Below are 115,343 nucleotides of genomic sequence, written 5' to 3'. Positions count from 1 at the left end.
ACGCTATCAGCACGCCCAGGCCCTGAGTGAAAGCGAGCGCTGGATTCGCCTGATCACCGATCATGTGCCTGCATTGATCGCCTACCTCAATGCAGACCTGGTCTACGAGTTCACCAACAAGGTCTATGAGCAATGGTACTGCTGGCCGCGCGGCGTGATGCTCGGCCAGAGCCTGCGCGAAGTGCACAGCGAGCAGCATTACCAGCGGCTGGAACCCTACGTGGCCAGGGCGCTGGCCGGGGAGAGCGTGACCTTCGAATTCGCCGAGACCAACGTCAACAACCAGGAGCGCTACATGTTGCGCTCCTACGTGCCCAATCGCCTGGCCAGCGGCGAGGTGGTGGGGATCTTCGTGTTGATCCGTGACATCACCGAACGCCGACGTACCGCCGAGGCGCTGCACCAGGCCTATCAGAACCTCGAACGGCGGGTGCGCGAACGCACCGCCGAATTGACCCAGCTCAATGATCAGTTGCTGCGCGAAATCGACGAGCGTCGCCGGGTCGAGTCACGCTTGCGCGAAGCCAAGCTGGAGGCGGAACAGGCCAACTTGTCGAAAACCAAGTTCCTCGCCGCGGTCAGTCACGACCTGCTGCAACCGCTGAACGCCGCGCGGTTGTTCACCAGTGCCCTGTTGGAGCGCCGCGAGCCGATCGCCAACGAGCATCTGGTGCGCAATGTCAGCAACTCCCTGGAGGACGTGGAGAGTCTGTTGGGTACGCTGGTGGATATTTCCAAGCTCGATGCCGGGGTGATCAAGGCCGATATCGCCCCGTTCGCCTTGAGCGAACTGCTGGAAAACCTCGCCGCCGAATACACCGAGGTGGCGCGCAGCGAAGGCCTGCAACTGCATTTCATCCCGTGCTCGGCGCTGGTGCGCAGCGACATCCAGTTGCTGGCGCGCATCCTGCGCAACCTGTTGAGCAACGCCATTCGCTACACCTACAACGGTCGTGTGGTGCTGGGTTGTCGGCGGCATCGGCAAAGTCTGTCGATCCAGGTCTGGGACAGCGGGATGGGCATTGCGCAAGATCGTTTGGAAGAAATCTTCCAGGAGTTCAAGCGCGGCGACGTGCAACGTCCGGATCAGGATCGTGGATTGGGCCTGGGCCTGGCGATCGTCGAGAAAATAGCCGGCATCCTTGGGCACCGCATTCATGTGCGTTCGTGGCCTGGCAGGGGCTCGATGTTTTCTGTAGAAGTACCGATCAGCGCCACCGCACCCAAGGCATTGCCGAACCTGCTGATGAGTGAACCGATGCTCGAACGGCTGCGCGGAGCGCGGGTCTGGGTGCTGGACAACGATGCGACCATTTGCGCCGGGATGCGCACGTTGCTCGAGGGATGGGGCTGCCTGGTGGTGACGGCGCTGTCGGAAGAAGACCTGGCGCGGCAAGTGGACAACTACCATGCCGGCGCCGACCTGTTGATTGCCGATTATCACCTGGACAACGACCAGAACGGCGTCGATGCGGTCGCGCGGATCAATGCCCGGCGGGCCTGTGCGATCCCGGCCATGATGATCACCGCCAACTACAGCAACGAACTCAAGCAGCAGATCCGCGAACTGGGGCATACCCTGATGCACAAGCCGGTGCGGCCGATGAAGCTGAAGACGGCGATGAGTCATTTGCTCGCCAGGCCTTGAGGTTTTTGCTGTTTGTGAGGGCCTCTTCGCTGGCAAGCCAGCTCCTGCAGGGATCCGTGTCGTTCACAAATCCCCTGTGGGAGCGGGCTTGCTCGCGAAGGGGCCGACACGGTTTTCCGGTTGCCGACGAATTCAACGGCGCAGATAAGACCCGAAATCAATATCCCCGGCACTCAGGATCGCCTGCACCCGGTTGTGCACGTTGAGCTTGCGCAGGATCGCCGACACGTGCGCCTTGACCGTGGTTTCGGCGATTTCCAGGGTGTAGGCGATCTGCTTGTTCGATTCGCCCTTGGTCATCCGTTCCAGCACCTGCAACTGCTTGCGGGTCAGGGCCTGGAGCAGTTCCGGGGGGAAGCTCGGGGCATCGTTCATGCGCCGGTGGGTGCTGCTTTTGGTGGTGCGGATAATGTCCGGGGGCAGATAGACATTGCCATTGAGAATCTGCTGGATGGCCTCGGTCATCTGGGCGCGGGGCGAGGACTTGGTGATGAAACCCACGGCGCCGTAGGTGATGGCCTGGAGGACGATCTGTTTGTCCTGCTCGGCGGAGACGATGACCACGGGGATGGTCGGTGCTTCGTTGCGCAGGTTGATCAGGCCATTGAGCCCGTGCATGCCGGGCATGTTCAGGTCGAGCAGGATCAGGTCCAGGTCATCGTGTTCCTGGGTCAACGCCAGGGCGCTGTCCAGGTCGGCGGTTTCCATGACCTCGCTACCGGCGAAACCATCGCTGATGACGTTGTGTATGGCTTCGCGAAACAGCGGGTGATCGTCGGCAATCAGAATTTTGTACATAGCCTTTCACCTCATTATTTTGATTATGGTGTGGCAACAACACGCACGCGTAAAGCTCAGGGAAAGGGTTCGGGTAAAGCTTGCGTGACCGGCAGGTTGGCGGCTTGCCAGGCGTCCAGGCCATCGCGATACCAATACACTGTCTTATAGCCCAGCGTGGCCGCACGCTTGACCGCATTCCAGCTCAACCAGCAGTCGGACCGACAGTAAAAGACCAGCGGTTGCGCCAGGTCACCGGCGGTCAGCCTTTTCAGGTTGTCGGCAAAGTAAGCCTGCCATTGCGTGGTCAGCTCGCCGTCGCCGGTGTTCGCCAGCCAATGACTGCCGGGCAGGTTTTCGTGGGGCTGGTCTTCGATGAAGCGGCCTTGCAGCCATTGGTGACGGTAGACATCGATCAGCAGCGGGCGCGGTGTTTGCGCAAGCAGCGATTGCAGGGCAGGGGTGTCGACGATGGTCGCGCCTGGAAGTTGCTCCGGCGTCGGGCTGCGGTACAGGTCGATGCGATAGCCGTCAGGGGAAAACAGCGGGGTTTGCGCCTGTGCACCGCCCAGCCACAGGCTCAGCGACAGCGCAGCGAGTGTGGGACGCAACAGGTGACGTCGGGCACGCGGCATGGGGTTCGATCCTTATAGTTATGCACCCATTACATGCCAGTCGCGGGGCGTTGGGAATGCGACGATAGACAGGTGGAACCAGTACTAAAGTATTAGTTTTCCATGCTCAATGAAGATCAACTGTGAGAGCGGGCTTGTTCGCGAAGGGGCCTTCACATTCCACATGACTGCTCAATGACACACCGGCTTCGTCGGAACGCCGCCCGGAGCAAGCCCGCTCCCACAGGGGATTTTTGTGGTCAGGTGGATTTGCGCAGGGCGGCATGTTGGGGGTTGAAGGTGAGTACGGCGAGCAGTGCGAACAGCAGCGTCAGGCCTGAACACACCGCCAGCGCCAGCGGATTGAACCGCTCATACAAGGCAAACCGCACCAGTTCGACCGCATGGGAGAACGGGTTCAGCGCGCACAACCAGTACAGCCATTCGCTGGCCTCGCGCATTTTCCACAGCGGATAGAGCGCCGATGACAGGAAAAACAGCGGGAAGATCACGAAGTTCATCACCCCGGCGAAGTTCTCCAGCTGGCGGATCGCGTTCGACAGCAACAGGCCCAGGGCGCTGAGCATCAAGGCCACCAGCAACAGCGCCGGCAGGGCCAGCAGCAAACCCATGGCCGGCGGCTGCACGCCGTAGAACCAGGCAATCGCCAGGAAGGCGTACACCTGCAGCAGCGAAATCAGTGAGGTGGCCAACAGCTTGCTGCACAACAGGAAGGTGCGGGGCAGGGGACTGGTGAGCAATACGCGCATGCTACCCATCTCGCGGTCGTAGACCATCGACAGTGAGCCCTGCATGCCGTTGAACAGCAGGATCATGCAGGCCAGCCCAGGGATGATGTAGACCTCGTACGGGATGTAGGTGTCGTAGGGTTCGATGATGGCGATGCCCAGTGCGGCGCGAAAACCTGCGGCGAACACCAACAGCCATAGCAGCGGCCGCACCAGGGCGCTGAGAAACCGCGTGCGTTGCAGCACGAAACGCAGCCATTCGCGAAGCACGATACCGCGCAAGCATTGCCAGTACGCGTTCATCGGGAAGCTCCTGAAGTGGTCAGGCGAGTGAAGGCCGAGTCCAGGTCGCCGCCGTGCGCCAGGCTCAGTGCATCGGCCTGACCGCTGGCCACCAGGCGGCCCTGATGGAGGATCAACAGGTCATCGCTGGCCTGTACTTCGTCCAGCAGGTGGGTGGTCCAGAGCACGCTGATACGCTGCTCGTGGCACAGCTTGCGAATGTGCTGGTTGAGCGCCAGGCGACTGGCCGGGTCGAGGCCGGCGCTGGCTTCATCGAGCAGCAGCAGACGCGGTTCATGCAGCAGGGCACGGGCGATTTCCACTCGCCGGCGATGGCCGCCATTGAGTTCGCGCACCCGTTCGCCGCGGCGCTCGCCCAGGCCCTGGCGAGTCAGTTCCGCATCGACTCGCAAGCGCGTCTGGCGGCGTGACATGCCATGCAGCGCGGCGTGATAACGCAGGTTCTGCTCGACGCTGAGGTCCAGGTCCAGGGTGCTTTGCTGGAACACCACACCCAGTTGTTTGAGTGCCGGGCGCGGGGCGCTGCGCAATGAACAGCCGCCGACCCGGATGTCCCCGTGCTGCAGGTCATAGAGCCTTGTCAGCAGCGCGATCAGGGTTGACTTGCCGGCGCCGTTGGGGCCCAGCAGCGCGGCGAAGCGTCCAGGCGCCAGGCTGAAGTTTACCTGGCGCAGGGCCTCCCGAGGACCGTAGGCAAAGTTCAGGTCGCTGACTTCCAGGGCGTTCATGGGGTCACCACCACGCCCCAGGGATACCGCCCGACCTTTACCGATTTGCTGACCTTGAGGCTGTCGACATCGATCACCGAGACGTCACCGCTGACGCCGTTGGTGGCCAGCAGTTGCTTTTGATCCGGGGTGAATGCCATCTGCCAGACCCGGCGACCCACCAACAGGTAATCGAGAATCTCGAAGGTTTTGGCATCGATCACCGCTACATGGTTCGCGGGGCCGAGCGCGACGAAGCCATACTTGCCGTCGGCACTGAGCTTGACACCCACGGGTTGGACCTTGTCCGGATGCACGCCCTTGATCTGGAAGTTCAGGGTCTTGAGGATCTTGCGGCTGGCAACGTCGAGGATGGTCACCGTGCCACCGATTTCCGCTGAAGCCCAGAGCTGTGAACCGTCCGGCGAGAACTCGACGAAGCGCGGGCGCTGATCCACCAGCGTGCTGTCGGCCAGGGTCTGGGTGCTGGTGTCGATCCAGTGCAGCATGTTGGTGGTTTCGCTGGTGTTCACCGCCCACTTGCCGTCAGGGCTGACGGCCATGCCTTCGGGTTCGACACCGACGTTGATCTGACCGAGGACCTTGGACGTCTCGGTGTCGATCACCGTGACCAGCGCATCGTCTTCGTTGGAGACATACAGCCAGCGATTGTTGGGGTGCAGGGCGAATTGCTCGGGGTCCTTGCCCGAGGGCAGTTCCTTGATGATCTTGCGCGTGGCCACGTCCATCACCTGGACCCGGTCCGAGTCGCTGGCGCAGATGTACAGCAACTTGTTGTCATGGGACAGCAGCAGGCCACGGGGGCGCTGGCCGACGGGCAGGGTGTCGGTGACTTGCAGGGTCTGCATGTCGATCAGGCTCAGGCTGTTGTCCTTTTCATTGGAGACCCAGGCGGTGCTGGCTGCGGCGTGTCCTGCGGCGAGCAACAGGGCGCAAGAAATCAGGGTGCGGCGCATGGCAGTTTCCTTGTTGTAGTTGTTGTATTCAGGGAAAGCGGCAGCTGACCTCGGGCTTGTCGTAACCCAGGCTGTCCATCTCGTTGAACGGGTGCAGGAAGCCGTCCTGGGGCGAGGTGCTGACCAGCGCCCGAGGCTGCACGATGGGAATCGGTTGGCGCAGTTGGCCGTTCCACGGGCGGTAGCTGAGCTTGCGTCCCTTGAAACCGTCCAGCGGCAACTGGTCGCTGATTTCCAGGTCGCGGATCGCCATCGGTTCGGTCTGCCGGGATTTGCTCACGGCGCTGGCGATGCTGCGCACGGCGATCCATGCGGCGAAATCGCGGTCGTTCATCCAGCGTCCGGCCTGGGCTTCGAAGCGCTTCTGCAACTGGGCGGCGCCGTAGGTTTCCACGGTCTTGTGCCAACCCACCGGGGTCAGGCCCTGAGTCCCCGCCACCGGGCGCGGGTACCAGGTCTGGTACGGCACGTATTCGCCGAAATCGCCGCGCTCATCGGCCACCAGCACCACGTCGTATTCGGCGGTCTGGGTGAACAGTGGCATGTCGGCCTGGGCACTGCGCCGTTGATCGTTATCGAAGCGCCAGGCTTTCTCCGCCATCAGTTGCAGGCCGAAGCGTTTGGCCGCGCGACGCAGGGCGGCGGCGTAGGCTTGATCGTCCGCCGTGGGGCCGACGATCAGCAACGCCCGTTGCCATTTGCGCACTACCAGAAATTGCGCCAGCGCGTCGGCCAGCATCGCCCGGCTCGGCAGGCTGTGCAGCACGTTGGGCAGGCAATCGGTAGTGCGCAGGCTGTCGTCGGGGCTGCCGGCGTTGAACAACAGGCTGTCGGGCAGCGCTGCACTGAGTTGGCGCAGGCTGCTGGCCGGTGCATTCACCACGAACAGGCGCAGGCCTTGCTCATGCTGCGATTTTGCCGCTGTGAGCAAGGCTTCGGGGCTGTCGACGCTGGCGCTGGCCAGGCTGTAGGTGTGATTGAGAAAGCGCCCGGTGCTGTTGCTGTCGGTGATCGCCAGTTCGGCGCCGCGCAGGCCGGCGTCGGCGGGTTCGGGAATGACGTTCGACAGCAGCGGGCCAGGGTCCGGGCGATACCCCAGGTAGCCGATGCGCACCTGCAAGGGCGCGTCCGCCGCCTGGCTCTGGGAGACCAGCCCGGCGGCGCAGGCAATCGCCAGCAGGTAGATCAAGGCGTAAGGGGCAAGCTGGCGCATAGGGCTCTCCATTACAGGTAGCGCCAGCATAGGAAGCCCGGGCAGGTGTGGAAATATGCAGAAAGTACCAACCAGCCAGTACCAAGGTAGTAGCCCGCGCCGGGCGGCGCGGTTTTAGCATGGGCATTAACGGCCACCACTCTGGAGGGGACTGGGCATGCGTATCGTCAAGGCACTGCTGTTGCCGCTCCTGCTGATCCTCACGCTGATCGGCGTCGACCGGCTCCACGGCCCGCGCCCCGCACCGGTGCAGGTCATGCCCGCGACACCGGGGCGCTAGGCATGTCGGCCCTGTGGCGGATCAACCTGTGGGTCTGTGGCTTTTTCGCACTGATCACCTTGGCGTGCATGGCGTTGCTGGTGCATCAGGCGCTGGAGGATGTGGAACGTGAACTGCAATCGGCCGAAGCGGTGGTCGAGTACCTGAGCGAAACCGCCGCCCGTGACCCGGTCGACCTGCAACCACGGCTGACCCAAGGCCTGCGCCACGTCCGCGTGCAGTGGCTGGCGGCGGATGAACAGCCTCGGCCAGCCGTGCAGGCCGGACTCGACGCCTGGCTCGGACGCCTGCTGTTCACTGAGGCCCGTCACGGCGCAAGCGTCCTCGAACTGGCGGATGGCCGACGGGTGCAGATTGCAGTCGATCCGCGGGATGAAATCGACGAAGTCTGGGACTCCCTGCAACAGTTGCTCAGCCTGTGTGCGATGGCCCTGGTGGTCAGTCTGCTGGCCATTCGCTGGGCCGTGCGCCGCGGCATGGGCCTGCTCGATGAGCTACTGCGGGCGTTGCAGCAGGTGTGCGCCGGGCAGCTCAAGGTGCGCCTGCGCGCCGAAGGGGTACCCGAGGCGAGGCAACTGGCGGGGCATTTCAACCGCATGACCGCGGCGCTGGAGCAGGCCGGCAGCGACAACGCCCGGCTGACCCAGGCCTTGCTGGCCGTGCAGGAACAGGAGCGTACCCAACTGGCCCAAACCCTGCACGACGATCTCGGTCAGTACCTGGCCGGGATCCGTGCCCAGGCGTGTCTGTTGCGCCTGGTGGCCGATCAACCGCAGACCGTCGAGCGCACGATGCTGGAACTGGAGCACAACTGCGAACACCTGCAACAGGGCTTTCGGGCGCTGGTGCACAACCTCTATCCGGTGGTCCTGCAGCACCTGCCGCTGGGCGAAGCCATCCGCTTGCTGGTGGAGCAATGGCAGGGCCGCCAGAGCATCTCTTGTCGCCTGCGGCTCAGTGCGCAGTTGCCAAGGTTGTCGGCGCCCGACAAGACCCATCTGTACCGCTTGCTGCAGGAAGCCCTGACCAACATCGCCCGGCATGCCGACGCCAGCCAGGTTCATGTTCGCCTGCAATATCATGGCGCACACCTGCGCCTGCTGGTGCGCGATAACGGTCGCGGCGCCGCGCAACCGCAGCGTCCTGGCGTCGGGTTGTATTCGATGCGCGAGCGCGCCCGTAGCCTGGGCGGCGAGTTGCGCATCATCAGCCACCCTGGCGCCGGTTGGGCGCTGACCTTGAGCATGCCCCTGGAGGTTTCATGAGTATTTTGCTGGTCGATGACCATGCGGTAGTCCGCCAGGGCTACGCGAGCCTTTTGCGCGCCCTGTTACCGGCGCTGCAGGTGCGTGAGGCGGCAACGGGCGAGGAGGCGCTGCTGCGGGTTCAGGAGAGCGTGCCACAGCTGGTGATCATGGATTTCGGCCTGCCCGGCATCAGCGGCCTGGAAACCACCCGGCGCTTGCGCCAGCGTTTGCCGCAACTGCGGGTGCTGTTTTTCAGCATGCACGATGAACTGCCGCTGGTGCGCCAGGCACTGGACGCCGGGGCCGCGGGTTACCTGACCAAAAGCTCGGCGCCGCCAGTGCTGATCGAAGCGGTGCGGCGCGTGCTCGCCGGGCACGCCTACATCGAACAGCCCCTGGCCACGCAACTGGCTTGCCATGCGCAACAGGACGCCAGCGACCCGCGCCTGCAGAGCATGACCCAGCGCGAGCTGGAGATTTTCGTGATGCTCGCCAAGGGCACCCCCGCGCGACAGATTGCCGAGCAACTGAGCATCAGCAGCAAGACGGTTTCCAATCACCTGACGTTGCTCAAGAGCAAGTTGCAGGTGAGCTCCCATGCCGAATTGGTGCATCTGGGGATTGATATGGGGGTGGTGCGCAAGGCGGGATGACTCGCTCGTCCATTCAACACCCATCCCCTGTGGGAGCGGGCTTGCGCAGACGGTGTGTCAGTCACGAAAATGCTCAATGACACTCCGCTGTCGCGAGCAAGCCCGCTCCCACAGGGGGGTGTGTTGCATTCAGGTCATTTGTCCCAAGTCGTCGGGCACCCCGTACAGCCCTCCATGTTCGCATCCTGAAAGTTCGCATAGTGCTGGCGCGAGCCGTTGAGGTTGGCGTGCTCCAGGTTGCTTTCACCCAACTTGGCCTCCTGCAGGTTGGCGTCGCTGAGGTTGGCGTCCTTGAGGTCGGCCTTGCTCAGCCAGGTCATCTCCAGGTCGGCGGCGCGCAGGTTGCTGTTGTGCAGCCTGGCCCCGGAGAGACGGGCGAATTGCAGGTAGGCGCCGCTAAGGTCGGCGTTGGCGAACTGCGCGCCCTGGGCGAACATCCCCCAGCCCTGGATCGCCACCAGCGTGGCGCCGGTGAAATCAGCCAGGCGCGCATTGCTCTGTTGCAGGCTCGCGCGGGTCAGGTTCGCGCCCTGTAGCCGGGCCTTTTCCAGATTGGCGAGGTCGAGGCGGGCGTGACGCAGGTCGGCTTGGCGAAGGTCGGCACCGCTGAGGTTCATGTTGCGCAGGTCCTGGTTGCTCAGGTCGGCGCCCTTGAGATTGGCGCCGGGGCACTGGCTGTGTTCGGCGATGGTGCAGCCGTTGATGATCAGGGGGGTGTCGTCGTCGGCGTGGGCCAGCGGCAGGGTGAGTAGAAGTAAGAGCGATAGGTATTTCATGGCGCAATTCTCGGGTGGAGTTGAGCGAGTCTTCGCGGGCAAGCCCGCTCCCACAGGGGTATGTAGTGTTCCTGTCGGGAGTGGGTTAGCCCGCTGAGTGCTTACCTTTGCGCGGTCTGGTTATCCCAGCTCGGAATCTTGAACACCCAGAACGACCCGCCCTGAGCCACCGGTTTGGTCAGTTCCGCCATGTCGCCGCCCCACAACGGCACCGCGCCGCCGTAGCCGACGGTCACGCCGATGTACTGCTCGCCGTCCTGCTCCCAGGTGATCGGCGGGGAGACGATGCCGCTGCCGGTCTGGAACTTCCACAACTCCTTGCCGGTTTTCGCATCGAAGGCCTTGAAGAAACCGTCGCCGGTGCCGGTGAACACCAGGTTGCCCTTGGTCGCCAGTACGCCGGCCCACAGTGGCAGGTGTTCCTTGTGCTCCCAGACCACTTTGCCGGTGGTCGGGTTCATCGCCCGCAGGGTGCCGACGTGATCGTCGTACATGCGCTTGATACGAAAACCCATGCCCAGGTAGGCCGAGCCTTTCTTGTAGTTGACCTCTTCGGTCCAGTATTCCTCTTTCCACTGGTTGCCCGGAATGTAGAACAGCCCGGTGTCCTGGCTGTAGGCCATGGGGTTCCAGTTCTTGCCGCCCAGGAACGGCGGCGAGACTTCTACCGGCTTGCCCTTGGTTTCGCCCGGCAACGGCTTGGCCGGACGCTGGCCTTCGTTCTCCACCGGGCGGCCGGTCTTGAGGTCGATGTGGCTGGCCCACGTGATGTTGTCGACAAAGGGGAAGGCGTTCTGCAATTTGCCGTTGTTGCGGTCGACCACGTAGAAGAACCCGTTGCGGTCGGCGTGGCCGGTGGCCTTGACCGTCTTGCCGTTTTTGTCCTTGTAGTCGAACAGCACAAGCTCGTTGTTGCCGGAGAAGTCCCAGGCATCGTTCGGCGTGTGCTGGTAGAACCATTTGACCTCGCCGGTGCTCGGGTCGACGCCCACCTGGCCCGAGGTGTAGAGGCTGTCGTAATCGTGCGGGTTGCCGTCCTTCGAGGTGCGCGCCCAGGTGTTCCAGGGGCCCGGGTTGCCGGCGCCGACGATGATGGTGTTGGTGTCGGGATCGAAGCTGGCGCTCTGCCAGGGCGCGCCACCGCCGTGGCTCCAGGCCTCGACCTTGCCGGTTTCGGTGGTCGGATCGTTCGGCCACGACGGCGCCTTCACATCGCCGGTGGGGGTACTGTCCTTGCCGTTCAGGCGGCCCATGTGGCCTTCGACGAAAGGCCGCATCCAGACTTCTTCGCCGGTGTCCGGATCGCGGGCGTAGAGCTGGCCGACCACGCCGAACTCATCGCCGGAACTGCCATGGATCAGCAGCACCTTGCCGCTGGTCTTGTCCTTGATCAGCACTGGGGCGCCGGTCATGGTGTAGCCCGCGGCGTGGTCGCCGAACTTCTTGTTCCACACCACCTTGCCGGTGTTCTTGTCCAGGGCGATCAGCCGCGCATCGAGGGTGCCGAAGTAGATCTTGTCGCCATAGATCGCCGCGCCGCGGTTGACCACGTCGCAGCACGGGCGAATGTTGTCCGGCAATCGATGGTTGTAGGTCCACAGGCGCTTGCCGGTCTTGGCATCCAGGGCGAATACCCGCGAATACGAGCCGGTGACGTAGACCACGCCGTCGCTGACGATGGCCTGCGATTCCTGGCCGCGCTGCTTCTCGTCACCGAAGGAATAGGACCAGGCCGGGGTCAGCTTGAACACATTCCTGTCGTTGACCTGGGCCAGCGTACTCCAGCGCTGGGCGTTGGTGCCCATGCCGTATTGCAGCACGTCCTTGGTGGTCAAGTGGTCGTTGGCAATGTCTTCCCAACTCACATTACGGGTAGCAGTGGCCGGTGCGGTTTCGGCATGACCAACAGCGCTCAGGGACAGGCCGCCGACCAGCAAAAGAGCCTGTACGGCGACGGTCAAGGGGGAAAGGGCGGGTAGCGATCTTATTGTCATGGTTGCAGTTCCCAGTGGAGGTTTTGGCCTGCACAGGGTGGGGCGCCCGGCGGGTGGCCGGATACGGAAAATGTCCCGCCGTTGCCGGGAAAATTTCCCATGGGCCACCTGATTTGGCAGTCCATCGAAGGCCTTACTACCAAGGGATTAGACGGCGGCCACCAAAGCAGCATGGGGCCAGTGCGCGGGGGTTCCTAAGATGGTTGCCATAGCCTCTGCCAAGAGGTCTTGCGTGCAATCCAGAGGGCATAACAATGACAACAAAACGCAACGCCTTGCTCGTAGCCGGACTGCTGGCCGGCTTTATCAGTGCAGGTTCCGTATGGGCCCACGGCAATGTGGTGCCACAAGCCGTCGAGACCCAAGGGCTGACCCCGATCAAGGACGCCGGCGTTCAGGTGGACGGCGATGGCTGGGCCGCCGTGAACCCTTACCGCAGCACCCCCGAGCACGACAAGGCGGTGGAAATCGGTTCATCGGCCTACAACCAGAATTGCGCGGCCTGTCATGGCCTGGAAGCCAAGTCCGGGGGTATCGCCCCGGACCTGCGCATGCTCGATGTCGGCGAAGCGGGTGATGAATGGTTCGTCGAACGGGTACGCAATGGCGCCGTGCGTGACGGCCGCGTGTACATGCCGAAGATGGCCGACTACCTGAGCCAGGAAGCCTTGTGGGCGGTGCGCAGCTACCTGGACAGCGTCCACGTCGAGGAGTGACCCATGCGCCTGCTCGCGGTGTTGATCAGCGCTGTGTGGCTGTGCTGCCAGTCGGTGCAGGCGCAGGTTCGCAATTACGATGAAATGATCGCCGCCGGGGAGCTGAAAGTGGCGGTCTACAAGGACTTTGCTCCCTACAGTTTTGAAGACGCCGGTCAGCCCCGGGGGGTCGATGTCGAACTCGCCCAGGCGCTGGCCAAGGCGCTGGGCGTGCGCCTGACGCTGATCTGGGCGCCTGCCGGGGAAAAGCTCGACGATGACCTGCGCGATTACATCTGGCGTGCCAGCCCGCTGCACAACCAGCAACTGGCCGACCTGATGATGCGGGTGCCGTACGACCGCGATTACGCGCAGAAACGCAACGAATTCGGCGAAATGGAAAACGGCCATGTGGTGATGTTCGGCCCTTACCAAAATGAACAATGGCAGGTCGCCTACGACCGTCGACGCCTGGACAAGGTGGCCAGCGTCGCGGTGTTCGAGCAGCACCCGATCGGCGTCGAAGTCGACAGCGTGCCGTCGTTCTACCTGACCTCGGTATTCAACGGCATGCTCGCCGGCAAGACCCGCCACTACCCGGGCGTGCCCCAGGCGTTTGCAGCGATGAAGGCCGGTGAGGTCGACGCGGTCATGGCCATGCGCGGCGAGATCGACTGGCAAGTGCATGAAGCGGCCGACCCGCAGCTTGCACTGGCGCAAAACGCCTATCCGAACATGGGCAAGCAGCTTTGGGAAATCGGCATGGCGGTGCACGAAAGCAATCGGCAACTGGCCTATGCCGTGGAGGAGGCGCTGGAAGGGATGATCCGCGAGGGCTCGGTGAAAACCATCTATGGCCGTTACGGTCTGCGCTACGACGTGCCCGAGATGTACCAATAGGAGCAAGTGATGATCTGGCGAGGGAGTTGTCTGTTAGCCGCATGGTTGATCTTGAGCCCGGCCACACACGCGGTGGACATCGATCCGGGCAAGGACCCGGTGCCGTCGGTTATGTGGGCTTTCTATCACAAACAGATGCTCGGCTCGGCGCCGTTCGTGTTCGATGAGCGGGTCAAGCTGCTGGCGCCGCCGTTCGCCGAAGATGCCCGGCAAGTGCCCCTGGAAATCGACGCCCGTGCCTTCGACGGCGAAGTGGTGAGAATCCTCGCCTGGGCGGAACTCAACCCCTTGCCGAAAATCGTCGATTTCGAGCCGCTGACCGGCGTGTTGCCGTGGCTGGCGATCCGCATCCGAGTCGAACAGGCCACACCCTTGCGTGCGGCGGTGCTGACCCGTGACGGGGTGTGGCATGTCGGTTCGACCCTGATCGACGCGGCCGGTGGCGGTTGCACCGCGCCCAGTGTCGTGCGCACCCAGGCTGGCTGGGAGGAACACATCGGCGAAGTGCTGGGCGGCCGTTACCCGCGGGATGCCTTCAGCCGCGTGCGCTTGCAGGTGGCGCATCCGATGGACAACGGCATGGTCAGCGGTATCCCGGAATTTTTCCTCAACCATGCGCAGCTGCGCGATCAGCATGATCAGTTGCTCGCTCGTCTCGAACTGTTCCCCGCCGTCAGCGAAAATCCCAGCCTGGCCTTTGATATCGAACGGGCAGGGTCGACGCGCCTGTTGTTGCGCGATAACAGCGGCAATCAATTCGAAGCGTCGATCCCCTGAATTCAAGGAGCCTGTCATGCGTTGGATGCTGCTGTTGTTCATCGGCCTGGGCCTGCCAGCCATGGCCGATCTCGACTACTTGCTCACGCCCAGGCAGATCGCCGAAGACACCTGGCTGCTCGAAGGCAGCACCGATAATTTCGCCAAGGCCAACGGTGGCAACATCGTCAATACGGCGTTCATCGTTACCGAGCGCGGCGTGGTGGTGATCGATACCGGGCCGTCCAGGCGTTATGGCGAGGCCATGCGCCGGGCCATCGCGGCGACCACCGACAAACCGGTGATCCAGGTCCTGCTGACCCATCATCACCCCGACCATGTGCTGGGCAACCAGGCGTTCAGCGATGTGCCGATTGGCGCCCTGGCCGGCACCAGCGAGCTGCTGCAAAAGCAGGGCGATGCCATGGCCGAGAACATGTACCGGCTGGTGGGCGACTGGATGCGAGGCACCGAAGTGGTGTTGCCGACCCGGACGCTGACCCCCGGAGTGGAAAGTTTTGGGAACCACGATTTGCGCCTGCTGAGCCTGGGTGGGCATACGGGTGCGGATCTGGCTATTCTCGACCAGCGAACCGGCGTGCTGTTTGCCGGGGACCTGGTGTTTTATCAGCGGGCACTGACCACGCCCAACAGTCCGGGGCTGGCGGTGTGGCTGGCCGACATGGCGACCCTGCAGGCGCTGCCCTGGACACTCATCGTGCCCGGCCACGGCCCGGTCGCCAGCGACCCGCAGCCCTTCGCGCAGATGCGCGACTACCTGGGCTGGCTCGATCAATTGATGCGCGACGGTGCGGCCAACGGCAGCGACATGAGCGAGATGATCCGCAGTCCCATTCCCGAGCGTTTTGCCGGGATCAATCTCAGCCGCTACGAATTGATCCGCAGCGTCAGTCATTTGTACCCGCGTTACGAGCGAGCGCAGATGACCCGGGTGGACTCCAACTCAAACAACTGACCCACCCAAATCCCCTGTGGGAGCGGGCTTGCTCGCGAAAGCGGTGTGTCAGGCAATACATATGTTGAATGTAAAGGCCTCTTCGCGAGCAAGCCCGCTCCCACAGGGGGTGTTGGTCGGCATCCGACCCTGTACCAAGGAACTAGAAAACTCCACATTGCGGGTAATTGTTGTGAGGGCGGCGGCGCCCAAGAATCTGCACCAGACCGGGAAAATTTCCCGGAAATAACAAAAACTGCAGAGGAAGCCGTCATGACTCAACCCGCACGTCGCCAGCCCTTCGTCTTGAGCCTGTTGCTCAGTGCCATGCTGTTGTCTGGCCAGGCATTGGCCGGGGTTTCCGACCAGGACATTCTCCAGGACCCCAAGAACCCCGAGCAGATCGTCACCAATGGCCTGGGCGTGCAGGGTCAGCGCTACAGCCCGCTGGACATCCTCAACGTCGACAACGTCAAGGAATTGCGGCCGGCGTGGGCCTTCTCCTTCGGCGGCGAAAAGCAGCGCGGCCAGCAGGCGCAGCCGATGGTCAAGGACGGCGTGATGTACATGACCGGCTCCTACTCGCGGGTGTTCGCCGTGGATGCGCGCACCGGCAAGAAGCTCTGGCAGTACGATGCGCGCCTGCCGGATGACATTCGCCCCTGCTGCGACGTGATCAACCGCGGCGTCGCGCTGTACGGCGACCTGGTGATCTTCGGCACCCTCGACGCCAAGCTCGTGGCGCTGAACAAGGACACCGGCAAGGTGGTCTGGAGCAAGAAAGTCGCCGACCACAAGGAAGGCTACTCGATCAGCGCCGCACCGCTGGTGATCAACGGCAAACTGATCACTGGCGTGGCCGGTGGCGAATTTGGCGTGGTCGGCAAGATCGAAGCCTACGACCCGAAGAACGGCAACCTGTTGTGGACCCGGCCAACGGTTGAGGGCCACATGGGTTACGTCTACAAGGACGGCAAGGCCGTGGAAAACGGCATCTCCGGCGGCGAGGCGGGCAAGACCTGGCCGGGCGACCTGTGGAAGACCGGCGGCGCCGCGCCATGGCTGGGCGGCTACTACGACCCGGAAACCAACCTGCTGTTGTTCGGCACCGGCAACCCGGCGCCCTGGAACTCGCACCTGCGCCCTGGCGACAACCTCTATTCGTCGTCGCGCCTGGCGCTCAACCCGGACGACGGCACCATCAAGTGGCACTTCCAGAGCACGCCCCACGACGGTTGGGACTATGACGGCGTCAACGAGCTGGTGTCGTTCAACTACACCGAGGGCGGCAAGGAAATCAAGGCGGCGGCCACCGCTGACCGTAATGGTTTCTTCTACGTGCTGGATCGCACCAACGGCAAATTCATCCGCGGCTTCCCGTTCGTGGACAAGATCACCTGGGCCACCGGCCTGGATAAGACCGGTCGACCGATCTACAACGAAGCCAGCCGTCCTGGCGCGCCGGGCACCGAAGCCAAAGGCAGCTCGGTGTTCGTAGCGCCGGCATTCCTCGGCGCGAAAAACTGGATGCCGATGGCCTACAACCGCGACACCGGGTTGTTCTACGTGCCGTCCAACGAATGGGGCATGGACATCTGGAACGAAGGCATCGCCTACAAGAAAGGCGCGGCGTTCCTCGGCGCCGGTTTCACCATCAAGCCGTTGAATGAAGACTACATCGGCGTGCTGCGGGCAATCGATCCGAAAACCGGCAAGGAAGTCTGGCGGCACAAGAACTTCGCGCCGCTGTGGGGCGGTGTGCTGACCACCAAGGGCAACCTGGTGTTCACCGGCACCCCGGAAGGTTTCCTGCAGGCGTTCAATGCCAAGACCGGCGAGAAGGTCTGGGAATTCCAGACCGGCTCCGGCGTGCTGGGCTCGCCCGTAACCTGGGAGATGGATGGCGAACAGTATGTCTCGGTGCTCTCCGGCTGGGGCGGCGCCGTGCCGCTGTGGGGCGGTGAAGTGGCCAAGCGGGTCAAGGACTTCAACCAGGGCGGCATGCTCTGGACCTTCAAGCTGCCCAAGGACCTCGTCGCCAGGCACTGACTGCAGGCATCAGAACTTGTAGGAGCTGGCTTGCCAGCGAAGAGGCCCTTCAGGCATGCATCGCCAATGAAAACGCCTTCGCCGGCAAGCCGGCTCCTACTACCAAATAACGAGAGTCCCTCCTGCCAACGATGCATTCGTCTGGCGTGCGGGGCTCTCTAGTATCGGTTCATCGCCTGTCGGCACGGCAGGCATCGACCCAGACAGAGGCCCACCATGATCTATGCCCAACCCGGAACACCCGGCGCCGTCGTGACGTTCAAGCCACGCTACGGCAACTTCATCGGCGGCGAATTCGTCGCGCCGGTCAATGGCGAGTACTTCACCAACACCTCGCCGGTCAACGGTGAAGTGATCGCCGAATTCCCGCGCTCCAGCGCCGCCGACATCGACAAGGCCCTGGACGCCGCCCATGCCGCCGCCGATGCCTGGGGCAAGACCTCGGCCCAGGACCGCTCCCTGGTACTGCTGAAAATCGCTGATCGCATCGAGCAAAATCTCGAAGTCCTGGCCGTCACCGAAACCTGGGACAACGGCAAGGCCGTGCGCGAAACCCTCAACGCCGACGTGCCCCTGGCCGCTGACCATTTCCGCTACTTCGCCGGCTGCATCCGCGCCCAGGAAGGCGGCGCCGCCGAGATCAACGAGCTGACCACCGCCTATCACTTCCACGAACCCCTGGGGGTGGTGGGGCAGATCATTCCATGGAACTTCCCGCTGCTGATGGCCGCCTGGAAACTCGCCCCGGCGCTGGCCGCGGGTAACTGCATCGTGCTCAAGCCCGCTGAGCAGACGCCGCTGTCGATCATGGTCTTCGCTGAACTGATTGCCGACCTGCTGCCGGCCGGCGTGCTGAACATCGTCCAGGGTTTCGGTCGCGAAGCCGGCGAAGCCCTGGCCACCAGCAAGCGCATCGCCAAGATCGCCTTCACCGGCTCGACTCCGGTCGGCGCGCACATCATGCATTGCGCCGCCGAGAACATCATTCCGAGCACTGTCGAGCTGGGCGGCAAGTCGCCGAACATTTTCTTCGAAGACATCATGAACGCGGAACCTGCGTTCATCGAAAAAGCCGCCGAGGGCCTGGTGCTGGCGTTCTTCAACCAGGGCGAAGTGTGCACTTGTCCATCCCGAGCCCTGGTGCAGGAGTCGATCTACGAACCGTTCATGGCCGAGGTGATGAAGAAGATCGTCAAGATCAAGCGCGGCAACCCGCTGGACACCGAGACCATGGTCGGCGCCCAGGCCTCCGAACAGCAATACGACAAGATCCTCTCGTACCTGGCCATTGCCCAGGAGGAGGGCGCCGAACTGCTCACCGGCGGCGCGGCCGAGCGTCTGGAAGGCGACCTGTCCAGCGGCTATTACATCCAGCCGACCCTGCTCAAGGGCCACAACAAAATGCGTGTGTTCCAGGAAGAAATCTTCGGCCCGGTGGTGGGTATCACCACCTTCAAGGACGAAGCCGAGGCACTGGCCATCGCCAACGACAGCGAGTTCGGCCTCGGTGCCGGCCTGTGGACCCGCGACATCAACCGCGCCTACCGCATGGGCCGGGCGATCAAGGCCGGGCGCGTGTGGACCAACTGCTACCACCTGTACCCGGCGCATGCGGCGTTCGGCGGCTACAAGAAGTCCGGCGTCGGCCGGGAGAACCACAAGATGATGCTCGACCATTACCAGCAGACCAAGAACCTGCTGGTGAGCTACGACATCAATCCGCTGGGTTTCTTCTGATCCCCTAGGATCACCGCAGTACCCTGTGGGAGCGAGCCTGCTCGCGATGAGGCCATTACATCCAGCATCCATGTTGAATGTTATGCCGCCATCGCGAGCAGGCTCGCTCCCACATTGGTTTTGTGTATCCCCTGACACCCCCCTACCAAATCACCCCCAAACCTCCTTCGAAAGTAGCATTCGACCCCCCGGCCCACCGTGCATTAATGGCTCTACCGGAATCGCCCGGCACAAGAAGAGGAATGACCCATGTGGACTAAACCCGCGTTTACCGATCTGCGCATTGGCTTCGAAGTGACGATGTATTTCGCCAACCGTTGATTGATCACCCGGCCAGCCGTGGCGTTGGCCGGGCCTGCCTTCTGGAGCATTGCCCATGCACATCCGCGTTCTCGGTTCCGCCGCCGGCGGTGGTTTTCCGCAGTGGAACTGCAACTGCCGCCAGTGTGCCGGTGTGCGCAATGGCAGTGTGCGGGCGCAGCGTCGCACACAGTCGTCGATCGCCCTGAGCGACAACGGTGTGGACTGGGTGCTGTGCAATGCTTCACCGGACATTCGCGCGCAACTCGAGAGTTTTGCGCCGCTGCAACCGGCGCGACGCTTGCGTGACAGCGCCATCGCCGGCGTGGTGCTGCTGGACAGCCAGATCGATCACTGCACCGGGCTGCTGAGCCTGCGCGAAGGCTGCCCGCATGAGGTGTGGTGCACCGAGCGGGTTCACCAGGACCTCAGCAGCGGCTTCCCCTTGTTCACCATGCTCGGTCACTGGAACGGCGGCCTGCAGTGGCAACCGATCGAACTGGACCGCGAGCCCTTCCAGATCGCGGCTTGCCCGCAGTTGCAGTTGCGGGCGATTCCATTGGTCAGTAACGCGCCGCCGTATTCACCCCATCGCGGCAACCCGCAACCGGGCGACACCATTGGTTTGTTCGTCGAAGACCAGCACAGCGGCGCCTCGCTGTTCTACGCACCGGGCCTTGGGCAGATCGACGATGAGGTGCTGGCCTGGATGGCGCGCGCCGATTGCCTGTTGCTGGACGGCACCTTGTGGCGCGACGACGAGATGCGTCTGTGCGAAGTCGGACAGAGCCTGGGCAGCGAGATGGGCCACCTGGCGCAAAGCGGGCCCGGCGGCATGCTGGAAGTGCTGGAAGCTTTTCCCCGCCAGCGCAAGGTGCTGATCCACATCAACAACACCAATCCGATCCTCGATGAAGACTCGGCCGAGCGGGCCTTGCTGGAGCGGCGGGGGATCGAAGTGGCTTATGACGGCATGAGTATTGAGCTGTAGCCGACGACCCCTTCGCGAGCAAGCCCGCTCCCACAGGTTTTGTGAACACCGCAGCCCCTGTAGGCGCGGGCTTGCCCGCGAAGGCGTCAGTTCAGACACCGCCAAATTCGGAGACCCGCAATGACCGACACCCCCATGACCCCCAGCGAATTCGAAGCCGCCCTGCGCGCCAAGGGCGCCTACTACCACATTCATCACCCCTTCCACCAAGCCATGTACGCCGGCCGCGCCAGCCGCGCACAGATCCAGGGCTGGGTCGCCAATCGCTTCTATTACCAGCTCAACATCCCGCTCAAGGATGCCGCGATCCTGGCCAACTGCCCGGACCGCGAAGTGCGCCGGGAATGGCTGCAACGGATCATCGATCATGACGGTGCACCGGGCAGCGAGGGCGGTATCGAAGCCTGGCTACGCCTGGGCGAGGCGGTGGGGCTCGACCGCGAGCAGATCCTCTCTCAGGAACTGGTGCTCCCCGGCGTGCGTTTCGCCGTGGATGCCTACGTCAATTTCGCCCGCCGTGCCTGCTGGCAGGAGGCAGCCAGCAGCTCGCTGACCGAACTGTTCGCGCCGCAGATCCATCAGTCGCGACTCGATGCCTGGCCGACCCATTACCCATGGATCGACGTCGCCGGCTACGACTACTTTCGCACGCGCCTGAGTCAGGCCCGACGGGATGTCGAACACGGCTTGCGCATCACGCTTGCGCACTACGTCACCCTCGAGGCCCAGCAACGCATGCTGCAGATCCTGCAGTTCAAGCTCGACGTGCTGTGGTGCATGCTCGACGCGATGAGTATGGCCTATGAGCTGGAACGCCCGCCGTATCACACCGTCACCGGGGACAACGTCTGGCATCGGGGGATTGAACTGTGAGCCTGATCAGTCGCGAGCAGTCACCGTCGTTGCGCCGGGGATTTCGCCTGCAATGGGAACCGCGCCAGGACTGCCATGTGCTGCTGTACCCCGAAGGCATGATCAAGCTCAACACCAGTGCCGGTCAGATTCTCGATCTGGTGGACGGCCAGCGCAGCGTCGCGGCGATCATCGATCGGCTGACGGCGAGTTTTCCCGACGTGCCGGGCATCGACGAGGACGTGCTGGCATTCCTGGAGGTGGCCCATGCGCAATTCTGGATCGAGTGAGGCGCTGCCGGGGCCGCCGTTGTGGCTGCTGGCGGAGCTGACCTATCGCTGTCCGCTGCAGTGTCCGTATTGCTCCAATCCCCTGGATTTCGCCCGGCATGGCGAGGAACTGAGTACCGAGGAATGGATTCGCGTCTTTCGTGAGGCGCGGGACATGGGCGCCGCACAATTGGGCTTTTCCGGTGGCGAGCCCCTGGTGCGGCAAGACCTGGCCGAGTTGATCAAGGCCGCGCGGGACATGGGCTACTACACCAACCTGATCACCTCCGGCATCGGCCTGACCGAGCAGAAGGTGCGCGACTTCAAGGTCGCCGGGCTCGATCACATCCAGATCAGTTTCCAGGCCGCCGACGAAGCGGTGAACAACATGCTCGCCGGCTCGCGCAAGGCTTTCGCGCAGAAGCTGGCGATGGCCCGGGCGGTGAAAGCCCAGGGTTATCCGATGGTGCTGAACTTCGTCACCCATCGGCACAACATCGATGACATCGCGAAGATCATTGATCTGTGCCTGGAGCTGGAGGCGGATTTCGTCGAGTTGGCCACCTGCCAGTTCTATGGCTGGGCCGAGCTCAACCGCGTCGGCCTGTTGCCGACCCGGGAGCAATTGCAACGGGCCGAGCGCATCACCAATGAATACCGCGAGCGACTCGAAGCGCAGGGTCATCCGTGCAAGCTGATATTCGTCACCCCGGACTACTACGAAGAACGACCCAAGACCTGCATGAACGGCTGGGCCAACCTGTTTCTCGACATCACCCCGGACGGCACGGCGTTGCCTTGTCACAGCGCCCGGCAACTGCCTGTGCAGTTTCCCAGCGTGCGCGAGCACAGCATCGAGCACATCTGGAACCAATCTTTGGGTTTCAACCGTTTCCGTGGCGATGACTGGATGAAGGAGCCGTGTCGTTCCTGCGATGAAAAACACAAGGACCTGGGTGGCTGCCGCTGCCAGGCGTTCATGCTCACCGGCGACGCCGCCAATGCCGACCCGGTGTGCAGCAAGTCGCCTTACCATGGCGTCATCCTCAAGGCTCGCGAGGAAGCAGAAGCGCCGGGGCAGGGCATGGAACACCTGACGTTGCGCAATGCGAAGGCTTCGCAGCTGATCTACCGCGGATGACCCCGGCAACACAAATCCAATGTGGGACCTGTGGTGAACCCAGCCATTGGTCTGATTGCATTCGCAGCCGGATGCGTTAGTGTGGGCCTTACCTTCCAAAACAATAAAAACAGGCTTTCCAATGAGCCAGAGTCTCAGCCAGCTGCGTAAATTCGTTTCGCCTGAAATCATCTTCGGTGCCGGTTGCCGGCACAACGTCGGCAACTACGCCAAGACCTTTGGTGCGCGCAAGGTGCTGGTGGTCAGCGATCCGGGAGTGATTGCCGCCGGTTGGGTGGCGGATGTCGAAGCCAGCCTGCAAGCCCTGGGCATCGAATATTGCCTGTACAGCGCCGTCTCGCCCAACCCGCGTGTGGAAGAGGTGATGCTCGGTGCCGAGCTGTACCGGGAAAACCACTGCGATGTGATCGTCGCCGTCGGCGGCGGCAGCCCGATGGATTGCGGTAAAGGTATCGGCATTGTCGTTGCCCATGGCCGCAGCATCCTCGAGTTCGAAGGCGTGGACACCATCCGCGTGCCCAGTCCGCCGCTGATCCTGATCCCGACCACCGCCGGCACCTCCGCCGACGTGTCGCAGTTCGTGATCATTTCCAATCAGCAGGAACGCATGAAGTTCTCCATCGTCAGCAAGGCGGTGGTGCCGGACGTGTCGCTGATCGACCCGGAAACCACCCTGAGCATGGACCCGTTCCTGTCGGCCTGTACCGGCATCGACGCGCTGGTGCACGCCATCGAAGCCTTCGTGTCCACCGGGCACGGGCCGCTGACCGATCCCCATGCGCTGGAAGCCATGCGCCTGATCAACGGCAACCTGGTGCAGATGATCGCCAACCCGACCGACATCGCCCTGCGCGAGAAAATCATGCTCGGCAGCATGCAGGCCGGCCTGGCGTTCTCCAACGCGATCCTCGGCGCGGTGCATGCCATGTCCCACAGCCTCGGCGGCTTTCTCGACCTGCCCCATGGCCTGTGCAACGCGGTGCTGGTGGAACACGTCGTGGCGTTCAACTACGACTCGGCACCGGACCGCTTCAAGGTCATCGCCGAGACGTTCGGCATCGACTGCCGGGGCCTCAATCACCGGCAGATCTGCGGGCGCCTGGTTGAACACCTGATCGCTCTCAAGCATGCGATCGGTTTTCACGAAACCCTCGGCTTGCATGGGGTCAGGACCTCGGACATTCCATTCCTGTCGCAACATGCCATGGATGACCCGTGCATCCTCACCAACCCGCGTGAATCCAGCCAGCGCGATGTCGAGGTCGTCTATGGTGAAGCCCTCTGACGAGCAACAACGGGCGCTGGCCGGACTGCTCGGACTAGGCAGTCATTCGGCGCGCAAGAGCCATTACCCGGAACGCCGCGCGCCTGGACGAGCTGGAAGCCGAGCGCAATCGCTACAAATGGTTGTTCGAAACCAGTTGCGGCTCAAGGAGCTTGCACCGATCAAGGAGGCCGTCGCCACCTACATGATGCGCGCCTCGGAAAAAATCAGGGCACAGAATTCGCTGTGCAAGAAGATCCGGGTCAGCATACGCACCGGCATGTTCAGCCCCGAGGAAGCCAAATACGCCAACGGTGTCGTGGTGGACCTGCCGTATCCTACGGTTGACCTGCGCCTGCTGACCAGACCGCCGTCGACGCGCTGGATCGGGTATTCCGCCCCGGCTTCGCCTACAGCAAGGCGGAAGTCATGCTGCTGAACCTGTGCCAGCCCGGCGAGTACACCGATGATTTGTTCTCCACTTCGCAACCGGCCGAGGCGAGCCGCGTCATGGCGGTGCTGGATCAGATCAATGGCCGGTGGGGAAGGGGACACTTCGCGCGGCCAGTGTGCCGGGTAATCCCGATTGGGGCATGCGCCGGGAGATGATGAGCCAGAGCTACACCAGGAAGCTGGATCAGCTTTGGAGCGTGTCGTGTGTTTGATCGGGTGATCTGCGAAAACGACCCTTCAAAACTGTGGAGCGTTGTCCGCTCGAACAACTCCTGGCTTGTCAGCTGCAGGTGAGCGTCAGTTGGTGACCAACAGTTCCGGTCCGAGATAGTCGTTGATGTGGTCGATATCGTCGTCGCCCAGGCTACCCACCGAGGAGGCCAGGCGCAGGCGCGACATCAAGTAGCGCAGCTTGGCTTCGAACAGGTCGTGGCGCGCAACGAAGAGCAGTTCTTCGGCATTGAGGACGTCCGAGTTGGTGCTGGTACCTCCTTCCTTGAAGCCCTTGCGGGTCGAAGCCAGTGAGCGTTCGTTGGACACCACTGCTTTCTCCAGGGCGCGAATACGCTGGGCGCCGCTCTGTACGCCGCGATACTCACGGGTGGTACCGGTGATGACTTCCTGGCGCGTGGCGTCGAGTTCGTCCAGGGCCTTGTAGCTATTGGCGCTGGCCTGGCGTGCCAAAGCGCTGGTGCCGCCACCGCTGTACAACGGGATGTTTACTTCCAGCCCGATTGAACCGTAGCGGTTGCGCTGGTTCAACTCGGAGATTGATTGGCTATCGCCCGCAGTATATCCGGCGACGAAATCCAGCGTTGGCCAGTGGCCGGCCTTGGCGCGCTTCACTTCTTCTTCGGCGAGGTCGCTGCCATGACGGCGCGCATGGATCAGCGGGCTGTCGGTCTGGGCTTTGACCAACCAGTCTTGCAGGTCGCTTGGTAGCAGTGGTGGTGTATCAAAGGTCGGACGCAAGGTGGTCAGCGATTCGGGGGTTTCACCGATATATTCCTCAAGCTTGCGGCGCGCGTTGACCAGGTTGTCCTGGGCTTCGATCAGCTCAACCTCGGCGAGGTCGCGACGAGCGGCCGACTCGTCGATGTCGGTGACGGTGCCGGCCCCCAACTCCATGCGCCGTTTCGCCGAGGCGAGTTGCTCTTCGAAAGCGCTCAGCTTGGACTGGGCAAGGGTGATGGTTTCGCTGGCCAGGAGCACGTCGAAATAGCTTTCGGCCAAGCGCACCGCGGCGTCCTGACTCTTGGCATCGAACACTGCGACGCTGTAGTCGGCACGCTGCTTGCCCTGGCGGTACTCGGCCATCTTCTGTTTGTTGAACAGCGGCTGGCGCAGGCGCACGTTCGCGCCCTTGGAGTCGTAGTCGAGATCCCTGTCGATGCCGTTCTGACGCTGGGTGCCATTGACCTTGTTGTCGTAGGCCGAGGCATTGACCTGCGGCAGCAGGCCGGCCTTGCCGATGGCGCGGTTTTCCTCGCCGGCGGCTTTTTCATGCACGGCGGCACGGTAGACGGGACCTTGGTACTGCAACAGATCCCAGGCTTGTTTGAGGTCCATGGCGCTGGCCGGCAGGGACAACCCCAGCAGGCAGAAGAATATGCAATGACGGTCCATTTCATTGTTCCTTAAAGGAGCTGTCCACACGTTCGAGCATCGGTTTGAGCAGATAGCTCATCAAGTTGCGCTCACCGGTCTTGATGGTGACGCTGGCGGGCATACCAGGGCGAATGTGATTGCTGCCAAGCAGCCTCATGCCATCGGGTGTGACTTCCACCTGAGCCAGATAGAACGGTTGCTTGCTTTCCTCGTCGAGCAGGCGGTCAGCGGAGATGGTCTTCACGCGGCCGGGAATGTTTGGCGTCTGCGCATGGTTGAAGGCCGGGAACGCGATATCCACGGGCAGGCCGGGGACCATCTTGTCGATGGCCTGCACGGGAATCATTGCGTCGACCTGCAGCGGCTCGTTGACCGGGACGATTTCCATGATCTTGAAGCCGGGCTGAATGACTCCCCCGACGGTGGCAATGCTCAGGGACTGGACCATGCCGTCGATGGGCGACCGTATCACCGTGTGGGTCACTTCATAGTCCAGCGCGCGCAAGCGGTCGGCCAGGGTGGTGTTTTCCTTGGCGGTTTCAGTCAGCTGTGATTCGACTTCCTTCAGGTAATCGTGCTGGCGCTGCAGGATGCGCAACTTGATTTCGGTAGTCTGGCTACGCACGCGAGCGATGTTGTTGAGGTTCTCCGCCTGGCCGGCCGAGAGGTCGGCGTTGCTGCGTTCCAGCTCAAGCAAGCGGTTGCGCGGCACATAGCCTTCGGCCGCCAGAACTCGGGTGCCTTGCAGTTCCTGGTTGAGGAAGTTGATTTGCGAGGCGCGGGCGCCATAGACCTGCTGCAGACCCTTGAGCTGCACCTGCGACGCCGCCAGGTTTTCCTCCAGGATGCTGATTTCGCCCGCCAGACCGGCGCGCCGGGTGTCCAGAAGACGCTGTTGCAGATCCATGGCGGCTACCAGGCGGTGGTCATTGCCGAAGCGTTTGAGCAGTTCGGGATCGAAGGTCACCACACTGCGCGCGTCACGTTCCGCTTCCAGTCGGTTTTCCACCGTCTTGCTGACGATGTACTGGGCGCCAACCGCACCCTGTTCGGCAAGGGCGCGCAGCGAGTCGAGGCGGACTACCTCCTGGCCTTTTTTCACGGTATCGCCTTCGCGAACGAGAATGGCCTCCACGGTGCCGCCGCTCAAATGCTGCACGGCTTTGCGGTTGCTGGTGACTTTGACCGTGCCTGTCGCCACCACGCCGGCATCCAGCGGCGCCAGCCAGGACCACAGGAGGAAACCGCCGAAGCCGGCGAGTACCAGCAACATGCCCCAGCGCACGTGTTTACCGACGTCCAGGTCCACCTCGTTCCTGGGATCGGCGAGAATCATGTCGCTGTGTTGGCTCATCTGCATGATCGGTCACTCCCGTGCTTTGACGGAGGCCAGTGGAGTTGATGCGCCGGCAGGCATCACACTGGCCTTGCGCAGCGCTGCGAATACTTCGTCGCGAGTGCCGAGCATCTGCACACCGCCGTCGCGCAGCATCAGCACCTTATCGACGGCGCAGAGCACATTGGGACGGTGGGAAATCAGAATGACGGTGGCGCCGCGGTTCTTGAGTTGGGCGAGGGCATCGACCAGGGCCTTTTCACCGACGTCGTCGAGGTTGGCGTTCGGCTCGTCCAGCACAATCAGATTGGGTTCTCCATACAGTGCGCGAGCCAAGGCGATGCGTTGCTTCTGGCCACCGGAAAGCGGGCTGCCATCGGTGCCCAGACGGGTTTCATAACCCTGCGGGAAACGCAGGATCATCTCGTGCACGCCAGTCGTCCTGGCGGCGCGAATGACCGCGTCGCTGTCCACTTCGCCAAAGCGCGCAATGTTGTCGGCGATGGTGCCTTCGAACAGTTCCACGTCCTGTGGCAGGTAACCGATCCAGGGGCCCAGTTCGCCCTTGTTCCAGGTGAACATGTCCGCGCCGTCCAGGCGCACCTTGCCGGCCTGTGCCGGCCAGACGCCGACCAACAGGCGGGCGAGGGTGGATTTGCCCGAGGCGGATGGACCGATAATGCCAAGGCTTTCGCCGGGAGAAAGGTTGAAACTCACCCCGCGCACAATCGTATTGTTGGTGGCGGGGGCTCCGGCGTATACGTTCTCCACCGTCAGCATGCCTAGCGGCCGCTGCAGCGACATGCTCGGTGGCCGGCGCGGATAATCGTTCAACATTTCGTTCAACCGGCCCCAGGCAGAACGACAGCCAAGCAACTGCTTCCATGACGCGATGACTTGTTCCACCGGGCCCAGCGCGCGGCCGGTGAGGATTGAGCAAGCAATCATCATCCCGGGGGTTATTTTGCCTTCAATCGCCAGCAGGGCGCCGGCGCCGAGGATCAGTGACTGCAAAGTGATGCGCACGAAGCGCCCGATGCTGCTGATCAGGGCGGCACGGTCGGAGGCCAGGGTCTGCATCTCCAGAATGCGCAAATGACTTTGGTACCAGCGCTTGCCGATCGACGGCAGCATGCCCATGGCCTCGATGACTTCGGCGTTGCGCAGGTTGTTGTTGGCGTAGCTGGCGGAGGAGAGGGCAGCCTGGTTGGCTTCGGCCAGTGGTTTTTGTGTCGCCTTCTCGGTGAGATAAGCCAGGCCCACCAAAATCAGCGAGCCGATCAGCGTGACCAGTCCGAGCAGCGGGTGGATCAGATAGGCGACCAGCAGGTAGATCGGCGTCCATGGCGCGTCAAAGAATGCGAACAGGCCATTGCCGGTGAGGAACTGACGCACCTGAGCGAGATCTTGCAGGGCCTGGGACGGGTTACCTCCCGCGCGGCTCAGGTTGCGCTCGAAGGCAGCGGTGAAAATGCGTCGATTGAGGTCCATGTCGAGGCAGTTGCCGACCCGGATCAGCACGCGGGTGCGGAACATTTCCAACGTGGCCATCAGCAAGAACAGGCCGATTACCAGAATCGTCAACATCGTCAAGGTTGTGACGTTGCGACTGACCAGGGCCCGGTCATAAACCTGCAGCATATAAATAGCTGGCGTCAACATCATGACGTTGATCACGCCACTGAACGCTGCCAGCGAGTAAAAGCTGCGGCGCAGGCGAAAAATCGCGTCTGACAGTTCTGAGCGGGTGCTCGACTGCTTTTGCATTTGCGTCCTCCCCACCGAAAAGCCAGGTTGACCATGCGGCACACCCGCTACCGGTAAATGTGATTGACTATCAGATAGATGTAGATCTCCAGGTAACTCGTCGGCTTGAGCAGTCGTTTTTTCGGTGATTCACATGCAGCAGCGTAGGTGGCGTTTGTTTCTCTAGCGATACAGTTTTAAATAACATTTCGCTCTAATATTGCTTATAATTTCCTATATATCCTTTAATAACAGTAGGTTGGCAATTCCAATACCAGTCGTCTGTTTCTGCGGCGTAATATTGACAGTTTTTTGCTATGGAACTTTAGTCATGTTCAAAGATCGCCCCCCGGAAGCCAGCCAAAACTTTGGCATTGCAAGGCGGTGATTTTCCCGAGGGAGCAAACATGTCGATTCATTTGATCTTTTGCGCAGTGACGCAGTTGTTCAGGAAGTTCACTTCGACGTCCCAATTCCATGGCCCACCCATAGCTCGGGATCGCTCTGCCTGATCGCTCGGCGACCCATCCATTTCGCGAATTCCAGGCGCGCATGTCACGGGCGCCGGGGGACGGCTTTGCCTAACCCACGCCTGCTCTCGCCCTACAACTGAACCAACGAACTTCGCAAGCCAGCACCTGACTGGGCGTGGGAGGATTGTTTCGTCCCGTGCCTTTCCCCAGAGAGATCGAGGACAATAAAAATGGCCAATTTCAACAAGTCGGACCTGGAATTCATACTCAAGCAAATCTTCATCGCAGAGGCGCATGCCGACGGCGCCAGCCTCAGTGATTTGCTGCCCAACAGCCAAGTGCCATTCGGCCTGCGCACCGTCGATGGCAGCTACAACAACCTGGTCGCCGGGCAAAGCGAGTTTGGCGCCGCGGACAACTCCTTCCTGCGCCTTCTTGATGCCCAGTATCGGGCGGCCTATGCCGCGTCAGGGAATGTGGTCGACCCGCAGCCACGGATTATCAGTAACCTGATCGTCGACCAGACCGCCAACAACCCGGCCGCGGTGGCGGCGAACGGCGGTGCGGACCCGGTGATCAGCCCCGGTCTGGATGGCGTGTTTGGCACGGATGACGACAAGGAAGTGTTCTTTATTCCCAACGTGTCGCCGGACGCTGGTCTGACCGCCGGTTTCAACTCGTGGATGACCTTCTTTGGCCAGTTCTTCGACCATGGCCTCGACCTGGTCACCAAGAGCAGTACCGACTTTGTGTTTGTTCCACTGCAGCCGGGCGATCCGTTATTCGTACCCGGCAGCCCGACCAACTTCATGGTGCTGCCACGGGCTGTGCATACCCCCGGCGCGGACGGAATACTCGGCACTGCCGATGATGGCCAGCCCAACACCACCTCGCCGTTCGTGGACCAAAGCCAAACTTACAGCTCGCACCCTTCGCATCAGGTGTTCCTGCGCGAGTATGTCCTCAACGCGGCAGGTGACCCTGTTGCAACGGGGCGCTTGATTACCAACCGCGATCTCGGCGCCGATGGCAAGTTCGGCACCGCCGATGATGGCGACGGCACAAATGGCGGCATGGCGACCTGGGCAGTGGTCAAGGCCCAGGCCCGTGACATTCTTGGCATCAACCTGACCGACGCCGATGTGCACAGCGTGCCGCTGTTGGCAACCGATGCGTATGGCAACTTCATCCGCGGTTCGAGCGGCATGCCTCAGGTGGTGATGCGCGTCAGCAACGGTGCTGACGGGATCGCCGGGACAGCGGATGACGTCACGCAACTGGTCGAAGGCAACCGGGCCGCTCCGATCAGCCTGGCCAACGCCGTGAGCGCCGGGCATGGCTTCCTCGACGACATCGCCCACAATGCCGCGCCGGTCGTCGTCGGTGGGGTTCTGCAGGCGGATGCTGACACTGATATCGGTAATGCGCAGCCGGTTGGCGCCGGCGGCAACAACCTGACCTACGACAACGAACTGCTTGACGCTCACTACATTGCCGGCGACGGCCGGGTGAACGAGAACATCGGCCTGACCACCGTGCACCATGTGTTCCACTCCGAGCACAACCGGCTGGTCCAGCAAACCAAGGACACCCTCCTTGCCGCCGGCGATCTGGCCTTCCTCAATGAGTGGCTGGTGGACGACGTGGCTGCGCTACCGACTACAGCCGCAGAAATCGCGGCGTTGGTGTGGGACGGCGAACGCCTGTTCCAGGCCGCCAAGTTCGGCACCGAGATGCAGTATCAGCACCTGGTGTTCGAGGAGTTTGCGCGGACCATTCAGCCGCAGGTCGACGCATTCCTTGCCCCCAACGGGTATGACACCTCGATCAACCCGGCCATCCTCGCCGAGTTCGCCCACGTGGTGTACCGCTTCGGTCACTCGATGTTGACCGAGACCGTCGATCGCTTCGACCCCGAGTTCAATCCGCTCCTCACTGACCCGGACAACCCGGACTCGCAAATGGGTCTGATCGCGGCCTTCCTCAACCCGCTGGCGTTTGTCGGCAGCGGGGCGACTGCGGACGAAGCGGCAGGGGCGATCATTCGCGGTGTGACCCGCCAACTCGGCAATGAGATCGATGAGTTCGTCACCGAAGCGTTGCGCAACAATCTGCTCGGTCTACCGCTCGATTTGCCGGCCTTGAACCTGGCGCGTGGCCGCGAGACTGGCATCCCCACGTTGAATGAAGCGCGCCGTGAGATGTACGCATCAACCGGCGACAGCCAACTCACGCCGTACATCAGTTGGGCTGACTTTGCGGACCACCTCAAGCACCCCGAGTCGTTGGTCAACTTCATCGCGGCCTATGGCACGCATGACACGATTACGGCGGCGACCACCCTGGCAGACAAACGCGCTGCTGCCTTGGCGCTGGTATTCGGCGGTGCTGGTTCACCGGATGACCGCCTGGACTTCCTCAACAGCACCAATGCCTATGCCAACGTAACGCTGGCCGGCAAGGATGGGCTGCTGGGTACTGCCGACGACGTGACGGGTGTGACGATCACGGGCCTCGACGACATCGACTTCTGGGTCGGTGGCCTCGCCGAGCAGAAAATGCCGTTCGGCGGCATGCTCGGTTCGACGTTCAACTTCGTGTTTGAAACCCAGATGGAGGCGTTGCAGGACGGCGACCGCTTCTACTACCTGTCGCGTACCGCGGGTCTGAACTTCGGCACCGAGTTGGAGAACAACTCCTTCGCCAAGCTGATGATGCTCAACACCGATGTCACCCACCTGTCGAACACCGTGTTCCTGACGCCGACGTTCACCCTCGAAGTGAATCAGGCCAATCAGTTCACTAACCTTGGCGTGGACGGCAAAGACGACCCGACGGGCGGCCTCATGATCAACGGCGTGGAAATCGTGCCGCTGGTGATCCGCGACAACCCCAACACCGCGGGCGCGGACAGTAATTATCTGCAATACACCGGTGAAGACCATGTCGTCCTGGGCGGCACCGCCGGCAATGACATCCTCATCTCCGGTGACGGCGATGACACCCTGTACGGCGACGGCGGCAACGATCGCCTCGAAGGCGGCGCCGGGAACGATGCGGTACTGGGCGGCGCGGGCGATGACATCATCACCGACTCGTTTGGCGACAACCGTCTGGAAGGCAATGCCGGTAACGATGTGATCATCGCCGGTAGCATGCTGGTTGGAGGCAACCTGATCCTTGGGGGCGATGGCCAGGACTTCATCATCACTACTGAAGACATCAGCACCACCTTCGGCGGCCAGGGTGACGATTTCATCCTCGGCGCCAAGACCAACCTGCCAGCTACCGGCAACGAAGGTGATGACTGGATCGAGAAGGGCACCCAGGACGGTGCGCCTGGCGATAACGCTGCGCCGTTGCTCAATGACGATTCGATCGGCAACGATATCTTTGTCGGTGGTGGTGGCTTCGACGAAATGATCGGCGAGGGTGGTGATGACATCTTTGTCGGCAGCGACGCCCAGGACAATATGGACGGCATGTCCGGTTTTGACTGGGTCACCCATAAGAATGACAGGGTCGGCGTGACCGTTGACCTGACCATGGCCGAGCTGGCGCAGCCACACGGCAATGCGCCAAACCAGAACAACGGGGTGTTCAATCCGGTCGGCGCCTCGCCGGCCTCGATTCTCGACCGTTTTGCCGAGGTCGAAGGCTTGTCCGGTTCGCAATTCGCCGATGTGCTCATGGGCGATAATGTTGATGCGGACACTATCATCAACCACGGTGGTACCACGGGCAGTGCGCTGACCAATGTGGCGTTGATCCGCGGACTGGAGCAGTTTCTGGCCGATGCCGGTTTGCCGACCACCGGCTTTGCCACGGGCAACATCATCCTCGGTGGCAATGGCAGTGACCTGATCGAGGGGCGCGGTGGCGATGATCTGATCGATGGCGACAAATGGCTCAACGTCAGGATTGCGGTCTATGACGTCGGTGACGTCAACCATACCGGCCCCGAGATCGCCACCTTCGACAGCATGGTCGATATGATCCCGTTCATGCTCGACGGCACCTATAACCCGGGGCAGCTCAAGGCCGTGCGGGAAATCCTGCCCGGCACTTCGACTGGCGGGGCGGCTTTCGACACCGCCATTTTCTCCGGGCTTCAGTCCGAGTATGTGGTGACGCGTGATACCCGCGGCACGGCCAATGTGGCGGACGATGTCTGGACGGTGACCGATACCGAAGTGGGTCGCGACGGCACCGATACCTTGCTGCATATCGAACGCCTGCAGTTCGCCGATACCCAGCAAGTGTTGGTGCCGGGGCTGAACGCACAACCGACGGGCAGGCCGACCGTCGCGGATGGCAACGGCGGCGCGATCACTGTGGGCGACACACTGACCGTGAGCATGGCCGGTGTGCGCGATGGCAACAACATCGCGGTGGGTAACCTGCAGGGTTTCGTCAACAACACCTCGGTGTCCTACTATTGGCAATTCGAAGCCGACCCCGGCACAGGTGTGTTCGAAGACATCATCCTGTTGCCTGCGGGTGACCTTGGGTTCCAAAGTGCCGACGGCACCACCTTCAAGGTTTCCCCGGATCTCGCCGGGTTGGCACTGCGGGTCAAGGCGATCTACCAGGATGCGCATGGCACGACTGAAGTGCTGTTCTCGCAGCCGACTGCCGTGGTGGAACCTGGCGAGCCGGTTGTGCCGACGGCGCCGACACCTGTAGTCGATGCCACAGCCGGTGGCGAGGGCCTGCACATGGTCCGCTCCGACCTCAACTTCATTCTTGATCAGATCAAGATTGCCGAAGCTGATGCGGCCGGTCAGGACATCCTCTCGCTGATCCCGAATATCCGCGCGCCGTTGGGCTTGCGTGCGGTCGACGGCTCGAACAACAACCTGATGAACCTCAACGGTATCAACAACACCGAGTTTGGTGCCGCGGATAACATCTTCCCGCGCGTGAGCGAACCGGTCTTCAATCCGGCGGAAGGTGCTCCTGCCGGGTTCTTTGGTCCCGGCTCGCCGGCCATCCCGGGATCGTCGTACCAGCAGACCAGCGGCGCGGTGTTTGACTCGCAGCCGCGCACCATCAGTAATCTGATCGTCGACCAGACGTCGAACAACCCGGCGGCCTATGCCACGGCTTACGACGTGGGCGCCGACGGTGTGCTCAACTTCGGCTCGGAGGATAGCGACGACGTGCTCAAGGATGGCGTACGGATAGTCGCCAGCCCCGGCATGGATGGTCAGTTCGGTACTGGCGACGACCACGATGTGTACCTGTTCGAGAACACCGCGGCGGACGCAGGGTTGTCCGCGCCGTTCAACGCCTGGATGACCTTCTTCGGGCAGTTCTTCGATCATGGTCTGGACTTGGTCACCAAAGGCGGTTCGGGCACTATCTATATCCCGCTGCAACCGGATGATCCGCTGTATGTTCCAGGCGGCCACACTAACTTCATGGTGCTGACCCGTGCGACCAACCAGCCAGGGGCGGATGGCGTTCTCGGCACGGCCGACGACATCCATGAGCACACCAACACCACCTCGCCGTTCGTGGACCAGAACCAGACCTACAGCTCGCACCCGTCGCACCAGGTGTTCCTGCGCGGTTATGAGCTGACCGACAATGGCCCCATAGCGACCGGCAGGCTGATCACTAACCGTGACCTGGGCGCCGATGGCAAGTATGGAACCGCGGACGATAGCGAAATCGGTGGCATGGCCACTTGGAAAGTGGTCAAGGCGCAGGCCAACGATGTCCTGGGTATCCACCTGACCGATGCCGACGTCGAGAACGGTCCGCTGTTGGCGACAGACGCCTATGGCAATTTCATCAAAGGGCCGAACGGCTTCCCGATGGTCGTGATGAAAGGGGCTGACGGGCTCGGCGGCACGGCTGATGACTTCCTGGTCGAAGGCAATCCGCTTGCCCCCATCAGCCTGACCAATGCTGTGCGCACCGGTCACCAGTTCCTCGCCGACATTGCCCACAATGCAGCGCCGGTGTTCAGCGGTGGCGTGCTCATGCCAGATGCGGATGACGACATTGGCAATTCGGTGCCGTCCAATCCGCAGACCGGGGCCAACCTGGCCTACGACAACGAACTGTTGGATGCGCACTACATCGCTGGCGACGGTCGGGTCAACGAGAACATCGGCCTGACTGCGGTGCACGCGATATTCCACGCCGAGCACAATCGGCTGGTCGCGCAGACCATGGACACCGTGCTCGATTCGGGTGACGTGGCCTTCCTCAATGAGTGGCTGCTCACTCCGGTGAGCACGTTGCCAGCCAACCAGGCCGAGATCGATGCGCTGGTGTGGAATGGCGAGCGCTTGTTCCAGGCTGCCAAGTTCGGCACCGAGATGCAGTATCAGCACCTGGTGTTCGAGGAATTTGCGCGGACCATCCAGCCCAGGGTCGATCTGTTCTTCGCGCCGACTCAGGTCTATGACGTCGACCTTGATGCCTCGATCGTTGCCGAGTTCGCGCACACCGTGTACCGGTTTGGCCACTCGATGCTGACCGAGACCGTCGATCGCTTCGACGTTGATTTCAACGTGGTTGGCGATCCGAACAGCGATGATCCTGATCAGCAAATGGGCTTGATCGCCGCGTTCCTCAACCCGTTGGCGTACGCCGCCAGTGGTGTGACGCCAGAGGATGCGACCAGTGCGATCATACGTGGGGTGACTCGCCAGGCCGGTAACGAAATCGACGAGTTCGTCACCGAGGCGCTGCGCAATAACCTGCTCGGCCTGCCGCTCGACCTGCCGGCGATCAACATCGCCCGTGGCCGCGACGTGGGGATTCCCTCGCTCAACGCGATTCGCCGCGACATCTACAGCCAAACCGGTGATACCCAACTCAAGCCGTACAGCAGCTGGGTCGACCTGGTGCAACACCTGAAACATCCGGAGTCGTTGATCAACTTCATCGCGGCCTATGGCACGCATGACACGATCACGGCGGCGACCACGCTGGAAGGTAAACGCGCTGCAGCCATGGCGCTGGTATTTGGTGGTGATGATGCGCCGTCAGACCGTATGGACTTCCTCAACGGCACCGGTACCTGGGCCAACGTAACGCGGGCCGGCAAGGATGGGCTGCTGGGGACCGCCGACGATCTGAAGGGCGTGACGATCACTGGCGTCGATGCCATCGACCTCTGGATCGGCGGTCTGGCCGAAGAGAAAACTCCGTTCGGCGGCATGCTCGGCTCGACCTTCAACTTCGTGTTCGAGAACCAGATGGAAAAACTCCAGGACGGTGACCGTTTCTACTACCTGGAGCGTACCGCTGGCCTGTCGATGAACGCCGAACTGGAAAGCAACTCGTTCGCCAAGCTGATCATGGCCAACACCTCGGCCACGCACTTGCCGGGCCTGGTGTTCTCGGATCCAGGGTTCTATCTGGAAGTGGACCAGAGCAAGCAGTTCAACGAAGGCCTTGCCAGCGCCGATCCGCTTGAGGACGGCGAGCAGGTGGTGTTCCGCGACAATCCGTTGACCGAGGGGGCGGACACCAACTACATCAAGTACACCGGTGCGGAGCACATCGTGCTGGGCGGTACCAACGGCGCAGACATCCTCATCTCCAGTGAAGGCGACGACACGGTCTGGGGGGACGGCGGCAACGATCGCATCGAAGGTGGTGACGGCAACGACCAACTGCGTGGTGGTGCTGGCGACGACATCATCACCGACCGCGGCGGCGACGATAATATCCAGGGTGGCGACGGCAACGACGTGCTGCATGGTGGCAACGGCGTCAACCTGATCATTGGCGGCTTCGGCAATGACTTCATCGTGACCGGTGAGGACGCTTCCGAGGCCATCGGTGGCCAGGGCAACGACTTCATCCTGGGCAGCAAAGCCAATGAACAGGACATGGGCAACGAAGGCGACGACTGGATCGAGAAGGGCACGTCGGACGGTGCGCCTGGCGACAACTTCGACCCGGCTGGCAATGACCCGGTGATCGGCCACGATGTGTTCATCGGCGGTAACGAGAACGATAAGTTCAACGGCGAAGGCGGCGATGACATCATGGTCGGCAGTCTTGGCCTGGGTGACCGCTATATCGGCGGCTCCGGCTATGACTGGGCAACCTTCAAGGGGCTCGCCCAAGGCGTGACCATAGATTTCACCGACCGCTTTTTCGATGTTCCACCGGTGCCGGGTTCAGGTGCTTCGGCGCTGGTGCGTTTCGACATCGTGGAAGGTCTGTCGGGTTCCGCCCACGGAGACTACCTGCGCGGTGATAACGAAGATGCCACATCGCTACCCACTGCGGGTGCCACCGGCAGTGTGCTGACCAACATCAACCTGATCAACGGCCTGGCTGACCTTTTGGCAGACGGAGCGACGTTCTTCGACGGCGGCAACATCATCCTCGGCGGCAGCGGCAGCGACCTGATCGAAGGTCGCGGTGGTGACGACATCATCGATGGTGACAAGTGGCTGAACGTACGTATCAGCGTACGGGAGAATGCCGATGGCACTGGCGAGGAAATCGCCACGTTCGACAGCATGGAGCCGCTGGTGCCGTTTATGCTGAACGGTACTTACAACCCGGGCCAGTTGGTCATCGTGCGGGAGATTCTGACTGGCGATGACAGCTTCGATACTGCGTTTTTCTCCGGTAATTTGGGGGAATACGGCATCGAGATCGAAGGCGACACAGTCATTGTGACCGACTCGGTAGCGGGGCGTGATGGCGTCGATCGCTTGACGGGCGTCGAGCGTCTGCAGTTCGCTGACGTGGCGCAGTCGTCCGGAGTGGGCACCGCCCAAAACAACGACCCGTCGGGTCATCTGGCAATCCTCGATGCTGCCACCGGCCTGCGTGACGAAACGCCGGTTGCTGGCCAGTTGCTGCGCGTCAGCGGTCAGGCGGTACGTGACGCGGACAGCCAGAGTGTGGCCAACCCGACCGGTGCGGTGACCGGTGGGATGGCTTACTACTGGCAGGTCGAGAACATCGCTGGTTCGGGCATCTATGAAGACATCACTGTTGTCGCCGCTGGCGAGGCATCGCGGGCGACCGGCAGCACCTACCGGGTGACGGACGATGTGGCGGGCCTGAACATCCGCGTCCGGGCGGTGTACCAGGATGCCGAGGGCACGCTGGAGATCGTCGACTCGTCCGGGAACAGTACACCGACCGAAGGGCCGACCGTTACCGGGCTTGCCGTGCAGAACCAACTGTTGACCGCTGACCCGGCGAGCATCATCGACGCCGATGGCGTGAGCACTACGCAATTCACCTACCAGTGGCAGGCGAACGACGGGCTCGGCTTCGTCAACATCGCCGGCGCAACCGCCAGCACCTTCGCGCTTGGCCAGGCCCAGGTCGGCCAGGAAGTGCGCGTGGTGATCGATTACGTGGATGACTTCGGTGTGGCCGAAAGCGCTGCGTCGAACATCCTGGGGCCGGTGGACAACGTCAACGATGCTCCGACCCAGGGGCCAACCGTCACCGGGCTTGCCGTGCAGAACCAGGTGTTGACGGCTAACCCGGCGAGCATCATCGACGTTGATGGCCTGAGCAATCCGCAGTTCACCTACCAATGGCAGGCAAACAACGGGCCGGGCTTCGTCAACATCGCCGGCGCTACCGGTAGCACGTTCGCGCTTGGCCAGGCCCAGGTCGGCCAGGCAGTGCGCGTGGTGATCGGTTACGTGGATGACTTCGGTGCGGCCGAAAGCGTTTCGTCCAACGTCCTGGGGCCGGTGGCCAACGTCAACGATGCACCGACAGGCGTGTTGCTGATCAGCGATACGACACCGGATCAAGGGCAGGTGCTGACCGCGCTGACGGCCGCGATTGCCGATCCGGACGGGCTCGGCACCTTCAGCTTCCAGTGGCAGCAAGGTGTCGGCGCGTCCTTCACCGACATCAACGGCGCGACGGCAGCGACCTTCACCCCTGGTGCGGCGCAGGTCAATCTGCAACTGCGAGTGATCGTGCGCTACACCGATGGCTTCGGCACGCTGGAGTCGGTGACCTCTGCAGCGACGGCGGCGGTGGTGGTTCAGGGCGTGGTTCTGCAGGGCAACGCCTTGGCGAACATCCTCATCGGCACCGCGGGTAACGATGTACTGCTTGGCCTGGACGGGAACGATACGCTCAATGGCCTGGCCGGTATCGACCAGTTGTTTGGCGGCACTGGCAACGACATCCTCAACGGCGGAGACGACAACGACCTGCTCAATGGCGAGGACGGCAACGACACCCTCAACGGAGGGCTCGGCGCGGATAACATGAGCGGCGGTGCCGGCAACGACACCTTTGTGGTCGACAACGTCGGTGACCTTGTCACCGAGGCGCCGGGTGGTGGTACCGATCTGGTGCAAACCAGCCTGACGACGTACCTGCTCGGTGCCAACGTCGAGAACCTGACCTATACGGGCGCCGGTAACTTCACCGGTACCGGTAACGCGCTGGCCAACACCATCACCGGCGGGGTGGGTAACGACGTCCTCAATGGCGGTGCCGGTGCTGACCGGTTGGTGGGGGGAGGCGGCAACGATACCTACGTTGTCGATGCAGCCGCAGACGTGGTGGTCGAGGTGGCGGGTGGCGGTACGGACTCCGTGCAGACTTCGCTGGCCAGCTACACGCTGGGCGCTGAGGTCGAGAACCTGACCTACACCGGCGTCGGCAACTTCGTCGGCAACGGTAACGCGTTGAATAACGTCATCACCGGCGGGGTGGGTAATGACACCCTCAATGGTGGCGGCGGCAACGACACCCTCACCGGCGGTGCCGGGGCGGATGTCTTGAATGGCGGAGCAGGCAACGACACGCTGCTCGGTGGTGACGCCAACGACACATTGTTGGGGGGTATCGCCAATGACTTTATCGATGGCGGTACTGGCAACAATACGGTCACTGGCGGTGCCGGCGACGACGTGATGGTTGCCAGCAGTGGCAACGATATCTTCATGTTCGCAGCGGGCTTCGGGGTCGATCAGATCATCGGCTTCGATGCCGACGCGGTGGGAGGCCAGGACCGGCTCGATATTTCCGCGTTCGGCGTCAATGCCGTGACCTTTGTCGGCAACGTCATCATCACCGATGTCGGTGCGGATACCTTGATCAGCTCCGCAGGAATAGCTGACTCCATCCGCCTGGTCGGTGTATCCGATGCAACAACCGTCACTGCCGCAGACTTCATTCTCGCCACTTGAGGTCCTGGTCAGTACTGTTGCAGACGCGTGAAAAGCTGAGGGGAGGGCATGGATGCCCTCCCTTTTCTTTTCTAAAATACCTGGTCGTGGGTGAAGTCGAAAATGGACGCTTAACTGCTGAACAGGAAGATAAGGCTCCAGGCGACCCCTATCGCAAAAATGAACAGTATGAGTGCTAGCGTGAGGATTATCGGCTCGATTCGCATGACGGTGACTCCTCGCAGGCTGGCAGCTGATCCGTGGTGCAGGTGTTATCCAGGCATCGGTTGCCTGTCAGGGAGTGCCCTTGGAGCCGTTAGTGAACACACAGCATTCTCTGTGCCAAAGGCCCCGGCAACCTGATATCCCCAGCGCAAACGCGGCCTGATTCCATGGCCCGGTTCTCCAAGAAAAGTCGACAGGGAATGCGGGTAATACCGCCCATTTATGGGGAATCGCTCCCAGCGCAGGCATGGCAAATCACCGCTGGATTCAAGCTGGAATGGGGTTCCCCTGAAATGGGTGTGAACTTTCCCCGGTAGCGGGTGCCAATCCCCAGTCGCTTAATCTGTAACGTCAGGTTTACGCTGGTAACTAATTGTTTTATAAGGATTTAACATTGTATAAAGCGGTTACAAATATGGCTGGCTCCTTGCACTGCCCCCATTACCCCCTTCACATATTCGAGGCGGCTGGTGATGGACACAAAAGCGTGGTATCCCTTCAAACGGTTTGGCCTGTTGACGCCCTTGAGCGTCGCTTTGACAATTTCACTCAGCACAGGGACCTTGCGCGCCAGCCCCATCGACGATGAGCGACAGCCGGAGCCGACTGATCCCTCCGCCTACCACGATGAAGCGGCTGACAAAGCGGCGGCCTTGAACGCCATCCTGACCATGCCAGATGCCAACCTGGATTCCTTCGATTTACCCGGTGGCGTCAAAGGCAGCAAAGACACCACGCGGGTGGAAAACATCCTGCCGCCGACGGTGCAGACCAGTTTCAACTACCCCACCAACGGCAGGCCGAGCCCGCTGTATGGCGCCCTGCCGTTCACCCAGCAGCTGGTGTTGTTCGAAGAATTCGGCCCGGAAAAACTCGACCCCACCACACCGGCGGCGCAGTTGGGTTTTCCACCGGCAGCCATCGGCCCGATGCCCCAGCAGGATCCAACCAGCGTGGCCCGCAGTGCGCCACCGAGTGCAGCGCTCGATGCCTTTTTGCGTCAACCGGGCTTGACCCCGTTCCCGAGCCAGTATTCCAACGTGGTCGACCGCAACCCGTGGCAGAAGCAGATCGAGTTTTTCCTCAATCGCCGTATCGGCTCGTCGGCTGAAGGCCGTCCGCCAGGAAAGGGCTGGTCGCACCAGCGCTGGAACGAGTTTTACCCGCAAATAGCCTACAAGACCGTGCAAACCGGGGCGAGGCTCAACGGTGGCTTGCGTGACAGCCGGCAGATGCACGGTTATGCCTTGGGCGAGTTCGGAACCGGTGGCCTCTATCACAACGTCGCGGGTGTGCCGGCAACGGATGGCACCGCCAAGGGCGTCAGTGCGCGATTCCACCCGAAAATGCCGGTGCAGAACCACAACTCGGTGTGGACCTTCGATGGTACCTTGCCGCCCAAATTGCTCATGGTGCGCTACGGGCAACCGGTACTGATGCGTCATTACAACGGCTTGCCGATCGACCCGTCTGCCAACATGGGGTTCGGTTTGCACACCATCAGCACCCACGAACACAACGGCCACGTCCCGGCGGAAAGCGACGGTTACGCCAACGCGTTTTTCTTTCCCGGGCAGTACTACGACTATCGCTGGCCGATCCAGTTGGCCGGCTACGACAGCATCAACACCAAGGCTGAAGACCCGCGCGCGGCATTTCCCTGCGCGCCGGGCGAAACCCTGTGGACCAACGACATGAGCCCCGGCCGCAAGACCTGCGAGAACGGCACGATCAAGATCCGTGGCGACTGGCGCGAAACCATGAGCACCCACTGGTTTCACGACCACATGCTCGATTTCACCGCGCAGAACGTCTACAAGGGCAACGCGGCGATGATGAACTACTACAGCGCCCTGGACCGTGGCAATGAATCCGTGAACGACGGCGTCAACCTGCGTTTCCCCAGTGGCAGCGCCTTGCCCTGGGGTAACCGCGACTACGACGTCAACCTGCTGTTTGCCGACAAGGCGTGGGACAAGAACGGCCAGTTGTGGTTCAACCCGTTCAATACCGATGGCTTCCTCGGAGACCAGGTGCTGGTCAACTGGCAGTGGAAACCGGCCCTGGATGTGCGCGCCCGCAGCTATCGGTTCCGCATGCTCAATGGCTCCGTTTCACGCTACTTCAAACTGGCGCTGGTGCGTGAGATCAAGGGCACCACCGGCGAGTTCAAGGGGCCTGTCGGATCGGGAGTGTCCTATGTCCGCGTGCCGTTCCACATGATTGCCAACGACGGCAATATCATGGAACACAGCGTGCCGTTCGACGGCACCATGGACCTCGACGCCGACGGCGACAAACAGAACCATAACGCGATCCTGCCAACCCTGGGCATCGCCGAGCGTTTTGACATCATCGTCAACTTCGCCAAAAACGGGATCAAGCCGGGCGACAAGCTGTTCTTCGTCAACCTGCAGGTGCACGACGACGGCAAGGGCCCCGAAGAACCCGTATCCCTGGCTGACGTGCTGTCGGACAAATACCGGGCGATCCTCAAGCAAACCAGCAAGGGGCCGAAGTGGGACGAGGGTGATCCGGCGGTGGGCAAGGTGTTGCAACTCAACGTCAAGGCTTACACCGGTCAGGACCTGGCCATGGATCCGGCCGCCTATGAACCGGCCAAGCCGGGCAAGGCTGAAGGCCTGGTGATGATCCCGCTCAAGCTCCATCGCGACAACGCCGCCGACATGGCGCTGCTGGCCAAGGCCCGGCACCGCACCTTCACCTTTGGCCGTTCCGACGGCACCGATGAAGCACCGTGGACAGTCAAGACCGATGGCGGCTTCGGTTTCCACATGGACCCACGCCGCCTGAACGCGGCAACCCAGTTAGCCAGTGGCCCCACCGATGCCGGTGCGACCGGTTTCGGCACCCTGGAAGTGTGGAACATCAAGCTCGGCGGCGAGGGCTGGAGCCACCCGGTGCATGTGCACTTCGAGGAGGGGATCATCCTCAACCGCGGCGGCAAGGCGCCACCGGAATGGGAAAAATGGGCACGCAAGGACGTGTACCGTATCGGCCCGGAAAAGGACGGCCTGGACAACGTGGAAATAGCGATCAGCTTCCGCGAATTCGCCGGGACGTACATGGAGCACTGTCACAACACCCAACACGAGGACAACTCCATGCTGCTGCGCTGGGACGTTGAGAAGCCCGGGCAATTCCAGTTGATGCCGACACCGCTGCCAAGTTGGGATGGTGTGCGTTACGTCAACTCTGCCGCGCTGCCAACCTTCCGCACTGGCGAGGTGGTCAAGCCATGAACCTCGAGGGAGCCGGCATGAAAATGCTTACGCCGCGCTCCCACGCCCTGGTCATGTAGCGTAGCCACTGGAGATGCTGGGCTGGGTTGGTAAGCTATTGAAATATAGATTGATATTCCGCTATTGCGTTGCGCTTGGCGTGGGTTCACTTTCGAACTTGCCCCAGCTCCCAAGTAACTCCCAAGTGGATCTTTGGTGATGATGTGGGGAAGTGATGGCGCAAAAGAAAAGGCGCACCATCTCAACTAAAGGCGGTGCGCTTATTTTCTACCGCGAGTAAAAGACCCGACTGATGTTAGGCGGCGGTCATCGATGTTCGAGCGATAGCTGGGGAGCCATAAGTATCGCCAAGCAAGAGGTATGCTTCGAAGTGCGGTTGTTCAGTGCCGCTGCGCAGTCAGAAAGCTTCGCGGCTGATCTATCGCGGATAAGGATCCGCTCCCTGTAGGAGCAAAGCTTGCTCGCAATGGCTTTGGAGGCGCCGCGTTCATCCACGCAGTACGCGTTAGCGTTAACGACCATCGCGAGCATACTTTGCTCCTGCAAAGAGCCGCGCTACCCATTGGTCTGATTGCATTCACAGCCGGATGCTTTAGTGTGGACCTACCTTCCAAAACAATAAAAACAGGCTTTCCAATGAGCCAGAGTCTCAGCCAGCTGCGTAAATTCGTTTCGCCTGAAATCATCTCCGGTGCCGGTTGCCGGCACAACGTCGGCAACTACGCCAAGACCTGTGGCGCGCGCAAGGTGCTGGTGGTCAGCGATCCGGGAGTGATTGCCGCCGATTGGGTGGCGGACGTCGAAGCCAGCCTGCAAGCCTGCCTGTACAGCGCCGTCTCGCCCAACCCGCGTGTGGAAGAGGTGATGCTCGGTGCCGAGCTGTACTGGGAAAACCACTGCGATGTGATCGTCGCCGTCGGCGGCGGCAGCCCGATGGATTGCGGTAAAGGCATCGGCATTGTCACCGCCCATGGCCGCAGCATTCTCGAGTTCGAAGGTGTAGACACCATCCGGGTGCCCGCCATGGATGCCCCGTGCATCCTCACCAAGCTGCGTGAATCCAGCCAGCGCGATGTCGAGGTCGTCTATGGCGAAGCCCTCTGACGAGCAGCAACGGGCGCTGGCCGGACTGCTCGGATTAGGCAGTCATTCGGCGCGCAAGAGCCATTACCCGGAACTGGCCGCGCGCCTGGACGAGCTGGAAGCCGAGCGCAATCGCTACAAATGGTTGTTCGAAAACGCGGTCCACGGGATTTTCCAGGCCAGCCTGCACGATGGCATGCGCGCCGCCAACCCGGCCCTGGCGCGCATGCTCGGCTACCAGGACCCGCAGGAGGTGCTGTTCTCCCTGGCGGACCTGGCGAGCAATCTGTTCGTCGGCGGCGCGCGGGAGCTTGAAGACATCGGCGAAATCCTCACCCACCAGGGCAGCCTGCACGGTTATGAAACCCAGTTGCGGCGCAAGGACGGCAGCAGTCTCGACGTGCTGATGAACCTGCTGCTCAAGCCCGACCAGGAAGGGCTGGTGGAAGGCTTCGTCGCCGACATCACCGAACGCAAGCTCGCCCAGGAGCGCCTGCAGCAACTCAACGACGAACTGGAGCAGCGGGTGACCGCGCGCACCGATGAACTGCTGGAAGCCAACCGCAACCTGCAACAGCAGATCACCCAGCGAAAACAGATCGCCGAAGCCCTGCGCGATGCCCGGGACGCCGCCGAGGCCGCCAACCGCAGCAAGGACAAATACCTCGCTGCGGCGAGTCATGACCTGCTGCAACCGCTCAACGCCGCGCGGTTGCTGATCTCGACCTTGCGCGAGCGTAAGCTGCCCGAGGTCGAGCAGGTGCTGGTCGAACGCACGCATCAGGCGCTGGAAGGCGCCGAGGACCTGCTCACCGACCTGCTGGATATCTCCCGCCTCGATCAAGCGGCGGTCAAGCCGGATGTCGCGTTGTACCGCCTCGACGAATTGCTTGGTCCACTGGTCTCGGAGTTCCAGTCCGTGGCCCAGGCTGCCGGCCTGCGATTGCGCGTGCACATGGGCGATTACGCCATTCGCACCGACTTGCGCCTGATGACCCGGATCCTGCGCAACTTCCTCAGTAACGCCTGCCGCTACACCGACGATGGCAGCATCCTGCTGGGGGCCAGGCGCCGGGGCGACAAGCTGCGCCTGGAAGTGTGGGACACCGGACGCGGCATCCCGGCCGATCGCCTGGACTCCATCTTCCTCGAATTCAATCAACTGGACGTGGGCCGCGCCGCCGACCGCAAGGGCGTGGGGCTGGGGCTGGCGATCGTCGAGCGCATCGCGAAAATCCTCGACTACCGCATCCAGGTGCACTCGCTGCCGGGCCGCGGATCGATGTTCAGCATCGAGGTGCCGATCTCCCGCGAGGTGCCGTTGCCCATCAGCCTCGCGGCGCCGCAACCGGGCACCGGTAATCCGTTGCCGGGCCGGCGCTTGCTGGTGCTGGACAATGAAGTGAGCATCCTCGAGAGCATGAGTGCGTTGCTCGGGCAGTGGGGCTGCGACGTGGTCACCGCCACCGATGAACACTCGGCGCTGGCGGCCCTGGCCGGCCAGGCCCCGGAACTGATCCTGGCGGACTATCACCTGGACCACGGCGTGGTGGGATGTGATGTGGTCAGGCATTTGCGCGAGCATTACCACCAGGCCATTCCTGCGGTGATCATCACCGCGGACCGTACCGATCAGTGCCGGCGGTCGTTGCAACGGCTCGAAGCGCCGCTGCTGAACAAACCGGTTAAACCCGGCAAGTTGCGCGCCGTGTTGAGCCAGTTGTTGGGGACGCCAGCTTGAACACCGCTGCGCATTTGGATCATTAAGTTGTCAGTTTCGGTCATTGAGCGCCAGCGGTTGGACTCTTAGTCTGTCGAACATGACTGACGGGTGCCGTAGAGCGCCCGCTTTTTCCGTGATCGCTCGCTGTGGAGTTACCGATGACCGCCGCCCATTACCCGCACCTGCTGGCCCCGCTGGACCTGGGATTCACCACGTTGCGCAACCGCACCCTGATGGGGTCGATGCACACCGGCCTTGAGGAAAAGCCCGGCGGTTTCGAGCGCATGGCGGCGTACTTCGCCGAGCGTGCCCGTGGCGGTGTCGGCCTGATGGTCACCGGCGGTATTGGCCCGAACGACGAGGGCGGCGTGTATTCCGGCGCGGCCAAGCTGACCACCGAGGAAGAAGCGCTCAAGCACCGCATCGTCACCCGCGCGGTGCACGAGGCGGGCGGCAAGATCTGCATGCAGATCCTCCACGCCGGTCGTTATGCCTACAGCCCGAAACAGGTCGCGCCAAGCGCCATCCAGGCGCCGATCAACCCGTTCAAGCCCAAGGAACTGGACGAGGAAGGCATCGAGAAGCAGATCAGCGATTTCGTCACCTGCTCGACCCTGGCCCAGCAGGCCGAGTACGACGGCGTCGAGATCATGGGCTCCGAAGGTTATTTCATTAACCAGTTCCTCGCCGCCCACACCAACCACCGTACCGACCGCTGGGGCGGCAGCTACGAAAACCGCATGCGCCTGCCGGTGGAAATCGTCCGTCGTGTGCGGGAGGCGGTTGGCCCGAACTTCATCATCATTTTCCGCCTGTCGATGCTCGACCTGGTCGAGGGCGGCAGCACCTGGGACGAAATCGTGCTGCTGGCCAAGGCCATCGAGCAGGCCGGTGCGACGATCATCAACACCGGTATCGGCTGGCACGAAGCACGGATTCCGACCATTGCCACCAAGGTGCCGCGCGCGGCCTTCAGCAAGGTCACGGCCAAGCTGCGCGGTTCTGTGAACATTCCGTTGATCACCACCAACCGCATCAACACCCCGGAAGTCGCCGAGCAGATCCTCGCCGAGGGCGATGCCGACATGGTTTCCATGGCGCGGCCGTTCCTGGCCGACCCGGACTTCGTCAACAAGGCCGCTGAAGGCCGCGCTGATGAAATCAACACCTGCATCGGTTGCAACCAGGCCTGCCTGGACCACACCTTCGGCGGCAAGCTGACCAGCTGCCTGGTCAACCCGCGTGCCTGCCACGAGACCGAACTCAACTATGTGCCGGTGCAGCAGATCAAGAAAATCGCTGTGGTCGGTGCCGGGCCAGCCGGTCTGTCCGCCGCGACCGTGGCGGCCGAGCGTGGCCATGCGGTGACGCTGTTTGATTCGGCCAGCGAAATCGGCGGCCAGTTCAATGTCGCCAAGCGGGTGCCGGGCAAGGAAGAATTCTTCGAGACCCTGCGTTACTTCGGCCGCAAGTTGCAGACCACCAACGTCGAGGTGTGCCTGAATACTCGTGTCGATGTGGCGAGACTGGTCGAGGGCGGCTACGACGAAATCATCCTGGCGACCGGTATCGCGCCGCGCTTGCCAGCGATTCCGGGCGTCGAGAATGCCAAGGTGCTGAGCTATCTGGACGTGCTCCTGGAGCGCAAACCGGTTGGCAAGCGTGTCGCGGTGATCGGCGCCGGCGGTATCGGCTTCGACGTCTCGGAATTCCTGGTGCACCAGGGCCAGGCCACCAGCCTGAACCGTGATGAGTTCTGGAAGGAGTGGGGCATTGATACGCACCTGGAAGCCCGTGGCGGTGTCGCCGGCATCAAGGCGGCGCCCCATGCCCCGGCCCGTGAAGTGTTCCTGTTGCAACGCAAGAAATCCAAGGTCGGCGACGGCCTGGGCAAGACCACCGGCTGGATTCACCGTACCGGTCTGAAGAACAAGAAGGTGCAGATGCTCAACAGCGTCGAATACCTGAAGATCGACGACGAAGGCCTGCACATCCGCATCGGCGAAACCGGCGAACCGCAAGTGCTGCCGGTGGACAACATCGTGATCTGCGCCGGGCAGGACCCGCTGCGCGAATTGCAGGACGGCCTGGTGGCGGCGGGGCAGAACGTGCATCTGATCGGCGGCGCGGATGTCGCGGCGGAGCTGGATGCCAAGCGCGCGATCAACCAGGGTTCGCGATTGGCAGCTGAGTTGTAATACGCAGGCCCCGCGTGCCAATGGCCTTCGCTGGCAAGCCAGCTCCTACAGGGATCTGTGAACGTCATAGATCCCCTGTGGGAGCCTGCTCGCGATGGCTGCTTATGAGCGACTAGAATACTGGCTCCTCATGAGATCTATCAGGCGCCAATGTTTTCTTCTGCTTCCAGCTGGCTACCCCAAGCCCGCCTCGACCCCCTGCACCTCGACTGGCTCACCACCGCCGGCATCGAAGTCGCCATCCTGCGCCTGGACCAGATCGACCCGCTGATCAGCGGCAACAAATGGTTCAAGCTCACCGAACACCTCAAGGCCGCTGACCAGGCAGGCGCCAAAGGCATCATCAGCCTCGGCGGAGCGCATTCCAATCACCTGCACGCCCTGGCCGCTGCCGGCAAGCGTTTCGGTTTCGCCACGGTCGGCCTGTTGCGCGGGCACCCTCAGCCAACGCCGACGGTGAACGATCTGCAGGCGTTCGGCATGCAACTGCACTGGCTTGGTTATGGCGGCTATCGGGCGCGTAATGAAGCGGGTTTCTGGGAGCCATGGCAGGCGCGGTATCCGGATCTGGTTGCGGTTCCGGAAGGCGGCGGGGGTATGCCAGGGGCCAAGGGCTGCGTGCAACTCAAAGCATTGGCCTGCCGGCAACTGAATGATCTGGGCTGGACCGACTATGACGCTTGGTGGCTGGCCTGCGGGACCGGCACGACCCTGGCCGGCCTGGTCATGGCCGAAGCGGGTGAGCACCCGGTCTACGGAGCGCTGGCGGTGCCCGATGATCATGGTGTGGCACAGCAGGTCGAGCGCATCCTGGCGCAGGCGGGGGTGAATCATTCGTCTTATGAACTGTTCGACGCCAGCCGCGGTGGTTTTGCCAAGGTCGATTCGACGTTGCTCGAATTCATCGAGCAGACCGAACAGGCCAGCGGCATTCCACTGGAGCCGCTGTACACCGGCAAGGCGTTGCTGGCGCTGAAACAGCAGGTCGAAGCGGGGAAGTTCACCCCGGGCACGCGGCTGATCTTTATCCACACTGGCGGCTTGCAGGGCCGCCGGGGTTTTAGCTCCGAAACCTGAAAAGCACCGCAATCCATTGTGGGAGCGGGCTTGCTCCCACATTTGATTTGCGTCAGCTTCCGGTATTGCGGTTCACCCGCTTGGGCATCATCCGCAGCAAGGTGTTATCGCCCACCACATAGTGGTGATATAGCCCGGCGACGGCGTGCAGGCCGATCAGCCAGTAGCCGAGGGTGCCCCCGAGCTCGTGCCAGCCCTGGATCCGCTTGGCCAGGTCCTTGTCTTGCTCGATGAGCAGGGGCAGGTCGAAGCCGTAGAACATCACCTGGTTACCTTTGGCGCTGGTGACCAACCAGCCCAGGATCGGCATGGTGATCATGAAGATGTACAGCGCCCAGTGCATCAACCTGGCCAGCACCGTTTGCCACTTGGGCGAGGCCGGAAAGATCCGCGGGGCCGGGCCGAGGCTGCGGGCGAACAAGCGTAGCCAGACCAGCACGAAGACGGTCAGGCCGAGCATGAAGTGCGATTCGACGATCAGCGTTCGCCCACCGCTGCCCTTGGGAAACAGACCGCGCAGTTCGATGCAGGCGTAGACCAGCGCCAGCAGGACCAGCATCAACCAGTGCAGCGCGATCGAGACGGTGCTGTAGCGCGAGTCGGAGTTTTTCCACGGCATACGGTGTTCCTCACAGGTCCGGTTTGAAGCCACCGTTCTTGATCGACGGCGCGCTTTAACTGTAATCCTGTTTCACCGCACTTGCCTGTGACTCAATGACGCTGGTTGCGCTGTTCAGGTAATTGACAGCAAAACGCATACCCCACTGTAGGAGCTCGCTCCTAGAGTGGGGTATGCGAATTCTGGGATCAGCTGGTTTGCGGCATCTCGCCTTTGGCCAGGCGCTGGTTGATGTCGGCAATCACCTGCGGCAGATCGGTGATGGTGTCGATCATGTAGTGCGGGCGCGAGCCTTCGAACAGGGCGTGGATGCGCTTGCGCTCGCTGGCCAGTTGATCGCTGCCCAGGGCGCGGTAGCCTTCGTAGTCCAGGCCCAGCGCGTTGCCCGAGCAGATCAGCGCGACGGTCCACATGCCAGCACGACGACCTTCGAGGATGCCCGGCACGGTGTCGTCGATCTTCACACACGCGGCGACGTCGTCGATGCCCAGCGCGATCACGTTAGCCAATGCCTGGGCGGGCCATGGGCGGCCGTTCGGCACTTCGTCGGTGGCAACCACGTGGTCGGCCACATAACCGTTGGTGGCGGCCAGTTCGACGACTTTGTCCATGACCTGTTTCGGATAACCGGAGCAGGAACCGATCTTGATCCCCTGTTCGCGCAAGCCGGCAATGGTGTCCAGGGCGCCGGGAATCAGCGCCGAGTGTTCGGCGATTTTCTCGATCTGCAGCGGCATGAAACGCTGGTAGATGGCGGTGACGTCATCGTCGGTCGGCGTGCGACCGAACACCTTGCGATAACGCTCGGCGACTTGCGGCTGGTCACACAGGGTGCGGATGTGGTCCCACTTGCCCATGCCCATCGGGCCACGGGCTTCTTCGATGGAGACCTGGACGTCGAATTCGGCGAAGGCCTCGACGAAAATCTGCGTCGGTGCGAACGAGCCGAAGTCGACCACGGTGCCGGCCCAGTCGAGGATGGCGGCTTGCAGTTGGGTTGGGTTGGTGTAGTTCATGTCTGGAAATCCTTTGGCAACTGGCTAATTGGGGGCTGCTTCAACTGTGGTGCGGGTTAGATCTCCAGCACTTCCATCTCGCGCAACACTTCGCCGATGGCCGCGACGGCTTCGCGCATTTCTGCAGGTTGCACATGGCCAATGCAGCCCACACGGAACGTCTCGACCTGGGTCAGCTTGCCGGGGTAGAGGATGTAACCCTTGGCCTTGACCCGCTCGTAGAATTCCTTGAACTGGTAACGCGGATCTTTCGGCGCGTGGAAGGTGGCGATGATCGGTGCCTGGATGGCCGCCGGCAGGAAGCTGCGCAGGCCCAGCCCGGCCATCTCTTCCATCAGGGCCTGGCAGTTGGCGGCATAGCGCCGGTGCCGGGCGGGCAGGCCGCCTTCTTCGTTGTATTGCACCAGGGCTTCGTGCAGCGCGGCGACCACGTGGGTTGGCGGGGTGAAGCGCCATTGCCCGGTCTTGGCCATGTAGCTGTGCTGGTCGTGCAGGTCCATCGCCAGGGAGTGCGAGTTGCCGGCGGCGTTGGCCAGGGATTCCTTGCGGGCGAACACGAAACCCATGCCCGGCACGCCTTCCAGGCATTTGCCGGAAGCGGCGATCAGCGCATCGAACGGCACCCGTTGGGCGTCCACCGGCAGCGCGCCGAAAGAGCTCATCGCATCGATGATCAGGCGTTTGCCGTGTTGCTCGACCACCTGGGCGATTTCCGGCAGCGGATTGAGGATGCCGGTGCTGGTTTCGCAGTGAATCAGGGCTACATGAGTGATTCCGCTATCGGCGCGTAGCAGGCGGTCGACATCGGCGGCAGTGGTCGGTTCGTCTTCGGCAGTTTCGAAAGTGCTGAATGAGCGCCCGAGGACTTCGCAGATCTTCGCCAGGCGTTTGCCGTAGGCGCCGTTGATCAGCACCAGGACCTTGCCGTTGCGCGGCACCAGGGTGCCGATGGCCGCTTCGACGGCGAAGGTGCCGCTGCCTTGCAGGGGCACGCAGTGGTGGCTGGCAGCGCCGTTGATGATCGCCAGCAGTTGTTCGCAGAGGCTGGCGGTCAGCTGGTTGAAGCGGTCATCCCATGAACCCCAGTCAACCATCATCGCCTGGCGGGTGCGGGCCGACGTGGTCAAAGGGCCGGGGGTGAGCAGGATGGGGGCGGCAGTACTCATTCTCGTGTCCTCGCAATCGATGGGATGAAGCTATGGGACTTAAATTGCAATTTGCCGAGCTATCAATCAAATTGTTTGTTGTTATGCCAGCCATCAGTGAGAGTTATCCATGAACCTGTTTCAGCTCCGTGCGTTCGATGCCGTGGCCCGGGAGGGCAGCTTCACCCGCGCCGCGGCGCGGCTGTTCATCAGCCAACCGGCGGTCACCGGGCACATCAAGTCGCTGGAGGAGCACTACCAGATCACCCTGTTGCGCCGCACTGCCAGACGGGTAGAGCTGACGGAGGAGGGCACCAAGCTGGCGGCAATCACCCGGGCGATGTTCGGCCTGGCCGAAGAGGCGCAAGCCATGCTGGAGGCCAACCGGCAGTTGCTGACCGGGCGCCTGGAAGTGGCGGCGGACGGCCCGCACATGGTCATGCCGATGCTCGCGAGCCTGCGTGCGCGTTATCCGGGGATCACCGTCAACCTGCGCCTGGGCAATGCCCAGGAAACCCTGGCGGCGCTGTTGTCCGAGCATGCCGACGTGGCGGTATTGACTGAGGTCGAACCGCGCAAGGGCCTGCATCTGCAAGCCCTGAGCGAGTCGCGGATCTGCGCCCTGGTGCCTGCGGGCCATCCCTGGGCGCGGCGCACCCAGGGCGTGCCGCTCAAGGAACTGGACCAGGTGATCATGGTGTTGCGTGAGCCGAGCTCGATCACCCGGCGCACCTTCGATGTAGCCTGCGTGCAGGCCAAGGTCAATCCGCGGGTGCTGCTGGAGCTCGACAGCCGGGAAGCGGTGACCGAGGCGGTCGCGGCCGAGCTGGGGGTGGGTGTAGTGTCGTCGGTGGAGGTCAGCCATGATCCGCGGGTGGCGGCGGTGCCGATCATAGGCGAAGGGCTGGTCAATCGGCACATGATGGGGTGCATGGAGCGGCGGCGGGACTTGCGCCTGATCCAGGCGTTTTTCGGCCTGGCGCCTGCCAGTTAGACCGAGTCGTCTGCCTTCGCGAGCAAGCCCGCTCCCACATTGGATGTGCGGCGTACACACATCCCCCAGTGCTCGCGAAGAGGCCAGACCTGCCTACACAAGACTCTCGCGAACCATCTGCAGAAACGTCGCCACCACCCGCCGTGAGCTCTGTTCGCGCAAACACACCAGCGTCTCGGTCAAACGCCTTTTGCAATCGGTAATCGGCAACGCACACACCCGCGAGTCGGCGCCGAACTCGGCCGCCGACACCACGCCAATCCCGATCCCTACCACCACCGCTTCCCGCGCGGCTTCCCGGCCTTCGACCTGAATCCCCGGGCGGATGCGGAAACCGGCGCCGGCCATTTCTTCTTCCAAAGTCTGGCGGGTCACCGAACCGATTTCCCGCAGCACCAGCGGCGTGTCGTCCAGGTCGGCGAGGGTGATGGACTCGCGATCGGCCCACGGATGGTTGCGCGACACGAATGCCACCATCGGGTCGTTGCGCAGCGGCAGCGAAATCAATCGTTCGTCGCTTACTTCGCGGCCAAGCAACGCCAGGTCGGCCTGATAGTTGAACAGGCGGAACAGCGACTCATCGGTGTTACCGGTTTCGATTTTCACGCTGATGCCGGGGTAGCGCTCGCAAAACCGGGCGATCTGCGGCAGCACGTGCACCGGCGCATCCACCGCCAGGATCAGGCTACCGGTCTGCAACGCCTGGGAATCCTGCAACAACTCCTGGGCCTCGGCTTCGATCACGAACAGTTTCTGGGTAACACCCAGCAGGCGCTCGCCAAGGTCGGTGAGGCGAACCGAGCGTTTGTTGCGGTGGAACAGCAACACGCCATAGCGCTCTTCGAGTTTGCGCACCTGGTCGGAAATCGCCGGTTGCGTGAGAAATAGCCGCTCGGCGGCTTTGGTGAAACTTCCATGCACGGCCACGGCATGGAAAGCTTTGAGTTGGGCGTGGGAAACCGACATGGAAATCTCCAGTAACAAGCTGAGCTTGTTTTGGAAATACGATAAATCGATTTCACTTATTAATCAGTAATTGTTTTGATCCACCTCAGCCCCAGTGACTGCTCAGTCGATCAGCGCGGGAGCCATGGGCCTGTGCGTGCATCAACAGGACTCATCTGACCGGAATCGCCCACAGGGACAGGGTGATTTCGCAGTGCTCAACAATAAAAAAATACAGGCGTTTTCTTCTAATTCTGCCGGCACACTCACTCCCTGAGGTCAGAACCACAATGAACAAGCACATCGGCACCATCAAGCGTTGGCGCGTGCAGATCTTCGCGATCACCTGGCTCGCCTACGCCGCTTTCTACTTCACCCGCAAAGCGTTTTCCGTTGCCAAGCTCGGCATCGGCGAAGACCCGACCTTCATGCTCGACAAGATGGCCATGGCCAACCTCGACGCCATTTACCTGACCGCCTACGCCATCGGCCAGTTCACCTGGGGCATCCTGGCCGACCGCTTCGGACCGCGGGTGGTGGTCCTTGGCGGTTTGCTGATATCGGCGGCGGCCGCGCTGGTGATGGGCAGTTTCGCCACCTTGCCGATCTTCGCCACCTGCATGCTGATTCAAGGCCTGGCGCAGTCCACCGGTTGGTCGGGGCTGTGCAAGAACCTCGGCAGTTTTTTTCCGTCCGAGCAACGCGGGCGAGTGCTTGGGCTATGGAGTTCGTGCTACGCCTTTGGCGGACTGGTAGCGTCGCCATTCGCCGGATGGTGGGCCTATACGCTGATCGGCTCCTGGCACGCAGCGTTCATTTCCAGCGCGGCGGTGGTTGGGCTGGTCGCCGTGCTGTTCTTTATTTTCCAACGCAACAAACCTGAAGACGTGGGCTTGCCGGCCGTGGAGCCTGAGCCCGAACTGAGCGCTGAAGAGGCGTATGCCCAAAGCAAGATCAGCGTGCTGGAGCCGCTGAAGGAAATCCTGCGTAACCGCACTGTGCTGATTCTCGGCCTCGCGTATTTCATGTTGAAACCAGCGCGCTACGCGATTCTGCTGTGGGGCCCGGTGATCGTTTTTGAACAGATGCCCTCGGTGGGCAAGGTCGGCGCGGCGATCATTCCCACGGCGTTCGAACTGGCCGGGTTGCTCGGGCCGATCATGATCGGCCTGGCCTCGGACAAACTGTTCGGCGCCCGGCGCATGCCGGCCTGCGTCATCAGCCTGTTGGCGCTGACCGTATCGCTGGCCTTCTTCATGGGCGCCTTGCACACCGGCAGCGTGATGCTGGTGGTGGCGCTGTTGTTCGTCATGGGCCTGACGCTCTACGGACCAGACTCGATGATCAGTGGCGCCGCCGCCATCGATTTCGGCACCGCCAAGGCCGGTGCGACGGCGGCGGGGTTCGTCAACGGTTGCGGTTCGGTGGGGGCGATTCTCGGCGGTCTGCTGCCGGGCTACTTCGACACCGTCACCGTGTTCATCGTCTTCGCCGGTTGCGCGCTGTTCTCGGCGCTGGTGCTGGTTCCGCACTGGAACAGCCGCCCCGCGGGCCAGGGCACCGACCATGCCTATGTGCCCAACAGGGCGATGACCATCAAACCGTTGCGCACCTGAACCCTCAAGGCTCGTCGTCGGGGCGATTGATCAACCAATCGAGCAGCAGGCGGGTGTCACTGCGGGGTTTGTCGGCGCGTACCGCAGGCGGGCTGCGGCGCTGCCTGGTGCTGGCGCAGAACACCGGACGGTCGGGGTCGCTGTCGAGAAAACTGACCCAGCCGTCGCTGCCAGCCATCGGCAGCTGGACCGGTTGCGCCGGGGCCTGCGACATTGTTAGTGCGACCGGTAGCCAGAGGCCCTCTGCGGGATTGACCTCCGTGTCGGGCCACACACTTACTTGCAAACGACCTTGATCATCCTGTGCCGCTTGCTGTCCGGCCGGGCCACAGACCCGGGCCGGCTGCAAACCGGGGATGCGCGGCCGGGCCTGGTCCAGGGGTGGGCGAAATACCGTCGACCAGGGAATGGCCGTGAACTGATTGCGGTAGTGCCGGGGCCTGTTGTCTTCAGCCAGGATCGAACCCTGCCGGCCCTGATGCCGCGCCTGGCAAACCAGCCATTGATCGTTGAACCCCGGCACCGGATGCTCTGCCACCTGCACGATGCGGGCACTGCCTAACAAAGGCTGATTGCTTTGGCCGTGAAGCTGTAGCTGCTGGCAACGCATGCGCTGCAGGTCGCGGCGGTCGAGTTGATCGTGATGACGCTGTTCCTCGGTGGAACGGGGTGCACGCGCATGGTTAAAGGCGTGATTGGCCGCACCTTCACCGATCTGCGAAGCACCACGATTTTTCGCATTGGCTCGTGGGAAAACGGCTTGGGTGTCGTGGCGCTGAAACAGTTCGCTGATCACAGGCGTTGCGCTTTCTTCGGCTTCAGCGCCATAAAACGGCATCAATAGGGGCTCCTGGGGAAAGCTCATGTTGTCGTCGGCCAGCACCAATACATGGCTGTGATGGGCGTGTTCGAAGTGGTAGTGAATGCCTTCTTCCTCGCACAGGCGCTGCAGCAAGGCCAGGTCGGTTTCCTCGTACTGAATGCAAAAAGGCCGCGGGGGATAGTGCCCGTCTGCCAGTTCCAGGCGATAGCTGCCTGCAGCCAATTCATGTTCCTCCAGCAGTTGGCGCAGGATCATGGGCACGCTGAGGCGCTGGAACACTCGCCGCGATCGGTATTGATCCAGCGCTAGCAAGGCCGGCACCAGCACCAGTTTGTAGCCGATCCTGCCTCGCCCCTGATATTCGCAACTGGCACTGTGCAGCACGCCATGAACGACCTGGCCTTGCCCAAGGTCGAGCAGCGCCGGTTGTTGCAGCAGCCGATCAAGGTTGAGGGCCGGTGCCAGGCCGATCACTTCGATATCGAATCGATAGGGTTGATTGAGGGCCTCGCGCCCACTGAACTGCACCACTTGCAAACTCAGGTGATCGTCGAGGAGTGTCAGGGTGAAGGGACTTTCCTTGTCGTTTTGCATTGATCGCGCTTCTACCATGGAGTAGGGCCTTGGAGGGTACGAAACCCGCATGCCTTGTGGACATGGCAAATCGAAATTTCAGAATCGCCCTACAACCATCGGTAAAGATGCCGATCCGGTGATGAGATTTTTTGGTCGATTGCCAACTTTAGGCCGTATAAACTTGGCGGCATGCGTCGGCCAATAGATGTTTCGGCGCCATAGACAAGAGAGTGAGTAATGGGCGCACAGTGGAAGGTTAAACACAAAGAAGCGGCAGCCAATGCCAAGGGGAAGATCTTCGGCAAACTGGTGAAGGAAATCACCATTGCTGCGCGCAACGGTGCCGATACCGCCACCAACGCACACCTGCGTCTGGTGGTTGAACAGGCCAAGAAAGCGTCGATGCCCAAGGAAACACTGGACCGTGCCATCAAGAAGGGTGCGGGCCTGTTGGGCGAGACCGTGCAATACCATCGCGTGACCTATGAAGGCTTCGCGCCGCACCAGGTGCCGCTGATCGTCGAGTGCGTGACGGACAACATCAACCGCACCGTGGCTGAAATCCGCGTGGCCTTCCGCAAGGGCCAGCTGGGCGCTTCCGGTTCGGTGGCCTGGGATTTCAACCACGTGGGCATGATCGAAGCCTCGCCGGACACCCCGGACGCCGATCCGGAAATGGCCGCGATCGAAGCCGGTGCCCAGGATTTCGAACCGGGCGAAGACGGCGCGACGCTGTTCCTGACCGAGCCTACGGACCTGGACGCCGTGCAGAAAGCCCTGCCTGAACAAGGTTTCACGGTGTTGTCGGCCAAGCTTGGCTACCAGCCGAAGAACCCGGTCAGTGGCTTGAGCGATGAGCAAATGGCTGAAGTCGAAGCGTTCCTCGAAGGCCTCGATAACCATGATGACGTGCAGGACATGTTTGTCGGCCTGGCCGGATAACATCTCTCGCGGCTGAACCCGATCTACTGTAGGAGCTGGCTTGTCGGGTCGCCGCATCGCAGCGAAGGCGGCATAACGGCCACCATCGCATGGCCAGCAAGCCAGCTCCTGCAGATGTGTCTCACCCCCAGTCAAACCCCCTCCCGCACCTCCACCAACTGTCCCAATCGACTGCGCGTACGCGCCAGGTCGATGGCGTCACCGCCCAAACTTTCGCGCAGGGAGTGTTGACCCAGCAGGGTCAGGTGCTTGTCCTGGTCATACAAGACGTCGACCAGGTTGATGAAACGCTGCTGGGCGGCAATCGTGCAGTCGGCGAGGTCGGGCAGGTCGTCGATGATCCAGTGGTCGAAGCGCCGGCACAGTTCCAGGTAATCCATGACCGCTGTGGGGTGGTCGCACAGGTCGCTGAAGGTGAAGCCGATGGTGCGGCCTGCGCAGTAGCGGGCCGACAGATGGCGCGCGCCGACCGGCAGGACAATGGCCGGCCCGTTCGGTCCCGGCAGGTTGGCTGCCTGACGCTGCGCCAGGGTGGCGGGCCAGACGTATCGGCCTTGGGTGAACAGTTGATGCGCATGGCTTCTGGCCTGACTGCGGTAGTCGTGGGGCCCGCCGACTTCCATGACCTGCATGCGCGCATTGATCAGCTCGATCACCGGTTTGAAGCGCGCATGGTAAAGCGGGTTGGGCAGCAGCCCTTCCGGCGGGTAGTTGGAGGTGACCAGCAGCAGGATCCCGCGCTGGAACAGCGCCTTGAACAGCCGCGTGATCAGCATCGCATCGCCGATGTCGTGGACGTGAAACTCGTCGAAACACAGCACCCGGCAATCGCTCAATAACTCATCCAGCGTGGTCGCCAGCGCATCCGGTTGCTCGCGATGGCTGAACATGCCCTGGTGCAGGCGGGCGAAAAAACCGTGGAAGTGCAGGCGCTGCTTCTGGGCAAGGGGGATCGCCTGGAAAAAACCGTCGAGCAACCAGCTTTTGCCACGCCCGACAGCTCCGTGGAGGTAGAGCCCGGGTAGAGCCTTGCCTGAGGTGCCCAGCAGCGTCGAGGCATGCTGCGCCATGCAGTCGATCACCCGTTGCTGGCTATGACTGAGGGTGTAGCCCTGGGAACCGGCCTTGTGGTGGAAATAGTCGTGTATGACCCGGGGGTTCGCGCAGTGACGGTCTGGCCCGGCCGATCCCTTGTCAAAGAGGCGGCGCAACGATGACCAGCGCGGTGTGAGTCGCGAATGCTTGGGCGGTCTAACGGCCACTGTGGTGTCCCCGTGATCTTCAGGCGGGCTGCGGTAGCCGCGGCGGCGTAGTTTAACCAGATAGGTAGTTTCGCTTCCAGCGTCTGCCTATATGACGTTATACCCGAGGCCATTAGTCAACTAATTACAAAGCAACCTAACTATTACGTTGACATTGACTGCCTAGGCAGTAATATCTCGACATACATTCACTGCCTAGGCAGCTAATTGGTGTCCAGATGAAACATTTCACGCCAGACGATTTCCACAATTGCCACCTCGGCCTGCTGCTGGGGCGCGCCGCGCTGCTCAAGGACCGCATCATCGACACGCACATGGAGCCCCACGGCATCACCGCCGCGCAGTTCAAGGTGTTGATCATCATCGCCCAGTACGGCGTCGATTCGCCGGGCGAGCTGTGCCGGCACCTGTCACTGGACAGCGGATCGATGACCCGCATGCTCGATCGTCTGGAACAGAAAGGTTTCCTCGCACGCCAACGCTCCGAGGCCGACCGTCGTCAGGTGCAGTTGGTGTTGACCGCCGAAGGCCAGAAGCTGGCCGATCGCCTGCCGCACATCGGCGCCCAAGCCATGAATGAACTGGCCGGCGCCATCACGCCGGAAGAGCTGAAGACCCTGGAGTCGATCCTCAAGAAAATCCTGATAGCCGCCGGTGACTCGATCACCCTGCTGCGGGTAGGTGACCAATGAACAGTAAAACCTTGCGCACCGGCCTGAGCCTGGTGCTGTTGGCCTTGAGCCTGGCCGGTTGTGCCAGCTACAGCGGCCTGACCACCGAAGGTGTCAGCCTCGAGGCGAAAAACCTCAAGGCCGGGCAATCCCTCAGCGGCGTGACGCTGTCGCCGGCGGCATGGCCGAAAAGCGACTGGTGGAAAAGCCTCGGCGATCCGCAGCTCGACGGCCTGATCCGCGAAGCCCTGCGCGACAGCCCCGACATGCAGATCGCCGACGCTCGTGCCCACCAGGCCAGCGCGGCGGCCTACGCGGCCGACGCCGCGCGGATGCCGACCCTGGATGCCAGCGCCGGCGTCAGCCGTTCGCGCCTGGCCCGCGACCAGGACCCGCTGGGGCAGGGCGACAATTACGCCACCGTGCGCAATATCAGCGCCACCTTCAATTACAACTTCGACCTCTGGGGCGGTCAGCGTGACGCCTGGGAAGCCGCACTGGGCCAGGCCCGCGCCGCCGAAGTCGACCAGCAGGCCGCGCAGTTGACCCTGTCTGCCGACGTGGCCCGCGCCTACAGCGACCTGGGCCAGGCGCACATCGTCCATGACCTGTCCGCCGAAGACCTCAAGCGCACCCGGCAAATGCTCGACCTGAGCCAGCGTCGCCTGAGTTCCGGGATCGACAGCCAGTACCAGTTCCAGCAGACCGAAAGCCTGGAAGCCACCTCCCAGGCCAACCTGATCGACGCCGAAAAACGCCTGCAAAGCGCCAAGATAGCGCTAGCCGTACTGCTGGGCAAAGGCCCGGATCGCGGCAATGAAATCGCCCGGCCGAACATTCTCAAGCCCGGTGCCGTGGCCTTGCCATCGGTGCTGCCGGCCGAACTGCTCGGACGGCGTCCGGACCTGGTGGCCGCGCGCTGGCGGGTAGAAGCGGCAAGCAAGAATATCGATGCCGGCAAGACGCAGTTTTATCCGAATTTGAACCTCAGCGCCGCGGCCGGTGCCGAATCCTTGCTGGGGGACGCGATGTTTGGTTCGGCCAGTCGCTTCTTCAATGTCGCACCGACGATCTCCGTACCGATTTTCGACGGTGGCCGCCTGCGCGCCGACCTCGATTCCCGCGACGCCGACTACGACCTCGCAGTGGCGCAGTACAACAAGAGCCTGGTCAGGGCGCTGGGCGACGTCAGCGACAGCATCAACCAGTTGCGCGACATCGGTCGGCAGATCGCGGCCCAGCAGCACGCCACCGACATCGCCGAGGATTCCTACAACACCGTGGTCCAGCGCTACGGTTCCGGCATCGGTAACTACCTGGACGTGCTCAGCATCGAGCAGCAGTTGCTCCAGGCCCAGCGTCAGCTGGCCAACCTGAATGCCGAGCAGATCGACCTGTCGATCCAGCTGATACAAGCGCTGGGTGGCGGTTTCCAGCCTGAGGCCATTGCCTCGGCCAATGCCGCACCCGCCACGCTGACCCACTAATTCAAGGTATTTGTCATGGCCACTGCCGATACAACTGCAACCCCTGAAACCCCAACCGCCAATCCCGATTCAGGCAAGCGCAAGTTCATGCTGCTGATCCTGGCCGTGGTGGTCGCACTGGGCGGCGCGGGCGTCTGGGCCTACCACGAGTTCTACGGGCGCTGGAGCGAAAGCACCGATGACGCCTATGTGAACGGCAATGTGGTGGAAATCACCCCGCTGGTCACCGGCACTGTCGTCAGCATCGGTGCCGACGATGGCGATCTGGTCCAAGAAGGCCAGGTGCTGGTGAACTTCGACCCGAACGACGCCGAAGTCGGCCTGCAAAGCGCCCAGGCCAATCTGGCCCGCACCGTGCGCCAGGTGCGCGGCCTGTACAGCGACGTCGACGGCATGAAAGCCCAGGTCAATGCCCAACAAGCCGAAGTGCAAAAAGCCCAGGACAACTTCAACCGGCGGAAGAATCTCGCCGTCGGCGGGGCGATTTCCCAGGAGGAGCTGTCCCACGCCCGTGACGACCTGACCTCGGCGCAAAACGCCCTCGCCAACGCACAACAGAAGCTCAAGACCACCAGCGCGCTGGTCGATGACACGGTAGTTTCCTCGCACCCGGACGTGATGGCTGCTGCTGCGCAATTGCGCCAGGCCTACCTGAACAACGCCCGCAGCACCCTGATCGCGCCGGTCACCGGCTATGTGGCCAAGCGCACCGTGCAACTGGGGCAGCGGGTGCAGCCGGGCGAGGCGCTGATGGCGGTGATCCCGCTGGACCAACTGTGGATCGACGCCAACTTCAAGGAAACCCAACTGCGCGACATGCGAATCGGCCAACCGGTGGACATCGAATCCGATCTGTATGGCAGCAGCGTGAAATACAGCGGCACCATCGACAGCCTCGGTGCCGGCACCGGTAGCGCGTTTGCCTTGCTGCCGGCGCAGAACGCCACCGGCAACTGGATCAAGATCGTGCAGCGGGTGCCGGTGCGCATTCATGTCAACGCCCAGCAGTTGGCCGAGCACCCGTTGCGCGTTGGCCTGTCGACCGTGGTCGATGTGAACCTGCGTGACCAGAGCGGCCCGGTGCTGGCGCAACAGCCGCCGCAAAAGGCGTCGTTCAGTACCAGCATCTATGACCGCCAGTTGACCGAGGCCGACGCCATGATCACCCAGTTGATCCACGACAACAGCGCCGCAGTCAGCAAGACCGTTCATCGTTGATCGCCGGTGTGCCATCACACCGCCCCCCTGTAGGAGCCAGCTTGCTCGCGATGGTGGGTCAGCTGCATCACTGTCGACTGACACTCCATCGCGAGCAGGCTCACTCCCACAAAGGTCAGCTGCGTCTGTAACGGGCGCAGCGCCATTCCCGCTGCAGTAAATTCAGCTCCAAAGGATTCGCGATGAGCAATAACGCGTCTTTCACGCCCCCAAGCCTGGTGCTGACCACCATCGGCCTGTCGTTGGCGACCTTCATGCAGGTGCTCGACACCACCATCGCCAACGTGGCGCTGCCGACCATTTCCGGCAACCTGGGGGTGAGTTCGGAGCAGGGCACCTGGGTCATCACCTCCTTTGCGGTGAGCAACGCCATCGCGTTGCCGCTGACCGGCTGGCTCAGCCGGCGGTTCGGTGAGGTGAAGCTGTTCCTGTGGGCAACCGTGCTGTTTGTGCTGGCTTCGTTTCTCTGCGGTATTTCCACCTCGATGCCGGAGTTGATCGGTTTCCGGGTGCTGCAAGGCCTGGTGGCCGGGCCGTTGTACCCGATGACCCAGACGCTGCTGATCGCCGTATACCCACCCGCCAGGCGCGGCATGGCCCTGGCGTTGCTGGCGATGGTCACGGTGGTCGCGCCTATTGCAGGACCGATCCTCGGCGGCTGGATCACTGACAGCTACAGCTGGCCGTGGATCTTCTTCATCAACGTGCCGATCGGCATCTTCGCGGTCATGGTCGTGCGTTCGCAGCTCAAGGCGCGGCCGGTGGTGACCAGTTATCAGCCGATGGATTACGTTGGTTTGATCACTCTGGTCATCGGCGTCGGGGCCTTGCAGATCATCCTCGACAAGGGCAATGACCTGGACTGGTTCGAATCGAGCTTCATCCTCATCGGCGCGGCCATTTCGGTGATTGCCCTGGCGGTGTTCGTGATCTGGGAAATGACTGACCGCCACCCGGTGGTCAACCTGCGGCTGTTTGCCTACCGCAACTTCCGCATCGGCACCCTGGTGCTGGTGTTGGGGTACGCCGGGTTCTTCGGGATCAACCTGATCCTGCCGCAATGGCTGCAAACCCAGATGGGCTACACAGCCACCTGGGCCGGCCTGGCGGTGGCGCCGATCGGGATTTTGCCGGTGCTGATGTCGCCGTTTGTCGGCAAGTACGCGCACAAGTTCGACCTGCGCCTGTTGGCGGGTATCGCCTTCCTGGCCATCGGCCTGAGCTGTTTCATGCGCGCCGGCTTTACCAACGAAGTGGACTACCAGCACATCGCCCTGGTGCAGTTGTTCATGGGCATTGGCGTGGCGCTGTTCTTCATGCCGACCCTGAGCATCCTGATGTCGGACCTGCCGCCAAGCCAGATCGCCGACGGCGCGGGTCTCGCGACCTTCCTGCGTACCCTGGGCGGCAGCTTCGCGGCGTCGTTGACCACCTGGATCTGGATTCGCCGGGCCGACCAGCACCATGCCTACATGAGCGAAAGCATCAGCACCTTCGAGCCGGCAACCCGTGAGGCCCTGCATTCACTGGGTGGTGCGAGCAATCAGGCGTATGCGCAGCTCGATCATGTGCTGACCAGCCAGGCGTACATGCTCTCCACCGTGGATTACTTCACGTTGCTGGGGTGGGCGTTCATGGGCTTGATCGTGATCGTCTGGCTGGCGAAACCGCCGTTTGCGGCGAAGGCGGGGCCTGAAGCCAGCGGTCACTGACTACAGATCGTTCCCACGCAGAGCGTGGGAACGATCATTCAAGAAGCCGCAAAATCAAACGGCGCCAACGCGAACCCTTGCTCATCCACCTGCAATGCCCAGCCCTGCTTGTCCCAATCCCCCAGCACAATGCGCTGAACCGCCTGTTCGCCCAGCTGCAGCTTGTGGATGGCGGGGCGGTGGGTATGGCCGTGGATCAGGGTTTTCACCCCGTATTGCTGCATGATCCGCGGAATCTCCAGGGGCGTGACGTCGACGATGTCATTGGCCTTCATCCGGGTTTGCGCACGGCTTTCACTGCGCAGTTTGCGCGCCAGCTTTTGCCGGGTACGCAGCGGCAAGTGCCGCAGGATGAACAGGGTAATCGGGTTGCGCAGGTAGCGACGCAGCTTCATGTAGGCTTCGTCGCGGGTGCAGAGGCTGTCGCCGTGCATCAACAGCACGGGTTCGCCATTGAACTGCACGACACTCGGATCTTTCAGCAGGGTGCAGCCGGCCTGTTTGCAGAACGCCTTGCCCAACATGAAGTCGCGATTGCCGTGCATCAGGAAAATCGCCGTGCCGCTGTCGCTCAATTCGCGCAGGGCCTGGCAGATGGAGCGCTGGAACGGCGTCATGGCATCGTCGCCAATCCACGCCTCGAAAAAGTCGCCCAGGATATAGAGAGCACTCGCCGAACGGGCGCGTCCGGCGAGCAAATCCAGAAACGCCCGGGTAATGTCCGGGCGCTCCTCTTCCAGATGCAAGTCTGAAATCAGCAGTATCACTCAATGATCTCGGCTTTCTCGATGATCACGTCGTCTGCTGGTACGTCCTGGTGGCCGGACTTGGAAGTGGTGGCCACGCCTTTGATCTTGTCGACAACGTCGGTGCCGGCGGTCACTTTGCCGAATACCGCGTAGCCCCAGCCTTGCACGTTCTTGCCACTGTGGTTGAGGAAGCTGTTGTCAGCCACGTTGATGAAGAACTGCGCGGAAGCCGAATGCGGCTCCATGGTGCGGGCCATGGCGACGGTGTACTTGTCGTTGGAAAGACCGTTGTCGGCTTCGTTCTGGATGCTTGGGCGCTTGTCTTTCTTTTCTTTCATGCCTGGCTCGAAACCGCCGCCCTGGATCATGAAGTTACCGATGACGCGGTGGAAAACGGTGTTTTCGTAGTGACCGGCTTTAACGTACTCGACGAAGTTGGCCACGGTGATCGGGGCCTTGTCGGCGTTCAGTTCGAGGACGATGTCGCCGAAGTTGGTAGTCAGTTTGACTTGGGTCATGATCGTTACTCATCAAGAGGAATTCGTGGTCTTGGGACATTCGGTCCCGCGACCGGTTCAGCCAGTCTCGGCCAAGGTGCGCAGTTTAGCGTGACAGGCGCGAATTTCGAGGCTGTTTTTTCATTTACGGCCTATTAAATACGACGGTTTACAGGGTGCGCTCTGTCAGGTACTTGACGGCATCGGCTATGATAGCGGCTTTGTTTTGTCCGGCCTTCATTACGGCCACGCACCAATACGTTCAAGGATCCTATGAGCAAGCCCACTGTCGACCCTACCTCGAATGCCAAGACCGGCCCTGCCGTGCCGGTCAACTTCCTGCGGCCGATCATCCAGGCAGACCTGGACTCGGGCAAGCACACGCAGATCGTCACCCGTTTCCCGCCTGAGCCCAACGGCTACCTGCACATCGGCCACGCCAAGTCGATCTGCGTGAACTTCGGCCTGGCCCAGGAGTTCGGCGGCGTCACGCACCTGCGGTTCGACGACACCAACCCGGCCAAGGAAGACCAGGAATACATCGACGCGATTGAAAGCGACGTCAAATGGCTGGGCTTCGAATGGTCCGGTGAAGTGCGCTACGCCTCGCAGTATTTCGACCAGTTGCACGACTGGGCAGTGGAGTTGATCAAGTCCGGCAAGGCCTATGTCGACGACCTGACCCCTGAACAAGCCAAGGAATACCGCGGCAGCCTGACCGAGCCGGGCAAGAACAGCCCGTTCCGCGACCGTTCGGTTGAAGAGAACCTGGACTGGTTCGCCCGCATGCGTGCCGGCGAATTCCCGGACGGTGCACGCGTGCTGCGCGCCAAGATCGACATGGCCTCGCCGAACATGAACCTGCGCGACCCGATCATGTATCGCATCCGTCACGCGCATCACCACCAGACCGGTGACAAGTGGTGCATCTACCCGAACTACGACTTCACCCACGGTCAGTCGGACGCCATCGAAGGCATCACCCACTCGATCTGCACCCTGGAATTCGAAAGCCACCGTCCGTTGTACGAGTGGTTCCTCGAGAACCTGCCGGTGCCGGCCAACCCGCGCCAGTACGAGTTCAGCCGCCTGAACCTGAACTACACCATCACCAGCAAGCGCAAGCTCAAGCAGCTGGTCGATGAAAAGCACGTCAACGGCTGGGATGACCCGCGCATGTCCACGCTGTCGGGCTTCCGCCGCCGTGGCTACACGCCGAAATCGATCCGCAACTTCTGCGAAATGATCGGCACCAACCGTTCCGACGGCGTGGTCGACTTCGGCATGCTCGAATTCAGCATCCGTGACGACCTCGACCACAGCGCTCCGCGCGCCATGTGCGTACTGCGTCCGCTGAAAGTCGTGATCACCAACTACCCGGAAGGCCAGGTCGAGAACCTCGAACTGCCATGCCACCCGAAAGAAGACATGGGCGTGCGCGTATTGCCGTTCGCCCGTGAGATCTACATCGACCGTGAAGACTTCATGGAAGAGCCGCCAAAAGGCTACAAGCGCCTGGAACCGAACGGCGAAGTGCGCCTGCGCGGCAGCTACGTGATCCGCGCCGACGAAGCGATCAAGGACGCCGATGGCAACATCGTCGAACTGCGTTGCTCCTACGATCCGGACACCCTGGGCAAGAACCCTGAAGGCCGCAAGGTCAAGGGTGTGGTGCACTGGGTGCCGGCCGCTGCCAGCGTCGAGTGCGAAGTGCGCCTGTACGACCGTCTGTTCCGTTCTCCGAACCCGGAGAAGGCCGAAGACAGCGCCAGTTTCCTGGACAACATCAACCCTGACTCGCTGCAGGTACTCACCGGTTGTCGTGCTGAACCCTCGCTGGGCAATGCACAGCCGGAGGACCGTTTCCAGTTCGAGCGCGAAGGTTACTTCGTCGCGGATATCAAGGACTCGAAACCGGGCGCTCCGGTCTTCAACCGTACCGTGACCCTGCGTGACTCCTGGGGCCAGTGATTCAAGGAAATAACGTGCTTACGATCTACAACACGCTCACCAAGAGCAAAGAAGTCTTCAAGCCACTGGATGGCAACAAGGTGCGCATGTACGTGTGCGGCATGACCGTGTACGACTACTGCCACCTGGGCCACGGCCGCAGCATGGTCGCCTTCGACCTGGTGACCCGCTGGTTGCGCTTCAGCGGTTATGACCTGACTTATGTGCGTAACATCACCGACATCGACGACAAGATCATCAACCGGGCGAACGAGAACGGCGAGTCGTTCGAAGCCTTGACCGAGCGCATGATCGCGGCGATGCACGAAGACGAAGCGCGCCTGAACATCAAGAAGCCGGACATGGAGCCGCGTGCCACGGATCACATCCCTGGCATGCACGCGATGATCCAGACCCTGATCGACAAGGGTTACGCCTACGCCCCGGGCAATGGCGACGTGTACTACCGCGTCGGCAAGTTCATGGGCTACGGCAAGCTGTCGCGCAAGAAGATCGAAGACCTGCGCATCGGCGCGCGTATCGAAGTCGACGAGTCCAAGCAGGACCCGTTGGACTTCGTGCTGTGGAAAGCCGCCAAGCCGGGCGAGCCTAGCTGGGAGTCACCTTGGGGCGCCGGGCGTCCGGGCTGGCACATCGAGTGCTCGGTGATGTCGACCTGCTGCCTGGGCGAGACCTTCGACATTCATGGCGGCGGCAGCGATCTTGAATTCCCGCACCACGAGAACGAAATCGCCCAGAGCGAAGCGGCCACCGGCAAGACCTACGCCAACGCGTGGATGCATTGCGGCATGATCCGCATCAATGGCGAGAAGATGTCCAAGTCCTTGAACAACTTCTTCACCATTCGCGACGTGCTGGACAAGTACCACCCGGAAGTCGTGCGTTACCTGCTGGTGTCGAGCCACTACCGCAGCGCCATCAACTATTCGGAAGACAACCTCAAGGACGCCAAGGGCGCCCTGGAGCGTTTCTACCACGCGTTGAAAGGCCTGCCGACTGTCGCGCCTGCTGGCGGCGAAGCTTTCGTCGAGCGTTTCACCCAGGTGATGAACGACGACTTCGGCACGCCGGAAGCCTGCGCGGTGCTGTTCGAGATGGTCCGCGAGATCAACCGCCTGCGCGAGAGCGATCTCAACGCAGCGGCCGGCCTGGCTGCCCGTTTGAAAGAACTGGCCAGCGTGCTGGGTGTGTTGCAGCTCGAAGCCGATGACTTCCTGCAAGCCGGCGCCGAAGGGCGTGTGGATGCGGCTGAAGTCGAAGCGCTGATCGCTGCGCGCCTGGCGGCCCGTGCCGGCAAGGACTGGGCCGAATCCGACCGTATCCGCGACCAGCTCACCGCCATGGGCGTGGTGCTGGAAGACGGCAAGGGCGGGACGACCTGGCGTTTGGCGGACTGATAGATGTAATGCTTAAAAAACAAAACCCGCCTTGTGCGGGTTTTTGTTTATGGGCTGGACGTAAACGCTGTAGCGACTGGACTAACGTCTTCGCGAGCAAGCCCGCTCCCACAGTGATCTGCGGTGTGATTGAGTCAAGTGCACTGCACAAATTCAATGTGGGAGCGGGCTTGCTCGCGAATGGTCTCAAGCCGAACACAACCATTGCGGATCACCCACTACTCAGCCTGACGCAACCGCTTGTAAAGGGTATTGCGACTGACCCCGAGGCGCCGCGCCAAGTACGAAATATTCCCCCCAGCCGCCTGCAACTGCCGGTTCAGATCTTCGGCATCATTCAGATCAACGGCCAACGGCTCCGGCGTCTCCACCGGCTCCATCTCCAGATCGACAAAAAAGTCATCAGGCAAATGCTCCGGCCGCACCGGTTGTTCCTCGGCCATGGCCAGTGCCACCTGCATCACGCTGCTGACCTGCCTCAAATTCCCCGGCCACGGGTGACGGCTGAACAGTTCCAGCACTTCGCGACTCAATCCCGCCCATTGCGAGGGCTCGCGGTGCTGTTCCCACAAGCGTTTGAATAGCGCCTCCTTGTCACTACGCTCCCTCAACGGCGGCAGTTCCAGAGTCAAACCACCAATCCGGTAATACAAATCCTCGCGAAAACGCCCCAACTGCACCTGCTCCCGCAACGAGCGGTTGGTTGCGGAAATGATGCGGATGTCCACCGGGAACAACTCACTGCTACCCACCGGCTGCACGCAGCGCTCTTGCAATACTCGCAGCAAGCGGGCCTGGGTTGGCAGCGGCATGTCGCCGATTTCATCGAGGAACAGCGTGCCTTTGTCGGCCTTGCGGATCAGGCCGATGCTGCCTTTCTGGTTGGCCCCGGTGAAGGCACCTTTTTCATAGCCGAACAGTTCTGACTCCACCAGTTCAGCGGGGATTGCTGCGCAGTTCACGGCGATGAACGCCTGTTTGCTGCGCGAGCTGGCCTGATGCAGGGCCTTGACGAACACTTCCTTGCCGACCCCGGTTTCGCCATGAATCAACAACGGAATGTCTTTTTCCAGTAAGCGCTCGGCCTGGCGCACGGCTTTTTCCACGCGGCTGTCGCCGAAATGCAGGGTATTGAGGCTGATCGCCGGGAGTACCGATACGGCGGGTTCAACGCTCTTGGTTTCAGAAAAAAGCCTGGCCTGGATCGGCACCTGTTTTGGACGTTTGAGCAGACACTGGAAGCGATTGCGCCCGGAAGCCTGGAGCGAGAAGGGCAGGCCTTCGGGTTGATTCAGCAGCTCCAGCAGCGAGACCTTGAACAGGCTCTCGACACTGACCCGCGACAGGCGCACGCCGAGCAGGTTGTCGGCGCGGCGGTTGGCGGACAGCACTTGGCCACTCTCATCGAAAATCAGCAAACCGGCCCACTGGCTGTCGAGGTTGTTCAGGCCGGTGTTGAAGGTCAGCTGAAAATGCTGGCCGTGGAACAGGTTGAGGATCAGCCGGTTTTCCACGGTCTGGCTCATCATCTTGACCATGCCCAGGGTGTGGGACGGTGGCAGGTAGCTGTCGCTGGACACATCCAGCACGGCGATGACCTTGCGTTCGGCATCGAAGATCGGCGCAGCGGAGCCGGTCATGAAGCGGTTGGCCTTGAGAAAGTGTTCATCGTGCTCGATGTGCACCGCTTGCCCGCAGGCCAGCGCGGTACCGATCGCATTGGTCCCGCTGCAACGCTCCATCCAGCTGGCGCCCGCGCTGAAACCGCGGGTCAGGCTCGGCTGGATAAACCGTTGGGTGCCCCAGGACGTCAGCACCTGGCCCTGGTTGTCGGCGAGCATGATCAGGCAATTGGAGTTGCTCAGGATGTTTTCGTAATACGGCAGCACTTCCTGATGGGTGGTTTGTACCAGTGAGTGCTGGCTCTCCAGCAACTGGGCGATGCCTTCAGCCGGCAGCTGGTCGAACGCCGGGGTGCTCTGGTGATCGAGGCCGAACGCGCGGCAGCGGGACCAGGAGTCCTGGATGATGGCGTCGTGGGACAGCGGCGAGGCGGGTGCGGCCATGGCAGTCGATCTCTGGGCAAGCTTTTATTGTTCTTATGGTGTTACACACACGCCACATACCTGTAGGAGCCCGGCTTGCCGGCCATGGCGATATCGATGACGCCATCGCCGGCAAGCCGGGCTCCTACAGGGGCCGTGAACAGTCCATAGAGTGTTGTTCACTATTGTTCATTGTCAATCGGTGAACTGTTCAATTGTTCATTTCCGATTGTTCATTTGTGTTCAGCAACGAACGCACTGTCCCGGTGATTTTCAGAATTTTCGAGCTGAATCAGCCGCTTGTGATTTCTGGCACGAAAGTCGCTCTATCGCTCAGATCGCTTGACTCCAAAAATAAAAAAGGCCGAGCCATGTCATTAACCCTGGAGCATGTCAGCCGTACCGTCGAGGGCCAGACCTGGATCGACGATGCGTGCCTGCGTTTCGAACCCGGATCCTTCAACGTCTTGCTCGGGCGCACGCTGTCCGGCAAGACCAGTCTCATGCGCCTGATGGCCGGGCTGGATAAGCCCGACACCGGCCGCATCCTGATGAATGGCGTCGATGTCACCCAGCGCCCGGTGCGCCTGCGCAATGTGTCGATGGTCTATCAGCAGTTCATCAATTACCCGACCATGACCGTGTTCGAGAACATCGCCTCGCCCTTGCGCCAGGCCGGTGTCTCCAATGAACAGATCCAGAGCAAGGTGCTGGAAACCGCGAAGATGCTGCGCATCGAGAAATTCCTGCAGCGTTATCCCCTGGAACTGTCCGGTGGCCAGCAGCAGCGCACGGCCATGGCCCGGGCGCTGGTCAAGGATGCCGAGCTGATCCTGTTCGATGAGCCGCTGGTCAACCTCGACTACAAATTGCGCGAAGAGCTGCGCCAGGAAATGCGCGAGCTGTTCAAGGCGCGCCACACCATTGCCATCTACGCCACCACCGAGCCCAACGAAGCCCTGGCCCTGGGCGGCACCACCACCATTTTGCATGAGGGCCGGGTGATCCAGAGCGGCCAGTCCTCCGAGGTCTACCACCAGCCGCAGACCGTGCTGGCAGCCGAGTTGTTCTCCGAACCGCCGATCAACCTGATGCCGGGTCGCATTGCCGGCAACGAAGTGAGCTTCGCCAATTTCGTGCACTTCCCGCTCAACGTCGATTTGCGCCCGGTGGGCGAGGGCGAGTTTCGCTTTGGGGTGCGCCCCAGCCATATCTCGCTGGTACCCAGCAACGATGATGACCTGGAGTTGGCAGTGACCGTTGAAGTCGCGGAAATCAGCGGCTCGGAAACCTTCCTGCACGTGCGCAACGAGCATTTCCTGCTGGTGCTGCACTTGCCCGGCGTTCACGAATACGACGTCGATGCGCCGATCCGCATCTACATCCCGACCCATAAACTGTTCGTGTTCGATGCGCAGGGGCGGCTGGTCCAAGCGCCCGGGCGGCGCGTCGCGAGGGTTGCCTGATGGCCGAAATCCGTTTGCAGAACCTCGCCCACAGTTACACCAGCACGCCGACAGGGCCCGAGGATTACGCGATCCGCCAGATGGACCACATCTGGGAGCAGGGTGGCGCCTACGCCTTGCTCGGCCCGTCGGGCTGCGGCAAGTCGACCTTGCTCAATATCATTTCCGGGTTGCTCAGCCCGTCCCAGGGCCATGTGCTGTTCGATGGCAAGGCGGTCAACAACCTGACCCCGGAAAAACGCAACATCGCCCAGGTTTTCCAGTTTCCGGTGGTCTACGACACCATGACGGTGTTCGACAACCTGGCCTTTCCATTGCGTAACCAGGGCATGGCCGAGGCGAAGATTCACACCAAGGTGCAGGAAATTGCCGAAGTACTCGACCTGCAGAAACTGCTGAGCAAAAAAGCCAGCAACCTCACCGCCGACGAAAAACAGAAAGTCTCCATGGGCCGTGGGCTGGTGCGCGATGACGTCTCGGCAATCCTCTTCGACGAGCCGCTGACGGTGATCGACCCGCACCTGAAGTGGAAGCTGCGGCGCAAGCTCAAGCAGATTCACGAGCAATTCAACATCACCATGGTCTACGTCACCCACGATCAACTGGAGGCCTCGACCTTCGCCGACAAGATCGCGGTGATGTACGGCGGGCAGATCGTCCAGTTCGGCACGCCGCGGGAATTGTTCGAACGGCCGACCCATACCTTTGTCGGCTACTTCATCGGCAGTCCGGGCATGAACCTGATCGAGGTGCAGCCGCAACCCGGTGGTGTCGGTTTCGCTTCGACCCATTTACCACTGTCTGAAGCCATGCAGAAACGCATCGCCGAATCGACGTGGAAAACCCTGAAGGTCGGCATTCGTCCAGAGTTCATACACGTCTGGGACGAGCCCTTTGATGAAGCGCTGCGGGCACAAGTCGTACACGTCGAAGACCTCGGCACCTACAAGATCCTGACCCTGAACCTCGACGGCGTGCCGCTGAAAGTGCGCCTGGCCGAAGACAAACCGGTGCCCGAGGGCACGGCGTATATCAGCTTTCCGGCGCAGTGGCTGATGGTCTATGCCGACGACTTTCTCCTGGAAACCCAAGCCGGCATTGAGGTGCAGCCATGAACAAGGTGCAGAACAACAAGGCCTGGTGGCTGGTGCTGCCGGTGTTCCTGCTGGTGGCGTTCAGTGCGGTAATCCCGATGATGACCGTGGTCAATTACTCGGTGCAGGATATTTTCGACCAGTCCAGCCGCTACTTCGTCGGTGCCGACTGGTACAAGCAAGTGCTGCTCGACCCGCGCCTGCACGACTCGCTGCTGCGCCAGTTCATCTACTCGGCTTGCGTGCTGTTGATCGAAATCCCCCTGGGCATCGCCATTGCCCTGACCATGCCGACCAAGGGGCGCTGGTCGTCGGTAGTGCTGATCATCCTGGCGATTCCATTGCTGATCCCGTGGAACGTGGTCGGCACCATCTGGCAGATCTTCGGCCGGGCCGACATCGGCCTGCTGGGGGCCAGTCTCAAGGCCATGGGCGTCAACTACAACTATGCGGCGAACACCATGGACGCCTGGGTCACCGTGCTGGTGATGGACGTCTGGCACTGGACCTCGCTGGTGGCGCTCTTGTGCTTCTCCGGCTTGCGGGCGATACCGGACGTGTACTACCAGGCGGCGCGGATCGATCGTGCATCAGCCTGGGCGGTGTTCCGCCATATCCAGTTGCCCAAGCTCAAGAGCGTGCTGTTGATCGCCGTGATGCTGCGCTTCATGGACAGCTTCATGATCTACACCGAGCCGTTCGTACTGACCGGCGGCGGGCCGGGCAACGCCACCACCTTCCTCAGCCAGACCCTGACGCAGATGGCGATCGGGCAGTTCGACCTGGGGCCGGCCGCGGCGTTCTCGCTGGTGTACTTCCTGATCATCCTGTTGGTGTCCTGGCTGTTCTATACCGCCATGACTCACTCTGACGCCAACCGTTGAGGCCATCATGAGCATGAGAAAGCTTGTTCCACTGCTGATCTACATCCTGTTCCTGCTGGTGCCGATCTACTGGCTGCTGAACATGTCCTTCAAGAGCAACAGCGAAATCCTCGGCGGCCTGACGCTTTTCCCACAGGATTTCACCCTGGCCAACTACAAGGTGATCTTCACCGATCCGAGCTGGTACACCGGCTACATCAACTCGGCGTACTACGTGAGCCTGAACACGATCATCTCCCTGACCGTGGCATTGCCGGCCGCCTATGCGTTCTCGCGCTACCGCTTCCTTGGCGACAAGCACCTGTTCTTCTGGCTGCTGACCAACCGCATGGCACCGCCAGCGGTGTTCCTGTTGCCGTTCTTCCAGCTGTATTCATCGATCGGCCTGTTCGACACCCACATCGCGGTGGCCCTGGCGCACTGCCTGTTCAACGTGCCGCTGGCGGTGTGGATTCTCGAAGGCTTCATGTCTGGCGTGCCCAAGGAAATCGACGAAACCGCCTACATCGATGGCTACAGTTTTCCCAAGTTCTTCGTGAAGATTTTCATCCCGTTGATCGGCTCCGGCATCGGCGTCACGGCGTTTTTCTGTTTCATGTTTTCCTGGGTCGAGCTGCTGCTGGCGCGAACCCTGACTTCGGTGAACGCCAAGCCCATTGCGGCGGTGATGACCCGCACGGTCTCGGCGTCGGGTATCGACTGGGGCGTGCTGGCAGCGGCGGGGGTGTTGACCATCCTGCCCGGCATGCTGGTGATCTGGTTTGTGCGCAACCACGTGGCCAAGGGCTTTGCCCTGGGCCGGGTATGAGGAGCTGATGATGGAATGGATGAGTTGGACCGTCCCCACGGCGGCGTTCTTCAGCGTCATTGCCTTGATCCTGGTGGGCATGACGACCTGGGAGTTACGTTCGCCGAGCATTCTCAGGCGAGGCTTTTTGCCGATTGCCACCACCCGTGGCGATCGGTTGTTCATCGGTCTTCTCGGTAGCGCCTACCTGCATTTGCTGGTCATCGGCGTAACCGACTGGAGCATCTGGGTCGCCTTCGCGATGTCCCTGGTGTGGCTGTTGGCTGTGATGCGTTGGGGCTAGTCGAATTGCTCGGCAATGTTGCTCCGAAACTTAAACAGGAGGTCTCTATGTTCGACAAAAACAATAAGCTGCGACATAGCATTTCATTGGCAGCCCTGCTGGCACTCAGCGGTTTGAGCGCGTCTGCCTGGGCCGATGCCTATGAAGACGCTGCGAAGAAATGGATCGGCAGCGAGTTCAAACCCTCGACCCTGACGGCCGATCAGCAGCTCGAAGAGCTGAAGTGGTTCATCAAGGCGGCGGAGCCGTTTCGCGGCATGAGCATCAAGGTGGTGTCGGAAACCATCGCCACCCACGAATACGAGTCCAAGGTGCTGGCCAAGGCCTTTACCGAAATCACCGGGATCAAGCTGACCCACGACCTGCTGCAGGAAGGCGACGTGGTGGAAAAGCTGCAGACCCAGATGCAATCGGACAAGAACATCTATGACGGCTGGGTCAACGACTCGGACCTGATCGGTACGCACTTCCGGTACGGCAAGACCGAATCGATCACCGACCTGATGGCCAACGAGGGCAAGAACTTCACCTCGCCGACCCTCGATATCAAGGATTTCATCGGCATCTCCTTCACCACCGCGCCGGACGGCAAGATCTATCAATTGCCGGACCAGCAGTTTGCCAACCTGTACTGGTTCCGCGCCGACTGGTTCGAGCGTGCGGACCTCAAGGCCAAGTTCAAGGAAAAGTACGGCTACGAGTTGGGTGTACCGGTGAACTGGTCGGCCTATGAAGACATTGCCAAATTCTTCAGCGAAGACGTCAAGGAAATCGACGGCAAGCGTGTCTACGGGCACATGGACTACGGCAAGAAAGACCCGTCCCTGGGCTGGCGCTTCACCGATGCCTGGTTCTCCATGGCCGGTGGCGGCGACAAGGGCATCCCCAACGGCTTGCCGGTGGACGAGTGGGGCATCCGGGTGGAGGATTGCCATCCGGTAGGTTCCAGCGTCACCCGCGGTGGCGACACCAACGGCCCGGCGGCGGTGTTCGCCACCACCAAATACGTCGACTGGCTGAAGAAGTACGCGCCACCAGAAGCGGCGGGCATGACCTTCTCCGAATCAGGTCCCGTGCCGTCCCAGGGCAACATCGCCCAGCAGATCTTCTGGTACACCGCGTTCACTGCCGACATGACCAAGCCGGGGCTGGCGGTGATGAACGCCGACGGCACGCCGAAATGGCGCATGGCGCCTTCGCCGCGCGGGCCGTACTGGGAAGAGGGCATGAAGCTGGGCTACCAGGACGTGGGCTCCTGGACGTTCATGAAGTCCACGCCTGAGAAACAGAAACTCGCGGCCTGGCTGTACGCGCAGTTCGTGACTTCGAAGACCGTCTCGCTGAAGAAAACCATCGTCGGCCTGACCCCGATCCGCGAGTCGGACATCAACTCGCAAGCCATGACCGACCTGGCACCGAAACTCGGCGGCCTGGTTGAGTTCTATCGCAGCCCGGCCCGCGTGCAATGGACTCCGACGGGGACCAACGTGCCTGATTATCCGCGTCTGGCGCAGTTGTGGTGGAGCCACATCGCCGAAGCGGCGAGCGGCGAGAAAACCCCGCAACAGGCGCTGGATGGCCTGGCCAAGGACCAGGACGCGATCATGACCCGTCTGGAGCGTTCGAAGGCCCAAGCCACCTGCGCCCCGAAAATGAACCCGGAGCGCGATGCGCAATACTGGTTCGATCAACCGGGTGCACCGAAACCGAAATTGGCGAACGAGAAGCCTCAGGGCGAGACCGTGAGTTATGCCGAGCTGCTGAAATCGTGGGAGGCGGCGCGTAAGTAAAGCGCTGAAGTTGTGAAAGGCGAACGGCACCGGAAGGTGCCGTTTTTGTTGGTGCCTGTCCCACCGCTATCGCGAGCAGGCTCGCTCCCACATTAGATCGGCGGTGCTCGTGATTTTTGTGTCCACACAATATCCCCTGTGGGAGCGAGCCTGCTCCCTCGCCACAAAAAACGGCACCCGAAGGTGCCGTTTCTGTTTTCTACCGCATGAAGCTTAAGCGATCAACCCGCCAGGCCCGATTGCTGGACCAGGCTCAACAACGGCTGTGGATACAGCCCAAGGAAGAACGCCAGTACGGCGATGGCCAGCAGCATCACGCCGCCTGCGCGTTGTTCCCAGTGCAGTTGGGCATCGTGGCGACGCAGGTTCGGTTCGATCAGGTACAGGGTGACCATCACGCGCAGGTAGTAGAACACGCCGATGGCGCTGCCCAGTACCAGGGAGCCGACCAGCCACCATTGTTGCGACTGCACGCCGGTGGCGATGATGTAGAACTTGCCGATGAAGCCCGCGGTCAGCGGGATACCGGCCAGGGACAGCATCATCACGGTCAGTACGGCGGTCAGGTACGGACGGCGCCAGAACAGGCCGCGGTATTCGTACAGGGCATCGGCGTCACGACCGTTGTACGGCGAGGACATCAGGGTGATCACGCCGAACGCGCCGAGGCTGGTGATCACGTAGGTGACCAGGTACACGCCGATGGCTTCCACGGCCAGGCCCTTGCTCGCCACCAGGGCGATCAGCAGGTAACCGAAGTGGGCGATGGACGAGTAACCCAGCAGACGCTTGAGGTTGCTCTGGGTCAGGGCCAGCAGGTTACCGAACAGGATCGACGCGATGGCGATGATGGTCAGCACGTTGCTCAGCACGCCGCTGCTTGCAGCAGGGGAGATCTGGAACAGACGCACCATCACCGCGAACACTGCCACTTTCGAAGCGGTGGCGAGGAACGCGGCAACCGGTGCCGGAGCACCTTCGTACACGTCCGGGGTCCACAGGTGGAACGGTACCAGCGACAGCTTGAACGCCAGGCCGATCAGCATCATGCCCAGGCCCAGTTGTGCCAGGGAGCTTGGCATGCCGGTGGCCGCCAGGGCCTGGCCGATGCCGGTGAAACTCAGGGAGCCGGCGTCGGCGTATAGCAGGGCCATGCCGAATAACAGGAACGCGGAACCGGCAGCCGAGAGCACCATGTACTTGATGCCGGCTTCCAGCGAGCGCTTGTTGAAGAAGGCATAGGCCACCAGGCCGTAGACCGGCACCGACAGCAGTTCCAGGCCGACGAACAAGCCGGCCAGGTGCTGCGCGCTGACCAGTACCAGGCCACCGGCGGCGGCCATCAGGATCAGCAGGTACAGTTCTTCACGGTTGCCCGGGTAACCCGAACCGCCATCGCCGAGGTAGGCGTGGGCGAGGGTCACACAGGCGAGGGTGGCGACCAGGATCAGCGCCATGTACAGGCAGGCGAAGGTGTCGATCTGCAGCAGTGGAGTCACCGCCAGAGGCGCGACTTTAAGGGCTGGGAGGATCGACAGCAGTGCCAGGTTCAGACCCGCCACGGACAGCAGGAAGGTCTGGGAGTGGTTGCGGCGCCAGGCAATCGCCAGCATCACCACGATGATCGTGGCGCTGGTGATCAACAACGGCGCTAGCGCGATAAAGTGTTGAGTCGTGAATTCCATAGCGCTCTTACCGGGCCGAAGCGAGTTGAGTGAAGGCGGTGCCGAGCCACTGCTGCACGCCATGCATCGTCGCGGCAGAGGTATCGAGGAACGGTTGCGGGTACACGCCGATGTAGATCAGCAGTGCTGCCAGGCCGACCACCATGATCATTTCGCGACCGTCCATGCCATGCAGTACCGCGTCCGATTTGGCCGGACCGAAGTAGGCACGGTGGATCATGATCAACGAGTACACAGAACCGAATACCAGGCCGGTGGTGGCGATGATGGTGACCCATGGAGCGATCGGGAAGGTGCCGATCAGGATCAGGAACTCGCCGACGAAGTTACCGGTACCCGGCAAGCCCAGGGAAGCGGCTGCGAAGAACAGGCTGAGGGCCGGCAGGTAGGCGATCTTCGACCACAGGCCACCCATTTCACGCATGTCGCGGGTGTGGGTGCGCTCGTACAACTGGCCACTGAGGATAAAGAGTGCCGCCGCCGACAGGCCGTGCGCCAGCATCTGCATGACCGCGCCCTGCAGCGCCAGTTGGCTGCCAGAGTAGATGCCGATCAGTACGAAGCCCATGTGGGAAACGGACGAGAAGGCAATCAGACGCTTGATGTCGGTTTGCGCGAACGCCAGGAACGCACCGTAGAAAATCCCGATCAGACCCAGGGCCATGGCGATCGGCGCGAACTCGGCCGAGGCATTCGGGAACAGCGGCAGGGCGAAACGCAGCAGGCCGTAGGCCGCGGTTTTCAGCAAGATACCGGCGAGGTCGACGGAACCTGCGGTCGGCGCCTGGGCGTGAGCGTCAGGCAACCAGGAGTGGAACGGCACGACTGGCAGCTTGACCGCGAAGGCGATGAAGAAGCCGAGCATCAGGATGTACTCGGTGGTCATCGACATCTTGGTCTTCAACAGGTCGGCGTAGTTGAAGGTAATCACGCCGGTGTCGTTGAAGTTGACCAGGACCAGACCGAGGATCGCCACCAGCATGATCAGGCCGGAAGCCTGAGTGAAGATGAAGAACTTGGTCGCCGCGTAGATCCGGGTTTTCTTGCCGTCCGAAGAACTGTGACCCCAGAGCGCGATGAGGAAGTACATCGGCACCAGCATCATTTCCCAGAAGAAGAAGAACATGAACAGGTCGAGGGCGAGGAACACGCCAACGACACCGCCCAGGATCCACATCAGGTTCAGGTGGAAGAAGCCAACGTGACGCTGGATCTCTTTCCACGAGCAGAGTACCGAGAGCACACCCAGCAGACCGGTCAGCATGATCATCAACAGCGACAGGCCGTCGAGGGCCAGGTGCACGTTGATGCCGAAGCGTTCGATCCAGACGTGCTTGAACTCAAGCGCCCAGGTTGGGTCGGCGCCAGGCTTTGGTGCCAATGAATAATCACCGTTGGCCCACAGCCAGAGGCCTAGAGCGAGCAACAGGGACATGGTGATCAGCGCAATCCAGCGGGGGAGGGTGGCGCCGAAGCGCTCGCCCATCCAGCACAGCAGGCCGCCGATGAAGGGGATCAGGATTAGCCAAGGCAGAATCATGACGGGTTCGTTTCCTTTCGCAAATTCGCAAGGTTCATATCAGACCGCTACCAGCACGACGGCGCCGATGACCAGCACGGCACCAGCAGCCATCGAGGCGGCGTACCAACGCAGTTGACCGGTCTCGGTACGGCTCAGGGCGGTGTGACCGCCTTTGGCCATGCGCGGGATCAGACCGATGGTCTGGTCGAGCGGGTCTTTGCGCAGGATGTGGCTGATCGCCAGGTATGGCTTGACGAACAGTTTGTCGTAGATCCAGTCGAAGCCCCAGGCAGCGAACCACCAGGCCGAGAGGAAACGGCCAATGCCGCTGTTGGCGATGGCGGTGACGAAACGACGCTTGCCGAGGAACAGCAGCGCGGCCAGCAGGATACCGGACAGGGCGATGGCGCCCGAGGCGATCTCCAGGCTGTGCTTGGCTTCGCCGCCGGCATGGCCGACGCTTTCCGGCAGTACACCATGCAGTGGCGGAACGATCATCGCGCCAATGGCGGTGGACAATACGATCAGCACCGACAGTGGCAGCCAGTGGGCAATGCCGTGACCGGCATGGGCTTCGGTCTTCGCTTCACCGTGGAACGTGATGAAGATCAGGCGGAAGGTGTACAGCGAGGTCATGAATGCGCCGACCAGACCTGCGTAAAGCAGACCGTGATTGCCGCTGGCGAAGGCTTCCCAGAGGATTTCGTCCTTGGAGTAGAAGCCCGCGGTCACCAGAGGCAGGGCCGCCAGGGCCGCACCGCCGACGATGAAGCTGGCGTAGGCCAGTGGCAGTTTCTTCCACAGGCCGCCCATCTTGAAGATGTTCTGCTCGTGGTGGCAGGCAACGATCACCGCACCGGAGGCAAGGAACAGCAGGGCCTTGAAGAAGGCGTGGGTCATCAGGTGGAAGATCGCGCCATCCCAGGCACCGACGCCCAGGGCCAGGAACATGTAGCCGATCTGGCTCATGGTCGAGTAGGCGAGGATACGCTTGATGTCGGTCTGAACCAGTGCGGCGAAACCTGCGAGAACCAGGGTCACACCGCCCACCAGGCCCACCAGGTGCAGGATTTCCGGCGCCAGGGTGAACAGGCCATGGGTACGGGCGATCAGGTAGACACCGGCGGTCACCATGGTCGCGGCGTGGATCAGTGCCGAAACCGGGGTAGGACCGGCCATCGCGTCCGCCAGCCAGGTTTGCAGCGGCAGTTGCGCGGATTTACCGACAGCGCCGCCCAGCAGCATCAGGGTGGCCATGACCATCCAGAAATCGCCGGCCTGGAATTTCTGCGGTGCCAGCACCAGCAGTTCCTGGACATTCAGCGTGCCCAGCTGGGCAAACAGGATGAACAGGCCGATGGCCATGAACACGTCGCCGATACGGGTGACGATGAAGGCCTTGAGCGCCGCGTTACCGTTGTTGCGGTTGCTGTAGTAGAAGCCGATCAACAGGTACGAGCACAGGCCCACGCCTTCCCAGCCGAAGTACAGGAACAACAGGTTATCGCCCAGCACCAGGAACAGCATGCTGGCGATGAACAGGTTGGTGTAGGCGAAGAAGCGCGAGTAACCGGCTTCACCGCGCATGTACCAGGACGCGAACAGGTGGATCAGGAAGCCGACGCCGACGACCACGCCGAGCATGGTGACCGACAGGCCGTCCAGATACAGCGCGAAGTTCGGCGTGAAGCCTTCCACCGCCATCCACTGCCACAACACCTGGGTGTAGTGGCCGCCTTCTGGCGGGGCGACGTTGAATTGCCAGATCACGTAGGCGGTGACGATCGCCGACAGACCGATGGAGCCGACGCCAATCAGCGCGGCGAGGTTTTCCGAGATGCGTCCACGGGAGAACGACAGCAGCAGGAAACCTATGAGAGGGAATACGAAAGTCAGATAGAGAAGATTCATCCGCGCATCTCACTGGCAGCGTCGATATCGAGCGTGTGGAAGCGGCGATACAGTTGCAGCAGGATCGCCAGGCCGATACTGGCCTCGGCGGCTGCCAGGCTGATCACCAGGATGAACATGATCTGTCCATCCGGCTGCGCCCAGCGGCTACCGGCAACGATGAACGCCAGGGCGGAGGCATTCATCATGACCTCCAGGCTCATCAGCACGAAGAGAATGTTGCGGCGGACCATCAGGCCGACCAGACCGAGGCAGAACAGGATGCCGGCGACCGCCAGACCATGCTCCATGGGGATAGCAGGCATCGTCATTGCTCCTTGGCTTCGTTGCGGCCCAAGTGGAACGCCGTGACAGCTGCGGCGAGCAGCAGCATCGAGGCGAGTTCGACCACCAGCAGATAAGGACCGAACAGGCTGATGCCCACGGCCTTCGCGTCTACGGTGGTGTGGCCGACGGCCTGGCCGCTCTGGTGGGCGAACAGCACGTACAGCAGTTCAACCAGCAGCAGGGCGCCGAGTGCGACCGGGCCGAGCCAGATACCGGGCTTGAGCCAGACGCGCTCCTGCTGAACCGAGGCCGGGCCAAGGTTCAGCATCATCACCACGAACACGAACAGCACCATGATGGCGCCAGCGTAGGCAATCACTTCCAGGACACCGGCAAACGGTGCGCCGAGGGCGAAGAACGTCATGGCCACGGCGATCAGCGAAATGATCAGGTAGAGCAGGGCGTGCACTGGGTTGGTGTTGGTGATCACGCGAAGCGTGGACACCACCGCGATACCCGATGCGAAATAGAAAGCGAATTCCATCTTTCTTCCTTAAGGCAGCAAGCTCTTCACGTTGATCGGTTCGGCTTCATTCTGCGCGGAGCCTTTTGGCTTACCGGCAATCGCCATACCTGCAACACGATAGAAGTTGTAATCAGGGTTTTTGCCGGGGCCGGAGATCAGCAGATCTTCTTTCTCGTAAACCAGGTCCTGACGTTTGAACTCGGCCATTTCGAAATCCGGCGTGAGCTGGATCGCGGTGGTCGGGCAGGCTTCCTCGCAGAGGCCGCAGAAGATGCAGCGCGAGAAGTTGATGCGGAAGAAGTCCGGGTACCAGCGACCGTCTTCGGTTTCAGCTTTCTGCAGCGAGATGCAACCGACCGGGCACGCTACGGCGCACAGGTTGCAGGCTACACAACGCTCTTCGCCGTCGGGGTCGCGGGTCAGGACGATACGTCCACGGTAGCGCGGCGGCAGGTAGACCGGTTCTTCCGGGTACTGCAGCGTGTCGCGCTTGCGGAAGGCGTGGCCGAAAATCATCACCAGGCTGCGAAGCTGGGTGTAGAAGCCATGCACGATGTCAAATATGTACTTCATGATTCTCTATCCTCACTGAGCCGCGACGGCGGGCGTGTTGAGCAACACGAGCGCAGCGGTCACCAGCATGTTGACGAGGGTCAGCGGCAGGCAGAACTTCCAGCTGAAATCCATCACTTGGTCATACCGTGGGCGCGGAATCGAAGCGCGCAGCAGGATGAAGATCATGATGAAGAACGCGGTTTTCAGTGCGAACCAGATGAACGGGATCTGCGGCAGGATGCCGAACGGACCGTGCCAGCCACCGAAGAACAAGGTCACCAGCAGCGCCGAAATCAACACGATGCCGATGTACTCGCCGACGAAGAACATGCCCCATTTCATGCCGGCATATTCAATGTGGTAACCGTCGGCCAGTTCCTGTTCCGCTTCCGGCTGGTCGAACGGGTGACGGTGAGTCACGGCCACGCCAGCGATGAAGAAGGTCAGGAAACCGAAGATCTGCGGAATGATGAACCAGAGGTTCTGCGCCTGGTAGTCAACGATGTCACGCATGTTGAACGAGCCAACCTGGATCACGATGCCCATCAGCGACAGGCCCATGAACACTTCGTACGACACGGTCTGCGCCGAGGCCCGCAAGCTGCCCAGCAGGGCGAACTTGTTGTTGCTCGACCAGCCGGCGAACAGCACCGCATAGACCGACAGGCCGGCCATGGCGAAGAAGAACAGGATGCCGATGTTCAGGTCCGCCACGCCCCAGGTCGGGGTGATCGGGATGATCGCGAAGGCAATCAGCAGGGCGCTCATGGCGACTACCGGTGCCAGGGTGAAGATCATCTTGTCGGCGAATGGAGGCGTCCAGTCTTCCTTGAAGAACATCTTGATCATGTCGGCAGCGATCTGGAACGCGCCGAACGGGCCAACGCGGTTCGGACCGTAACGGTCCTGCCAGAGGGCGAGCAAACGACGCTCCACCCAGCTGAGCAGGGCGCCGCAGACCACCACGGCAAGCAGGATCACCACGGCCTTGAGGACCGCGAGGATGATGTCGATCACTTCAGGAGTGAACCAGGTCATTGAGCTGCCTCCTGCAGACCGTCAACGGATTTGCCAAAGATGGCTGGCGGAATGCCGGCGATGCCCGCAGGCAATGCCACCAGACCTGCACCCAGCTCTTCGTTGATGCGCAGCGGCAGACGCAGGGTCTGGCCGGCTACGTTCAGGCTGAGCAGGGCGCCGTCGTTGACACCCAGGCGATCGGCTTCGGATTTGGCCAGTGCGACGTAGGCGGCCGGGATGCGTTCCTGGACCGGAGCGGCTTTCGAAGAGTTCTCTTCGCTGCCGAACAGGTGGAAGAACGGCACGACCTGCCAGGTACCGGGAGCCGGGTTGAACGCGCGCGGAACACTGGCGAACCAGTTCAGCGAGTCACCGTTGCTTTCGATCAGGCGCGTGCCCGGGTCGCCAGCACGGATGTGACCACCGACTTCGTCCTGGAACTTGTTCCAGGCTTGCGGCGAGTTCCAGCCCGGAGACCAGGCGAATGGCACTTGCTGACGCGGTTCGGCGGAACCCGAGTAGCCTTCCATGGAGAAGGCGAACGCGGTGTCCTGGTCCTGCGGGGTACGCGGTTCGTGCACGCTGATGTCAGCGCGCATGGCGGTACGACCGGAGTAGCGCAGCGGTTCACGGGCCAGTTTCATGCCCTTGATGCGGAACGCGGCGGACGGTGCGGCATCGACGATGCGGTTCAGTTGCGGTGTGCTCGAAGCGACGGCAGCGGTGACGTGGTCCAGTTGGGTCCAGTCGATCGGCTGGTTCAGCAGGGTCGAGCGCAGGGCATGCAGCCAGCGCCAGCCTTCATGAACCAGGATGCTGGCGTCCATGTACTTCGGATCGAAAACCTGGAAGAAACGCTGGGCGCGGCCTTCCTGGCTGACCAGGGTACCGTCGCCTTCAGCGAAGCTGGCGGCTGGCAGGACCAGGTCCGCACGATCGCTGGTCGCGGTCTTCTGATGGTCGGCGACGATGAGCACTTTGGTCGCGCTCAGGGCAGCATCGACCTTGGCCTTGTCGGTACGGGTGTACAGATCGTTTTCCAGCACGACGATGGCGTCGGCTTTACCGTCGATCACGGCTTGCAGCGCGGCGTCGACCGATTCGCCTCCGAGCATGGCCAGGCCGAGGCTGTTGGCCTCTGGCACGATCAGGCTGATGGAACCGTTCTTCTCGCGCAGCTTCAACGCTTTGGCGATGTTCGCGGCGGCTTCGATCAAGGCTTTGGAGCCCAGGGAAGTACCGGCGATGATCAGTGGACGCTTGGCCGCGAGCAGGGCGTCGGCGATGCGCTTGGCCAGTTCGAGGGCTTCGGCGTCCAGGCCTTCGACGGCAGGCGCGCTGGCGTCGAGGGCGTGAGCCACGGCGAAACCGATGCGGGCCAGGTCGTCTGGAGCGGCATGTACGCATTCTTCGGCGATGTCGTCCAGCTTGGTTTCAGCCAGGCTGGCGATGAACAGAGGGTTCAGCGCGTGCTGGCCGATGTTCTTCACCGCGGCGTCGAGCCAAGGCTGGACGCGCATGGCGTCGGCCATGTCTTCGGCCTTGCCCTTGACCGATTGACGCAGGGACAGGGCCATGCGTGCGGCGGTCTGGGTCAGGTCTTCGCCGAGGACGAAGATGGCGTCGTGGTCTTCGATGTCGCGCATGTTCGGCACAGGCAGCGGGCTGTCTTTGAGCACCTGCAGGACCAGGCGGATGCGGTCCAGCTCGGACGCTTCGATACCGGAGTAGAAGTGCTCGGCGCCGACCAGTTCGCGCAACGCGTGGTTGCTTTCGAGGCTGGCGCGTGGCGAACCGATACCGACGATGTTGCGACCGCGCAGCAGGTCGGCGGCTTTATCCAGCGCTTCGTCCAGGCTCAGCTTGGCGCCATTGGCCAGCAGTGGCTGGCGCGGACGGTCTTCGCGGTTGACGTAGCCGTAGCCGAAACGGCCACGGTCGCACAGGAAGTACTGGTTTACCGAACCGTTGAAACGGTTTTCGATACGACGCAGTTCACCGTAGCGCTCGCCCGGGGAGATGTTGCAACCGCTGGAGCAGCCATGGCAGATGCTCGGCGAGAACTGCATGTCCCATTTACGGTTGTAGCGCTCGGAGTGAGTCTTGTCGGTGAACACACCGGTCGGGCAGACCTCGGTGAGGTTGCCGGAGAACTCGCTTTCCAGGGTGCCGTCTTCAACGCGACCGAAGTACACATTGTCGTGGGCGCCGAATACGCCGAGGTCGGTGCCGCCAGCATAGTCTTTATAGAAGCGCACGCAGCGGTAGCAAGCGATGCAGCGGTTCATCTCGTGGGAAATGAACGGGCCCAGTTGCTGGTTCTGGTGGGTACGCTTGGTGAAGCGGTAACGGCGCTCGTTGTGGCCAGTCATGACCGTCATGTCTTGCAGGTGGCAGTGACCGCCTTCTTCACAGACCGGGCAGTCGTGAGGGTGGTTGGTCATCAGCCATTCGACAACACTGGCGCGGAAGGCCTTGGATTCTTCATCGTCGATGGAGATCCAGGTGTTGTCGGTAGCAGGGGTCATGCAGGACATGACGATGCGACCACGGGTGTCGTTCTCGTCGGTGTACTGCTTGACCGCGCACTGGCGGCAAGCGCCAACGCTGCCAAGGGCAGGGTGCCAGCAGAAATACGGAATATCGAGGCCCAGAGACAGACATGCCTGTAACAGGTTGTCTGCCCCATCGACTTCGAGCGCTTTGCCGTCTACGTGGATAGTGGCCATGGTTCAAAGTTCTTCGTTGGCCCGGTGTCAGCGGGCGTGGCTAATGGAATCTTGTTATCCGCGCGAATCAACACAGCCGGTAAAGGCGTCATCGCGCGAAAAGCGAAGGGCACGGACCCTTCGCCTGTTTTAAGCGTTTACGCGCCGACTACGATCGGCCTTGCCAGAGGCGGGACGGCGGCGCTGACAGGCGCGATACCGGCTTCGAACTCATGGCGGAAGTATTTGATTGCGCTGCCCAACGGCTCCACGGCGCCCGGTGCGTGAGCACAGAAGGTCTTGCCTGGGCCGAGGAAGCCCACCAGACCCAGCAGGGTCTCGATGTCGCCTGGCTGGCCTTCACCGTTCTCGATGGCCATCAGGAGCTTGACGCTCCATGGCAAGCCATCGCGGCACGGGGTGCAGAAGCCACAGGATTCGCGGGCGAAGAACTGCTCCATGTTGCGCAGCAGGGACACCATGTTGACGCTGTCGTCCACCGCCATGGCCAGGCCGGTACCCATACGGGTGCCCACCTTGGCGATGCCGCCGGCGTACATTTGTGCGTCCAGGTGTTCCGGCAACAGGAAGCCGGTACCGGCACCGCCTGGTTGCCAGGCCTTGAGCTTGTAACCGTCGCGCATGCCGCCGGCGTAGTCTTCGAACAGCTCGCGAGCGGTGACGCCGAATGGCAGTTCCCACAGGCCCGGGTTCTTGACCTTGCCGGAGAAGCCCATGAGCTTGGTGCCCATGTCTTCGCTGCCTTCGCGCGCCAGGGATTTGTACCAATCCACGCCGTCGGCAATGATCGCCGGCACGTTGCACAGGGTCTCGACGTTGTTCACGCAAGTCGGCTTGCCCCACACGCCCACGGCGGCAGGGAAGGGCGGCTTGGAGCGCGGGTTGGCGCGACGGCCTTCGAGGGAGTTGATCAGTGCGGTTTCTTCACCGCAAATGTAACGCCCGGCGCCGGTGTGGACGAACAGCTCGAAATCAAAACCCGAGCCCAGGATGTTCTTGCCCAAAAGGCCCGCTGCCTTGGCTTCTTCCACGGCACGGTTGAGGTGCTTGGCGGCGGTGGTGTATTCGCCACGCAGGAAGATGTAGCCACGGTAGGTTTTCAGCGCGCGGGCGCTGATCAGCATGCCTTCGATCAGCAGATGGGGCAGTTGCTCCATCAGCATGCGGTCTTTCCAGGTGTTCGGCTCCATTTCATCCGCGTTGCACAGCAGGTAGCGGATATTGATGGATTCGTCCTTGGGCATCAGGCCCCACTTCACGCCCGTGGGGAAGCCTGCACCGCCGCGGCCTTTGAGGCCGGAATCTTTCACGGTCTGGACGATGTCGTCCTGGGCCATGTCGGCGAAGGCCTTGCGTGCAGCGGCGTAACCGTTCTTGGCCTGGTATTCGTCGAGCCAGACGGCTTCGCCGTCGTCACGCAGACGCCAGGTGAGCGGGTGAGTCTCGGCCGAACGCTTGATGCGGTTGGCTGGACCGAAGGAAGTCAGGGTCATACGTAGCCCTCGAGCAATTTGGCAACGCCTGCTGGCTGCACATCCCCGAAAGTGTCGTCGTCGATCATCAACGCCGGCGCCTTGTCGCAGTTGCCGAGGCAGCAGACCGGCAGCAGGGTGAAACGACCATCGGTGGTGGTCTGACCCAGGCCGATGCCGAGTTTGCTCTGGATTTCGCTGACCACCGACTCGTGGCCGCCGATGTAGCAGACCATGCTGTCGCAGACGCGAATGATGTGACGGCCAACCGGTTGACGGAAGATCTGGCTGTAGAACGTCGCCACGCCTTCAACGTCGCTGGCCGGGATGCCGAGGATCTCGCCGATGGCGTACAGGGCGCCGTCCGGCACCCAGCCACGTTCCTTCTGGACGATCTTCAGGGCTTCGATCGACGCCGCGCGCGGGTCTTCGTAGTGATGCAACTCGTGCTCGATGGCCGAGCGCTCGGTTTCACTCAAGGTGAAACGGTCTGTCTGGATAAGCGTGCTGTTCATGCTTAGCGGTCCACGTCGGCCATAACGAAATCGATACTACCCAGGTACGCGATCAAGTCCGCGACCATGCTGCCTTTGATCACCGAAGGGATCTGCTGCAGGTGCGGGAAGCTTGGGGTACGAATCCGGGTGCGGTAGCTCATGGTGCCGCCATCGCTCGTCAGGTAATAACTGTTGATGCCCTTGGTCGCTTCGATCATCTGGAAGGATTCGTTGGCCGGCATGACCGGGCCCCACGAAACTTGCAGGAAGTGCGTGATCAAGGTTTCGATGTGCTGCAGCGTGCGCTCTTTCGGTGGCGGCGTAGTCAGCGGGTGATCCGCCTTGTACGGGCCTTCCGGCATGTTGCGCAGGCACTGGTCGATGATCCGGATGCTCTGGCGCATCTCCTCGACGCGCACGATGCAACGGTCGTAGGCATCGCCATTGGCGGCCAGCGGCACTTCGAACTCGAAGTTCTCGTAGCCCGAGTACGGACGCGCTTTACGCAGGTCGAAGTCGCAACCGGTGGCACGCAGGCCGGCACCGGTGACGCCCCATTCCAGGGCTTGCTTGGTGTTGTAGTCGGCGACGCCGATGGTCCGGCCACGCAGGATGCTGTTGTCCAGTGCGGCTTTCTGGTATTCGTCCAGGCGCTTGGGCATCCACTCGACGAAATCCTTGACCAGTTTTTCCCAGCCGCGCGGCAGGTCGTGGGCGACGCCACCGATGCGGTACCAGGCCGGGTGCAGGCGGAAACCGGTGATGGCTTCGATCACCGTGTACGCCTTCTGGCGGTCGGTGAAGGTGAAGAACACCGGGGTCATGGCGCCGACGTCCTGGATGTAGGTACCCAGGAACAGCAGGTGGCTGGTGATCCGGAAGAACTCGGCCATCATGATGCGGATGACGTCGACCTTCTCCGGCACCTTGATGCCGGCCAGTTTCTCCACCGAGAGCACGTACGGCAGGTTGTTCATCACACCGCCGAGGTAGTCGATACGGTCGGTGTACGGGATGAAGCTGTGCCAGGACTGACGCTCGGCCATCTTCTCGGCGCCACGGTGGTGGTAGCCGATGTCCGGAACGCAGTCGACGATCTCTTCACCGTCGAGCTGCAGGATGATGCGGAACGCACCGTGCGCCGAAGGGTGGTTCGGACCGAGGTTGAGGAACATGTAGTCCTCGTTCGGGCCGGAACGCTTCATGCCCCAGTCTTCCGGCTTGAAGCGCGCGGACTCTTCCTCGAGCTGCTGCTTGGCCAGGTTCAGGGTGAACGGGTCGAACTCGGTGGCACGGGCCGGGAAGTCCTTGCGCAGCGGGTGACCTTCCCAGGTCGGCGGCATCATGATGCGCGACAGGTGCGGGTGGCCTTTGAAGTCGATACCGTACATGTCCCAGACTTCACGCTCGTACCAGTTGGCATTCGGCCAGATGCTGGTGACGGTCGGCAGGCTGAGGTCGCTCTCGGACAAGGCGACCTTGATCATTACGTCACTATTACGTTCGATCGACATCAAGTGATAGAACACAGTGAAGTCGGCGCCGCTTGGCAGCCCTTGACGCTTGGTGCGCAGACGCTCGTCCACGCCGTGCAGGTCATAGAGCATGACGTACGGCTTGGGCAGGTTGCGCAGGAAGGTCAGGACTTCGACGAGTTTGGCGCGGGCAACCCAAAGCACCGGCATGCCGGTGCGGGTAGGCTGGGCGGTGAACGCCTCCGGGCCAAAACGATTGTTCAGTTCGACGACCACATCCTGGTCGTCTGCCTTGTAAGGCGGGATGTACAGAGCACTGCCTGTAGTCATGGTTATTTTATCGCTTTCGGTCAACGTAAAGAATGAAGCCAGTGTCTCGTTCTATTAAAGAAGCAGATCTGGATCAGACTTCGTCGGGGCTGCGCAGGTTGGTGACTGCGATTCGCTGTTCGCGGCGCTTATCCTTCTCCGAAGGCATCTCGGCGCGGTATACGCCTTGATCACCAACGACCCAGGAAAGCGGACGACGCTCCTGTCCAATCGACTCCTGCAACAGCATCAAACCTTGCAGGAAAGCTTCAGGACGGGGCGGGCAGCCAGGCACGTAGACGTCCACGGGCAGGAACTTGTCCACCCCTTGAACGACGGAGTAGATGTCGTACATGCCACCGGAGTTGGCGCACGAACCCATGGAGATGACCCACTTGGGTTCGAGCATTTGCTCGTAGAGACGCTGGATGATCGGTGCCATCTTGATGAAGCAGGTACCGGCGATAACCATGAAATCCGCCTGGCGCGGCGATGCCCGGATAACCTCGGCGCCAAAGCGCGCGATGTCGTGGGGCGCCGTGAAGGCGGTGGTCATTTCCACGTAGCAGCACGAAAGACCGAAGTTATACGGCCACAGGGAGTTCTTGCGCCCCCAGTTGATCGTGCCGTTAAGCACGTCTTCGAGCTTGCCCATGAAGATGTTTTTGTGGACTTGATCTTCTAACGGATCGGAAACGGTTTCCCGCTGGCCAATCGGATACTGCTCGTTAGGAGCATCGGGGTCGATCCTGGTGAGATTGTATTGCATTGCCAAAGCCTCATTGTTTCAGCTTCGCTTGCCGCTTGCGCCGAGCTTCCGGAGCCCAGTCAAGGGCGCCCACTCGGAATAGGTAGACAAGACCTGCCAACAGAATTGCTATGAAAACGAGAGCTTCGACGAATCCGGTCCAGCCGCTTTCGCGGACGGACACAGACCATGCAAAGAGAAAGAGGGCTTCGATATCGAAGATCACGAACAGCATCGCGACCAGATAGAATTTGGCTGAGAGCCGCAAGCGGGCGCCACCTGTAGGTAGCATGCCGGACTCGAACGGTTCGTTTTTGCTGCGGCCCCAGGCTTTTGACCCGAGTAGGCTGGAAACACCGAGCATGAAGGCACAGAGGCCGCCGACGCCTAGAAGGAAAATGGCAAAGCCCCAGTTGTGGGCCATGAGTCCTGTCGCTTCGGGCATGCTGGTAATCCTTAACAGAGAGCAAAGGTCTCTGAGCTTGAAAAAGTAACAAAGCAGTGACGATATGTCGCAGCAATCAATCCCGCTGATTTTATGGCTAAACACCCAGCAAGTAAAATTCCTATAGCGAAATTATTTATAGGAATAAGGACATAGCGAGGGGTAAAAGCGCCGTAGCCCTTGCGTTGCGGGCATTAGCCGGCATTTCGGGAATTATGTTTTGTAGGGAATGTAACGAACATGTTTTTTGCTAAATGATAATCAATATTGTTTGTGGTGGTTTTTAAACTGTTTAGTGGGTTTAGGGTGGGGAAGTTGTCTTATTTGCGCGTTACTGCAAGTAGTGGTGGTGCTCCTTTTAGCGGATTTTTCTGACGTGGATACCGTGCTGGATCAATGTTTTTGCCTGCCTCACCACTGACCCTTGTGGGAGCGAGCCTGCTCGCGAAAGCGGCGGGTCAGCCAACATCATTGCTGACTGATCTACCGCTTTCGCGAGCAGGCTCGCTCCCACAGGGTGTTGTAGTGTTTGGGGGATTGCAGGCAAAAAAACGCCCCGAACCAGTCGGGGCGTCAGAGGTGCAGCGCTGCGGTTAGCTTTCTATACGGCCCACAGCGGCTGATGTCTCAAGCAAAGCAGATCAGTGGAACTGTTCTTCTTCGGTCGAACCGGTCAGTGCGGTTACCGAGGACGAGCCACCCTGGATCACGGTGGTCATGTCGTCGAAGTAGCCGGTGCCCACTTCCTGCTGGTGAGCCACGAAGGTGTAGCCCTTGGCGGCGTCAGCGAATTCCTGCTCCTGCAGCTTCACGTAGGCAGTCATGTCGTTGCGGGCGTAGTCGTGCGCCAGGTTGAACATGCTGTGCCACATGTTGTGAATGCCGGCCAGGGTGATGAACTGGTGCTTGTAGCCCATGGCGGACAGTTCGCGCTGGAACTTTGCGATGGTCGCGTCGTCCAGGTTTTTCTTCCAGTTGAAGGAAGGCGAGCAGTTGTACGACAGCAGTTGGTCCGGGTATTCCTTCTTGATCGCTTCGGCAAAGCGACGAGCCTCGTCCAGGTCCGGCTTGGCGGTTTCGCACCAGATCAGGTCGGCGTACGGAGCATAAGCCAGGCCGCGGGCGATAGCCTGGTCCAGGCCAGCACGAACCTTGTAGAAACCCTCCTGGGTGCGTTCGCCAGTCACGAATGGCTGGTCGTACGGGTCGCAGTCGGACGTCAGCAGGTCAGCAGCGTTGGCGTCGGTACGGGCCAGGATGATGGTCGGAGTACCGGCAACGTCGGCCGCCAGACGGGCAGCGGTCAGCTTCTGCACGGCTTCCTGGGTAGGAACCAGTACCTTGCCGCCCATGTGGCCGCATTTTTTCACGGAAGCCAGCTGGTCTTCGAAGTGAACGCCGGCGGCGCCTGCCTCGATCATGCTCTTCATCAGCTCGTAGGCGTTCAGAACGCCGCCGAAACCGGCTTCGGCGTCAGCCACGATTGGCGCGAAGTAGTCGATGTAGCCGTCGTCGCCCGGGTTCTTGCCGGCTTTCCACTGGATCTGGTCGGCGCGACGGAACGAGTTGTTGATGCGCTTGACCACGGTCGGTACCGAGTCAACCGGGTACAGCGACTGGTCCGGGTACATCGATTCGGCGGAGTTGTTGTCCGCAGCCACTTGCCAGCCCGACAGGTAGATGGCCTGGATACCGGCTTTGACTTGTTGTACAGCCTGGCCGCCGGTCAGGGCGCCCATGCAGTTGACGAAATCTTTCTCAGGACGGAAGGCTGGCTTGGCACCCTGGGTAACCAGGTTCCACAGCTTCTCGGCGCCCATTTTTGCAAAGGTGTGCTCAGGTTGAACCGAGCCACGCAGGCGGACGACGTCAGCAGCGGAGTAAGTGCGTGTCACGCCTTTCCAGCGCGGGTTCTCAGCCCAGTCTTTTTCGAGGGCTGCAATTTGCTGTTCGCGTGTCAGTGCCATGGGAGATAAACCTCGTCGCGTCTTTATGAAAAGTTGTTCTGCGGTGGAAAATTCCTGCGCTCGCTGACCAGAAGCTTAGGTGGTCAAGTCGAGTTCGGCGGGGATGGCGACGGGATGAACGATGGGCTCGAGGGGAAGTGAGCAGGTAAGGGCGAACTGGCGGGCGCATTCGGGCGTCGTGGGCCTTGGTGCGAACTTCAGTGTGATGCCGGGTTTACCTAAATACGCTTCCGTCCCTCGGGACAACTTCGTTCCAGTCGGCAACCTCGTCAAACACACCTTGTGGGCGGTACAGACACGAAGCGGTTCGCGGGGTAGGTGCGAACATCGCCTCGAAGGCCCTTACCAGGGCCCCTGATTAGCGGGAGCGAGGCCATCATGCCTTCGCTTTTTTGCCTCGTCAAACGTTTTGTAGTGCTTTTTTCAAGGCACTACATCTTTGGTCTAATACGACTCGTCAGTCAGTTTTCGAGGCTTTAGTCCAAAGTATCGACTTTCACCCGCAAGGTCATGTCGTTGCGACTCTGGGTCGAGTAGCTGCGGGCCACGCCCTGTTTGTCGGCCTGGGTCTGGCCATTGACGCCGGCCAACAGGATCCACTCGCCCAGGCGTCCGGTGACAGTTGTGTCGGTGCTTTGCACGTTCACTACATCGGGACGTTCCTGGCTCAACCGGTCACGGTTGGTACTGATAGTCAGGTGAACGATCTCGCCGGTGACGTTGGCGGTGACGTAGAAACCCTGGGTGACGTTGCGGTATTCGGTCTGGGTGCGCAGGTCGCCGTAGGCGTCGGTCTGGCTGCTGGTCAACGGCACGCTTTGGCCCACCTGGATCAGCGCTGGCATGCCGTCAGTGGCCTGGATTTGCTGGATGCCTCCGTCACGGCTGTCGGTGGTATGGCTGATGACGCGGGTCTGGTTCGGTTTGGCGCCATTGACCGAATAACCCTGATTGCCCTGAACGTTGTTTTCGTTGGTGTCGACGGTGATCAGCAGGCGTTTGGGTGCGGTATCGAGCTGGCCGATCAGCGCCTTAAGTTCGTCGATCTTGCGCTGATCGGCGTTGACGATGAGCTGATTGCCGTAGGCGCTGACCTGGCCGTCCTTACCGATGAAATCCTGCGCCACCGGCAACATGTCGGCGCTGGTGTGGTAGTTCAGCGGCACGATTTCGGTGGCGGCCATGAGCGAAAAACTGCAGGTCGCCAGCAATGTGGTGAGCAGGGTGCGTAGGGACATATCCGTTATCTCCGCAATCAAAGGGCTTGATATTGCCAGTTTGTCGGCCAGGGAGGGGGCAAGTTGAATCCTGGACAGCAAAACGCCCCGGCATCGTGTGATGTCGGGGCGTTTTGTGGTGCAGCTACTGGCCTCTTCGCGAGCAAACCCGCTCCCACAGGGGAATGCATTTCAATTGTGGGAGCGGGCTTGCTCGCGAAGGCCGCGCCTCGGTGTCAGGCCGAGTGGCGGACCATGTCCACATGCGGAATCCCTGCTTCGAGGAACTCCTCGCTGACCATGTGAAAGCCCAGCCGCTCATAGAACGCCGTGGCTTGCACCTGGGCGCTGAGCATCTGCTGCTTCAATCCGCGCTCTTCGGCTTCGCCGATTACCGCGTGCATCAGTGCGTCACCGACTTTCAAGCCGCGCCAGTCCTTGAGAACCGATACCCGGCCGACGTGACCGTCGGGCAGCAGGCGGGCAGTGCCAACCGGAAAGTCGCCTTCGAGGGCGAGGAAGTGCACGGCCGTCACATCGTCGGCATCCCATTCCAGTTCCGGCGGAACGGACTGCTCGGCGACGAAAACCGCTTCACGAATGCGGCGGATCTCGGCGTTGTCCTTTTGCCAGTCTGCGACACGTACGTGAATCTTATTCATCGGCGAACCCCAGGCTTCCTTGCTTGACCAGTTCGCACAGCAGGCCGCGGCCATCTTCGTCTGCCAGCCAGTCACCCAGGTTGTCGACGTGCAGCGCGTCGGCAGCGCAGATCATCTTCAGCAACTCACGCAGTTTGCCCGGCAGATAGCGGCTCTGGCCGCTGGCGAACAGCAGCAGGTCGTCATCGACTTCCGACCAGGCCAGGCGTGCGCTCGGATTACGGATCAGTACCGCGCCTTGCTCCAGCGCGCCGAGGACGTCGTCTTCTTCGAGGTCTTCCGGACCGACCACCAGTTCCGGGTAGCGTGGCTCGGTCATGAACTGGCCGAACCAGGTCAGCAGCAGGCGCTCGTCGCTCATGTGCTCGGCCAGCAGGCCTTTGAGGCGGTCGAGGGCGTCATGCTGGATCTGATGCGGATCTGCCACCGGCAGGGCATCGGCGTCGGTGTAGCGCTCTTCGTCCGGCAGGAACTGGCTGAGGAAGTCGGTGAAGTGGGTCAGCACTTCGGCGGCGCTCGGTGCGCGGAAGCCGACCGAGTAGGTCAGGCAGTCGTCGACGGCCACGCCGCAATGGGCCAGGCGCGGCGGCAGGTAAAGCATGTCGCCCGGTTCCAGGACCCACTCATCGGTGGCTTCGAATTCAGCGAGAATCCGCAGGTCCGCGTGTTGCAGCAGAGGGCTTTCGGAGTCGCACATCTGGCCGATTTTCCAGTTGCGCTTGCCATGGCCCTGCAGCAGGAACACGTCGTAGTTGTCGAAGTGCGGACCGACGCTGCCACCGGGGGCGGCGAAGCTGATCATCACGTCGTCGATACGCCAGCTCGGCAGAAAGCGGAAGTTTTCCAGCAGTTCGCTGACTTCCGGCACGAACTGGTCCACGGCCTGAACCAGCAGGGTCCACTCACGCTCCGGCAATTTGCTGAATTCGTCCTCGGCGAACGGGCCGCGACGCAATTCCCATGGACGCTCGCCGTTCTCGATCACCAGACGCGATTCGACTTCTTCTTCCAGCGCCAGGCCGGCCAGTTCGTCGGCGTCGATCGGGCTTTCGAAATCGGGAATCGCCTGACGGATCAGCAACGGTTTTTTCTGCCAGTAGTCGCGCAGGAATTCGCGTGCCGTGATGCCGCCCAGAAGTTGAAGAGGAATGTCAGGATTCATGTGTAACCTATTGAAAAAAAGCACTTTTCATACGGGAATAAAAACGCCCGGCGCGGCCGGGCGTCTTAAACGGTTCTAGCGGTCGATCAGATGCGCTTGGCTTGCGCTACAGCATTGCCGATGTAGTTGGCCGGGGTGAGCAGTTTCAGCTCGGCCTTGGCAGCGGCAGGCATGTCCAGGCCATCGATGAAAGTCTGCAGCGCTTCGGGGCTGATGCCCTTGCCGCGGGTCAATTCTTTCAGCTTTTCGTACGGGTTTTCGATGTTGTAGCGACGCATCACGGTCTGGATCGGCTCGGCCAGCACTTCCCAGCAGGCGTCCAGGTCAGCGGCGATCTTCTGCTCGTTGAGCTCCAGCTTGCTGATGCCCTTGAGGCTGGCTTCGTACGCGATCACGCTGTGGGCGAAGCCGACACCGAGGTTGCGCAGTACGGTGGAGTCGGTCAGGTCACGCTGCCAGCGGGAGATCGGCAGCTTGCTTGCCAGGTGCTGGAACAGTGCGTTGGCGATGCCCAGGTTGCCTTCGGAGTTTTCGAAGTCGATCGGGTTGACCTTGTGCGGCATGGTCGACGAACCGATTTCGCCAGCGATGGTGCGCTGCTTGAAATAACCCAGGGAGATGTAGCCCCAGATATCGCGGTCGAAGTCGATCAGGATGGTGTTGAAGCGCGCGATCGCGTCGAACAGCTCGGCGATGTAGTCGTGCGGTTCGATCTGCGTGGTGTACGGGTTGAAGCCCAGGCCCAGCTCGTCTTCGATGAAGGCGCGGGCGTTGGCTTCCCAGTCGATCTCAGGGTAGGCCGACAGGTGAGCGTTGTAGTTGCCAACAGCGCCGTTGATCTTGCCCAGCAGCGGTACGGCGGCGACTTGAGCGATCTGGCGCTCCAGGCGGTAAACCACGTTCGCCAGTTCTTTGCCCAGGGTGGTCGGCGAGGCCGGCTGGCCGTGGGTGCGCGACAGCATCGGCACGTCGGCGAAACGGATGGCCAGTTCGCGGATGGCGTTGGCAGTCTGGCGCATCAGCGGCAGCATCACGTCATCACGGCCTTCGCGCAGCATCAGGGCGTGGGACAGGTTGTTGATGTCCTCGCTGGTGCAGGCGAAGTGGATGAATTCGCTGACCTTGGCCAGTTCCGGCAGCTTGGCTGCCTGCTCCTTGAGCAGGTATTCGATGGCTTTTACGTCGTGGTTGGTGGTGCGCTCGATCTCTTTGACGCGCTCGGCGTGCTCCAGAGAGAAGTTTTCCGCCAGGGTGTTGAGTACAGCGTTGGCTTCGGCGGAGAACGCCGGCACTTCGCTGATGGCAGGGTGAGCGGCCAGGCGCTGGAGCCAGCGCACTTCAACCAGGACACGGGCACGGATCAGGCCGTACTCGCTGAAAATTGGGCGCAGGGCCTGGGTTTTGCCGGCGTAGCGGCCGTCAACAGGGGAAACCGCAGTGAGCGAAGAGAGCTGCATGGGGTGTTCTCGGACAGTCGGGCAACGAAATGGGGCGCGTATCATACATGAAAAAATCCGCCGGTCCGTCGCCAACTGACCGGCGTATTACGCGTATTGCTGAGTTCTGTGTCGCCGATGCGGGTTATTCGTTACGCATCAATGGGTAAAGCTCTTTGAGCAATTTGCGCCGGCTGATCACCAACTGCCAGCGATGACCGCCCAATTGCCGCCACAGGCGTGCCGAACGGATGCCGGCCAGCAGCAGGGCACGAATTTTCGAGGCGTTGCTCGGCTGCTGCAGGTTGCGCATGTCGCCATGTACCTGGATGCGTTGGCGCAGCGTACTCAGGGTGTCCTGATACAGCGCGCCGCAGGCGGCGATCACGTTTTCGTGGGCCGGGCCGAAGTGTTCGACCTGGGACTGGATCTGCGGCAGGCGTTTGCCGATCACGTCCAGCATGTCGCTGCGCTTGGCCAGCTGACGTTCAAGACCGAGCATGGCCAGGGCATAACGCAGCGGCTCGCGCTGCAGGGCACTCGGGTCGCGCTCGAGGGCGCCGATCAATGCGCGATAGCCTTCGCGCAGGTTGATGTCGTCGCCGCCATAGACTTCCAGGGTGTCCTTGGGGTCGCGGATCAGCAGGCTGCCGAGCATGCAGGTCAGGCCGGCCTCGTTGGTCTGGCCGGTCTTGGCGATCTTGTCGACCAGCACCGCGGCGAGAAATACCCCGCCGAGGGCCGTCAGTTGTTCCTGGGTGGGGGTCATTGAGCCTGGCCCTTGCTAGTCCAGGGTTCTGCCACTTCGATCACGCCGCCGCCGAGGCAGATTTCGCCGTCGTAGAACACCACGGACTGGCCCGGGGTGACCGCGCGTTGCGGGTCATCGAAGGTCGCGCGGTAACCGGTGGCGGTTTTCTCCAGGGTGCAGGGCTGGTCGCTCTGGCGATAACGCACCTTGGCGGTCAGCTTGCGGGGCTGGCTCAGGTCGATCGGGTTGACCCAATAGATGTCCGAGGCGAGCAGGGCGCGGGAGAACAGCCACGGGTGGTCGTTACCTTGGCCAACGATCAGTTCGTTGTGCGCAAGATCCTTGATCAGTACGTACCACGGTTCGTCGCTGGCGTCTTTCAGGCCGCCGATGCCCAGGCCCTGGCGTTGGCCGATGGTGTGGTACATCAGGCCATGGTGACGGCCGATGACTTCGCCTTCGGTGGTCTTGATCTCGCCCGGCTGTGCTGGCAGGTATTGCTTGAGGAAGTCGCTGAAGCGGCGCTCACCGATAAAGCAGATACCGGTGGAATCCTTTTTCTTCGCGGTGGCCAACTCGTATTTCTCGGCAATCGCGCGAACCTGCGGTTTTTCCAGCTCGCCGACCGGGAACAGGGTCTTGGCGATCTGCTCGCCGCCGACGGCGTGCAGGAAGTAGCTCTGGTCCTTGTTCGGGTCCAGGCCCTTGAGCAGTTCGGTGCGGCCGTCGATGTCGCGCCGACGCACGTAATGGCCAGTGGCAATCAGGTCGGCGCCGAGCATCATGGCGTAGTCGAGGAACGCCTTGAACTTGATTTCGCGGTTGCACAGGATGTCCGGGTTCGGCGTACGGCCGGCCTTGTATTCGGCCAGGAAGTGCTCGAACACGTTGTCCCAGTACTCGGCGGCGAAGTTGGCGGTGTGCAGCTTGATGCCAATCTTGTCGCACACGGCCTGGGCATCCGCCAGGTCATCCATGGCGGTGCAGTATTCGGTTCCGTCGTCTTCTTCCCAGTTCTTCATGAACAGGCCTTCCACCTCATAGCCCTGCTCGATCAGCAGGAGGGCGGAAACGGAAGAGTCCACGCCGCCGGACATGCCGACAATGACGCGCTTCTTTTGTGTGTCAGAAGGGGCTGGATCACGCATAGGGATTCAATGAGTGTCTTGAAAAAGGACGCGATTCTAACAGGCCCGGGCCCGCAAGGCTAAAGAGAAGGGCGTATCAATTCGAGATCGAAGTGAATGCCTGCCAGATAGTCGTCGATGCAGCGCATGATCAGCTCACTGCGCCAGTGCTCGCGCTGCTCGATTAATTCCTCGCGGGTCAACCACTTGGCGCCGACGATGCCGTCGTCCAGTTGATACTCGGGGTGGTGTTTCAACGCTTTGGCAATGAAGCAGACCCGTTGGTAGGTCACGCCGTTGCTCGGGGCGGTATACAGATAAATGCCCAGTACGCCGGTGGCTTCGATGTCCCAGCCGGTTTCCTCGAGGGTTTCGCGCACGGCGGCTTCGGTCAGTGTTTCGTTCGGGTCCAGGTGGCCGGCGGGCTGGTTGAGCACCACGCGCCCGTGCTTGAGTTCTTCGACCATCAGGAAGCGGCCGTTGTCTTCGACGATGGTGGCGACGGTGATGTGGGGTTTCCAGTCCATGAGATCTCCTCGAAGTTGAAATGCTGTCCCTGTGGGAGCGGGCTTGCTCGCGAAAGCGGTGGGTCAGTCAATAAAGATGTTGAATGATAAACCCCTTTCGCGAGCAAGCCCGCTCCCACATTGGATCGGATTTCACCGATAAAAATATGTATGGGCCACAAACACAAACCCCGGCACAGGGCCGGGGTTTGTGGTGCTTCCTTACAACCTTAAACCAACGCTGCAACCGCTGCGTTGAAAGTTGCGCTCGGACGCATGGCCTTGCTGATCAGCTCGGCGTCGGCGTGGTAGTAACCGCCGATGTCCACTGGCTTGCCCTGAACGGCGTTGAGCTCGGCAACGATAGTTGCCTCGTTCTCGGTCAGGGTCTTGGCCAGGGTCGCGAACTGCGCTTGCAGTGCAGCGTCTTCGGTCTGGGCGGCCAGGGCTTGAGCCCAGTACAGCGCCAGGTAGAAGTGGCTGCCGCGGTTGTCGATGTTGCCGACTTTGCGCGATGGCGACTTGTTGTTGTCCAGGAACTGGCCGGTGGCCTGGTCCAGGGTCTTGGCCAGAACCAGCGCCTTAGGGTTGTTGTAGGTCACGCCCAGGTGTTCCAGGGACGCGGCCAGGGCCAGGAATTCACCCAGCGAATCCCAGCGCAGGAAGTTCTCTTCCAGCAGTTGCTGCACGTGCTTGGGCGCTGAGCCGCCAGCGCCGGTTTCGAACAGGCCACCGCCGTTCATCAGCGGCACGATCGACAGCATCTTGGCGCTGGTGCCCAGTTCCATGATCGGGAACAGGTCGGTCAGGTAGTCGCGCAGGACGTTGCCGGTTACCGAGATGGTGTCCTTGCCGGCGCGGGTGCGCTGCAGGGTGAACTTCATCGCGTCGACCGGGGCCATGATCTGGATGTCCAGGCCGGCAGTGTCGTGATCCTTCAGGTAAGCCTGGACTTTTTCGATCACCACGCCGTCGTGGGCGCGCATCGGGTCCAGCCAGAAGATCGCCGGGGTGCTGCTTGCGCGAGCACGGTTGACGGCCAGCTTGACCCAGTCCTGGATCGGCGCGTCCTTGGTCTGGCACATGCGGAAGATGTCGCCGGCTTCAACCGACTGTTCCAGCAGCAGGGTGCCGTTGGTGTCGGTCACGCGGACAACACCGTTGGTCTTGATCTGGAACGTCTTGTCGTGGGAGCCGTACTCTTCGGCTTTTTTCGCCATCAGGCCAACGTTCGGCACGCTGCCCATGGTGGTTGGGTCGAAGGCGCCATTGGCCTTGCAGTCTTCGATGACCGCCTGGTAGATGGTGGCGTAGCAGCGATCCGGGATCACGGCCTTGGTGTCGTGCAACTGGCCGTCGGTGCCCCACATCTTGCCGGAGTCACGGATCATGGCCGGCATCGATGCGTCGACGATGACGTCGCTCGGCACGTGCAGGTTGGTGATGCCTTTGTCGGAGTTGACCATCGCCAGGGATGGACGAGCGGCGTAGACCGCCTGGATATCGGCTTCGATCTGAGCTTGCTGCTCGGCCGGCAGGGCCTTGATGCGAGCGTACAGGTCGCCGATGCCGTTGTTCAGGTTGAAGCCGATCTGTGCCAGCACGTCAGCGTGCTTGGCCAGTGCGTCTTTGTAGAACTCGGCAACGATCTGGCCGAACATGATCGGGTCGGAGACCTTCATCATGGTCGCTTTCAGGTGAACCGACAGCAACACGCCCTGGGCCTTGGCGCTTTCGATTTCAGCGGCGATGAAAGCGCGCAGAGCGTTTTTGCTCATGACGGCGCAGTCGAGGATCTCGCCAGCCTGGACGGTGGTCTTTTCTTTCAGGACGGTGGTGGTGCCGTCTTGAGCGATCAGCTCGATCTTCACGGCGCCAGCGGCGTCGATCAGGGCGGCTTTTTCACTGCCGTAGAAGTCACCGTTGCTCATGTGCGCAACGTGGGACTTGGAGTCCGCAGCCCAGGCGCCCATCTTGTGCGGGTGCTTGCGAGCATAGTTCTTGACCGACAGCGGAGCGCGACGGTCAGAGTTGCCTTCGCGCAGAACCGGGTTCACGGCGCTGCCCTTGACCTTGTCGTAACGGGCCTTGGCTTCTTTGTCGGCGTCGCTGCTCACGGTTTCCGGGTAGTCCGGCAGGGCGTAGCCCTGGGCTTGCAGTTCCTTGATCGCGGCTTGCAGCTGCGGAACCGAGGCGCTGATGTTTGGCAGCTTGATGATGTTGGCTTCAGGCGTAACGGCCAGGGCGCCCAGTTCGGCGAGGTGGTCGGCTACGGCTTTATCACCCAATTGCTCGGGGAAGCTGGCCAGGATGCGCCCTGCAAGAGAAATATCGCGGGTTTCAACGGCGATATCAGCCGAGGCGGTGAACGCCTCTACGATAGGCAACAGTGAATAGGTGGCGAGGGCGGGAGCTTCGTCGGTGAAGGTATAGATGATCTTCGAGCGGGTGGGCATATTCGGATTAACTCTCTCTTCTTTGCTAAAGCGTGCGCAGAAACTCGAGGGGCGCCGGGTAAGCGCGTTCGTTCAAAGTCATCCATGAGCCGAATATCGAGATTTCGTTGCTGTGATGTTGGGTGCATCAGTAGGGCGTCAAAGTAGGCGGGCTGCGGTAGCAGACCGTCTCATCGGGCTGAAACACTCGTCGTAGAGCTGTTCAACCTGACGTGACCCTTTAGTCAGCGGCGGCATTATACATAGGTAGCTGGCAATCTGCCGATGGTTCACACACAACGTTTGTCGTCCATTGGTCTAAAGGTCGCAGGAGCGAGCAGGGCGTAAGGTGATTCGCGATGCTTGAGTTTGGCGCTTTTCCCTTTGATTTCAGGCTTGTAGGGCGCAGGTTGTATAGCTTTGCGGCCTATCGATAGAACATAGGGTTTGCGCGCCGATTTAACTGGGTTACGCTCGAACCAAGCCAGATGTTCAATCCAATCAATGGAGTTCAGCATGGGTTACAAGAAGATTCAGGTTCCAGCCGTCGGCGACAAAATCACCGTCAATGCAGACCATTCTCTCAATGTTCCTAATAACCCGATCATTCCCTTCATCGAAGGCGACGGCATTGGTGTCGACATCAGCCCGGTCATGATCAAGGTTGTCGATGCTGCTGTGAAAAAGGCTTACGGCGGCGAGCGCAAGATTTCCTGGATGGAAGTGTACGCCGGGGAAAAAGCGACCCAGGTCTACGATCAGGACACCTGGCTGCCTCAGGAAACCCTGGACGCGGTCAAGGACTACGTGGTTTCCATCAAGGGCCCGCTGACCACGCCGGTCGGTGGCGGTATTCGTTCCCTCAACGTGGCCCTGCGCCAGCAACTCGACCTGTATGTCTGCCTGCGCCCGGTGCGCTGGTTCGAAGGCGTGCCAAGCCCGGTCAAGAAGCCAGGCGACGTCGACATGACGATCTTCCGCGAGAACTCCGAAGACATCTATGCCGGTATCGAGTGGAAGGCCGGTACCCCGGAAGCCACCAAGGTCATCAAGTTCCTTAAAGAAGAAATGGGCGTCACCAAGATCCGTTTCGACGAAAACTGCGGTATCGGCGTCAAGCCGGTGTCCTTGCAAGGTACCAAGCGCCTGGCGCGCAAGGCCCTGCAATATGTCGTCGACAACGACCGCGATTCGCTGACCATCGTGCACAAAGGCAACATCATGAAGTTCACCGAAGGTGCCTTCAAGGAATGGGCCTACGAAGTGGCGGCTGAAGAGTTCGGTGCGACCCTGCTCGACGGCGGTCCGTGGATGCAGTTCAAGAACCCGAAAACCGGCAAGAATGTCATCGTCAAGGACGCCATTGCTGACGCCATGCTCCAGCAGATCCTGCTGCGCCCGGCGGAATACGATGTGATCGCAACCCTGAACCTGAACGGCGACTACCTCTCCGACGCCCTGGCGGCGGAAGTGGGTGGTATCGGTATTGCGCCAGGCGCCAACCTGTCCGACACCGTGGCCATGTTCGAAGCCACCCACGGTACCGCGCCCAAGTACGCCGGCAAGGACCAGGTCAACCCGGGGTCGTTGATCCTGTCGGCTGAAATGATGCTACGCCACATGGGCTGGACCGAAGCGGCCGACCTGATCATCAAGGGCACCAATGGCGCGATTTCCGCCAAGACCGTGACCTATGACTTCGAGCGCTTGATGGAAGGCGCCAAGCTGGTGTCTTCGTCCGGCTTCGGCGATGCGCTGATCTCGCACATGTAAGAAACATCGATGCATGCGAAAACCGCCCGGCTCAAGCGATTGAACCGGGCGGTTTTTTTATGACTGGATGACGATGCTGCGTTTAAACCGTAACGGTTTGTTGCGTAGCAGGGTTCGCGGCCTTCGTGGTATCGACAGGAGCGCCGATGTTGACGGCGTGCAGGCCCTTGGGCCCCTGGATGATCTCGAAGACGACGGCCTGTCCGGCTTTCAGGGTTTTATAACCCTCCATCTGAATGGCCGAGTAGTGGGCAAACAGATCTTCTGTCTTGCCATCCTCGATGATGAAACCGTACCCCTTGGCGTTGTTGAACCATTTCACCTTGCCACTGACCTTGACACCTGACATACCAACTCCCTCTGCAACAGACTCCATCACTGGAGTATCATCCAGTACATCCGCAGTCACTTCTTAGAAAAAAAGTTGACTCCGCGGACCTTTTTTACCCACTGTGGGCTCTATTGGTTGTAACACCGTTTTGCCGATAGTCAAGGTGACCAGGCAGTCGGAGTTGAAATCACCCAAGACCGCCCCCACCACTGTATTTGCACAACTGACGAACCTTTCTTTCCATGCATGCAATCAGCCAGATTCGACTAACATTCAATCAGGATCGCCCGACTCTCCAGAAAGATCGCCCGGAGGAACACGACGACGATTCCGCAGGCATTGCTGTTCAGGAGGCTAAGCCTGCTTTACAGGCGCCGCCGATGTACAAGGTGGTTTTGTTCAATGATGACTACACACCGATGGATTTCGTCGTCGAAGTGCTCGAGGTGTTTTTTAACCTGAATCGCGAGCTGGCGACCAAGGTCATGCTGGCCGTCCATACAGAAGGGCGGGCAGTATGTGGAGTGTTTACCCGCGACATCGCCGAGACAAAGGCCATGCAGGTCAACCAGTACGCCAGGGAAAGCCAGCATCCGCTACTCTGTGAAATCGAGAAGGACGGTTAATCGCCGACCACTTGGGTATGAGGTGAAGCTATGTTAAACCGCGAGCTCGAAGTCACCCTCAATCTTGCCTTCAAGGAGGCTCGTTCGAAGCGTCATGAATTCATGACCGTCGAACACCTGCTGCTGGCCCTATTGGACAATGAGGCTGCCGCCACCGTTTTGCGTGCGTGCGGCGCGAACCTCGACAAACTCAAGCATGACCTGCAGGAGTTCATCGACTCCACCACGCCATTGATCCCCGTGCATGACGAGGATCGTGAGACCCAGCCAACCCTGGGCTTCCAGCGTGTCCTGCAACGTGCTGTGTTTCACGTACAGAGCTCGGGCAAACGCGAAGTGACTGGCGCCAACGTGCTGGTCGCGATCTTCAGTGAGCAAGAGAGTCAGGCAGTGTTCCTGCTGAAACAGCAGAGCGTTGCCCGTATCGATGTCGTCAACTACATCGCCCACGGCATTTCCAAGGTGCCAGGGCACGGCGATCACTCTGAGGGCGAGCAAGATATGCAGGACGACGAGGGCGGTGAGTCTTCATCTTCAGGCAATCCACTGGATGCTTATGCCAGCAACCTTAATGAACTCGCGCGCCAGGGTCGAATCGATCCATTGGTAGGCCGTGAGCTGGAAGTCGAGCGCGTCGCCCAGATCCTGGCCCGTCGTCGCAAGAACAATCCGCTGCTGGTGGGCGAGGCGGGCGTGGGTAAAACCGCGATCGCCGAAGGCCTGGCCAAGCGCATTGTCGACAACCAGGTGCCGGACCTGCTGGCCAACAGCGTCGTGTATTCCCTCGACCTGGGTGCCTTGCTGGCCGGGACCAAGTACCGCGGCGATTTCGAGAAGCGCTTCAAGGCGTTGCTCAATGAGTTGAAAAAACGTCCGCAGGCGATCCTCTTCATCGACGAAATCCACACCATCATCGGTGCGGGTGCAGCGTCCGGTGGGGTCATGGATGCCTCGAACCTGCTCAAGCCGTTGTTGTCGTCCGGTGATATCCGCTGCATCGGCTCGACCACCTTCCAGGAATTTCGCGGGATTTTCGAGAAGGATCGTGCCTTGGCGCGTCGCTTCCAGAAAGTCGATGTATCGGAGCCTTCGGTGGAAGACACCATCGGTATCCTGCGCGGCCTGAAGGGGCGTTTCGAGTCCCATCACAATATCGAATACAGTGATGAGGCCCTGCGCGCCGCTGCCGAACTGGCTTCACGCTACATCAATGACCGGCACATGCCGGACAAGGCGATCGACGTGATCGACGAGGCGGGTGCCTATCAGCGCCTGCAACCCATCGAAATGCGCGTCAAGCGCATCGAGGTGCCACAAGTCGAGGACATCGTCGCGAAAATCGCGCGGATTCCGCCAAAACACGTCACCAGTTCCGATAAAGAGCTGCTGCGTAACCTTGAGCGTGACCTGAAGCTGACGGTGTTTGGCCAGGATGCTGCGATCGATTCGTTGGCGACCGCGATCAAGCTGTCCCGTGCCGGCCTCAAGTCGCCTGACAAGCCAGTCGGTTCGTTCCTGTTTGCGGGTCCTACCGGCGTCGGTAAAACCGAAGCGGCACGTCAGCTGGCCAAGGCGCTGGGTGTCGAGCTGATTCGCTTCGACATGTCCGAGTACATGGAGCGCCACACCGTATCGCGTCTGATCGGTGCACCTCCAGGCTATGTCGGGTTCGATCAGGGCGGTCTGCTGACCGAGGCCATCACCAAGCAGCCACACTGCGTGCTGTTGCTCGATGAAATCGAGAAGGCGCACCCGGAGGTCTTCAACCTGCTGCTGCAGGTGATGGATCACGGAACGCTGACCGATAACAACGGGCGCAAGGCCGACTTCCGTAACGTGATCGTTATCATGACGACCAACGCCGGTGCCGAAACCGCAGCCCGTGCTTCGATCGGTTTCACCCATCAGGACCACTCGTCCGATGCGATGGAAGTGATCAAGAAGAGCTTTACGCCAGAGTTCCGCAACCGTCTGGACACCATTATCCAGTTTGGTCGCCTCAGCCATGAGGTCATCAAGAGCGTGGTGGACAAGTTCCTTACCGAACTTCAGGCGCAGCTGGAAGACAAGCGCGTGTTGCTGGAAGTCACCGATGCGGCTCGCAGCTGGTTGGCGGCTGGCGGTTACGACTCGGCAATGGGAGCTCGTCCGATGGCGCGCCTGATCCAGGACAAGATCAAGCGCCCGCTGGCGGAGGAGATCCTCTTTGGCGAACTGGCCGAACATGGCGGTGTGGTTCACATCGACATCAAGGACGGCGAACTGACCTTCGAGTTCGAGACTACGGCTGAAATGGCCTGACGTTAAATCGCAATAAAGCAAAAAGGCGCCGATCGGCGCCTTTTTGCTGTCTTGAAGAAATGCGCCGGCCCCTGTGGGAGCGAGCCTGCTCGCGAAGAGGGCGTGTCAGTCTCCATTCATGTTGACTGGCATATCGCATTCGCGAGCAGGCTCGCTCCCACATGGGGCTGCAGCCAGATTCAAGTCGAAGGCAAACAAAAACGCCCGGCATAAGCCGGGCGTCTTGTATTGACCTGATTAACGAGCGCGGTAAGTGATGCGCCCTTTGCTCAAGTCATAGGGCGTCAGCTCGACGCGCACCTTGTCACCGGTAAGAATACGAATGTAGTTCTTGCGCATCTTGCCGGAAATATGCGCGGTTACGACGTGCCCATTTTCCAACTCCACACGAAACATGGTGTTGGGCAGGGTGTCGACGACAGTGCCTTCCATTTCGAAGCTGTCTTCTTTCGACATGCAGTAAAGCCCTCGGTGTCCAATGAATGGCCCGGTGCAACTGCGCCAGGCAAAAGCGGCGTGCATTGTGCCCGAAAAAGGGTGTTCAAGCCAAGGGGTTTAGGGCCTGCTCTAGTTCAGAACGACCCAGCGCTGGTTTATCAGCAGTTCAATTGGGCGATACTGGGTCTTGTAGCTCATTTTTTTGCAGTTCTTGATCCAGTAGCCCAGGTAAACCGCATCCAGACCCAATCGCCGGGCTTCGGCGATTTGCCAGAGTATGGCGAAGCGCCCCAGGCTGCGCCGCTCTTCGCCGGGCTCATAGAAGGTGTAGACCGCCGACAGACCGTTCGGCAGAAGGTCGGTAACGGCAATGGCCAGCAACCGGCCCTCAAGGCGGAATTCATAGAACCGTGAAAATGGCAGGTCGCGAACCAGGAAGGTCGAGAATTGATCGCGACTGGGTGGGTACATGTCGCCGTCGGCATGGCGTTCTTCGATGTAGCGCTGGTATAGATCGAAATATTCTTCGCTGAAGCCCGGCTTGGCGGGGCGCACCTGCAAGTCGGCGTTGCGTTTGAAAATACGCTTCTGCTGGCGATTGGGGGTGAATTGTCCAACCGGAATGCGCGCCGGTACGCACGCATTGCAATTCTGGCAATGGGGGCGATACAGATGGTCGCCACTGCGCCGAAAACCCATTTCAGACAGGTCTGCATAGACGTGCACATCCATGGGCTGGCTAGGGTCGAGAAACAGGGTCGTGGCCTGCTCCTCGGGCAGATAACTGCAGGAGTGGGGTTGAGTGGCATAAAACTTCAAACGCGCCAACTCGGTCATGATCAACCCTCGGATAGTGCTTTGGATTAAGTGTAAGCCACGCGCGCAAAAGTCGCTCAGCAAACCCAGGTTGCACGATTGGGTTGGTCCAGATGCCGCGCCAGGTAGTCGGCAAACACGCGGCGAGGAATGGCCCGGGCACCCAGGCTGTGCAAATGGTCGGTGGGCATCTGGCAGTCGATGAGCACAAAACCCGAGTCTTTCAGATGTTGCACCAGTGTGGCAAAGCCAAATTTCGAGGCGTTGTCGGCCAGGCTGAACATGGATTCGCCGAAAAACAGCTGGCCCATCGCCAGGCCATACAGTCCGCCGACCAGTTCATCCTGGTCCCAGACCTCCACCGAATGCGCATGGCCGCGCCTGTGCAGTTCGATATAGGCGTCCTGCATGGCGTCGGTGATCCAGGTGCCGTCCGCATACTCCCTGGGCGCGGCGCAGGCGCGGATGACCGCGACGAAATCCTGATCGAAGGTCACCTGGTAGCGTTGTTGGCGCAGGAGTTTTTTCAGGCTGCGGGACACATGCAGTTCATCGGGAAACAAGACGGTGCGAGGGTCCGGCGACCACCAGAGAATCGGCTGGCCTTCGGAAAACCAGGGAAAACAACCATGGCGGTAGGCCTGGATCAATCGATCGGCGGACAGGTCGCCACCGGCCGCCAGCAATCCATTGGGATCACGCATGGCCTTTTCCAGGGCCGGGAAGGTCAGGGTGTTGCGTTGTAACCAAGTCAGCATGGCGTCAGGGCTTGCAGAAGGGGAGGGCGGTGGCGGGCGTTGGGCCCGCCGTGAAGTGTGCAGTCAAACAGCGGGAATGTCGTCGAGGTATTTTTCCGCATCGAGGGCGGCCATGCAGCCGGCACCGGCGGACGTGACGGCCTGGCGATAGACGTGATCGGCAACGTCACCTGCGGCAAACACGCCTTCGATGGCGGTGGCCGTTGCATTGCCGTCGCTGCCACCGTTGACCAGCAGATAGCCGTCACGCAGTTCCAGCTGACCGGTGAACAAATCGGTATTGGGTTTGTGGCCGATGGCGATGAACACGCCGGTCAGCGGCAGCTCGGTGATTGCACCGGTATGACTGTCGCGCAGGCGCGCGCCGGTCACGCCGCTGGAATCGCCCAGTACCTCGTCCAGGTTCTGGTTCCAGTGCAGGCGAATATTGCCCTTGGCGGCTTTTTCGAAGAGTTTGTCCTGCAGAATCTTTTCCGAGCGCAACTTGTCGCGACGGTGAATCAGATGGACTTCACTGGCGATGTTCGACAAATAAAGCGCTTCTTCGACGGCAGTATTGCCACCGCCCACCACCGCGACCACCTGGTTGCGATAGAAAAAGCCGTCGCAAGTCGCGCAGGCCGAAACCCCTTTACCCGCGAAAGTCTCTTCCGAGGGCAGCCCCAGGTACTGTGCCGAGGCGCCGGTGGCAATGATCAGGGCGTCGCAAGTGTAGGTGCCACTGTCACCGATGAGTTCGAACGGGCGCTGTTGCAACTTGGCGGTATGGATGTGGTCGTAAACGATCTCGGTGGCAAAGCGCTCGGCGTGTCTTTGCATGCGCTCCATCAGGACCGGACCGGTCAGGCCTTCGACATCGCCTGGCCAGTTATCGACTTCCACGGTGGTGGTGAGCTGGCCACCTGCCTGTATGCCGGTAATGACAACGGGTTTGAGGTTGGCGCGAGCGGCATACACGGCTGCGCTGTACCCGGCGGGACCGGAACCCAGGATGATCAGGCGGGAATGCTTCGCTTCGCTCATAAAAACACCTCATAAGCCTTTGTCACAAAAGAGAATGCGTGCTCAAATTGAGTCGCACGTAATGTGCTGTTGACTATGCTACACCCAAGAGTTGCCAGCATGGCATCGCGCGTACAAACCCGTACAATGCCTGGCTGTAACAGTGTTTGTAACAAAATAGGCATCGCGTTTGGTGTTTATGAAAACCGATGCGCAGTGTTAAAAGTAGACCCGGTTACGCCTGTTAACTTTTTTACCTGCCTGGATTGGGCAGTTTTATAGTCATTCAACAGATGGACGCGCCATTGGCGCAGGAAAAGCAGGTTTTGAAGAAATCCACCGCAGCACCCAAAACAGTTGTGCCACTTTGGCGCCAGCACTTGCACTACCGCCTCAAGGAAGGTGCATTGATCGCCATCGGTGCGTTGTGCCTGTTCCTGATGATGGCCTTGCTGACCTATGGCAAGGACGATCCGGGCTGGAGCCATAACAGCAAGATCGACGATGTTCAGAACTTCGGCGGCCCCGCTGGCTCCTACAGCGCCGATATCCTGTTCATGGTGCTCGGTTACTTTGCCTATATCTTCCCGCTGTTGTTGGCGATAAAGGCCTACCAGATCTTCCGTCAACGCCACGAGCCGTGGGAATGGAGCGGCTGGCTGTTCTCCTGGCGCCTGATAGGCCTGGTATTCCTCGTCCTGTCCGGTGCCGCGCTGGCGCACATCCATTTCCATGCCGCGACCGGTCTGCCGGCCGGCGCTGGCGGGGCGCTGGGCGAGAGCCTTGGCGACCTGGCGAAGAACGCGCTGAATATCCAGGGCAGCACGCTGCTGTTCATCGCCCTGTTTTTGTTCGGCCTCACGGTGTTCACCGACCTGTCATGGTTCAAGGTGATGGACGTCACCGGCAAGATCACCCTCGACCTGTTCGAACTGTTCCAGGGCGCCGCCAATCGTTGGTGGGCGGCCCGTGCCGAGCGCAAGCAACTGGTCGCACAACTGCGTGAAGTCGATGACCGCGTGCACGATGTGGTCGCGCCGACCGTCACCGACAAGCGTGAGCAGGCCAAGGTCAAGGAGCGCCTGATCGAGCGCGAACAGGCGCTGAGCAAGCACATGTCCGAGCGCGAGAAACAGGTGCCGCCGGTGATCGCCCCGGCGCCACCCAAGCCGCCAGCGCCAAGCAAGCGCGTGGAAAAAGAGAAGCAGGCGCCGTTGTTCGTCGACAGCGCGGTGGAAGGCACCTTGCCGCCCATCTCGATACTCGACCCGGCGGAAAAGAAACAACTCAATTACTCGCCCGAATCCCTGGCGGCCGTCGGCCACCTGCTGGAAATCAAGCTCAAGGAATTCGGCGTCGAAGTCACCGTGGATTCGATCCACCCGGGCCCTGTGATTACCCGTTACGAGATCCAGCCAGCGGCGGGGGTCAAGGTCAGCCGTATCGCCAACCTCGCCAAGGACCTGGCGCGATCCCTGGCCGTGACCAGCGTGCGCGTGGTGGAAGTGATTCCGGGCAAGACCACGGTCGGTATCGAGATTCCCAACGAAGACCGGCAGATCGTGCGCTTCTCCGAAGTGCTGTCGACCCCCGAGTACGACAACTTCAAGTCCCCGGTCACCTTGGCCCTGGGCCACGACATCGGCGGCAAGCCGGTCATCACCGACCTGGCGAAGATGCCGCACCTGCTGGTGGCCGGTACCACCGGTTCCGGTAAGTCGGTGGGTGTGAACGCGATGATCCTGTCGATCCTGTTCAAGTCCGGCCCGGAAGACGCCAAGCTGATCATGATCGACCCGAAAATGCTCGAATTGTCGATCTACGAAGGCATTCCGCACCTGTTGTGCCCGGTGGTCACCGACATGAAGGACGCCGCCAACGCCCTGCGCTGGAGCGTTGCCGAGATGGAGCGACGCTACAAGCTGATGGCGAAGATGGGCGTGCGTAACCTGTCCGGCTTCAATGCCAAGGTCAAGGAAGCGCAGGACGCCGGCGAACCGTTGAGCGATCCGTTGTACAAGCGCGAAAGCATCCACGACGAAGCGCCGTTGCTGCAGAAGCTGCCGACGATCGTGGTGGTGGTCGACGAATTCGCCGACATGATGATGATCGTCGGCAAGAAGGTCGAGGAACTGATCGCCCGTATCGCCCAGAAGGCGCGGGCGGCGGGTATCCACCTGATCCTCGCGACCCAGCGTCCGTCGGTGGACGTGATCACCGGCCTGATCAAGGCCAACATCCCGACCCGCATGGCGTTCCAGGTGTCGAGCAAGATCGACTCGCGGACCATCATCGACCAGGGCGGTGCCGAACAATTGCTCGGCCACGGTGACATGTTGTACATGCCGCCGGGTACCAGCCTGCCGATCCGGGTTCACGGCGCGTTCGTGTCCGACGATGAGGTTCACCGCGTGGTCGAGGCCTGGAAATTGCGTGGTGCGCCGGAATACAACGACGACATCCTCAACGGTGTCGAAGAGGCGGGCAGCGGCTTTGAAGGCAGCAGCGGTGGCGGCGACGGAGATGATCCCGAGGCTGACGCGCTGTATGACGAAGCGGTGCAGTTCGTCCTGGAAAGCCGTCGCGCGTCCATCTCCGCGGTCCAGCGCAAGCTGAAGATCGGCTACAACCGTGCCGCGCGCATGATCGAAGCCATGGAAATGGCCGGGGTCGTGACATCCATGAACACCA

The 115,343-nt window shown here is 61.3% G+C and carries 88 protein-coding genes and 2 pseudogenes (2 of these 90 running past the window's edge); 42 read left to right on the top strand and 48 right to left on the bottom strand.

Features of this window, described 5'->3' with window-relative positions; all coding sequences use genetic code 11:
* Positions 1–1,648, top strand: partial view of a hybrid sensor histidine kinase/response regulator NahK/ErcS' gene (gene nahK / locus BKX96_RS27210; RefSeq protein WP_046817099.1) — the 3' portion only. 947 nt of this gene lie to the left of the window's left edge; the window shows 1,648 of its 2,595 coding nt (coding positions 948–2,595); the start codon falls outside the window, past its left edge; the stop codon is at positions 1,646–1,648.
* Between the two features lie 132 nt (positions 1,649–1,780).
* Here the strand turns inward: nahK and BKX96_RS27205 are convergent, their stop codons facing one another.
* The 6 genes from BKX96_RS27205 to pedA1 form a co-directional block, all read right to left on the bottom strand.
* Positions 1,781–2,446 (bottom strand): response regulator transcription factor, encoded by a 666-nt coding sequence (locus tag BKX96_RS27205; protein ID WP_046817100.1) that lies wholly within the window; start codon positions 2,444–2,446, stop codon positions 1,781–1,783.
* A gap of 56 nt (positions 2,447–2,502) precedes the next feature.
* Entirely contained in the window at positions 2,503–3,060 is a 558-nt protein-coding gene (locus tag BKX96_RS27200; protein WP_077185947.1) for a PQQ-dependent catabolism-associated CXXCW motif protein, read from the bottom strand.
* Positions 3,061–3,299: 239 nt separating this feature from the next.
* Positions 3,300–4,091 carry a lanthanide ABC transporter permease protein PedC gene (gene pedC / locus BKX96_RS27195; protein WP_077185946.1) on the bottom strand — a complete coding sequence of 264 codons (792 nt, stop codon included), beginning with the start codon at positions 4,089–4,091 and terminating at the stop codon, positions 3,300–3,302.
* On the bottom strand, positions 4,088–4,819 hold the full coding sequence (pedB, locus tag BKX96_RS27190) for a lanthanide ABC transporter ATP-binding protein PedB/LutE (protein WP_046817103.1): 732 nt from the start codon (positions 4,817–4,819) through the stop codon (positions 4,088–4,090). Before pedB ends, pedC begins: the two co-directional genes overlap by 4 nt.
* On the bottom strand, positions 4,816–5,775 hold the full coding sequence (locus BKX96_RS27185; protein WP_046817104.1) for a YVTN family beta-propeller repeat protein: 960 nt from the start codon (positions 5,773–5,775) through the stop codon (positions 4,816–4,818). The genes pedB and BKX96_RS27185 overlap by 4 nt, the downstream gene beginning before the upstream one ends.
* 28 nt (positions 5,776–5,803) lie before the next feature.
* On the bottom strand, positions 5,804–6,988 hold the full coding sequence (gene pedA1 / locus BKX96_RS27180) for a lanthanide ABC transporter ABC transporter substrate-binding protein PedA1 (RefSeq protein WP_077185945.1): 1,185 nt from the start codon (positions 6,986–6,988) through the stop codon (positions 5,804–5,806).
* A gap of 157 nt (positions 6,989–7,145) precedes the next feature.
* Here pedA1 and BKX96_RS33315 point away from each other — a divergent pair, with 157 nt between their 5' ends.
* The 3 genes from BKX96_RS33315 to BKX96_RS27170 are packed head-to-tail and all read left to right on the top strand — an operon-like array spanning position 7,146 to position 9,168.
* Complete coding sequence (locus tag BKX96_RS33315; RefSeq protein ID WP_256721671.1) at positions 7,146–7,268, top strand: hypothetical protein; 123 nt, start codon at positions 7,146–7,148, stop codon at positions 7,266–7,268.
* Between the two features lie 2 nt (positions 7,269–7,270).
* The gene (locus BKX96_RS27175; protein WP_077185944.1) at positions 7,271–8,533 is read left to right on the top strand and encodes a sensor histidine kinase; all 1,263 of its coding nucleotides are present in this window, start codon (positions 7,271–7,273) and stop codon (positions 8,531–8,533) included.
* On the top strand, positions 8,530–9,168 hold the full coding sequence (locus BKX96_RS27170) for a response regulator (RefSeq protein WP_046817107.1): 639 nt from the start codon (positions 8,530–8,532) through the stop codon (positions 9,166–9,168). The genes BKX96_RS27175 and BKX96_RS27170 overlap by 4 nt, the downstream gene beginning before the upstream one ends.
* A gap of 134 nt (positions 9,169–9,302) precedes the next feature.
* On the opposite strand, the gene BKX96_RS27165 is transcribed toward BKX96_RS27170, so the two are convergent.
* Entirely contained in the window at positions 9,303–9,944 is a 642-nt protein-coding gene (locus BKX96_RS27165; RefSeq protein ID WP_046817108.1) for a pentapeptide repeat-containing protein, read from the bottom strand.
* 101 nt (positions 9,945–10,045) lie between these two features.
* Entirely contained in the window at positions 10,046–11,938 is a 1,893-nt protein-coding gene (gene exaA / locus BKX96_RS27160; protein ID WP_077185943.1) for a quinoprotein ethanol dehydrogenase, read from the bottom strand.
* 254 nt (positions 11,939–12,192) lie between these two features.
* Here exaA and pedF point away from each other — a divergent pair, with 254 nt between their 5' ends.
* The 13 genes and pseudogenes from pedF to BKX96_RS27095 all read left to right on the top strand — a co-directional run.
* Positions 12,193–12,654, top strand: coding sequence for a cytochrome c-550 PedF (gene pedF / locus BKX96_RS27155; protein WP_046817110.1), 462 nt, complete (start codon positions 12,193–12,195; stop codon positions 12,652–12,654).
* A gap of 3 nt (positions 12,655–12,657) precedes the next feature.
* The gene (locus BKX96_RS27150; protein ID WP_046817111.1) at positions 12,658–13,533 is read left to right on the top strand and encodes a substrate-binding periplasmic protein; all 876 of its coding nucleotides are present in this window, start codon (positions 12,658–12,660) and stop codon (positions 13,531–13,533) included.
* 9 nt (positions 13,534–13,542) lie between these two features.
* On the top strand, positions 13,543–14,310 hold the full coding sequence (locus BKX96_RS27145; protein ID WP_077185942.1) for a quinoprotein dehydrogenase-associated SoxYZ-like carrier: 768 nt from the start codon (positions 13,543–13,545) through the stop codon (positions 14,308–14,310).
* Between the two features lie 16 nt (positions 14,311–14,326).
* On the top strand, positions 14,327–15,265 hold the full coding sequence (locus tag BKX96_RS27140) for a quinoprotein relay system zinc metallohydrolase 1 (RefSeq protein WP_077185941.1): 939 nt from the start codon (positions 14,327–14,329) through the stop codon (positions 15,263–15,265).
* A gap of 252 nt (positions 15,266–15,517) precedes the next feature.
* A complete protein-coding gene (locus BKX96_RS27135; RefSeq protein ID WP_077185940.1) occupies positions 15,518–17,293 on the top strand; it encodes a PQQ-dependent methanol/ethanol family dehydrogenase in 1,776 nt (591 codons plus the stop codon).
* Between the two features lie 216 nt (positions 17,294–17,509).
* Positions 17,510–19,030 carry an acetaldehyde dehydrogenase ExaC gene (gene exaC / locus BKX96_RS27130; protein ID WP_046817115.1) on the top strand — a complete coding sequence of 507 codons (1,521 nt, stop codon included), beginning with the start codon at positions 17,510–17,512 and terminating at the stop codon, positions 19,028–19,030.
* A 249-nt stretch (positions 19,031–19,279) separates the two neighbouring features.
* A complete protein-coding gene (gene pqqA, locus BKX96_RS27125; RefSeq protein ID WP_003253598.1) occupies positions 19,280–19,351 on the top strand; it encodes a pyrroloquinoline quinone precursor peptide PqqA in 72 nt (23 codons plus the stop codon).
* A gap of 55 nt (positions 19,352–19,406) precedes the next feature.
* Positions 19,407–20,321, top strand: a complete 915-nt coding sequence (gene pqqB, locus BKX96_RS27120) for a pyrroloquinoline quinone biosynthesis protein PqqB (RefSeq protein WP_077185939.1) — start codon at positions 19,407–19,409, stop codon at positions 20,319–20,321.
* Between the two features lie 120 nt (positions 20,322–20,441).
* A complete protein-coding gene (gene pqqC / locus BKX96_RS27115) occupies positions 20,442–21,194 on the top strand; it encodes a pyrroloquinoline-quinone synthase PqqC (RefSeq protein ID WP_046817117.1) in 753 nt (250 codons plus the stop codon).
* Positions 21,191–21,463, top strand: coding sequence for a pyrroloquinoline quinone biosynthesis peptide chaperone PqqD (gene pqqD / locus BKX96_RS27110; protein ID WP_046817118.1), 273 nt, complete (start codon positions 21,191–21,193; stop codon positions 21,461–21,463). Before pqqC ends, pqqD begins: the two co-directional genes overlap by 4 nt.
* The gene (gene pqqE, locus BKX96_RS27105; RefSeq protein WP_077185938.1) at positions 21,441–22,583 is read left to right on the top strand and encodes a pyrroloquinoline quinone biosynthesis protein PqqE; all 1,143 of its coding nucleotides are present in this window, start codon (positions 21,441–21,443) and stop codon (positions 22,581–22,583) included. Before pqqD ends, pqqE begins: the two co-directional genes overlap by 23 nt.
* Before the next feature lie 121 nt (positions 22,584–22,704).
* Positions 22,705–23,868 (top strand): alcohol dehydrogenase-like regulatory protein ErcA, encoded by a 1,164-nt coding sequence (ercA, locus tag BKX96_RS27100; RefSeq protein ID WP_046817120.1) that lies wholly within the window; start codon positions 22,705–22,707, stop codon positions 23,866–23,868.
* A gap of 139 nt (positions 23,869–24,007) precedes the next feature.
* Positions 24,008–24,512: pseudogene (locus tag BKX96_RS27095) on the top strand (DUF4113 domain-containing protein); the annotation flags it as partial.
* A gap of 85 nt (positions 24,513–24,597) precedes the next feature.
* On the opposite strand, the gene BKX96_RS27090 reads toward BKX96_RS27095, so the two are convergent.
* Genes BKX96_RS27090 through BKX96_RS27080 form a run of 3 tightly spaced genes read right to left on the bottom strand, consistent with a single transcriptional unit; the run spans position 24,598 to position 29,011 of the window.
* A complete protein-coding gene (locus BKX96_RS27090) occupies positions 24,598–25,926 on the bottom strand; it encodes a TolC family outer membrane protein (RefSeq protein WP_077185937.1) in 1,329 nt (442 codons plus the stop codon).
* A 1-nt stretch (position 25,927) separates the two neighbouring features.
* Positions 25,928–27,268 (bottom strand): HlyD family type I secretion periplasmic adaptor subunit, encoded by a 1,341-nt coding sequence (locus tag BKX96_RS27085; RefSeq protein ID WP_046817122.1) that lies wholly within the window; start codon positions 27,266–27,268, stop codon positions 25,928–25,930.
* A 6-nt stretch (positions 27,269–27,274) separates the two neighbouring features.
* On the bottom strand, positions 27,275–29,011 hold the full coding sequence (locus BKX96_RS27080) for a type I secretion system permease/ATPase (RefSeq protein WP_046817123.1): 1,737 nt from the start codon (positions 29,009–29,011) through the stop codon (positions 27,275–27,277).
* A 682-nt stretch (positions 29,012–29,693) separates the two neighbouring features.
* Between BKX96_RS27080 and BKX96_RS27075 the strand changes: the two genes are divergently transcribed.
* From BKX96_RS27075 to BKX96_RS27045, 6 genes and pseudogenes are all read left to right on the top strand, one after another.
* Entirely contained in the window at positions 29,694–40,625 is a 10,932-nt protein-coding gene (locus BKX96_RS27075; RefSeq protein WP_077185936.1) for a peroxidase family protein, read from the top strand.
* A 677-nt stretch (positions 40,626–41,302) separates the two neighbouring features.
* Complete coding sequence (locus tag BKX96_RS27070) at positions 41,303–44,092, top strand: multicopper oxidase domain-containing protein (protein WP_077185935.1); 2,790 nt, start codon at positions 41,303–41,305, stop codon at positions 44,090–44,092.
* A gap of 636 nt (positions 44,093–44,728) precedes the next feature.
* A pseudogene (locus tag BKX96_RS27060) lies at positions 44,729–45,169 on the top strand (iron-containing alcohol dehydrogenase); the annotation flags it as partial.
* 10 nt (positions 45,170–45,179) lie between these two features.
* On the top strand, positions 45,180–46,916 hold the full coding sequence (locus BKX96_RS27055; protein ID WP_046817133.1) for a PAS domain-containing hybrid sensor histidine kinase/response regulator: 1,737 nt from the start codon (positions 45,180–45,182) through the stop codon (positions 46,914–46,916).
* A gap of 140 nt (positions 46,917–47,056) precedes the next feature.
* A complete protein-coding gene (locus BKX96_RS27050; protein WP_077185934.1) occupies positions 47,057–49,096 on the top strand; it encodes an NADPH-dependent 2,4-dienoyl-CoA reductase in 2,040 nt (679 codons plus the stop codon).
* A gap of 150 nt (positions 49,097–49,246) precedes the next feature.
* Positions 49,247–50,173: a 1-aminocyclopropane-1-carboxylate deaminase/D-cysteine desulfhydrase gene (locus BKX96_RS27045; protein WP_077185933.1), complete on the top strand. Its 927-nt coding sequence runs from the start codon at positions 49,247–49,249 to the stop codon at positions 50,171–50,173.
* A 52-nt stretch (positions 50,174–50,225) separates the two neighbouring features.
* Here BKX96_RS27045 and BKX96_RS27040 read toward each other — a convergent pair whose 3' ends face one another.
* From BKX96_RS27040 to BKX96_RS27030, 3 genes are all read right to left on the bottom strand, one after another.
* Positions 50,226–50,792, bottom strand: coding sequence for a cytochrome b (locus BKX96_RS27040; protein ID WP_077185932.1), 567 nt, complete (start codon positions 50,790–50,792; stop codon positions 50,226–50,228).
* A gap of 188 nt (positions 50,793–50,980) precedes the next feature.
* The gene (phnX, locus tag BKX96_RS27035; protein WP_046817137.1) at positions 50,981–51,808 is read right to left on the bottom strand and encodes a phosphonoacetaldehyde hydrolase; all 828 of its coding nucleotides are present in this window, start codon (positions 51,806–51,808) and stop codon (positions 50,981–50,983) included.
* A 56-nt stretch (positions 51,809–51,864) separates the two neighbouring features.
* Positions 51,865–52,974: a 2-aminoethylphosphonate--pyruvate transaminase gene (locus BKX96_RS27030; RefSeq protein ID WP_077185931.1), complete on the bottom strand. Its 1,110-nt coding sequence runs from the start codon at positions 52,972–52,974 to the stop codon at positions 51,865–51,867.
* Positions 52,975–53,083: 109 nt separating this feature from the next.
* Between BKX96_RS27030 and BKX96_RS27025 the strand changes: the two genes are divergently transcribed.
* Complete coding sequence (locus BKX96_RS27025) at positions 53,084–53,947, top strand: LysR substrate-binding domain-containing protein (protein ID WP_046817139.1); 864 nt, start codon at positions 53,084–53,086, stop codon at positions 53,945–53,947.
* A gap of 93 nt (positions 53,948–54,040) precedes the next feature.
* Here BKX96_RS27025 and BKX96_RS27020 read toward each other — a convergent pair whose 3' ends face one another.
* Positions 54,041–54,913: a LysR family transcriptional regulator gene (locus BKX96_RS27020; protein ID WP_046817140.1), complete on the bottom strand. Its 873-nt coding sequence runs from the start codon at positions 54,911–54,913 to the stop codon at positions 54,041–54,043.
* Positions 54,914–55,182: 269 nt separating this feature from the next.
* Between BKX96_RS27020 and BKX96_RS27015 the strand changes: the two genes are divergently transcribed.
* The gene (locus tag BKX96_RS27015; protein ID WP_046817141.1) at positions 55,183–56,508 is read left to right on the top strand and encodes an MFS transporter; all 1,326 of its coding nucleotides are present in this window, start codon (positions 55,183–55,185) and stop codon (positions 56,506–56,508) included.
* A 4-nt stretch (positions 56,509–56,512) separates the two neighbouring features.
* Here BKX96_RS27015 and BKX96_RS27010 read toward each other — a convergent pair whose 3' ends face one another.
* Positions 56,513–57,925: a type VI secretion system Vgr family protein gene (locus BKX96_RS27010; protein ID WP_077185930.1), complete on the bottom strand. Its 1,413-nt coding sequence runs from the start codon at positions 57,923–57,925 to the stop codon at positions 56,513–56,515.
* A 219-nt stretch (positions 57,926–58,144) separates the two neighbouring features.
* Between BKX96_RS27010 and BKX96_RS27005 the strand changes: the two genes are divergently transcribed.
* Entirely contained in the window at positions 58,145–58,849 is a 705-nt protein-coding gene (locus tag BKX96_RS27005) for a YebC/PmpR family DNA-binding transcriptional regulator (RefSeq protein WP_008063883.1), read from the top strand.
* Positions 58,850–58,980: 131 nt separating this feature from the next.
* On the opposite strand, the gene zapE is transcribed toward BKX96_RS27005, so the two are convergent.
* A complete protein-coding gene (zapE, locus tag BKX96_RS27000; RefSeq protein WP_077185929.1) occupies positions 58,981–60,111 on the bottom strand; it encodes a cell division protein ZapE in 1,131 nt (376 codons plus the stop codon).
* Positions 60,112–60,329: 218 nt separating this feature from the next.
* Between zapE and BKX96_RS26995 the strand changes: the two genes are divergently transcribed.
* From BKX96_RS26995 to BKX96_RS26980, 4 genes are all read left to right on the top strand, one after another.
* Positions 60,330–60,803: a MarR family winged helix-turn-helix transcriptional regulator gene (locus BKX96_RS26995; RefSeq protein WP_046817145.1), complete on the top strand. Its 474-nt coding sequence runs from the start codon at positions 60,330–60,332 to the stop codon at positions 60,801–60,803.
* Positions 60,800–62,269, top strand: a complete 1,470-nt coding sequence (locus BKX96_RS26990) for an efflux transporter outer membrane subunit (RefSeq protein WP_077185928.1) — start codon at positions 60,800–60,802, stop codon at positions 62,267–62,269. Before BKX96_RS26995 ends, BKX96_RS26990 begins: the two co-directional genes overlap by 4 nt.
* Positions 62,270–62,284: 15 nt before the next feature.
* A complete protein-coding gene (locus BKX96_RS26985; RefSeq protein WP_046817147.1) occupies positions 62,285–63,487 on the top strand; it encodes an HlyD family secretion protein in 1,203 nt (400 codons plus the stop codon).
* Positions 63,488–63,669: 182 nt separating this feature from the next.
* Complete coding sequence (locus BKX96_RS26980) at positions 63,670–65,199, top strand: DHA2 family efflux MFS transporter permease subunit (protein ID WP_046817148.1); 1,530 nt, start codon at positions 63,670–63,672, stop codon at positions 65,197–65,199.
* A gap of 38 nt (positions 65,200–65,237) precedes the next feature.
* Here BKX96_RS26980 and lpxH read toward each other — a convergent pair whose 3' ends face one another.
* Together lpxH and BKX96_RS26970 are read right to left on the bottom strand one after the other, a co-directional pair.
* The gene (gene lpxH / locus BKX96_RS26975) at positions 65,238–65,966 is read right to left on the bottom strand and encodes a UDP-2,3-diacylglucosamine diphosphatase (protein ID WP_046817149.1); all 729 of its coding nucleotides are present in this window, start codon (positions 65,964–65,966) and stop codon (positions 65,238–65,240) included.
* Complete coding sequence (locus tag BKX96_RS26970) at positions 65,963–66,466, bottom strand: peptidylprolyl isomerase (RefSeq protein ID WP_008053603.1); 504 nt, start codon at positions 66,464–66,466, stop codon at positions 65,963–65,965. The genes lpxH and BKX96_RS26970 overlap by 4 nt, the downstream gene beginning before the upstream one ends.
* A gap of 252 nt (positions 66,467–66,718) precedes the next feature.
* On the opposite strand from BKX96_RS26970, the gene BKX96_RS26965 reads away from it, so the two are divergent.
* The gene (locus BKX96_RS26965) at positions 66,719–68,416 is read left to right on the top strand and encodes a glutamine--tRNA ligase/YqeY domain fusion protein (RefSeq protein WP_046817150.1); all 1,698 of its coding nucleotides are present in this window, start codon (positions 66,719–66,721) and stop codon (positions 68,414–68,416) included.
* 14 nt (positions 68,417–68,430) lie between these two features.
* Positions 68,431–69,813, top strand: coding sequence for a cysteine--tRNA ligase (cysS, locus tag BKX96_RS26960; protein ID WP_077185927.1), 1,383 nt, complete (start codon positions 68,431–68,433; stop codon positions 69,811–69,813).
* A 218-nt stretch (positions 69,814–70,031) separates the two neighbouring features.
* Here the strand turns inward: cysS and BKX96_RS26955 are convergent, their stop codons facing one another.
* A complete protein-coding gene (locus BKX96_RS26955; protein WP_077185926.1) occupies positions 70,032–71,879 on the bottom strand; it encodes a sigma-54-dependent Fis family transcriptional regulator in 1,848 nt (615 codons plus the stop codon).
* Positions 71,880–72,229: 350 nt separating this feature from the next.
* On the opposite strand from BKX96_RS26955, the gene BKX96_RS26950 reads away from it, so the two are divergent.
* Genes BKX96_RS26950 through BKX96_RS26925 form a run of 6 tightly spaced genes read left to right on the top strand, consistent with a single transcriptional unit; the run spans position 72,230 to position 78,183 of the window.
* The gene (locus BKX96_RS26950) at positions 72,230–73,324 is read left to right on the top strand and encodes an ABC transporter ATP-binding protein (RefSeq protein WP_046817153.1); all 1,095 of its coding nucleotides are present in this window, start codon (positions 72,230–72,232) and stop codon (positions 73,322–73,324) included.
* Positions 73,324–74,439 (top strand): ABC transporter ATP-binding protein, encoded by a 1,116-nt coding sequence (locus tag BKX96_RS26945; protein ID WP_077185925.1) that lies wholly within the window; start codon positions 73,324–73,326, stop codon positions 74,437–74,439. The genes BKX96_RS26950 and BKX96_RS26945 overlap by 1 nt, the downstream gene beginning before the upstream one ends.
* Positions 74,436–75,302, top strand: a complete 867-nt coding sequence (locus tag BKX96_RS26940) for a carbohydrate ABC transporter permease (RefSeq protein ID WP_008061965.1) — start codon at positions 74,436–74,438, stop codon at positions 75,300–75,302. The genes BKX96_RS26945 and BKX96_RS26940 overlap by 4 nt, the downstream gene beginning before the upstream one ends.
* Before the next feature lie 7 nt (positions 75,303–75,309).
* The gene (locus tag BKX96_RS26935) at positions 75,310–76,110 is read left to right on the top strand and encodes a carbohydrate ABC transporter permease (protein WP_008061967.1); all 801 of its coding nucleotides are present in this window, start codon (positions 75,310–75,312) and stop codon (positions 76,108–76,110) included.
* A gap of 10 nt (positions 76,111–76,120) precedes the next feature.
* Entirely contained in the window at positions 76,121–76,393 is a 273-nt protein-coding gene (locus BKX96_RS26930) for a DUF2160 domain-containing protein (RefSeq protein WP_008061969.1), read from the top strand.
* Positions 76,394–76,440: 47 nt separating this feature from the next.
* Positions 76,441–78,183, top strand: a complete 1,743-nt coding sequence (locus tag BKX96_RS26925) for an ABC transporter substrate-binding protein (protein ID WP_046817156.1) — start codon at positions 76,441–76,443, stop codon at positions 78,181–78,183.
* A gap of 221 nt (positions 78,184–78,404) precedes the next feature.
* On the opposite strand, the gene nuoN is transcribed toward BKX96_RS26925, so the two are convergent.
* The 23 genes from nuoN to BKX96_RS26805 form a co-directional block, all read right to left on the bottom strand.
* Positions 78,405–79,868: an NADH-quinone oxidoreductase subunit NuoN gene (gene nuoN, locus BKX96_RS26920; protein ID WP_046817157.1), complete on the bottom strand. Its 1,464-nt coding sequence runs from the start codon at positions 79,866–79,868 to the stop codon at positions 78,405–78,407.
* A gap of 7 nt (positions 79,869–79,875) precedes the next feature.
* Positions 79,876–81,408: an NADH-quinone oxidoreductase subunit M gene (gene nuoM / locus BKX96_RS26915; RefSeq protein ID WP_046817158.1), complete on the bottom strand. Its 1,533-nt coding sequence runs from the start codon at positions 81,406–81,408 to the stop codon at positions 79,876–79,878.
* A gap of 39 nt (positions 81,409–81,447) precedes the next feature.
* Positions 81,448–83,301 carry an NADH-quinone oxidoreductase subunit L gene (gene nuoL / locus BKX96_RS26910; RefSeq protein ID WP_046817159.1) on the bottom strand — a complete coding sequence of 618 codons (1,854 nt, stop codon included), beginning with the start codon at positions 83,299–83,301 and terminating at the stop codon, positions 81,448–81,450.
* The gene (gene nuoK / locus BKX96_RS26905) at positions 83,298–83,606 is read right to left on the bottom strand and encodes an NADH-quinone oxidoreductase subunit NuoK (RefSeq protein ID WP_007946416.1); all 309 of its coding nucleotides are present in this window, start codon (positions 83,604–83,606) and stop codon (positions 83,298–83,300) included. The genes nuoL and nuoK overlap by 4 nt, the downstream gene beginning before the upstream one ends.
* Before the next feature lie 2 nt (positions 83,607–83,608).
* Complete coding sequence (gene nuoJ / locus BKX96_RS26900) at positions 83,609–84,112, bottom strand: NADH-quinone oxidoreductase subunit J (RefSeq protein ID WP_046817160.1); 504 nt, start codon at positions 84,110–84,112, stop codon at positions 83,609–83,611.
* 9 nt (positions 84,113–84,121) lie between these two features.
* The gene (gene nuoI, locus BKX96_RS26895) at positions 84,122–84,667 is read right to left on the bottom strand and encodes an NADH-quinone oxidoreductase subunit NuoI (RefSeq protein ID WP_007970449.1); all 546 of its coding nucleotides are present in this window, start codon (positions 84,665–84,667) and stop codon (positions 84,122–84,124) included.
* Between the two features lie 12 nt (positions 84,668–84,679).
* Positions 84,680–85,687: an NADH-quinone oxidoreductase subunit NuoH gene (gene nuoH, locus BKX96_RS26890; RefSeq protein WP_046817161.1), complete on the bottom strand. Its 1,008-nt coding sequence runs from the start codon at positions 85,685–85,687 to the stop codon at positions 84,680–84,682.
* Entirely contained in the window at positions 85,684–88,398 is a 2,715-nt protein-coding gene (gene nuoG, locus BKX96_RS26885; RefSeq protein ID WP_077185924.1) for an NADH-quinone oxidoreductase subunit NuoG, read from the bottom strand. The genes nuoH and nuoG overlap by 4 nt, the downstream gene beginning before the upstream one ends.
* Positions 88,399–88,535: 137 nt before the next feature.
* Entirely contained in the window at positions 88,536–89,891 is a 1,356-nt protein-coding gene (nuoF, locus tag BKX96_RS26880) for an NADH-quinone oxidoreductase subunit NuoF (protein ID WP_046817163.1), read from the bottom strand.
* Positions 89,888–90,385, bottom strand: coding sequence for an NADH-quinone oxidoreductase subunit NuoE (gene nuoE / locus BKX96_RS26875; protein ID WP_008053447.1), 498 nt, complete (start codon positions 90,383–90,385; stop codon positions 89,888–89,890). Before nuoE ends, nuoF begins: the two co-directional genes overlap by 4 nt.
* Positions 90,386–90,387: 2 nt before the next feature.
* On the bottom strand, positions 90,388–92,172 hold the full coding sequence (nuoC, locus tag BKX96_RS26870; protein WP_046817164.1) for an NADH-quinone oxidoreductase subunit C/D: 1,785 nt from the start codon (positions 92,170–92,172) through the stop codon (positions 90,388–90,390).
* Positions 92,173–92,245: 73 nt separating this feature from the next.
* On the bottom strand, positions 92,246–92,920 hold the full coding sequence (locus BKX96_RS26865; RefSeq protein WP_008061991.1) for a NuoB/complex I 20 kDa subunit family protein: 675 nt from the start codon (positions 92,918–92,920) through the stop codon (positions 92,246–92,248).
* A gap of 10 nt (positions 92,921–92,930) precedes the next feature.
* Positions 92,931–93,344, bottom strand: a complete 414-nt coding sequence (locus BKX96_RS26860) for an NADH-quinone oxidoreductase subunit A (protein WP_007905050.1) — start codon at positions 93,342–93,344, stop codon at positions 92,931–92,933.
* A 641-nt stretch (positions 93,345–93,985) separates the two neighbouring features.
* Positions 93,986–95,311, bottom strand: a complete 1,326-nt coding sequence (gene aceA / locus BKX96_RS26850) for an isocitrate lyase (RefSeq protein WP_046817165.1) — start codon at positions 95,309–95,311, stop codon at positions 93,986–93,988.
* Between the two features lie 476 nt (positions 95,312–95,787).
* The gene (locus tag BKX96_RS26845; RefSeq protein ID WP_077185922.1) at positions 95,788–96,549 is read right to left on the bottom strand and encodes a secretin N-terminal domain-containing protein; all 762 of its coding nucleotides are present in this window, start codon (positions 96,547–96,549) and stop codon (positions 95,788–95,790) included.
* A gap of 215 nt (positions 96,550–96,764) precedes the next feature.
* A complete protein-coding gene (locus BKX96_RS26840; protein ID WP_032831798.1) occupies positions 96,765–97,190 on the bottom strand; it encodes a GNAT family N-acetyltransferase in 426 nt (141 codons plus the stop codon).
* A complete protein-coding gene (locus BKX96_RS26835) occupies positions 97,183–98,352 on the bottom strand; it encodes a ribosomal protein uL16 3-hydroxylase (RefSeq protein WP_046817167.1) in 1,170 nt (389 codons plus the stop codon). The genes BKX96_RS26840 and BKX96_RS26835 overlap by 8 nt, the downstream gene beginning before the upstream one ends.
* Before the next feature lie 86 nt (positions 98,353–98,438).
* A complete protein-coding gene (gene purB / locus BKX96_RS26830; RefSeq protein ID WP_007940861.1) occupies positions 98,439–99,809 on the bottom strand; it encodes an adenylosuccinate lyase in 1,371 nt (456 codons plus the stop codon).
* Positions 99,810–99,933: 124 nt separating this feature from the next.
* Positions 99,934–100,557 carry a high frequency lysogenization protein HflD gene (gene hflD, locus BKX96_RS26825; protein ID WP_046817168.1) on the bottom strand — a complete coding sequence of 208 codons (624 nt, stop codon included), beginning with the start codon at positions 100,555–100,557 and terminating at the stop codon, positions 99,934–99,936.
* Positions 100,554–101,687, bottom strand: a complete 1,134-nt coding sequence (mnmA, locus tag BKX96_RS26820) for a tRNA 2-thiouridine(34) synthase MnmA (protein ID WP_046817169.1) — start codon at positions 101,685–101,687, stop codon at positions 100,554–100,556. The genes hflD and mnmA overlap by 4 nt, the downstream gene beginning before the upstream one ends.
* A 59-nt stretch (positions 101,688–101,746) precedes the next feature.
* Positions 101,747–102,193 (bottom strand): NUDIX hydrolase, encoded by a 447-nt coding sequence (locus BKX96_RS26815; RefSeq protein ID WP_077185921.1) that lies wholly within the window; start codon positions 102,191–102,193, stop codon positions 101,747–101,749.
* 209 nt (positions 102,194–102,402) lie between these two features.
* Positions 102,403–104,628: an NADP-dependent isocitrate dehydrogenase gene (locus BKX96_RS26810; protein ID WP_046817171.1), complete on the bottom strand. Its 2,226-nt coding sequence runs from the start codon at positions 104,626–104,628 to the stop codon at positions 102,403–102,405.
* Between the two features lie 269 nt (positions 104,629–104,897).
* Positions 104,898–105,125 carry a hypothetical protein gene (locus BKX96_RS26805; protein ID WP_077185920.1) on the bottom strand — a complete coding sequence of 76 codons (228 nt, stop codon included), beginning with the start codon at positions 105,123–105,125 and terminating at the stop codon, positions 104,898–104,900.
* Between BKX96_RS26805 and icd the strand changes: the two genes are divergently transcribed.
* Positions 105,124–106,380, top strand: coding sequence for an NADP-dependent isocitrate dehydrogenase (gene icd, locus BKX96_RS26800; RefSeq protein WP_007972065.1), 1,257 nt, complete (start codon positions 105,124–105,126; stop codon positions 106,378–106,380). The two genes, BKX96_RS26805 and icd, sit on opposite strands and share 2 nt — an antisense overlap.
* An 82-nt stretch (positions 106,381–106,462) precedes the next feature.
* Here the strand turns inward: icd and cspD are convergent, their stop codons facing one another.
* Positions 106,463–106,729, bottom strand: coding sequence for a cold shock domain-containing protein CspD (gene cspD, locus BKX96_RS26795; protein ID WP_077185919.1), 267 nt, complete (start codon positions 106,727–106,729; stop codon positions 106,463–106,465).
* Positions 106,730–106,953: 224 nt separating this feature from the next.
* On the opposite strand from cspD, the gene clpS reads away from it, so the two are divergent.
* Positions 106,954–107,337 (top strand): ATP-dependent Clp protease adapter ClpS, encoded by a 384-nt coding sequence (gene clpS, locus BKX96_RS26790; RefSeq protein WP_020799529.1) that lies wholly within the window; start codon positions 106,954–106,956, stop codon positions 107,335–107,337.
* Positions 107,338–107,367: 30 nt separating this feature from the next.
* Positions 107,368–109,638: an ATP-dependent Clp protease ATP-binding subunit ClpA gene (gene clpA / locus BKX96_RS26785; RefSeq protein ID WP_046817173.1), complete on the top strand. Its 2,271-nt coding sequence runs from the start codon at positions 107,368–107,370 to the stop codon at positions 109,636–109,638.
* 237 nt (positions 109,639–109,875) lie between these two features.
* Here clpA and infA read toward each other — a convergent pair whose 3' ends face one another.
* From infA to trxB, 4 genes are all read right to left on the bottom strand, one after another.
* A complete protein-coding gene (infA, locus tag BKX96_RS26780) occupies positions 109,876–110,094 on the bottom strand; it encodes a translation initiation factor IF-1 (protein WP_002553999.1) in 219 nt (72 codons plus the stop codon).
* Positions 110,095–110,205: 111 nt separating this feature from the next.
* On the bottom strand, positions 110,206–110,913 hold the full coding sequence (locus BKX96_RS26775) for an arginyltransferase (RefSeq protein WP_046817174.1): 708 nt from the start codon (positions 110,911–110,913) through the stop codon (positions 110,206–110,208).
* A 56-nt stretch (positions 110,914–110,969) separates the two neighbouring features.
* Positions 110,970–111,650, bottom strand: a complete 681-nt coding sequence (gene aat / locus BKX96_RS26770; RefSeq protein ID WP_077185918.1) for a leucyl/phenylalanyl-tRNA--protein transferase — start codon at positions 111,648–111,650, stop codon at positions 110,970–110,972.
* Positions 111,651–111,713: 63 nt separating this feature from the next.
* The gene (gene trxB / locus BKX96_RS26765; RefSeq protein WP_077185917.1) at positions 111,714–112,673 is read right to left on the bottom strand and encodes a thioredoxin-disulfide reductase; all 960 of its coding nucleotides are present in this window, start codon (positions 112,671–112,673) and stop codon (positions 111,714–111,716) included.
* Positions 112,674–112,978: 305 nt separating this feature from the next.
* Here trxB and BKX96_RS26760 point away from each other — a divergent pair, with 305 nt between their 5' ends.
* Positions 112,979–115,343, top strand: partial view of a DNA translocase FtsK gene (locus BKX96_RS26760; RefSeq protein ID WP_046817201.1) — the 5' portion only. It continues 44 nt past the right edge of the window; the window shows 2,365 of its 2,409 coding nt (coding positions 1–2,365); the start codon lies at positions 112,979–112,981; the stop codon falls past the right edge of the window.

The organism is Pseudomonas putida (genome assembly GCF_001976065.1).
Classification (GTDB): Bacteria; Pseudomonadota; Gammaproteobacteria; order Pseudomonadales; family Pseudomonadaceae; genus Aquipseudomonas; species Aquipseudomonas serbica.
The sequence above is the reverse complement of the archived record's forward strand: the minus strand, read 5'-3'. Positions and strand labels throughout refer to the sequence as shown.

Excerpts from the sequence above, each read along its gene's own strand:
- BKX96_RS27205 (WP_046817100.1), bottom strand. The coding sequence starts at position 2,446 with ATGTACAAAATTCTGATTGCCGACGATCACCCGCTGTTTCGCGAAGCC.
- BKX96_RS27200 (WP_077185947.1), bottom strand. The coding sequence starts at position 3,060 with ATGCCGCGTGCCCGACGTCACCTGTTGCGTCCCACACTCGCTGCGCTG.
- pedC (WP_077185946.1), bottom strand. The coding sequence starts at position 4,091 with ATGAACGCGTACTGGCAATGCTTGCGCGGTATCGTGCTTCGCGAATGG.
- pedB (WP_046817103.1), bottom strand. The coding sequence starts at position 4,819 with ATGAACGCCCTGGAAGTCAGCGACCTGAACTTTGCCTACGGTCCTCGG.
- BKX96_RS27185 (WP_046817104.1), bottom strand. The coding sequence starts at position 5,775 with ATGCGCCGCACCCTGATTTCTTGCGCCCTGTTGCTCGCCGCAGGACAC.
- pedA1 (WP_077185945.1), bottom strand. The coding sequence starts at position 6,988 with ATGCGCCAGCTTGCCCCTTACGCCTTGATCTACCTGCTGGCGATTGCC.
- BKX96_RS33315 (WP_256721671.1), top strand. The coding sequence starts at position 7,146 with ATGCGTATCGTCAAGGCACTGCTGTTGCCGCTCCTGCTGATCCTCACG.
- BKX96_RS27175 (WP_077185944.1), top strand. The coding sequence starts at position 7,271 with ATGTCGGCCCTGTGGCGGATCAACCTGTGGGTCTGTGGCTTTTTCGCA.
- BKX96_RS27170 (WP_046817107.1), top strand. The coding sequence starts at position 8,530 with ATGAGTATTTTGCTGGTCGATGACCATGCGGTAGTCCGCCAGGGCTAC.
- BKX96_RS27165 (WP_046817108.1), bottom strand. The coding sequence starts at position 9,944 with ATGAAATACCTATCGCTCTTACTTCTACTCACCCTGCCGCTGGCCCAC.
- exaA (WP_077185943.1), bottom strand. The coding sequence starts at position 11,938 with ATGACAATAAGATCGCTACCCGCCCTTTCCCCCTTGACCGTCGCCGTA.
- pedF (WP_046817110.1), top strand. The coding sequence starts at position 12,193 with ATGACAACAAAACGCAACGCCTTGCTCGTAGCCGGACTGCTGGCCGGC.
- BKX96_RS27150 (WP_046817111.1), top strand. The coding sequence starts at position 12,658 with ATGCGCCTGCTCGCGGTGTTGATCAGCGCTGTGTGGCTGTGCTGCCAG.
- BKX96_RS27145 (WP_077185942.1), top strand. The coding sequence starts at position 13,543 with ATGATCTGGCGAGGGAGTTGTCTGTTAGCCGCATGGTTGATCTTGAGC.
- BKX96_RS27140 (WP_077185941.1), top strand. The coding sequence starts at position 14,327 with ATGCGTTGGATGCTGCTGTTGTTCATCGGCCTGGGCCTGCCAGCCATG.
- BKX96_RS27135 (WP_077185940.1), top strand. The coding sequence starts at position 15,518 with ATGACTCAACCCGCACGTCGCCAGCCCTTCGTCTTGAGCCTGTTGCTC.
- exaC (WP_046817115.1), top strand. The coding sequence starts at position 17,510 with ATGATCTATGCCCAACCCGGAACACCCGGCGCCGTCGTGACGTTCAAG.
- pqqB (WP_077185939.1), top strand. The coding sequence starts at position 19,407 with ATGCACATCCGCGTTCTCGGTTCCGCCGCCGGCGGTGGTTTTCCGCAG.
- pqqC (WP_046817117.1), top strand. The coding sequence starts at position 20,442 with ATGACCGACACCCCCATGACCCCCAGCGAATTCGAAGCCGCCCTGCGC.
- pqqE (WP_077185938.1), top strand. The coding sequence starts at position 21,441 with ATGCGCAATTCTGGATCGAGTGAGGCGCTGCCGGGGCCGCCGTTGTGG.
- ercA (WP_046817120.1), top strand. The coding sequence starts at position 22,705 with ATGAGCCAGAGTCTCAGCCAGCTGCGTAAATTCGTTTCGCCTGAAATC.
- BKX96_RS27090 (WP_077185937.1), bottom strand. The coding sequence starts at position 25,926 with ATGGACCGTCATTGCATATTCTTCTGCCTGCTGGGGTTGTCCCTGCCG.
- BKX96_RS27085 (WP_046817122.1), bottom strand. The coding sequence starts at position 27,268 with ATGCAGATGAGCCAACACAGCGACATGATTCTCGCCGATCCCAGGAAC.
- BKX96_RS27080 (WP_046817123.1), bottom strand. The coding sequence starts at position 29,011 with ATGCAAAAGCAGTCGAGCACCCGCTCAGAACTGTCAGACGCGATTTTT.
- BKX96_RS27075 (WP_077185936.1), top strand. The coding sequence starts at position 29,694 with ATGGCCAATTTCAACAAGTCGGACCTGGAATTCATACTCAAGCAAATC.
- BKX96_RS27070 (WP_077185935.1), top strand. The coding sequence starts at position 41,303 with ATGGACACAAAAGCGTGGTATCCCTTCAAACGGTTTGGCCTGTTGACG.
- BKX96_RS27055 (WP_046817133.1), top strand. The coding sequence starts at position 45,180 with ATGGCGAAGCCCTCTGACGAGCAGCAACGGGCGCTGGCCGGACTGCTC.
- BKX96_RS27050 (WP_077185934.1), top strand. The coding sequence starts at position 47,057 with ATGACCGCCGCCCATTACCCGCACCTGCTGGCCCCGCTGGACCTGGGA.
- BKX96_RS27045 (WP_077185933.1), top strand. The coding sequence starts at position 49,247 with ATGTTTTCTTCTGCTTCCAGCTGGCTACCCCAAGCCCGCCTCGACCCC.
- BKX96_RS27040 (WP_077185932.1), bottom strand. The coding sequence starts at position 50,792 with ATGCCGTGGAAAAACTCCGACTCGCGCTACAGCACCGTCTCGATCGCG.
- phnX (WP_046817137.1), bottom strand. The coding sequence starts at position 51,808 with ATGAACTACACCAACCCAACCCAACTGCAAGCCGCCATCCTCGACTGG.
- BKX96_RS27030 (WP_077185931.1), bottom strand. The coding sequence starts at position 52,974 with ATGAGTACTGCCGCCCCCATCCTGCTCACCCCCGGCCCTTTGACCACG.
- BKX96_RS27025 (WP_046817139.1), top strand. The coding sequence starts at position 53,084 with ATGAACCTGTTTCAGCTCCGTGCGTTCGATGCCGTGGCCCGGGAGGGC.
- BKX96_RS27020 (WP_046817140.1), bottom strand. The coding sequence starts at position 54,913 with ATGTCGGTTTCCCACGCCCAACTCAAAGCTTTCCATGCCGTGGCCGTG.
- BKX96_RS27015 (WP_046817141.1), top strand. The coding sequence starts at position 55,183 with ATGAACAAGCACATCGGCACCATCAAGCGTTGGCGCGTGCAGATCTTC.
- BKX96_RS27010 (WP_077185930.1), bottom strand. The coding sequence starts at position 57,925 with ATGCAAAACGACAAGGAAAGTCCCTTCACCCTGACACTCCTCGACGAT.
- BKX96_RS27005 (WP_008063883.1), top strand. The coding sequence starts at position 58,145 with ATGGGCGCACAGTGGAAGGTTAAACACAAAGAAGCGGCAGCCAATGCC.
- BKX96_RS26995 (WP_046817145.1), top strand. The coding sequence starts at position 60,330 with ATGAAACATTTCACGCCAGACGATTTCCACAATTGCCACCTCGGCCTG.
- BKX96_RS26990 (WP_077185928.1), top strand. The coding sequence starts at position 60,800 with ATGAACAGTAAAACCTTGCGCACCGGCCTGAGCCTGGTGCTGTTGGCC.
- BKX96_RS26985 (WP_046817147.1), top strand. The coding sequence starts at position 62,285 with ATGGCCACTGCCGATACAACTGCAACCCCTGAAACCCCAACCGCCAAT.
- BKX96_RS26980 (WP_046817148.1), top strand. The coding sequence starts at position 63,670 with ATGAGCAATAACGCGTCTTTCACGCCCCCAAGCCTGGTGCTGACCACC.
- BKX96_RS26970 (WP_008053603.1), bottom strand. The coding sequence starts at position 66,466 with ATGACCCAAGTCAAACTGACTACCAACTTCGGCGACATCGTCCTCGAA.
- BKX96_RS26965 (WP_046817150.1), top strand. The coding sequence starts at position 66,719 with ATGAGCAAGCCCACTGTCGACCCTACCTCGAATGCCAAGACCGGCCCT.
- BKX96_RS26955 (WP_077185926.1), bottom strand. The coding sequence starts at position 71,879 with ATGGCCGCACCCGCCTCGCCGCTGTCCCACGACGCCATCATCCAGGAC.
- BKX96_RS26950 (WP_046817153.1), top strand. The coding sequence starts at position 72,230 with ATGTCATTAACCCTGGAGCATGTCAGCCGTACCGTCGAGGGCCAGACC.
- BKX96_RS26945 (WP_077185925.1), top strand. The coding sequence starts at position 73,324 with ATGGCCGAAATCCGTTTGCAGAACCTCGCCCACAGTTACACCAGCACG.
- BKX96_RS26940 (WP_008061965.1), top strand. The coding sequence starts at position 74,436 with ATGAACAAGGTGCAGAACAACAAGGCCTGGTGGCTGGTGCTGCCGGTG.
- BKX96_RS26935 (WP_008061967.1), top strand. The coding sequence starts at position 75,310 with ATGAGCATGAGAAAGCTTGTTCCACTGCTGATCTACATCCTGTTCCTG.
- BKX96_RS26930 (WP_008061969.1), top strand. The coding sequence starts at position 76,121 with ATGGAATGGATGAGTTGGACCGTCCCCACGGCGGCGTTCTTCAGCGTC.
- BKX96_RS26925 (WP_046817156.1), top strand. The coding sequence starts at position 76,441 with ATGTTCGACAAAAACAATAAGCTGCGACATAGCATTTCATTGGCAGCC.
- nuoN (WP_046817157.1), bottom strand. The coding sequence starts at position 79,868 with ATGGAATTCACGACTCAACACTTTATCGCGCTAGCGCCGTTGTTGATC.
- nuoM (WP_046817158.1), bottom strand. The coding sequence starts at position 81,408 with ATGATTCTGCCTTGGCTAATCCTGATCCCCTTCATCGGCGGCCTGCTG.
- nuoL (WP_046817159.1), bottom strand. The coding sequence starts at position 83,301 with ATGAATCTTCTCTATCTGACTTTCGTATTCCCTCTCATAGGTTTCCTG.
- nuoK (WP_007946416.1), bottom strand. The coding sequence starts at position 83,606 with ATGCCTGCTATCCCCATGGAGCATGGTCTGGCGGTCGCCGGCATCCTG.
- nuoJ (WP_046817160.1), bottom strand. The coding sequence starts at position 84,112 with ATGGAATTCGCTTTCTATTTCGCATCGGGTATCGCGGTGGTGTCCACG.
- nuoI (WP_007970449.1), bottom strand. The coding sequence starts at position 84,667 with ATGAAGTACATATTTGACATCGTGCATGGCTTCTACACCCAGCTTCGC.
- nuoH (WP_046817161.1), bottom strand. The coding sequence starts at position 85,687 with ATGACCTGGTTCACTCCTGAAGTGATCGACATCATCCTCGCGGTCCTC.
- nuoG (WP_077185924.1), bottom strand. The coding sequence starts at position 88,398 with ATGGCCACTATCCACGTAGACGGCAAAGCGCTCGAAGTCGATGGGGCA.
- nuoF (WP_046817163.1), bottom strand. The coding sequence starts at position 89,891 with ATGACCCTGACTTCCTTCGGTCCAGCCAACCGCATCAAGCGTTCGGCC.
- nuoE (WP_008053447.1), bottom strand. The coding sequence starts at position 90,385 with ATGAACAGCACGCTTATCCAGACAGACCGTTTCACCTTGAGTGAAACC.
- nuoC (WP_046817164.1), bottom strand. The coding sequence starts at position 92,172 with ATGACTACAGGCAGTGCTCTGTACATCCCGCCTTACAAGGCAGACGAC.
- BKX96_RS26865 (WP_008061991.1), bottom strand. The coding sequence starts at position 92,920 with ATGCAATACAATCTCACCAGGATCGACCCCGATGCTCCTAACGAGCAG.
- BKX96_RS26860 (WP_007905050.1), bottom strand. The coding sequence starts at position 93,344 with ATGCCCGAAGCGACAGGACTCATGGCCCACAACTGGGGCTTTGCCATT.
- aceA (WP_046817165.1), bottom strand. The coding sequence starts at position 95,311 with ATGGCACTGACACGCGAACAGCAAATTGCAGCCCTCGAAAAAGACTGG.
- BKX96_RS26845 (WP_077185922.1), bottom strand. The coding sequence starts at position 96,549 with ATGTCCCTACGCACCCTGCTCACCACATTGCTGGCGACCTGCAGTTTT.
- BKX96_RS26840 (WP_032831798.1), bottom strand. The coding sequence starts at position 97,190 with ATGAATAAGATTCACGTACGTGTCGCAGACTGGCAAAAGGACAACGCC.
- BKX96_RS26835 (WP_046817167.1), bottom strand. The coding sequence starts at position 98,352 with ATGAATCCTGACATTCCTCTTCAACTTCTGGGCGGCATCACGGCACGC.
- purB (WP_007940861.1), bottom strand. The coding sequence starts at position 99,809 with ATGCAGCTCTCTTCGCTCACTGCGGTTTCCCCTGTTGACGGCCGCTAC.
- hflD (WP_046817168.1), bottom strand. The coding sequence starts at position 100,557 with ATGACCCCCACCCAGGAACAACTGACGGCCCTCGGCGGGGTATTTCTC.
- mnmA (WP_046817169.1), bottom strand. The coding sequence starts at position 101,687 with ATGCGTGATCCAGCCCCTTCTGACACACAAAAGAAGCGCGTCATTGTC.
- BKX96_RS26815 (WP_077185921.1), bottom strand. The coding sequence starts at position 102,193 with ATGGACTGGAAACCCCACATCACCGTCGCCACCATCGTCGAAGACAAC.
- BKX96_RS26810 (WP_046817171.1), bottom strand. The coding sequence starts at position 104,628 with ATGCCCACCCGCTCGAAGATCATCTATACCTTCACCGACGAAGCTCCC.
- icd (WP_007972065.1), top strand. The coding sequence starts at position 105,124 with ATGGGTTACAAGAAGATTCAGGTTCCAGCCGTCGGCGACAAAATCACC.
- BKX96_RS26805 (WP_077185920.1), bottom strand. The coding sequence starts at position 105,125 with ATGCTGAACTCCATTGATTGGATTGAACATCTGGCTTGGTTCGAGCGT.
- cspD (WP_077185919.1), bottom strand. The coding sequence starts at position 106,729 with ATGTCAGGTGTCAAGGTCAGTGGCAAGGTGAAATGGTTCAACAACGCC.
- clpS (WP_020799529.1), top strand. The coding sequence starts at position 106,954 with ATGCATGCAATCAGCCAGATTCGACTAACATTCAATCAGGATCGCCCG.
- clpA (WP_046817173.1), top strand. The coding sequence starts at position 107,368 with ATGTTAAACCGCGAGCTCGAAGTCACCCTCAATCTTGCCTTCAAGGAG.
- infA (WP_002553999.1), bottom strand. The coding sequence starts at position 110,094 with ATGTCGAAAGAAGACAGCTTCGAAATGGAAGGCACTGTCGTCGACACC.
- BKX96_RS26775 (WP_046817174.1), bottom strand. The coding sequence starts at position 110,913 with ATGACCGAGTTGGCGCGTTTGAAGTTTTATGCCACTCAACCCCACTCC.
- aat (WP_077185918.1), bottom strand. The coding sequence starts at position 111,650 with ATGCTGACTTGGTTACAACGCAACACCCTGACCTTCCCGGCCCTGGAA.
- trxB (WP_077185917.1), bottom strand. The coding sequence starts at position 112,673 with ATGAGCGAAGCGAAGCATTCCCGCCTGATCATCCTGGGTTCCGGTCCC.